This window comes from Sphingomonas sp. 179-A 2A2 NHS (assembly GCF_045371305.1).
In the GTDB taxonomy this organism is placed as follows: domain Bacteria; phylum Pseudomonadota; class Alphaproteobacteria; order Sphingomonadales; family Sphingomonadaceae; genus Sphingomonas.
Window position 1 is genome coordinate 311022 of the sequence record NZ_JBIQDE010000003.1, and the last position, 114700, is coordinate 425721.

98 protein-coding genes, 3 tRNA genes and 1 pseudogene (2 of these 102 only partly in view) are annotated in these 114700 nt (G+C 65.1%); 47 read left to right on the forward strand and 55 right to left on the reverse strand.

The annotated features are described in order from the left end of the window. The 3 genes from ACH0AE_RS07880 to ACH0AE_RS07890 form a co-directional block, all read left to right on the forward strand. Window positions 1-385, forward strand: partial view of an Hsp20 family protein gene (locus ACH0AE_RS07880; RefSeq protein WP_406875619.1) — the 3' portion only. Its footprint begins 110 nt before the window's first position; only the last 385 of its 495 coding nucleotides appear in the window; the start codon falls outside the window, past its left edge; its stop codon occupies window positions 383-385. Window positions 386-492: 107 nt separating this feature from the next. Beyond that, entirely contained in the window at window positions 493-1449 is a 957-nt protein-coding gene (locus ACH0AE_RS07885) for a bifunctional enoyl-CoA hydratase/phosphate acetyltransferase (protein ID WP_294445160.1), read from the forward strand. Then, window positions 1446-2624 carry an acetate/propionate family kinase gene (locus ACH0AE_RS07890; protein ID WP_294445161.1) on the forward strand — a complete coding sequence of 393 codons (1179 nt, stop codon included), beginning with the start codon at window positions 1446-1448 and terminating at the stop codon, window positions 2622-2624. The genes ACH0AE_RS07885 and ACH0AE_RS07890 overlap by 4 nt, the downstream gene beginning before the upstream one ends. A 72-nt stretch (window positions 2625-2696) precedes the next feature. On the opposite strand, the gene ACH0AE_RS07895 is transcribed toward ACH0AE_RS07890, so the two are convergent. The 5 genes from ACH0AE_RS07895 to ACH0AE_RS07915 form a co-directional block, all read right to left on the reverse strand. Then, entirely contained in the window at window positions 2697-3269 is a 573-nt protein-coding gene (locus ACH0AE_RS07895; protein ID WP_294445162.1) for a CC0125/CC1285 family lipoprotein, read from the reverse strand. Window positions 3270-3430: 161 nt separating this feature from the next. Further along, window positions 3431-4237, reverse strand: coding sequence for a universal stress protein (locus ACH0AE_RS07900; protein WP_294445163.1), 807 nt, complete (start codon window positions 4235-4237; stop codon window positions 3431-3433). A gap of 124 nt (window positions 4238-4361) precedes the next feature. Further along, the gene (locus ACH0AE_RS07905) at window positions 4362-4979 is read right to left on the reverse strand and encodes a response regulator transcription factor (RefSeq protein WP_406875620.1); all 618 of its coding nucleotides are present in this window, start codon (window positions 4977-4979) and stop codon (window positions 4362-4364) included. 753 nt (window positions 4980-5732) lie between these two features. Next, entirely contained in the window at window positions 5733-8393 is a 2661-nt protein-coding gene (locus tag ACH0AE_RS07910) for a cation-transporting P-type ATPase (protein WP_294444905.1), read from the reverse strand. 217 nt (window positions 8394-8610) lie between these two features. Continuing rightward, window positions 8611-8907 (reverse strand): hypothetical protein, encoded by a 297-nt coding sequence (locus tag ACH0AE_RS07915; protein ID WP_406875621.1) that lies wholly within the window; start codon window positions 8905-8907, stop codon window positions 8611-8613. Window positions 8908-9247: 340 nt separating this feature from the next. On the opposite strand from ACH0AE_RS07915, the gene ACH0AE_RS07920 reads away from it, so the two are divergent. After that, complete coding sequence (locus tag ACH0AE_RS07920; RefSeq protein ID WP_294444907.1) at window positions 9248-9652, forward strand: DUF2147 domain-containing protein; 405 nt, start codon at window positions 9248-9250, stop codon at window positions 9650-9652. Between the two features lie 10 nt (window positions 9653-9662). Here ACH0AE_RS07920 and ACH0AE_RS07925 read toward each other — a convergent pair whose 3' ends face one another. From ACH0AE_RS07925 to ACH0AE_RS07985, 13 genes are all read right to left on the reverse strand, one after another. Continuing rightward, window positions 9663-10772, reverse strand: coding sequence for an ABC transporter permease (locus ACH0AE_RS07925; protein WP_294444908.1), 1110 nt, complete (start codon window positions 10770-10772; stop codon window positions 9663-9665). Continuing rightward, entirely contained in the window at window positions 10769-11896 is a 1128-nt protein-coding gene (locus ACH0AE_RS07930; RefSeq protein ID WP_406875622.1) for an ABC transporter permease, read from the reverse strand. Before ACH0AE_RS07930 ends, ACH0AE_RS07925 begins: the two co-directional genes overlap by 4 nt. Then, window positions 11893-12921 carry an HlyD family secretion protein gene (locus ACH0AE_RS07935; RefSeq protein ID WP_294444910.1) on the reverse strand — a complete coding sequence of 343 codons (1029 nt, stop codon included), beginning with the start codon at window positions 12919-12921 and terminating at the stop codon, window positions 11893-11895. The genes ACH0AE_RS07930 and ACH0AE_RS07935 overlap by 4 nt, the downstream gene beginning before the upstream one ends. Continuing rightward, a complete protein-coding gene (locus ACH0AE_RS07940; RefSeq protein ID WP_406875623.1) occupies window positions 12918-14318 on the reverse strand; it encodes a TolC family protein in 1401 nt (466 codons plus the stop codon). Before ACH0AE_RS07940 ends, ACH0AE_RS07935 begins: the two co-directional genes overlap by 4 nt. 323 nt (window positions 14319-14641) lie before the next feature. Then, on the reverse strand, window positions 14642-15202 hold the full coding sequence (locus tag ACH0AE_RS07945) for a DUF1269 domain-containing protein (protein ID WP_294444911.1): 561 nt from the start codon (window positions 15200-15202) through the stop codon (window positions 14642-14644). Between the two features lie 476 nt (window positions 15203-15678). Further along, a complete protein-coding gene (locus ACH0AE_RS07950) occupies window positions 15679-16803 on the reverse strand; it encodes an ABC transporter permease (RefSeq protein WP_294444794.1) in 1125 nt (374 codons plus the stop codon). A gap of 3 nt (window positions 16804-16806) precedes the next feature. Next, on the reverse strand, window positions 16807-19536 hold the full coding sequence (rbbA, locus tag ACH0AE_RS07955; protein WP_406875624.1) for a ribosome-associated ATPase/putative transporter RbbA: 2730 nt from the start codon (window positions 19534-19536) through the stop codon (window positions 16807-16809). Between the two features lie 56 nt (window positions 19537-19592). Beyond that, window positions 19593-20669, reverse strand: a complete 1077-nt coding sequence (locus ACH0AE_RS07960; protein WP_294444792.1) for an HlyD family secretion protein — start codon at window positions 20667-20669, stop codon at window positions 19593-19595. Then, a complete protein-coding gene (locus ACH0AE_RS07965; RefSeq protein WP_294444791.1) occupies window positions 20666-22090 on the reverse strand; it encodes an efflux transporter outer membrane subunit in 1425 nt (474 codons plus the stop codon). Before ACH0AE_RS07965 ends, ACH0AE_RS07960 begins: the two co-directional genes overlap by 4 nt. Window positions 22091-22216: 126 nt before the next feature. Then, window positions 22217-23116, reverse strand: coding sequence for a hypothetical protein (locus ACH0AE_RS07970; protein WP_294444789.1), 900 nt, complete (start codon window positions 23114-23116; stop codon window positions 22217-22219). Continuing rightward, window positions 23113-24903, reverse strand: a complete 1791-nt coding sequence (locus ACH0AE_RS07975) for a glycosyltransferase family 2 protein (RefSeq protein ID WP_294444788.1) — start codon at window positions 24901-24903, stop codon at window positions 23113-23115. Before ACH0AE_RS07975 ends, ACH0AE_RS07970 begins: the two co-directional genes overlap by 4 nt. 55 nt (window positions 24904-24958) lie before the next feature. Then, window positions 24959-26563: a hypothetical protein gene (locus ACH0AE_RS07980; RefSeq protein WP_294444787.1), complete on the reverse strand. Its 1605-nt coding sequence runs from the start codon at window positions 26561-26563 to the stop codon at window positions 24959-24961. Beyond that, window positions 26560-27795 (reverse strand): NAD-dependent epimerase/dehydratase family protein, encoded by a 1236-nt coding sequence (locus tag ACH0AE_RS07985; protein ID WP_294444786.1) that lies wholly within the window; start codon window positions 27793-27795, stop codon window positions 26560-26562. The genes ACH0AE_RS07980 and ACH0AE_RS07985 overlap by 4 nt, the downstream gene beginning before the upstream one ends. A 390-nt stretch (window positions 27796-28185) precedes the next feature. Here ACH0AE_RS07985 and ACH0AE_RS07990 point away from each other — a divergent pair, with 390 nt between their 5' ends. The 10 genes from ACH0AE_RS07990 (at window position 28186) to ACH0AE_RS08035 (ending at window position 40502) form a co-directional block, all read left to right on the forward strand. Continuing rightward, window positions 28186-30939, forward strand: a complete 2754-nt coding sequence (locus tag ACH0AE_RS07990) for an MFS transporter (protein ID WP_294444619.1) — start codon at window positions 28186-28188, stop codon at window positions 30937-30939. Further along, the gene (locus ACH0AE_RS07995) at window positions 30936-34718 is read left to right on the forward strand and encodes a nitrate reductase subunit alpha (RefSeq protein WP_294444620.1); all 3783 of its coding nucleotides are present in this window, start codon (window positions 30936-30938) and stop codon (window positions 34716-34718) included. The genes ACH0AE_RS07990 and ACH0AE_RS07995 overlap by 4 nt, the downstream gene beginning before the upstream one ends. Next, window positions 34715-36241, forward strand: a complete 1527-nt coding sequence (narH, locus tag ACH0AE_RS08000) for a nitrate reductase subunit beta (RefSeq protein ID WP_136451915.1) — start codon at window positions 34715-34717, stop codon at window positions 36239-36241. Before ACH0AE_RS07995 ends, narH begins: the two co-directional genes overlap by 4 nt. After that, window positions 36238-36936: a nitrate reductase molybdenum cofactor assembly chaperone gene (gene narJ / locus ACH0AE_RS08005; RefSeq protein WP_294444621.1), complete on the forward strand. Its 699-nt coding sequence runs from the start codon at window positions 36238-36240 to the stop codon at window positions 36934-36936. The genes narH and narJ overlap by 4 nt, the downstream gene beginning before the upstream one ends. Continuing rightward, the gene (narI, locus tag ACH0AE_RS08010) at window positions 36933-37727 is read left to right on the forward strand and encodes a respiratory nitrate reductase subunit gamma (protein WP_294444622.1); all 795 of its coding nucleotides are present in this window, start codon (window positions 36933-36935) and stop codon (window positions 37725-37727) included. Before narJ ends, narI begins: the two co-directional genes overlap by 4 nt. After that, the gene (locus ACH0AE_RS08015; protein WP_294444623.1) at window positions 37724-38611 is read left to right on the forward strand and encodes a peptidylprolyl isomerase; all 888 of its coding nucleotides are present in this window, start codon (window positions 37724-37726) and stop codon (window positions 38609-38611) included. The genes narI and ACH0AE_RS08015 overlap by 4 nt, the downstream gene beginning before the upstream one ends. Next, on the forward strand, window positions 38611-38940 hold the full coding sequence (locus ACH0AE_RS08020; protein ID WP_294444625.1) for a hypothetical protein: 330 nt from the start codon (window positions 38611-38613) through the stop codon (window positions 38938-38940). Before ACH0AE_RS08015 ends, ACH0AE_RS08020 begins: the two co-directional genes overlap by 1 nt. Then, the gene (locus tag ACH0AE_RS08025; RefSeq protein ID WP_294444626.1) at window positions 38933-39127 is read left to right on the forward strand and encodes a hypothetical protein; all 195 of its coding nucleotides are present in this window, start codon (window positions 38933-38935) and stop codon (window positions 39125-39127) included. Before ACH0AE_RS08020 ends, ACH0AE_RS08025 begins: the two co-directional genes overlap by 8 nt. A gap of 101 nt (window positions 39128-39228) precedes the next feature. Then, window positions 39229-40011 carry a cytochrome c oxidase assembly protein gene (locus ACH0AE_RS08030; RefSeq protein ID WP_294444627.1) on the forward strand — a complete coding sequence of 261 codons (783 nt, stop codon included), beginning with the start codon at window positions 39229-39231 and terminating at the stop codon, window positions 40009-40011. Next, entirely contained in the window at window positions 40008-40502 is a 495-nt protein-coding gene (locus ACH0AE_RS08035; protein ID WP_406875625.1) for a CopD family protein, read from the forward strand. Before ACH0AE_RS08030 ends, ACH0AE_RS08035 begins: the two co-directional genes overlap by 4 nt. On the opposite strand, the gene ACH0AE_RS08040 is transcribed toward ACH0AE_RS08035, so the two are convergent. Beyond that, complete coding sequence (locus ACH0AE_RS08040) at window positions 40472-40987, reverse strand: DUF2231 domain-containing protein (RefSeq protein WP_294444629.1); 516 nt, start codon at window positions 40985-40987, stop codon at window positions 40472-40474. The genes ACH0AE_RS08035 and ACH0AE_RS08040 overlap by 31 nt on opposite strands. Here ACH0AE_RS08040 and coxB point away from each other — a divergent pair, their 5' ends adjacent. From coxB to ACH0AE_RS08060, 4 genes are read left to right on the forward strand one after another with little or no spacing between them, the layout of a single operon-like run. After that, window positions 40988-41677, forward strand: coding sequence for a cytochrome c oxidase subunit II (gene coxB, locus ACH0AE_RS08045; protein WP_294444631.1), 690 nt, complete (start codon window positions 40988-40990; stop codon window positions 41675-41677). Further along, window positions 41674-44124: a cytochrome c oxidase subunit I gene (gene ctaD, locus ACH0AE_RS08050; protein ID WP_294444632.1), complete on the forward strand. Its 2451-nt coding sequence runs from the start codon at window positions 41674-41676 to the stop codon at window positions 44122-44124. Before coxB ends, ctaD begins: the two co-directional genes overlap by 4 nt. Beyond that, window positions 44121-44438 carry a hypothetical protein gene (locus tag ACH0AE_RS08055; protein ID WP_406875626.1) on the forward strand — a complete coding sequence of 106 codons (318 nt, stop codon included), beginning with the start codon at window positions 44121-44123 and terminating at the stop codon, window positions 44436-44438. Before ctaD ends, ACH0AE_RS08055 begins: the two co-directional genes overlap by 4 nt. Before the next feature lie 54 nt (window positions 44439-44492). Next, a complete protein-coding gene (locus ACH0AE_RS08060) occupies window positions 44493-45077 on the forward strand; it encodes a TetR/AcrR family transcriptional regulator (protein WP_294443877.1) in 585 nt (194 codons plus the stop codon). Window positions 45078-45090: 13 nt separating this feature from the next. Here the strand turns inward: ACH0AE_RS08060 and ACH0AE_RS08065 are convergent, their stop codons facing one another. The 4 genes from ACH0AE_RS08065 to ACH0AE_RS08080 all read right to left on the reverse strand — a co-directional run bounded on the left by ACH0AE_RS08065 (window position 45091) and on the right by ACH0AE_RS08080 (window position 49138). Further along, entirely contained in the window at window positions 45091-46485 is a 1395-nt protein-coding gene (locus tag ACH0AE_RS08065; protein WP_294443878.1) for an FAD-containing oxidoreductase, read from the reverse strand. Window positions 46486-46521: 36 nt separating this feature from the next. Then, window positions 46522-46929 (reverse strand): Ohr family peroxiredoxin, encoded by a 408-nt coding sequence (locus ACH0AE_RS08070; protein ID WP_294443879.1) that lies wholly within the window; start codon window positions 46927-46929, stop codon window positions 46522-46524. A 124-nt stretch (window positions 46930-47053) separates the two neighbouring features. After that, window positions 47054-47650, reverse strand: coding sequence for a DUF308 domain-containing protein (locus tag ACH0AE_RS08075; protein WP_294443880.1), 597 nt, complete (start codon window positions 47648-47650; stop codon window positions 47054-47056). A gap of 102 nt (window positions 47651-47752) precedes the next feature. Beyond that, window positions 47753-49138, reverse strand: a complete 1386-nt coding sequence (locus tag ACH0AE_RS08080; protein ID WP_294443881.1) for an NAD-dependent succinate-semialdehyde dehydrogenase — start codon at window positions 49136-49138, stop codon at window positions 47753-47755. 141 nt (window positions 49139-49279) lie between these two features. Here ACH0AE_RS08080 and ACH0AE_RS08085 point away from each other — a divergent pair, with 141 nt between their 5' ends. The 5 genes from ACH0AE_RS08085 to ACH0AE_RS08105 all read left to right on the forward strand — a co-directional run bounded on the left by ACH0AE_RS08085 (window position 49280) and on the right by ACH0AE_RS08105 (window position 53729). After that, complete coding sequence (locus tag ACH0AE_RS08085) at window positions 49280-50185, forward strand: LysR family transcriptional regulator (protein WP_294443882.1); 906 nt, start codon at window positions 49280-49282, stop codon at window positions 50183-50185. 90 nt (window positions 50186-50275) lie between these two features. Further along, window positions 50276-50929 (forward strand): sensor histidine kinase, encoded by a 654-nt coding sequence (locus ACH0AE_RS08090; protein ID WP_294443883.1) that lies wholly within the window; start codon window positions 50276-50278, stop codon window positions 50927-50929. After that, window positions 50926-52632 carry a sensor histidine kinase gene (locus ACH0AE_RS08095; RefSeq protein ID WP_406875627.1) on the forward strand — a complete coding sequence of 569 codons (1707 nt, stop codon included), beginning with the start codon at window positions 50926-50928 and terminating at the stop codon, window positions 52630-52632. Before ACH0AE_RS08090 ends, ACH0AE_RS08095 begins: the two co-directional genes overlap by 4 nt. Further along, window positions 52629-53273, forward strand: a complete 645-nt coding sequence (locus ACH0AE_RS08100) for a response regulator transcription factor (RefSeq protein ID WP_294443885.1) — start codon at window positions 52629-52631, stop codon at window positions 53271-53273. Before ACH0AE_RS08095 ends, ACH0AE_RS08100 begins: the two co-directional genes overlap by 4 nt. A 72-nt stretch (window positions 53274-53345) precedes the next feature. After that, on the forward strand, window positions 53346-53729 hold the full coding sequence (locus tag ACH0AE_RS08105) for a response regulator transcription factor (RefSeq protein ID WP_294443886.1): 384 nt from the start codon (window positions 53346-53348) through the stop codon (window positions 53727-53729). Between the two features lie 23 nt (window positions 53730-53752). Here the strand turns inward: ACH0AE_RS08105 and ACH0AE_RS08110 are convergent, their stop codons facing one another. From ACH0AE_RS08110 to ACH0AE_RS08125, 4 genes are all read right to left on the reverse strand, one after another. Beyond that, on the reverse strand, window positions 53753-55006 hold the full coding sequence (locus tag ACH0AE_RS08110) for a DUF418 domain-containing protein (protein WP_294443887.1): 1254 nt from the start codon (window positions 55004-55006) through the stop codon (window positions 53753-53755). A gap of 134 nt (window positions 55007-55140) precedes the next feature. Continuing rightward, window positions 55141-56154 carry an SMP-30/gluconolactonase/LRE family protein gene (locus ACH0AE_RS08115; RefSeq protein WP_294443888.1) on the reverse strand — a complete coding sequence of 338 codons (1014 nt, stop codon included), beginning with the start codon at window positions 56152-56154 and terminating at the stop codon, window positions 55141-55143. Beyond that, window positions 56151-57260, reverse strand: coding sequence for a Gfo/Idh/MocA family protein (locus tag ACH0AE_RS08120; protein WP_294443889.1), 1110 nt, complete (start codon window positions 57258-57260; stop codon window positions 56151-56153). Before ACH0AE_RS08120 ends, ACH0AE_RS08115 begins: the two co-directional genes overlap by 4 nt. Window positions 57261-57287: 27 nt before the next feature. Continuing rightward, window positions 57288-60302, reverse strand: coding sequence for a glycosyl hydrolase family 28-related protein (locus ACH0AE_RS08125; protein WP_294443903.1), 3015 nt, complete (start codon window positions 60300-60302; stop codon window positions 57288-57290). Window positions 60303-60849: 547 nt separating this feature from the next. On the opposite strand from ACH0AE_RS08125, the gene ACH0AE_RS08130 reads away from it, so the two are divergent. Further along, the gene (locus tag ACH0AE_RS08130; RefSeq protein WP_294443890.1) at window positions 60850-61356 is read left to right on the forward strand and encodes a gluconokinase; all 507 of its coding nucleotides are present in this window, start codon (window positions 60850-60852) and stop codon (window positions 61354-61356) included. A 62-nt stretch (window positions 61357-61418) separates the two neighbouring features. Here the strand turns inward: ACH0AE_RS08130 and ACH0AE_RS08135 are convergent, their stop codons facing one another. From ACH0AE_RS08135 to ACH0AE_RS08145, 3 genes are all read right to left on the reverse strand, one after another. Beyond that, entirely contained in the window at window positions 61419-61892 is a 474-nt protein-coding gene (locus ACH0AE_RS08135; RefSeq protein WP_294443892.1) for a GNAT family N-acetyltransferase, read from the reverse strand. Between the two features lie 63 nt (window positions 61893-61955). Further along, the gene (locus tag ACH0AE_RS08140) at window positions 61956-62453 is read right to left on the reverse strand and encodes a cupin domain-containing protein (RefSeq protein ID WP_294443895.1); all 498 of its coding nucleotides are present in this window, start codon (window positions 62451-62453) and stop codon (window positions 61956-61958) included. A gap of 431 nt (window positions 62454-62884) precedes the next feature. After that, window positions 62885-63409: a phosphoribosyltransferase gene (locus ACH0AE_RS08145; protein ID WP_294443904.1), complete on the reverse strand. Its 525-nt coding sequence runs from the start codon at window positions 63407-63409 to the stop codon at window positions 62885-62887. Window positions 63410-63638: 229 nt separating this feature from the next. Between ACH0AE_RS08145 and ACH0AE_RS08150 the strand changes: the two genes are divergently transcribed. The 6 genes from ACH0AE_RS08150 (at window position 63639) to ACH0AE_RS08175 (ending at window position 72225) form a co-directional block, all read left to right on the forward strand. Continuing rightward, a complete protein-coding gene (locus ACH0AE_RS08150; protein WP_294443896.1) occupies window positions 63639-66011 on the forward strand; it encodes a TonB-dependent receptor in 2373 nt (790 codons plus the stop codon). 3 nt (window positions 66012-66014) lie between these two features. Further along, a complete protein-coding gene (locus ACH0AE_RS08155; protein ID WP_294443897.1) occupies window positions 66015-67322 on the forward strand; it encodes an MFS transporter in 1308 nt (435 codons plus the stop codon). Continuing rightward, on the forward strand, window positions 67319-68965 hold the full coding sequence (locus tag ACH0AE_RS08160; RefSeq protein ID WP_294443898.1) for a carboxylesterase/lipase family protein: 1647 nt from the start codon (window positions 67319-67321) through the stop codon (window positions 68963-68965). The genes ACH0AE_RS08155 and ACH0AE_RS08160 overlap by 4 nt, the downstream gene beginning before the upstream one ends. Continuing rightward, on the forward strand, window positions 68962-70533 hold the full coding sequence (locus tag ACH0AE_RS08165; RefSeq protein ID WP_294443905.1) for an AMP-binding protein: 1572 nt from the start codon (window positions 68962-68964) through the stop codon (window positions 70531-70533). The genes ACH0AE_RS08160 and ACH0AE_RS08165 overlap by 4 nt, the downstream gene beginning before the upstream one ends. Window positions 70534-70579: 46 nt before the next feature. Continuing rightward, on the forward strand, window positions 70580-71278 hold the full coding sequence (locus ACH0AE_RS08170) for a TetR/AcrR family transcriptional regulator (RefSeq protein ID WP_294443900.1): 699 nt from the start codon (window positions 70580-70582) through the stop codon (window positions 71276-71278). Window positions 71279-71343: 65 nt separating this feature from the next. Beyond that, window positions 71344-72225, forward strand: coding sequence for an SDR family NAD(P)-dependent oxidoreductase (locus ACH0AE_RS08175; protein WP_294443901.1), 882 nt, complete (start codon window positions 71344-71346; stop codon window positions 72223-72225). 63 nt (window positions 72226-72288) lie between these two features. On the opposite strand, the gene ACH0AE_RS08180 is transcribed toward ACH0AE_RS08175, so the two are convergent. Beyond that, the gene (locus tag ACH0AE_RS08180) at window positions 72289-74316 is read right to left on the reverse strand and encodes a TonB-dependent receptor (protein WP_294443902.1); all 2028 of its coding nucleotides are present in this window, start codon (window positions 74314-74316) and stop codon (window positions 72289-72291) included. Window positions 74317-74835: 519 nt separating this feature from the next. On the opposite strand from ACH0AE_RS08180, the gene ACH0AE_RS08185 reads away from it, so the two are divergent. After that, window positions 74836-76653, forward strand: coding sequence for an FUSC family protein (locus ACH0AE_RS08185; protein ID WP_406875629.1), 1818 nt, complete (start codon window positions 74836-74838; stop codon window positions 76651-76653). Window positions 76654-76686: 33 nt separating this feature from the next. Here the strand turns inward: ACH0AE_RS08185 and ACH0AE_RS08190 are convergent, their stop codons facing one another. The 12 genes and pseudogenes from ACH0AE_RS08190 to ACH0AE_RS08245 form a co-directional block, all read right to left on the reverse strand. Next, window positions 76687-77922 carry an SLC13 family permease gene (locus tag ACH0AE_RS08190; protein WP_406875630.1) on the reverse strand — a complete coding sequence of 412 codons (1236 nt, stop codon included), beginning with the start codon at window positions 77920-77922 and terminating at the stop codon, window positions 76687-76689. A 78-nt stretch (window positions 77923-78000) separates the two neighbouring features. Next, window positions 78001-79236: an ammonium transporter gene (locus ACH0AE_RS08195; RefSeq protein ID WP_406875631.1), complete on the reverse strand. Its 1236-nt coding sequence runs from the start codon at window positions 79234-79236 to the stop codon at window positions 78001-78003. A gap of 62 nt (window positions 79237-79298) precedes the next feature. Continuing rightward, complete coding sequence (gene yut, locus ACH0AE_RS08200; RefSeq protein ID WP_294445113.1) at window positions 79299-80333, reverse strand: urea transporter; 1035 nt, start codon at window positions 80331-80333, stop codon at window positions 79299-79301. Between the two features lie 18 nt (window positions 80334-80351). Next, complete coding sequence (locus tag ACH0AE_RS08205; protein WP_294445112.1) at window positions 80352-81287, reverse strand: urease accessory protein UreD; 936 nt, start codon at window positions 81285-81287, stop codon at window positions 80352-80354. Between the two features lie 3 nt (window positions 81288-81290). Then, window positions 81291-81950, reverse strand: a complete 660-nt coding sequence (gene ureG, locus ACH0AE_RS08210; RefSeq protein ID WP_294445111.1) for an urease accessory protein UreG — start codon at window positions 81948-81950, stop codon at window positions 81291-81293. 22 nt (window positions 81951-81972) lie between these two features. Beyond that, window positions 81973-82686: an urease accessory protein UreF gene (locus tag ACH0AE_RS08215; protein WP_294445110.1), complete on the reverse strand. Its 714-nt coding sequence runs from the start codon at window positions 82684-82686 to the stop codon at window positions 81973-81975. Beyond that, the gene (locus ACH0AE_RS08220) at window positions 82683-83282 is read right to left on the reverse strand and encodes a hypothetical protein (RefSeq protein ID WP_406875632.1); all 600 of its coding nucleotides are present in this window, start codon (window positions 83280-83282) and stop codon (window positions 82683-82685) included. The genes ACH0AE_RS08215 and ACH0AE_RS08220 overlap by 4 nt, the downstream gene beginning before the upstream one ends. A gap of 37 nt (window positions 83283-83319) precedes the next feature. Then, window positions 83320-85038: an urease subunit alpha gene (locus tag ACH0AE_RS08225; RefSeq protein WP_294444707.1), complete on the reverse strand. Its 1719-nt coding sequence runs from the start codon at window positions 85036-85038 to the stop codon at window positions 83320-83322. A gap of 136 nt (window positions 85039-85174) precedes the next feature. After that, window positions 85175-85504: pseudogene (locus tag ACH0AE_RS08230) on the reverse strand (urease subunit beta); the annotation flags it as partial. 40 nt (window positions 85505-85544) lie between these two features. After that, window positions 85545-85847 carry an urease subunit gamma gene (locus ACH0AE_RS08235; protein WP_294444706.1) on the reverse strand — a complete coding sequence of 101 codons (303 nt, stop codon included), beginning with the start codon at window positions 85845-85847 and terminating at the stop codon, window positions 85545-85547. Window positions 85848-86120: 273 nt separating this feature from the next. Next, window positions 86121-86492, reverse strand: coding sequence for a CrcB family protein (locus tag ACH0AE_RS08240; RefSeq protein WP_294444705.1), 372 nt, complete (start codon window positions 86490-86492; stop codon window positions 86121-86123). Window positions 86493-86579: 87 nt separating this feature from the next. Then, entirely contained in the window at window positions 86580-86963 is a 384-nt protein-coding gene (locus ACH0AE_RS08245) for a CrcB family protein (RefSeq protein ID WP_294444704.1), read from the reverse strand. A 245-nt stretch (window positions 86964-87208) separates the two neighbouring features. Between ACH0AE_RS08245 and ACH0AE_RS08250 the strand changes: the two genes are divergently transcribed. Then, window positions 87209-87823 (forward strand): HupE/UreJ family protein, encoded by a 615-nt coding sequence (locus tag ACH0AE_RS08250; RefSeq protein ID WP_294444703.1) that lies wholly within the window; start codon window positions 87209-87211, stop codon window positions 87821-87823. Window positions 87824-87919: 96 nt separating this feature from the next. Here the strand turns inward: ACH0AE_RS08250 and bdcA are convergent, their stop codons facing one another. Continuing rightward, window positions 87920-88633 carry an SDR family oxidoreductase gene (bdcA, locus tag ACH0AE_RS08255; protein WP_294444702.1) on the reverse strand — a complete coding sequence of 238 codons (714 nt, stop codon included), beginning with the start codon at window positions 88631-88633 and terminating at the stop codon, window positions 87920-87922. A 72-nt stretch (window positions 88634-88705) separates the two neighbouring features. Here bdcA and ACH0AE_RS08260 point away from each other — a divergent pair, with 72 nt between their 5' ends. Beyond that, on the forward strand, window positions 88706-89299 hold the full coding sequence (locus tag ACH0AE_RS08260; protein ID WP_294444701.1) for a TetR/AcrR family transcriptional regulator: 594 nt from the start codon (window positions 88706-88708) through the stop codon (window positions 89297-89299). Window positions 89300-89330: 31 nt separating this feature from the next. Here ACH0AE_RS08260 and ACH0AE_RS08265 read toward each other — a convergent pair whose 3' ends face one another. Next, entirely contained in the window at window positions 89331-90179 is an 849-nt protein-coding gene (locus ACH0AE_RS08265) for a hypothetical protein (protein WP_294444700.1), read from the reverse strand. A gap of 783 nt (window positions 90180-90962) precedes the next feature. Between ACH0AE_RS08265 and ACH0AE_RS08270 the strand changes: the two genes are divergently transcribed. Next, window positions 90963-93194 carry a TonB-dependent receptor gene (locus ACH0AE_RS08270; protein WP_294444699.1) on the forward strand — a complete coding sequence of 744 codons (2232 nt, stop codon included), beginning with the start codon at window positions 90963-90965 and terminating at the stop codon, window positions 93192-93194. Window positions 93195-93370: 176 nt separating this feature from the next. Here ACH0AE_RS08270 and ACH0AE_RS08275 read toward each other — a convergent pair. Continuing rightward, window positions 93371-93446: transfer RNA gene (locus tag ACH0AE_RS08275), tRNA-Ala, on the reverse strand. A 79-nt stretch (window positions 93447-93525) separates the two neighbouring features. Beyond that, complete coding sequence (locus ACH0AE_RS08280; protein WP_294444698.1) at window positions 93526-93846, reverse strand: TIGR02300 family protein; 321 nt, start codon at window positions 93844-93846, stop codon at window positions 93526-93528. Between the two features lie 112 nt (window positions 93847-93958). Between ACH0AE_RS08280 and aroA the strand changes: the two genes are divergently transcribed. From aroA to ACH0AE_RS08320, 8 genes are all read left to right on the forward strand, one after another. After that, the gene (gene aroA, locus ACH0AE_RS08285; RefSeq protein WP_294444697.1) at window positions 93959-95299 is read left to right on the forward strand and encodes a 3-phosphoshikimate 1-carboxyvinyltransferase; all 1341 of its coding nucleotides are present in this window, start codon (window positions 93959-93961) and stop codon (window positions 95297-95299) included. Next, complete coding sequence (locus tag ACH0AE_RS08290; RefSeq protein WP_294444696.1) at window positions 95290-96276, forward strand: proline iminopeptidase-family hydrolase; 987 nt, start codon at window positions 95290-95292, stop codon at window positions 96274-96276. Before aroA ends, ACH0AE_RS08290 begins: the two co-directional genes overlap by 10 nt. Next, window positions 96273-96896 (forward strand): (d)CMP kinase, encoded by a 624-nt coding sequence (cmk, locus tag ACH0AE_RS08295; RefSeq protein WP_294444695.1) that lies wholly within the window; start codon window positions 96273-96275, stop codon window positions 96894-96896. The genes ACH0AE_RS08290 and cmk overlap by 4 nt, the downstream gene beginning before the upstream one ends. Window positions 96897-97206: 310 nt before the next feature. Continuing rightward, window positions 97207-98922, forward strand: a complete 1716-nt coding sequence (gene rpsA, locus ACH0AE_RS08300; RefSeq protein ID WP_406875634.1) for a 30S ribosomal protein S1 — start codon at window positions 97207-97209, stop codon at window positions 98920-98922. Between the two features lie 132 nt (window positions 98923-99054). Then, the gene (locus ACH0AE_RS08305) at window positions 99055-99333 is read left to right on the forward strand and encodes an integration host factor subunit beta (protein WP_294443676.1); all 279 of its coding nucleotides are present in this window, start codon (window positions 99055-99057) and stop codon (window positions 99331-99333) included. A 46-nt stretch (window positions 99334-99379) separates the two neighbouring features. Further along, window positions 99380-99466, forward strand: a tRNA-Leu gene (locus tag ACH0AE_RS08310). 71 nt (window positions 99467-99537) lie between these two features. Then, on the forward strand, window positions 99538-100917 hold the full coding sequence (locus ACH0AE_RS08315) for an ABC transporter substrate-binding protein (protein ID WP_294443677.1): 1380 nt from the start codon (window positions 99538-99540) through the stop codon (window positions 100915-100917). 5 nt (window positions 100918-100922) lie between these two features. Then, complete coding sequence (locus tag ACH0AE_RS08320) at window positions 100923-101348, forward strand: DUF4112 domain-containing protein (RefSeq protein WP_294443678.1); 426 nt, start codon at window positions 100923-100925, stop codon at window positions 101346-101348. A 23-nt stretch (window positions 101349-101371) separates the two neighbouring features. Here ACH0AE_RS08320 and ACH0AE_RS08325 read toward each other — a convergent pair whose 3' ends face one another. Together ACH0AE_RS08325 and ACH0AE_RS08330 are read right to left on the reverse strand one after the other, a co-directional pair. Beyond that, window positions 101372-101935, reverse strand: a complete 564-nt coding sequence (locus tag ACH0AE_RS08325) for a PH domain-containing protein (protein WP_294443679.1) — start codon at window positions 101933-101935, stop codon at window positions 101372-101374. Between the two features lie 42 nt (window positions 101936-101977). After that, a complete protein-coding gene (locus tag ACH0AE_RS08330) occupies window positions 101978-103081 on the reverse strand; it encodes an anhydro-N-acetylmuramic acid kinase (RefSeq protein WP_294443681.1) in 1104 nt (367 codons plus the stop codon). A gap of 113 nt (window positions 103082-103194) precedes the next feature. Between ACH0AE_RS08330 and rimO the strand changes: the two genes are divergently transcribed. The 4 genes from rimO (at window position 103195) to ACH0AE_RS08350 (ending at window position 108913) form a co-directional block, all read left to right on the forward strand. Next, window positions 103195-104541, forward strand: coding sequence for a 30S ribosomal protein S12 methylthiotransferase RimO (gene rimO, locus ACH0AE_RS08335; RefSeq protein WP_294443682.1), 1347 nt, complete (start codon window positions 103195-103197; stop codon window positions 104539-104541). A gap of 67 nt (window positions 104542-104608) precedes the next feature. Next, window positions 104609-104685: transfer RNA gene (locus ACH0AE_RS08340), tRNA-Met, on the forward strand. A gap of 816 nt (window positions 104686-105501) precedes the next feature. Beyond that, complete coding sequence (locus ACH0AE_RS08345; RefSeq protein WP_294443683.1) at window positions 105502-108606, forward strand: TonB-dependent receptor domain-containing protein; 3105 nt, start codon at window positions 105502-105504, stop codon at window positions 108604-108606. A gap of 136 nt (window positions 108607-108742) precedes the next feature. Next, window positions 108743-108913 carry a hypothetical protein gene (locus tag ACH0AE_RS08350; protein ID WP_294443684.1) on the forward strand — a complete coding sequence of 57 codons (171 nt, stop codon included), beginning with the start codon at window positions 108743-108745 and terminating at the stop codon, window positions 108911-108913. A gap of 8 nt (window positions 108914-108921) precedes the next feature. On the opposite strand, the gene ACH0AE_RS08355 is transcribed toward ACH0AE_RS08350, so the two are convergent. Next, window positions 108922-109440, reverse strand: coding sequence for a 2'-5' RNA ligase family protein (locus tag ACH0AE_RS08355; RefSeq protein WP_294443685.1), 519 nt, complete (start codon window positions 109438-109440; stop codon window positions 108922-108924). Window positions 109441-109448: 8 nt separating this feature from the next. Further along, window positions 109449-111359, reverse strand: a complete 1911-nt coding sequence (locus ACH0AE_RS08360; protein ID WP_406875635.1) for a potassium transporter Kup — start codon at window positions 111357-111359, stop codon at window positions 109449-109451. Window positions 111360-111504: 145 nt separating this feature from the next. Between ACH0AE_RS08360 and ACH0AE_RS08365 the strand changes: the two genes are divergently transcribed. Further along, the gene (locus ACH0AE_RS08365; protein WP_294443686.1) at window positions 111505-111720 is read left to right on the forward strand and encodes a DUF3072 domain-containing protein; all 216 of its coding nucleotides are present in this window, start codon (window positions 111505-111507) and stop codon (window positions 111718-111720) included. Window positions 111721-111738: 18 nt separating this feature from the next. On the opposite strand, the gene ACH0AE_RS08370 is transcribed toward ACH0AE_RS08365, so the two are convergent. The 4 genes from ACH0AE_RS08370 to ACH0AE_RS08385 form a co-directional block, all read right to left on the reverse strand. Continuing rightward, window positions 111739-112410 carry a hypothetical protein gene (locus ACH0AE_RS08370; RefSeq protein ID WP_294443687.1) on the reverse strand — a complete coding sequence of 224 codons (672 nt, stop codon included), beginning with the start codon at window positions 112408-112410 and terminating at the stop codon, window positions 111739-111741. After that, a complete protein-coding gene (gene ccmE, locus ACH0AE_RS08375) occupies window positions 112407-112841 on the reverse strand; it encodes a cytochrome c maturation protein CcmE (protein WP_294443688.1) in 435 nt (144 codons plus the stop codon). Before ccmE ends, ACH0AE_RS08370 begins: the two co-directional genes overlap by 4 nt. A gap of 106 nt (window positions 112842-112947) precedes the next feature. After that, window positions 112948-113673, reverse strand: coding sequence for a heme ABC transporter permease CcmC (gene ccmC / locus ACH0AE_RS08380; RefSeq protein WP_294443690.1), 726 nt, complete (start codon window positions 113671-113673; stop codon window positions 112948-112950). Window positions 113674-113779: 106 nt separating this feature from the next. Beyond that, window positions 113780-114700, reverse strand: the 3' portion of a protein-coding gene (locus ACH0AE_RS08385) for a Glu/Leu/Phe/Val dehydrogenase (protein WP_294443693.1). 129 nt of this gene lie beyond the right edge of the window; only the last 921 of its 1050 coding nucleotides appear in the window; the start codon falls outside the window, past its right edge; the stop codon is at window positions 113780-113782.

Genomic DNA, 114700 nt, shown 5'->3' on the forward strand with positions numbered 1-114700 from the left:
CTTGCCGCAGTTGATGCAACATCTTCAGTCTGGGAAGTTCCGCCTCCCCCTCGCCGCCCCTGCGGTAGACATGAAGGAAACGGAAACCGGGTATCAACTCACCGCCGAAGTACCGGGCATCGACGCGAAGGATGTCGAGGTGTCGGTGGTGGACGGGATGATCAGGATCGCTGGCGAGAAGAAGGAAGAGCGCCAGGAGAAGGACCGGGACTATACCTATTCGGAGCGTTCCTATGGCACCTTCGAACGCCAGATCGCAGCGCCGCCTGACGCTGATCTCCAAAAGATCAAGGCGAAGGTGAAGAAGGGCGTGCTGGAAATCACCTTGCCCAAGGACAAGAGTGCCGAGGATCGCAAACGGCAAATTCCGGTGGAGGCTGAATAACCCCTGCCGGAGCGGCGGGACGGTTGCGCCGCCGCGCGCTGCTTCGACGATCTCGCTACCCAATGATCGGCCCCGGTCCAGCGAGACGGGGCACCAAAAGGATCAGGATGCAACGCAGCCACGCAGCCTATACACGGCTGGTCGATGCCGCCGCGTCCTCGGGCGAGCCGTTGCGCACGGCAGTGGCGCATCCATGCAGCGCCGGCGCACTTCAGGCGGTGGCAGAAGCATCAGGGGCGGGGCTGATCGATCCGATACTGGTCGGGCCGTCCGCGCGCATTGAAGCGGCAGCGCGGGAAGCCGGGCTTCGCCTCGACGAATTCACGATCATGCCGGCACCGCACAGCCACGCGGCGGCAGCGGAAGCGGTGAGCCTGGCGGCCCGCGGAGACGCCGCGCTGCTGATGAAAGGCTCGCTCCACACCGATGAGTTGATGCACGCAGTGTTGGACAGGGGAACCGGCCTGCGCACCGAACGCCGGATCAGCCACTGTTATCTGATGGACGTCGAAGTTTACCCGGCGCCGCTCATCATCACCGACGCCGCGATCAATATCGCCCCGGGCCTGCTCGAGAAGGCGGACATCGTCCGCAATGCGATCCACCTTGCCCATGTGCTGGGGATTGCAGAGCCGCGCGTCGCGATCCTTTCCGCCGTCGAGACGATCAACCCTGCCCTTCAATCCACGATCGACGCGGCTGCCCTGTGCAAGATGGCGGATCGCGGCCAGATCACCGGTGGGTTGCTGGACGGCCCGCTCGCGTTCGACAATGCGGTGAACGCCGAAGCAGCGCGGGACAAGGGCATCATCTCGCCCGTCGCGGGCCGGGCGCAGATCCTGGTCGTGCCCAACATCGAGGCAGGTAACATGCTGGCCAAGCAACTCACCTTCCTGGGCGGTGCGGATGCCGCCGGAATCGTCCTTGGCGCACGAGTGCCGATCGTGCTCACCAGTCGCGCGGACGCCGTTCGTACCCGGCTCGCTTCCTGTGCCGTGGGCGTGTTGCTGGCACGCGCGTCCGCCGTGAAAACACCGGGTTCACCGACGGGCGCTATCGCATGAGCGGCGCAATCCTCAGCCTCAACTCCGGCTCGTCCAGCATCAAGTTCGGGCTGTTCACGATCGAGCCCGACGGGCCGTGCCGCACCGTGCACGGCAAGATCGAGGGGATCGGAACCGCGCCACACCTCGTCGTGCGCGAGACCGGCGGCACGATCCTGATCGATCGGGCCCTGAGCGCGGGAAATACGCACGATTCCCTGCTGGGCTTGCTGATCGATCTCGCCATCGAACAGTTGCCGCAGCACAGGCTGGCCGCGGTCGGGCATCGCGTCGTTCATGGCGGCCCTGACTTCAGCCAGCCGCAGGTGGTGGACGATGCCCTGCTCGACGCGCTTGACGCACTGTCTCGTCTCGCGCCGCTGCATCAACCGCACAATGTCGCCGCGATCCGCGCCCTTCGCGCGCGCCGACCCGATGTGCCGCAGATCGCCTGTTTCGACACCGAGTTTCACACCCGCCGCCCCGCGGTGGCCAAGCGCTATGCCGTGCCGGCCAATTGGGAGGCGCGTGGCATCATGAGCTACGGCTTTCATGGCATCTCGTACGAACACATCGCACGGACGCTTGCGCTTGAGGAGCCGGAACTGGCGCGCGGGCGTGTTCTCGTCGCTCACCTCGGCAACGGGGCCAGTCTCTGCGCGATGGTCGACGGACGAAGCGTCGACACGACGATGGGATTCAGCGTCCTTGACGGACTGGTGATGGCGACGCGCTGCGGATCCCTCGATCCCGGCGTCGTCCTTCACATGATTCGTGAGGAGGGCCTGTCGCCCGACGAGGTGCAGGCAACGCTATATACGAAGTCAGGCCTGCTCGGCGTCTCCGGCATATCGAGCGACATGCGGGTGCTCCAGGCCAGCAGCGAGCAAGGCGCGGCAGATGCAATCGCTCTGTTCCTGTGGCGGATCGTCCGAGAGCTTGGCGCGCTGGTGGCGGCGATGGGCGGGCTGGATGCGATCGTCTTCACCGGCGGCATCGGGGAGAATGACGCGATGATCCGAAGCGCCATCTGCGAGCGGCTGGCGTGGCTCGGGGTGCGTCTGGATGCGGCAGCCAATGAGGAAGGCAGCCGGATCATCGATACGCCGAGCAGCGCGGTGGACGTGCGCATCATCCCGGCCGACGAGGAGCAGATGATCGCGATCCACTGCCAGCGGCTGCTGGCGCTTACCTGACAGCGGAAAATGATACGGCCAGCCGTGATCGTCACCCCGGGCGCCGCGCCCGGGGTGACGAACAGAAGGCCGTTACTGCTTGGGCATCTGGATCGTCGGGCCAAGGTTGGCGAGCACCTGGCGAGCGTCGAACGTCGTCCGGTCGTTCGGCGTCGTGCCCTTGCTCATCTTGATCTCGGCCGTCGCCTCATATTTGCTGACGGTCGAGATATCGATGTTGTCCGCCCAGAACGGGCCGCCGTACCACGGATCCCACGAGCGCCAGCCGAAGCCGCCGTAATAGCGCCAGCTCGGCCGCCACCAGCCATAGGGGCCTGCAAAGGCAGGATCGGTGTTGATGCGGGTTTCCACATTCCGGTCCGTCGCCCGGTTGACGATGGTGAAGCTGTCATAGCCCTGCTGAACCGTCAGCTGCGCGGCGCGATAGAGCAGATAATTCTCCACCGTCTGGCGCGAGGTCAGCGTGTTGCCGACGAAGGTGACGCGCCAAATGTCTGAAGTGATCTGCTGATCGGAATAGCCGCCGCTTGCGCCGGTGCCGCGGGCGCCCAGCGGCTGATAGGGCGTTGCCGTTTCGCACCCGGCCAGCATCGCCGTGGCTGAGGCCATTGCAGCTACGATTGTCGCCTTTTGGAACCGGTTCATGGGAGACACCTATCCTTGAAACTGAAGAAGATCCGACTTCCGGCGCGCCGGCAATCAGGGCGGCTCGTCGCGCGTCGTGCCACCGCGGCGCGCGCCCGGCGGCCCGGTCGGCCCCGGGATTTCAGGCGCGGTTGGAGGGCATGGAGGCACGATCCACCTCGTCAGTGCGACATGAACAGGCTGCACGGGCTGTGCTGCGAAAAATCGAGGGTCACCCCGCCGAACATCCGTTCGCGAAGGTGGGGGCGGCCATAGGCGCCCATCACGATGTAATTGGCCTCGAGCTCCAGCGCGGCGCGGCGCAGCGCGTCATGCACCATCTCATCGTCGCGCGGCTGCTCGCGTATTTCTGACTTGATGTCGTGATAGCTGAGATACTGCGCGGCATCGACCAGCGGACGACCTGCACGGTCCTCCGCAATGCGCACGATCGTGACGTTGCGGGCGAACTTCAGCAGCGGCACGGCGTGGCGCAAGGCGCGGCTGACTTCGGGCGAGCCGTTCCACGCCACCATGACATTACCGCCGACGTCGATCCGCGGCCCGTCCGATGCGACCGCGAGGATGGGCGTGTCGGTGCGGGTTGCGAGCTTTGCCGCAGCCGGTGCGTGATCCGGGAGATCCCCCTCGCCGCCGGTGCTGACCACCGCGAGGTCCATGAGATCCATGCGATCGAGCGCGGCGCCCTGCGGATCGCCGTTCTCGTTGATCCAGGTCCATGATGCGCCAGCCCGTTCGAGCCGGGCCTGCAGCTCATTCTGGTTTTCGATCTCGCGCTCGCGGATGTCGGCGAGCATCTCCGCCATGCCATAGACGCCGCCAAACGGGTCCATGACAACGAAGTTGTTGTAAGGAGTTACCTGAAGACAGTGAATATGGCTGTTAAATGCAGCTGCGACAGTGAGCGCCACCTCAAGCCGGTCGATCGTGCCAGCATCACGATTCGCGTAAAGCAGAACCGACCTCATATTCCACAGTCTTCCTAAGTGGTTTCACTGTTGAAGATGGTGGACTTCAGATCGGTTATATATACGTAACGATCCCTACGCTTGATAATGACCACGCTAAATCATCGTTCTACCAAGCGAGCGTTCAGGCATCCTCTTCCTTGTTCAAGTCCCATTCGGCATCGTAGACGATGCGCAGCAACTCAGAGAGACTGTGCACGTTAAGCTTCGACATCAGGTGAGCACGGTGTATCTCCACGGTCCGTGAACTGATGCCCAGATCGTGGCCGATCGTCTTGTTCGGAAAGCCGCGCGCCAGGCCGAGAAGAACATCACGCTCACGCGGCGTGAGACATGATAGTTTTCGCTCCGCCTCGGCCGCCACATCGTGCCGCCAAGCGCCTTTCTTCAAGACGACTTCGCTTTGCTCAATCGCGGACGCGAGTGCTTCCGTCTGCGGCGGCTTGATGAGGACGTCGAGCGCCCCAAGCTTCATTGCCCGAACAACGGCACCGATGTCGCTGAGCCCCGTGATGATCACAACGGGAAATGTCGAACGGCGGTCGTAGAGCTGTTCAAGGATTTCTATGCCGCTACCGTCCGGCATGCACAGGTCAAGCAGAATGCAGCCTGGCTCTAGGGTGCCTTCCTCAACTAGGCTTCTACCTGAAGTGAAGTATTTCACATTGTAGCCCAGGCGCTGAACCGTCATTCCGATGGCTCTTCTGCTGACACTGTCATCGTCAACGATATACACGATCATGTGTCTTACTCCGTATCCGTGCAGCGTCACGCAAGGCGCGACCAGTTAGCTATTTCAAGACCATCCCTTTTCATTCCAATGGAGAAGGCAGTTATCGTTTGTAACAACGCCCGTTAGTGCCCCTTCATGAAAACACCGCGAAGCACCGCATAACAATGTTGGCGATTTAGATAGGTTCCGTTTGAGACCAATCTGCAATGCTGATCTTAAAAAATAAAGAATCGTCAATGACTTGGGCGACACCCAAGTCACCGGCGCAAGTGGACAATCCTTCTCGGCGTTGCAAGGAAGACGCACTCGGATCGCTCGTTAACCATTGCTTGCACGCGAACCATGGGCGGGACATGACAGGTTGGCGCCCGCCCGACACTGAAGGGGCCAGCCCGATGATCAATGTTTGAAGCCGAGACGACTTAGCGCCAAATAACGTCGGGCCAGTTCAAGGTGAATGACCCGAGCCTCGATACATCGCGCTCGCGCCGCCATCCGTGTTTCGGAGCGTGCTCGCTCCCGGGCATATTCCGTGTCCATCATCATGCAGCCCCCTGCAGAAAATGAGACCCACCGTATGATAGCAACAATTCGACGCAATTACGTAGTTTCACGTAAAGCACTGATCGTTCTCGTCAAAATCCGCCAACATCAGCGGCAGAAACATCGAAGAAGTCCGATCCGGCGGAGGTAAATCGCACATTTGCTCGCGTTTCAGCAGCTTCCGTTACGGAACCGGGACAACTTTGGGGAAACTTCGCCTCACGACTCGGAGGTAGGGGACGGCCAGTTGTCGATTCGCTGATCCCCCCGACGCCGCAACATTCGCTTGGCGATCTCCGCAGCGACAGCAGTGACGACGGCGCCGCCCAGGCAGGCGATCAGGCTGTCACTGTCCGGCATCCGTATACCCAGCAGCTTCTCGACCGGCGGAAACGTCATTGCGAACACCTGCAGCCCAAGGGCGGCGCCCACACCGCCAATGAGCCAAGCGATCCCCCCCGGCGGGCGGTCCCACAGAGGTCGTCGGTCGTTCCACAGGGCGAGGACGAACATGTTCTCGAACAGGATCACGCCGACGAGCACGCTGTTGCGCGCTGTTTCCAGGCTTTCGCCACGAGCAAGCTCCCAGCCGAACAGCGCGGCCAGGAACGCAGACATGGCAACCGCCGGGATCGCCATCAGAAGCAGCGCGGATCCATCGATCAATCGCCGGTCCGCGGCGCGGGGCGGGCGACGAAGCTCGTCGCCCCTGCCCCGCCCCATGGCCAGCGCGACCGCCTGCGGCGTTTCAGTAATGAGATTGCTCCACAGCAGCTGAACCGCCGTCAGGGGCGGCGGAAGGCCAGCCGCTATCGCCAGCAGGAAGAGCGCGATCTCCGCAATGCCGGTGCCAAGCAGGAAGATCGCTATCTTCCGCAGATTGCCGAATGTGATGCGTCCTTCTTCGATCCCAGAGACAATCGACGCGAAGTTGTCGTCGACGATGATGAGGTCGGCCGCACCACGCGCAACATCCGTCCCAGCCTCGCCCATCGCAACACCGATGTTCGCCGCATGGAGCGCCGGACCGTCGTTCACCCCGTCGCCCGTCACGGCAACGATGTGCCCGCTATTGCGCAAGGTCTCGACAATCAGCAGCTTCTGCGCCGGATCGGTACGCGCGAATACTTTTGCCTGCCCAATCGCTTCCGCCTGAGCCTCACGTTGACCCGAGAGCGCAGACAATGCCGCACCCGACAGGACATCAGCTTGCGAGTGGGCAAGGCCAAGCTGGCGCCCGATGGTGAGCGCGGTTGCCGCGTGATCGCCAGTGATCATCCGCACCTCGATCCCCGCGTCCCGACACGCCGCGACCGCGGCAGCGGCTTCAGGGCGCAGCGGATCGAGTAACCCGACGCAGCCGAGGCACCGCAGCCGCGCCGGGTGGGCGAGATCAACCATCTCAAGGTCCGGCACCGAGCGTTCGGCGAGAGCAAGAACGCGGTATCCGTCTGACGCGAGACCATCGGCAGCGCCGAGGAGCGACGGATCGGGTTCCGCGCACATCGCAACAATCGTCTCGACGGCGCCCTTCGCGACGACGCGCACCTCATCGTCGGCCTCGATCCCAACGCTCGAAAAGCGGTTTACCGGTTCGTAGGCGAAAAGGCCGATCCGCGGGTGATCCTCGATCTGCTCCATGTCTTCGGCGAAGCGTAAAAGCGCGACGTCGACACTGTCGCCAATCACTTCGCCCCCGGCGACGCGGTTCGCCTCGTTGCAGATCGCCCCTGCACGCGCCAGACGCCTGACTGCGGCTAAGTCATCCTTCCACTCGCCCGCGTTCAGCCGACGCCCATCGGGGGTGATGATTGCGCCCACGGACAACCGGTTGACGGTGAGCGTGCCCGTCTTGTCCGTCGCGATGATCGTACAAGCGCCGAGCCCCTCCACGGCCGGCAGGCTTCGCACGATGACGTTGCGCTCCGCCATTCGGCGTGTCGCCACCGCGAGCCCGACCGTGACCGCGACCGGAAGCGCCTCCGGAATTGCGGACACGGCCAGCGCCACGGCAACGATCAGGATCTCCGCCGGCGCAGCCCCCCTCACCAACAGGAGTAGCGCCAGCACGGCCACCAAGGCGGCCATCCCGACGGAGATCTGCTTCGACAAACGCTCCAGATACTGGATCAACGGCGGCGGGGTAGGCTCAGTCTCACGCAGCGAAACGCCGATCCTGCCCAGTTCGGTGCGCTCACCGGTCGCGACTACCACCCCTCTGGCACGGCCGGCGAGCAATGTGGTGCCGGCGTGCAGCATCGTGGTGCGGTCGCCGAGCGGCACGTCGACATCCAGCGCGGCATCAGCGCTTTTGGCGACCGGCAGCGCTTCCCCCGTCAGCAATGACTCGTCGGCCTGAACGTCTGAAGCCGCAAGCAGCCGAGTATCCGCAGGAATTTCCGCACCCGGCTCCAGCAAGATGATGTCTCCGGGCACCAGATCGGCTGCGTCCAGCTCGCGCACCGCCCCATCCCGTTCGACGCGGGCCGTGTGCTTCACCATTTGCTGCAACGCGTCGGCGCTGGCGCCAGCGCGCCCCTCCTGGACAGCTCCGATGACCGCGTTCAGCACAAGGACCGCGACGATGAACAGCGCATCCGTCCGTTCGCCCATCCACAGCGACAAAGCCGCCGCCCCCAGCAGCAGGTAGATCAGCGGGCTGCGGAACTGGCGAACGAAAAGCTCGGGCCAGGAGGCGCGGCGATGGCGCGGGAGTTCGTTGCGGCCCCAGTGCTGGCGGCGCTCGACGACTTGCCGCTCGGTCAGTCCCTCCGGATCCGCGCCAAGCCTGGCAAGACACTCCTTGCCGGAAAGCGCAAACCACGGCGTTGTCGCCGCCGCCGTGCCTCCGGCTGGCGGTTTGACGAGATTACGGGGCATGGCGAAGTTCTTGCTGGCGACCGGGCGAAATGGCGCTGCTGTTGAAGCAGGCCCGTGCCGGATCGCCGACGTAGGTCACAGCGCCGGATGGGGCACGGCCCTCCGGTGTCGTTCGAAGCGCGATCGCTGAGATCCGTTGCTTGCCGGCCGGGGGCTCATCTATGGCGCTTCGCTGAACTTCTGCATCGTCGAAAGACCTCGTTCGATCCCTTGGCGCTCAACGCTCGGTTCGACTGACGACCAGCGCGGTACCGTTCGGATCCACCGTGATAAGGTGATAGGTACCATTGTCGCAGCGCGCGCGCCATTCAGGCCTGGCCGGGTTCGTGTTGATGAGTTGTGCGCCGGTGACGCTCTGGCACGGCAGGCCGGCATCACGAATGGCGCGGAACAAGGCGATCTCGCGGGATTGCTGGGGTAATGCCAGCATCTGGGCAGCGAAATTCGTGGTGGGTTGGTCGACCACGGTCACGTTCTTCGTATCGCTCGGCTTCCCGCAGCCTGCGATCAGCATCAGGACAAGGAGATATCCCTTTTTCATCCGCATGCTCCCCAAGAGCGCACCACGTTTCGCTACCAGAAGGAATAGGTTCCAGGCATATCATCGGTAATCCGGGATACTACGGATGCTGACCAGATTGCTTGATCAAGAAGCACGGAGATTGTGGCTTTTCGTACAATTTTTCGAATGAGATGGGCCGCGAGCAATAAAGAAAGCCGCGCGAGATCATCGCCTCAGCAGTAGTCATACCTATTCTATATATCACCATTGGCGTTCATTCTTGCCTCAATTATCCGACGCCTGCCGTAAGGGGCAGGGGTGTCATTCAGTGTTGTCGCGTAAGGTGACCGTCATGTACCGGACGCTTTGTCTTGCATCAGCCGCGATCGGCTGCCTCGTCGCAACCACCGCAGCAGCACAGGATGGCCTGATCGGAACATGGCAGGATCCGAAGGACAGCGTCCACGTCCGAACGCAGCCGTGCGGAAATGCAATCTGCGGGGTCGTCATCTGGGCAACCGATCAGGCGAAAGAGCGCGCTCGTCGCGGCGGCACGCAGCAACTGATTGGCACCACGGTGTTCCGCGATTTCCGGCAACAAAAGACGAACCAGTGGCGCGGGCGCGTGTTCGTGCCCGATCAGAACACCACCTTTTCCGGCACGATCACATTGGTCGACCCGAACACGATCCGCGGCACGGGATGCCTCATCGGCCGGATCATCTGCAAAAGCCGGACGTGGCATCGAGTGCCATAGGTCCTGGTCGTCACGCAGGCGTCGCCGGTTCACGGTTGAGCCGGCGCACCCGAAGCAGGAAGCCTGCGGTGTAGCATGCGGCAAGCACTGCCATCACACAGAACGGCCCCCATGCCTCCGCCAAGCTGGCCCCCATCTGGTTGAAGCGGATGAAGAGATGTGTCGCCGGCGTTGCCGGGGAGAACCAGGCGATGGTCGCAAGCCATTGCGGCATGGCGTAGAGTGGCCAGGCGAAGCCGCCGAGGAACAGCAGCGGCAGCGACGTAGGAAGGATTACCTTCAAGGCATCGTCACCGGTGGGAAACAGGCTGCCGAGCAACTGGCCGAGGCTTGACACGGCGACCGCAAACAGCGGGATCGCGAGCAGCAGCCCCGGCATGTTGCCGCCGCGTGGCACGCCCTGGGCCCAGTAGACGAAGCCGAAGTAGAATCCCGCGGCCAGCGCGCCGACAAGGGCAGCAGCGGTCACCATCCCCAGCGCCTCCGCCCGGCGCATCACCGTCCATCCGCGCTGGCGCCGATCCGCCACCAGACGCGCCGAGGCGGCGAGCAACGTCTGCTGCAGAATGATGTTCGCAACAGCAGGAAAAACGTAATCGCGGTATCCGCCCGTTGTGAAGATCGGCTGCACCAGCACCTCGGGCGCGCGCTGCCGTGCAACCGCGGGCACGGTATCCGCCAGCTCGTTCACCGCGTCGAGCGCCACCTCGGCCAGCGTCTCCCCGATCGCCTCCGCGCGAACGAAATAGGCGCCGTTCAGCCACAGCGCGATCCCCGTCCCTGTACCGCGCGAAAGGACGCGCTGTTGCAGGTGCGGGGCGAGGTACACGACGCCATCAGCCTTGCGCGCACGCACCAACTCCCGTGCCTCGCCCAGATTGCCTGTTTCCACCACGACGAAGACGGCGCGGGTATCCGACAGATGACGCACCAGCGCGCGCGACAAGGGCGAGCGATCCGCATCCACCACCACCAGCGCAATGTCGGTCGCGGTCTGTTGCTGGTACGGTGCAGGGTAATAGAAAGCGTAGAAGAGCACGGAGATGATCGCGAGCATCAGCAACTCGCGCGTGCGGAGGATCGTCAGCAGTGTCTGCTCGATCGCGCCGATGAAGCTCATGCCGGGCGCTTCGATCGCAGGATCAGCACCATGCCGGTGACGCCGCCGATCAGCGGATAGAGCAGCAGCGCGATCATCGGCGTCAGATCGGCCCGCGCGGTGACGCCGATCAACTGATCCATCTGCAGTATGATGAAGTGAGTGAGCGGCAGCACCTTGCTCCAGTCCTGTGCGAACCACAGCCCGCCGCTGAGCGGAAGCGTTGCCCCGGAGTACGCAAGCGCCGAGCCGGCAACGATGACGGCGCCGGAGAAGGAGGTGCCGACTTCCTTCGTCACCGCGATGAGCAACAGGCCGATCGCCGCGCTCGCTACGAACAGGAGGACGAAGCCAACGACGATCAGGGCAACGCTTCCTTCAGCACGATAGCCGCGCGCCAACGTCATCCAGAGCAGCCAGGCGATCGCCCAGAGGATGCCTGCCAGAACATGAACCGCCAACCGCCCCGACAGCGCCGCCACCGGCGCCTGCGTCTCGCGAACGTAGGCGCCGAACGACTTGTCCCGCATCAGCAGCCCGAGCGAGCCGATGCACGAGATGGCGATCACCAGATGGAGGATGCTCGGCCCGATCAGCATGCCCAGGAACCACTCCAGGCTGAGCGTCGGATTGCCGAGCAGCGTGATCTGGATCGTCGGCAAGGTGCGGTCCGCGACTGATGCGCCAGCGACGCCGAGGTTGCGCGGCGTCTGCCGAAGCAGGGTCGCCGTGGTCACGAGCCGCAGATAGGTGGAGGCGACCGAGCCGGTCGACAGGAACACCGCCTCGTAGAACACCGTTACGGGCGGGGAACTCGACGAGCGGGCGCTGATGCCCTTGGGAATGACCATGAAGGCCACGGCCTGTTCGCGGCGAACCATGGCCAATGCCTCGGCCCGCTGCGGCGTCTGCGCCACCACCTCCAGATAAGGCGTCGCGTCGATGTTGCGCGTAATCGTGCGGGCCAGCGCACCGCCGTCCTGATCGACGATAACGACCGGCAAGTTGGTCAGCGTGCCGCCCCATATCATCGCCGCCATCGATCCCAGCATCACAAGCGGAAACAGCGTCAGCAGCAGAAGGTCGACCGGGGTGCGGGCGATCCGTACGGCTTCCTGCCAGAAGGACGCCGCGAACACCCTCATTGCGGCCAATCGAACAGGACGCTCATCCCCGGCCGGAGCCCAGTGGCGCGCTGCATCGGCTCCAGCTTCACGGCAAAGGCGTGGACATCGTAACCGGTCGACTGCCGCGTCGCGCGAAACGTGGCGTAGCTTCCTTGCGGTGCGATGTTCGTCACGCGGAAATCGATCGTCCTTCCCAGTGCCGGCACCTCCCCGCGCAGCACCATGCCCTGCTTCATGCCCTTGTAATCGTCTTCCTGGACGTTGACCGTCACCCACGGCCGATCGATCGCGATCAGCTGGATCGCGGGAAGAATGGGGCTGACGATCTCGCCGGGCTGCACCAGCCGCCGGGACACTTCGCCGTCGATCGGCGACACGAGCTCGGTCTCGCGTTGCATAGCCGTGGCAGCGGCAACCAAGGCTTGCGCCGAGCGGACCTGAGCGGCCGCGACCTCCTTGCTTTCCGGTCGTGTACCGGAAGCGAGCTTCTCATACTCCAGCCGCGCCGCTTCCGCGATGCGCGCCGTCGAGATCTGGGCCGCGCGTGCTTCGTCGCGACGCTGCGCGGAAACGACGCCCTGCGCGTACAGGCTGTCGGTTCGCCGCCTGGTCACCTGCGCCAGGTTGGCCGTCGCCTTCGCCGCTTCCCAATTGGCACGCAGAGCAGCGACGTCCTGTTCACGGGCGCCCTTGTCGGCGATCTCCTGCAGCGCCCGGGCACTTTGCAGGGCGGCATCGGCCTGTTGCGCGCCGCTCTCCACCTCCGGCGCGTTCAGGATGGCGAGCACTTCACCACGCCGCACGCGATCACCTTCGCTGACCTTGATCTCGGCGAGGCGTGACAGAGCCTTCGTGGCGACGTTGACCTCCTCCGCCTCCACCTCACCTTGCAGCGGCGGCGCGGCGGGGCGGCTCGCCAGCCACAAGCCGATCGCAACCCCGATTGCGACGATCGCGATGCCGCCCCATAGAAGCAACCGCGCGCGTCGCGACGGCGGTCGATCGGCGCCGATCGCCGGGTCGTGGCGCGCCGCGTCCGTCACGGCTTGGCCGATACCGGGATACGTACATTCGCCTGCGCCAGATACTGCGGGAAGCTCTCCAGCCGACCAGCAGCCGTGAGCAGCGCGGCAAGCGCCAGATCGTACTCATAGGCCACCGCCACGCGCTGCGTCCGCGCCGCGGCTAGCGCCGCCTCTGCCCCGGTCACCGCCGTCACCGTCCCCTCCCCTTCGCGGAAACTGATCTGCTGAACGCGCAGGTTCTCGGTCGCGGCGGCAAGGCTGCTGTCGAGCGAAACGAACGAGCTACGAGCGCTTTCGACGAGGTTCCACGCCCGCAACGTCGTGGAACGGCTGGTCTGCCGCGCGCCCCGTGCGGCCTCGTCAGCGGCGGCCTCCTGTTCCCGCGCCGCAGCCACCGCGCGCGAACGGCCGATATTGGAGATCAGGGTGTAGCGAACGCCGACGCCGACGATCCAGTCCGGCTCGACCGGCAAGGCATTGGAGCGATTGGCGTTATATTCCCCGAAGGCGAACGCCTGCGGGCGCTGCTGGGACTTCGCCAGATCGACCGACGCACGCGCGATCGACTTTGCTGCATCGGCTTCGCGCGTCTGCGGCAAATTCTCCTCGCCGCCGACGAACTCGCTCGACGGTGGCAAGGGCGCAGTCTGGACGAACAACGGCGTGGTCGGCGTTACCGCGTCCACCTCAAGCAGGCTCGCCAGATCTGTCCGCGCGCTGTCATGCGCCAGTACCGCGCGTTCGTGCTCACGCTCCGCCGCGTCACGGGCTACCTGCGCCTCCAAGCGGCGCGCGCGCGGAATGAGACCGCCCATTTCCAGCTTGATCGCGTCCGACAGCAGGCTGTCGAGCGCCTCCAGCGACTCACGGGTAGAATCCTCGAGCGAGGCGGCGGCCAGTTGACCGAAATAGGCACGGATCAGGTTCACCTGCGTCAAATCGCGTGCCGATCGCGCCCGCGCTTCGCTCAGGGCCGTTCCCGCCTCAGCACCGCGCTTGATCGCGGAGATCGCCCCCCCGGTATAGATCGGCAGAATACCCTGGATGGTCGGGCGGAACACGTCCTGGCGGAAGCGATAGGACAAGTCGCTCGGCAAGGCAGCGAACAGCCCCGGCAGTGCCTGGGAAATCCGCCCGACGATGTCGCTTGCGATCGCCTGGAAGGCCGGGGCGACCGAGCCGGGAATGGAATTGAGGAAGCTGTTGGTGCTGTCGAGCGCATCCTGCCGCGGCCCCCTGAGGTCCAAGGACAGCGTCTTCTGATACTCGACATATTGCGCGGAGACGGTGACGATCGGCCGGTTGAGCGTCGACAGCGACTCTTCCGTCAGCCGCGCGGCATTTTCGCTGTGCTTCGCCGCGGCAAGCGCCGGCGCGACACGATCCGATCGCTCGAGCGCTGCGCTGAAGCTCATCGCGACGGGCTGACCGGCAGCGGGGGACGGAGCGCAGAGGGTAGCCGCGGTGGCCATCGCCACCCAGAAACTCTCTCCCCAGCTTGCGCCTCGACCGTGCCCCTCACCGCTTTGGGGTGGCAAGTCGAAGCCGCGGGGAGATCCTCTCCACATCAGCTTAGCCTACCCCTCTTCATGGCTGATTGCCAGTTGAAGCAAAGTGGCGCCGCGGAACATGAGTGGGATCCAGAAGAGCTGACGAAACAGCCATAGTCACCGCCGATCCGGAGACCGGCAGGTGACTGGCCGTGCGCCTCGACAGTGCCACTTCTGCCGCTTCGCTCCTAGATCTTGTCACCGTTGGCAGCCGCAGTGGACGAAGACGCGCCGCTGTTCGTCGCAGAGGACAATGCAGCCTGCAGCTTGGCCTCCTGTTCCGACGAGAGCGAGGTCCGCAAGACCTTCCCGTGCACGCCGGAAAGCTCCGCAAGAACCTTTTCCGGCTGCGCCTTGCGCACCAGGACGAACAGCGCAGACGTATTCGGCTGCAGGGTTTCCGCCAGTTCCTTGATGAAGGAATCGTTGATCCCGTAATCGATCAGCGATCCCGAAAGCGCGCCGGTACCGGCCCCGATCGCACCGCCGATCGCCATGCCGGCGACAGGGTTGAGGAACAGCAGGCCGACCAACGTGCCCCACAGGACCCCCGAGAGGCCCCCCGAGGCGGCGCCAGTGCCGACCATGCTGACGCTCTGCTTCAGGTTCACCTTGCCGTCCGGCTGGCGGATCGCGACCACGGCGTCCTCGAGATCGATGAGATACTCGCGCTGCATCAAGTTCAGCTTGCTGAGCACGCGATCCGCTTCCTGTGGATCATCGAAGCCGACCACCACCAAGTCTGCCATTGCCACTCTCCTTCATGCCTGTCGAAAGCGCGAGCGACCGCCGGCGGTATGGCCGCTCAAGGGCATCGCCGCCTGCCCTCGCGCGCCGCCGCAGCGCTCATCGATAGTCTTGAGGATCACCCAAAGAAGTCGCCCCGTCGCGCCGGCTAGGGCGCGGCGGGGCGAAGTTCCCCGTCTTTCCTTCTTGGGGGGAGGGAGGAGGTGCGGCGGGGATACGGGAGATCCTTGAGATGTTAATCGTCAGCTGCCAATCTGGCGATGTCGCCTAATAGTCGCCTCGCATCGGTGACTACTTACATCGGTGTTATCGGGATACCATCCGCTAACAACTTGCTTTTACCGCCCTTCATACTGGCAATTCGATACGCAATTTTCCGTATCGTTTCATAAATTTGATGAAGCAACTCTGGACACTGTCGCCGTTCGCGACAGACTCTAGGCAACCGTGCGCCACGCATAGGCGCATCCACCCGAAATCACGCCATCGTCACCAACACTTTGCGGAACCGGGCCAGCGCAGTGAGGTAGAAGACCGAACCGATCACCATCAGCGCAAGGAACTGCGGCCATACGGCGTCAAGGCCCGCCCCCCTGAACAGGATCGCCTGGCCAAGCTCGACGAAGTGGGTCGTCGGCGCAGCAAGCATCACATCCTGCACCACCTCGGGCATGCTCTCGCGCGGGGTGATGCCGCCCGACAGCATCTCGAGCGGCAGCAGGACAAGCACGGTCAACATGCCGAACTGCGGCATGTTGCGCGCGACCGTCGCCATGAAAATGCCGATCGATGTCATCGCGAACATCGACAGCGCTGCAGCGATGAAGAACAGCAGCAAAGATCCCGCGATGGGTACGTGCAATAATCCCCGGACGACGAGCTGGATCGACAGAAAGGAAGCGAGCAGCACGACGAGGCTCATCGACCACACCTTGCTGGCCATGATCTCGAACGGCCGCACCGGCATGACGAGCAAATGTTCGATCGTCCCACGCTCGCGCTCCCGGATCAGCGCGGCGCCGGTGAGGATGATCGACAGCAGGGTGATCTGGTTGATCACTTGGGTCAGCGCGCCGAACCATATCCGGTCCAGCGTCGGGTTGAACCGGGCCCGCAGCTCGAGTTCAACCGGCAGGCCGCCCTGCCCCTGGCGCCGCGCGACGAACGCCGTCACCTCCCCCAGCGCGATCTGCTGGATGTAGGCGCTGCCGGAGAAAGCCTGCGTCATGCGTGTGGCGTCGGTATTGAGCTGGATCTCCGCCGGCCGGCCGGCCAGAACGTCGCGCTGAAAGCCTTCGGGGATCTGCAGCACGAATGTGTAGCGGCCCGCATCCATGCCGGGATCGATCTGCGTGCTGTTTATCATCACCGGGGGCGCGAACAGCGGCGGATAGAAAGCGTCCGTGATCCGCTGTGACAAGGGCGAGCGATCTTCGTCCACGATTGCGATCGACGCCATGTTCAACGTCTCCGGCATTGCCTTGGCTGACGTGTAGATGACACCGGTGAAGGTGAAGAGGATCAGCACCAGCATGATCGGATCGCGCCACAGGCTCCACAGTTCCTTGACGCCCAGCCGATAGATCGCGGAGACGGCGCGCACCGATCAATGCTCCTGCTTGCGCAGCGTGAGGATCGCCACCCCGGTGATCACCGGCCACGTCACCAGCAGCGGCCACAGCGATGGCCACAATTCGTGGAAGCCCAGCGCCTTGTTGAACACGCCGCGGGTGATCGTGATCATATAGGCGGACGGATAAAGCTCCCCGAAGATACGGGCGCCGCCCTGCAGCGACGTGACCGGATCGATCATCCCGCCATACGTGAGCGTCGGGATCAGGGTGCCGATCATGGCAAGGAACATCGCGGCGATCTGGCTTCGCGTGACCGCGGAGGCGAGCAGACCCATGCCGGTCGCGATGAAGGAGAAGACCAGCGCGCCGACCGTAAGAGCCGCGAAGCTGCCCGTAATCGGCACGCGGAACACCCACTCGGCCAACGCCACCATGACGAGGTAGTTGATCATCGCTATGCCGACATAGGGAAGCTGTTTGCCCAGGAGGAATTCGGTGCGCGTCACTGGCGTCACGTAGAAATTGATGATCGAGCCGGTCTCCTTCTCGCGCACCACGGCCATCGCTGCGAGCATGGCGGGGAGGACGAGGAGCAGCAGCGGAATCACGCTCGGCACCATCGCCAGCAAGCTGCGCACCTCGGGATTGTAGCGATAGCGGTTCTCGATCGAGACAGTGGCGCCCGCGCCTGCGCGCGGCCCGCCGGTCAGGCCGGCCGCGCGCATTTCCTGGCTCAACCAGCGCTGGTGCATACCCTGAATGTAGCCGCGCACCGTTTCGGCGCGAATCGGCATGGCGCCATTGAACCAGGCGGCGATCGGCTGCGGCCGCCCGCGGCGAAGATCGCGGCCGAACCCGGGTGGAATCTCGATCGCGAGCGTCAGCTCGCCGCTGCGCAGCCGCTGGTCCATGTCGGCGTAATCGGTGATCGGCCGTTCCCGGATGAAATAGCGTGAGCCGGACAGTTCGAGCTCGTAGCGCTGGCTGGCGCTGCTCTGATCGCGGTCGAGCACGGCGAAGCGGATGTCGTTGACGTCGAAACTGATGCCGTAGCCAATCACGAACAGCAGCACGACGGACCCGGCGAGCGCGAGCGCCCCGCGCACCGGATCGCGCTGCAGCTCCAGCACCTCGCGCCACAGATAGCTGTACATCCGCCGGAGGCTGAACGGGCGGCGGCGGCCGGCGCCGGCCGTCTCCTCCGGGTCCTCAGCCGGAAAGGCGATGGTATCCGCCGCCCCGTCCTCGCCCCCCGCCTCGACCAGATAGGAGATGAAGGCTTCTTCCAGCGTCGCCGTCCCGCGCTTCTCGATCAGCCGCTCCGGCGTGTCACTGTCCAGCACCTTGCCGGCATGCATCATCGAGATGCGATCGCAGCGCTCAGCCTCGTTCATGAAATGCGTCGAGATGAAGATCGTGACCCGGTCACGCCGGGAAAGCTCGATCAGCAGGCGCCAGAAGGTGTCGCGGGCGACGGGATCGACGCCGGAGGTCGGCTCGTCGAGGATCAGCATCTCCGGCCGGTGCACCATCGCCACGGCGAGCGAGAGGCGCTGGCGGGCGCCAAGGGGCATGCCGGGCGGGAGGCTCTCGGCGGCGCTTTCCAGGCCGAAACGATCGATCATCTCTGCGACGCGCCCGGGGATCTCGTGCGCGGCCACCTGGAACAGTCGCGCATGAAGCTCGAGGTTCTGGCGGACTGTCAACTCGCTGTAGAGCGAGAAGGCCTGGCTCATATAGCCGACGCGGCGCCGCACCGCGATGTCGTGCGGGTCGATCGGCTTGCCGAACAGCAGCGCCTCCCCCTCCGTCGGGGGAAGCAGCCCGGTCAGCATCTTCATCGTCGTGGTCTTGCCGCAGCCGTTCGAGCCGAGAAACCCGAAGATCTCGCCGCGCCTGATCCGGAAACTGACCTGGTCGACCGCGGTGAAATCGCCGAACCGCATGGTCAGATCACGGGCTTCAATGGCGATATCTGTATCGTCGTTGGTCAGCGGTGGCTTGGTCGGCGGCGTGTGATCGCGCCGCTTCTCCTCCGGTAGCAGGGCGATGAAGGCGTCGTCGAGCGACGTGCTGCCGGTCCGCTCCAGCAACTCCTGCGGCGTGCCGGTGGCGAGCACCGCGCCGTCGTCCATCGCCACGAGCCAGTCGAAGCGCTGCGCCTCGTCCATGTAAGCGGTGGCGACGATCACGCTCATGCCCGGGTTCTGCTGCCGGATGCGCGCGATCAGCTCCCAGAAACGCGCGCGGGCGAGCGGGTCGACGCCGGTGGTCGGTTCGTCGAGGATCAGCAGCCGCGGTTCGTGAATGAGCGCGCAGCATAGCCCCAGCTTCTGCTTCATCCCGCCCGAAAGCTTTCCCGCGGGGCGGCCGGTGAAGTCGTAGAGCCCGGTGCTGCGCGTCAGATCGTCGATCCGTTCACGCCGCTCGGCCGCATCCTGGCCGAACAGCCGGGCGAAGAACTGCAGGTTCTCCTCTACCGAAAGCGTGGGGTAGAGGTTTTTGCCCAACCCCTGCGGCATGTAGGCGATGCGCGGGCACACGGCGTTGCGATGCGCGCGATCCGCCATGCTGCCGCCCAGCACATAGACCGAGCCTTCCTGCACCGCGCGCGATCCGGCGACGAGCGAGAAGAGGCTCGATTTGCCAACCCCGTCCGGCCCGATGAGGCCGACCATCCGCCCCGCCGGCACATCGAGATCGAGCCCGCGCAGTGCCTGAGTCCGCCCGTAATGCAGCGTGACACCGGACAGCTGGACCACCGGCTCCGCGGCAGGAGCGGGTTCTGGCTGAGCAAAGGCACCGGGCTTCACCCGTGCTACTCCGAAATGACGTTCGACAGGTTCTTCGGCCAGGGAATGGCGGGATCGAGACGCAGGTAGGCGGTGCCAGGAAGCCCCGTCTTCACCAGCGTGATGTGCCGGCGAAGGAGCGCGGGATCGATTCGAGCCTTCACCCGGAACATCAGCTTCTGGCGCTCGCTTTGCGTCTCCACCGTCTTCGGCGTGAACTGCGCCACGTCAGCAACGAAGCTGACCCGCGCGGGGATGACGCGACCGGCCAAAGCATCCAGCACGATGCGCACCTCACTGCCCAGCGCCACGCGGCCCGCGACGGTTTCCGGCAGGAAGAACACCATCGATACGTCGGAGAGATCGAGCATCGTCAGCACGCGGCCGCCAGCGCCCACCACTTCACCCGGCTGCGCGACGCGATACTGGATCCGCCCGCTGCGCGGCGCTCGAAGGTCGGCGTCATTGATATCGGCCATGATCCGCTGAACGGTGGCCCGGGCGGCCTCGACGTTCGTCCCCGCACCCGCAACCTGGCTGCGCGTCGCGGCGATGCCCGCCGTCACGGCCGCAACCTGCGCCCGCGCCGCCTGCACCGCAGCGGACGCGCCTTCCACGGCGGCCTGATCATTATCGCGCTCCTGCACGGGTGTCGCGCCCTCGCGCGCCAGCGTGGTCGAGCGCGCGAGCCGCTTCTGTGCGGCGTTGAGCTCGGCAACACGCTGGCGGACGGTCGCTTCCGCGAATGCGCGGTCGCTCTCGCGCTGCGCCACCTGGGATTCGTTTGTCCTCACCGCATTCAGCGCCTGCGCCAGCCGCGCCTGCGCCTCCGCGAGTTGCGCGACTAGCGTGTCGGTATCCATTTGCGCCACGACTTGCCCGGCCTTGACGAACTCTCCCTCGCTGACGGTGATGTCGCGAATCCGCCCCGGCATCTTGGCCGCGATATCGACCTCAACTGCCTCGATCCGGCCGTTGCCACTGACGATCCCCTCCGGCATCCCAGAGGGGCGAAGAAAGAACCACGCGAGCGCGGCGGCGATGACGATCGCCACTGCCACCAAGATACGGTTGCGCCATTGGGGCGTCAGCGTTTGCGTCATGGCTCAGGCGCCCTTCGGTTTTCGCGCGGATCGGAATCGAACACCGTCGGCGGCGTGAACCCGCCCCCCAGCGCAGCGTAGAGCGCAACCGCGCTGGCCAGATCGGCGCGGCGCAGCTGAACGAGCAGCTGCTCCGTTTCAAACAGGTCACGCTGCGCTTCGAGCACCTCGAGATAGGTGGAGCGGCCATATTCGAAGCGAAGATTGGCGAGGCGGGCGCGCTCGGTGAGCGCATCGAGCACCTGCCGGGTCGTATCGATCTGCCGCGCGAGCTGCTGGCGGCGCACTAATGCATCCGCCACGTCGCGGAAGGCGACCTGGATGGTGCGTTCATATTCCGCCACCGATCGCACCTGCCGCGCGCGTGCGACATCAAGGTTCGATCGCAGCCGCCCGCCGTTGAAGATCGGGACGCTAATCGTCGGCGCGAAGCTCCAGATCGTCACTGGATCGCTGAACAGATCCCCCAGCTCCACGCTGCCGATCCCGAGTTCGCCGTTGGAAACACCGACCCCGCCGGTGAGCCTGATGTTCGGGAAGAAGGCAGCGCGGGCCGCACCGATATTGGCGTTTGCGGCGCGCAGCTGGCGTTCAGCCGCGATGATGTCCGGCCGATTGACCAGCAGCTCGGAGGGAAGCCCGGGCGGAAGCTGGATATCTTCCGAAATCGCCGCCAGCCTGCGGTTGGAGGACGCGACGGTCACTGGGCGACCGACCAGCAGCGCCAGCGCATTGCGATTCACCGCCTGATCCTGCTCCAGCGCGTAAAGGGCCGTCTGCGCCTGGCCCAGGAGCGTCTGCGCCTGTGTCATGTCCAGCTTCGAGCCGGATCCCACCTCGAAGCGACGGCGAATGATCCTGAGCGATTCCTGCCGCGTGCGGATCGACGATTGCGCGAGCGCGGCGCGCTCTTCGTATTCGCGTTCGAGCAAATACCCGTTGGCCACTTGGGCGACGAGCTGGGTGGCGACGCCGCGCCGCGCCTCTTCCGACGCAAGATATTGCCAGCGCGCGGCGTCCCGCAGGTTGCGCAGCCGCCCCCAGAAATCGATCTCCCACCCCGCCCCCACCTCGACGTTGATCAGCCGAACGTCGAGCGGGACACTGCGGGCAAGCGGCAGGTCGACCTCCGTGCGTCCGAACTGCCCGCTCGCGGCAACGTTCAGCTGCGGATACAGTGATGCGCCCTCGATCCGCCAAGCTGCGCGCGCTTCCTGCACGCGCGCGGCGGCAATGCGAATGTCGCGATTATTCTCCAGCGCCAGCGCAATCAGCCGGCGCAACTCCGGATCGCGGAAGAAATCCTGCCAGCCGAGCCGGGCCACCGACTCCCCAGCCGGCACGGCGCCCGGGTACTGCGCCGGTACCGGCAGCTCAGGCTGAACATAGGCCGGCGCAAAGGAGCAGCCGGCCAGCAGCAACGCCGGCCACCCCCTCCACAGAGGTCCCGTGACGCGCGTGGAACAAAACGGGCCGAGATACGGCTTCGGCTTCGCCTGGCACTGCCCGCGTCGCGATTGTGACGCGCCGGCCACCACCCTGCCCGCCTATTGCCGAAACAGGATGCCGATGCGGCCGACGAAGCCATCGTACCGCCGCGTCGGAACGTTCGATTTGTTGCGCGCATAGCCTGCCTCGCCGAACAGACTGAAGCGCTGGTCCAGGCTCTTCTCCAGCCCGCCCGTCAGCCGCAACTGCGTGTCCTTCCTCTTGTAGGGATAGAGCGTCGAGAACTGTGCCTTGTAATCGCGGTGCACGAGATACAGGCGGCCATAGGCCTCCAGCCCCTCGCTGAGCGGCGTACGCGCGGTCAGGAGCGTACCGTAGCCGTTGTAGCTGAAGCGGTTCGCCTCAGCGTCTGCGAAAAGACCAAGCAGCGAGGCGTTGATCCGCGTTGGCCCCCCGCCGGGGCGCCAGAAATGGCGGAGTTCGGTGAGCCATTCGCTCTGGTCATAGCCCGAGAAGCGCCGCTCGGTCTGATTGCGGTAGCCGTAGCGCACCCGGAAGGTAGTGATGTTCGACGGATTGTGTCGGTGGATGAGCTGCGCATCGAGCCGCAGCCGATCGAACACGCGGCCGTCATCGCCGAATACATATTCGTAGCTCGGCAGCAGCCGCAGCCTCGTCCGCCGATCCTTCGACAATGGCACATCGAAGCGCGCACCGATCGTCAGCGGGTAGCGGTTGTAATCGCTTTCCGAGGGGAAGACGCGGGCACCTGCCGACGCGCGGACAACGGCTGGACCGATGTCGTAGGAGACCCCGAACTCGCCCTCCAACATGCCGCGGATGCGATCCTGATCGGGCGAGGTATCGACAACGTCCGGCGGCACGACGTCGAGCCCGTAAGCCAACAGTCCGTCAAGACTGAGGCGCTTGTCCTGTGCCCAGGCGTATTGCGGTATCGTCACGCAGGCGGCCACCGCCACCAAGGCTATCCTGTTCATACGGCCTCCGTGATGCGTGGCCTCGGCGGCGTTTTCGGCCAAGGCTGGCGCCCGATCTGGATCCGGGTCGACGTCGAGGTGATCGGGATGCTGAGGGTCGATTCCAGCGTGTACCAGGAGCGCAGGGCGCGGAAGAGGATGTACGCCGGCAACGATAACAGCGCGCCCGGTCGCCCGTTCACCAGGATGGCGAAGGTCGCTGCCAGCATCGGCGAGCCGACCAGGACCGCGGCGACCGCCTGCCAATGCGGCAGCGCGATCGTGCCGGAGGTAACCAGAAGCTCCAGCAGACCGAACACGACCAGCGGGATCATCATCGCGCGCCGGGCGGTGTTCAGCAGCATGTACGGCAGCACCAGCTTGCCGCGAACGCTGAAGTTGGGCGAGCTGATCAGCGAGTGGGCGCGCGCGCTGACATGATAGACCGATCGGAACCAGCGGAGCCGTTGTTCGCGCAAATGTGCAAAGCTGGCCGGCACTTCCGAAACGAAGGTAATGCGCTGATCGACCAGGGTACGGTAACCGCGCTCGGCGATCCGCAGCGACACGTCGGTATCCTCGCCATTCATCCCGCTGGCGAAGGTGCCGACGGCATGAAGCGCCTCGGCGCGGTAGACGACGAACATGCCGGGAATGCCCACGAGCCCCGAGGCCGCACCAAGCGCTGGCGAGTAATAGCCGTGCTTGACGATCACCTCGATCAGCCGACCGGCGTCGAACATCGCGCCGCCGGGAGGCAGTGGCACGCCACCAACCGCACCGACGTCAGGATCACCGAAACTCTGCATGGCGAGGGTCAGATTGTCTTCGCCTACCAGCGTATCCGCATCGATCCGCACGATGAAATCGTGGCTCGCCTCAACTACCCCGCGGTTCAGGGCCTCGGCCTTGCCACCGGATGCGACCGTGATGATCCGGACGCTGATCGAGTGGCAGATGGTGGTAACCGCTTGCACCGTCTCGACCGTCTCGTCGGTTGAGGCATCGTCGACGACAATCACCTCGACGGGCGCGCCATAGTGCGCGGCGGCACGATCGATGTACCGGATCGTGTGGCCGATCACATATTCCTCATTGTAGGCGGGAATGACGACCGACAGCGGCGGCCGGAAATCCTCACGCGATCGACGGCGGCGCTCGACAATCCCGATGATGTAAAGCTGCGCGAAGAGCACCAGGAGAAAGAGGATGACGCCCGGCCCAAGGCCGCCCAGCAGCGCCAGGCGGCGCAGTTCGTCGAAGAGCGGGATCTGAGACACAGCCGCCCAGGTGGACGCAACCAGTGCGACCGTTCCCGTTACGCCGAGCCGTAGGAAGGCACGCAGTTGCGGCTGGGTGCCACGCACCACTTCCTCCGGCGACGGCATGGCACCGCGCCGGATGATGACAAAGGCAAAGACGCCCATCCCCGCGAAACCCGCCATCACCTGGATCGCGACCATCGGGAATGGCCTGCCGGTGTAGGTGTACAGCGCGATGCTGCCGGCATCGAGGATGCCGCAGAGCAGGATGAAGCGGAAGCACAGATCAAGACAGAACAGGGTGCGGGCCTTGGCGGTGCCCGAAGTGAAGATCGAGAAAGCGATGAAAAACGACAGCATGAACGTACGGATCGACACCGCACTGATCCCGGTGTGCGGCCCGGCCACGTAATCCCCGACGCTGAAGATCCTGTTGAAATAGCCCAGCTGGAACGCTGAAAGCTGAAGCAGCGACAGGATCGAGAAGGTCAGAAGAAGCGCCGGTGCCTGCAACAGCGACACCGGGTCGGCGAGCCCGCCGGCCAAGCTGTCGGATGATCCGAAACTTGCGCGCTTCCGATCAGACTCCGCTGGCGAGGCATTATCGCGCAGCATCGGCTGTGGCGCGGGGCCGGGCGGTCGCAGACGCGGTCGGCGAGGGTGCTGGAGCGGGCTGAACAATTGCCGGCCGGTTGATCGTGACCAGCAAGGCGACATCGGTATCGCCGAGCGCGGGGCGGGAAGAGAATGGTACCACCCATGCGCCCTCGCGCTCGTCCGTCGGGAAGTACATCAGCCACTGTTGGCCGGTCGGCTGGACGCGACGGATCGCCGCATCCAGGTCACCGGTGATCGCCTGCACCGTGGCGACGGGTTGCGCCCCGCCGAACGTCAGCCCGTCGGGGTGCAGATCAGCCAGCAGCAGCGCAACACTATGAGCTTGCGGGGCGCTGAGTTCGCCCGTCCTGAAGGCAACCGCTGCCTTCGGACCGAGTGCAGCACGCAGCCGCGCAGCCTCCGTCACCAGGCGCTCACCGCCGCCGCGAAGGACGCTGTCGGGGAGCATCTCGGCCGCGATCAACCGCATCGCGCCGCACCGTGTTTCGTCCTCCAGCCGCGACGTCAGCGTAATCTCAAGCTCGTTACGGTCGAGATGGTCGGCTGCCGGCAGCGCCAGCGAGTTGGCAAAGCGCTCATCCGTGTCTCCAAGGGCGCGGGTGAGCAGCAGATGGTTGTTGAGCGTCACGAACAGCGAGGTGCGCGTGCCGGCGACCGGGCCCAGCATCATGCGCAGGTCGACCGCGGAGGGAAGCTCGCCGTTGGGAAGCTGCGACGCATTGTAGCGGAAGCGCCACGTCGTCTCACGATCGAACCGCCGCGCGCCCGCGTTTTCCACCTGGGAGACCAGTGAAATCGGGTAGGTCAGCTGCGGCAGACCATCGACGCGCAGCGGCGCGCCTTTGGTGATGTCGGCGAGAGAAGCAGCCGAAAAACCACCGTCGCCGAAGTAAAGCCCATAGCCGCGTTCCGCGAGCCGGGCCGCATTGAGCAACGTTCCGGTATCAGCCGCCTTTTCACCATTCCACTTCACCGGGATCAGATCACCCCAGAGTGCCAGGCGATCCCGGATGCTCTCCGGCGACTTGTCGAGCCGCAGGCGCAGGCCGGTCTCGGGGAGCACCGTCAGCACAGCTGCGATCGCCTGGTTCGGCGTGCATTCGGCCATCGGCCCCTGCCCCACCAGCGCCAGCCGCACGTCGAGCTCTCCTGCCGCCAGCTCGGTCGGCGTCAGTTCGACTCGAACGCGCTGACGGAAGGTGCCGTGCTGCAGCACGGTTTCAGCGCGCTTGATGCCGTTGATGGTGATCCGAAGCGCACCCTCTGCGCCATTCACCGCATCCGCCGCGAAGCTGATGTCATACGTGCCGCTCTCCGGTCGACTGTCGACCGGCAGGCGGAACTTGGTGCTGGCGTAGGACGGGAAGCCGGTGAGGATTTGCGGGCTGTTCGGATGGATCTGCGCCACGAACACGCTCTTGCCATCAGCATCGACGAACGGGATCGAACCGCGCTCATAATCCTGGAAGATCGGCGCGTTGTTGCGCACGTTACGGCCTGTGACCGTGTCGAAAAGCCCGCTTTGCTCCACCGCGACCAGCAGGCCGACCAGCAGTAGCGCCAACAGACATAGCACCCATAGTCTCATATGCGCGCTCCCTCCGATTTTGCGCTGCGTTCGGCGGTCTGCCGGTCGAGCCCGGCCTGCTGCGTCCGGTTCCAGGCCGAGCGGGCGAGGATGTGGCTGCGATCGACGCGATCGGCGTAGCGCGCGGCGATCTCCAACGTTTCCGTCGTCAGGCCGTCGGACAGGCGGATCGGCTCAAGGCCCAGCCCGCGGAACGTGGCGTTGCGCATCTCCAGTTCGTTTTCGGCGGCCTCGTTGCGCGGGTTCGCCACATGGTCGATCGTCGCGCCGGTTACGCGCGCCACCAGTTCCGCGAGGTCCTGCACCCGCAGCGTTTCGGCCACCTGGTTGATGATCTTCACCCGGTCGCCGCGCCGCGGCGGATTGTCGAGCGCCAGTTCGACGCAGCGGACGGTATCCTCGATGTTGATGAAGGCCCGGGTCTGGCCGCCCGTGCCGTGCACGGTCAGCGGGTAGCCGATGGTCGCCTGAACCAGGAAGCGGTTCAGCACCGTTCCGTATTCGCCTTCATAGTCGAAGCGGTTGATCAGCGCCGGGTGCAGCCGGGTTTCCTGCGTCTGCGTACCCCAGACGATGCCCTGGTGCAGATCGGTGATCCGCAGGCGATCGTTCTCGGCGTAATATTGAAACAGCAGCTGATCGATCGACTTCGTCGTATGATAGACGCTGCCTGGCTTGGTCGGATAAAGGATCTCGCGTTCATGGATCGTGCCATGCTCGTCCTTGACCATGACGGGCAAATAGCCTTCGGGGATCTCGAAACCCGCGCCGGCATAGCCATAGACGCCAGTCGTCCCGAGATGGACGACATGGCAGTCGAGATCGGCCTCCACCAGTGAAACCAGCAGATTGTGCGTGCCGCGCACATTGTTATCGACGGTGTAGCGTTTCTCGACCTGGCTTCGCATTGAATACGGCGCGGACCGCTGTTCGGCAAAGTGCACCACCACGTCCGGCCGTTCCTCTGCGATCAGCGCCGCGAGCCGCGCGTATTCCTGCGCGATATCGATGTACTGGTAACGGATCTCCTTGCCGCTGGCTTCGCGCCAGGCCTGAAGCCGCATGTCGATCGGGGTGATCGGCGTCAGGCTGCGCACGCCCATCTCGGCGTCGATCCGGCGGCGGGAGAGATTGTCGACGATCAGCACGTCGTGGCCCAGCGCAGACAGGTGAAGTGAGGTGGGCCATCCGCAGAAGCCATCCCCACCAAGAACGAAAATCTTCTTTGCCATCAACTGGTCCTCACCCGCTCGCGACGAGCTCGGCCGACGACCAAGCAGCCTGATTGGAGCAACTGAGTTTTGCGTTGTGCAGCGGTTATGAATATAAGGAATTGTACGCACTTAGCGCGCAGACCACGTCTCGTTCCTTGTACATCCGGGGTTTGAGACCTGTCTAAGTCAACAGGATAATTGCGCCGCTTTCACCTTTCTCGACTTCCTCCGCGGCATGAACTTCCGGTTTTCCGATACCGGCATCAGGGACTGATCCGCTTTGCTAGTTCCAGACAGCCGTAGCAGCCAAAATCGCCCCTAAGGAACATTACTGACTGTATTCACAAGTTAAAGCGCGGATGACGACGGCTGTCGGAGACCTTTCGACGGCTGGGGATGATGACATCCATGTCGGAGGATATTGCACGAGCGAAAGAAGGCGCGGGTCGTGCGCTCTGGACAAGCACGATTGCCTTCACCGTCTGCTTTGCAGTCTGGACCATCTTCTCCATCGTCGGGCTCGGCGTGAAAGAGGAACTGGGCCTTTCGGACACGCAATTCGGCCTGTTGACCGGCACACCGATCCTCACCGGATCGCTGGTGCGCGTGTTCCTGGGCGTCTGGTCGGACCAGATCGGCGGGCGGCGGGTGTTCGCCGCGGTCATGGTGCTGTCGGGCATCGCGACGTTCCTGATGTCGTACGCCCACACCTATACCTGGCTGCTGATCGCGGCGCTGGGCGTCGGGTTGGCGGGCGGCTCCTTCTCGGTCGGCGTCGCCTATGTCTCCAAATTCTATCCCGCCGAGCGGCAGGGCACCGCGCTCGGCATCTTTGGCGCGGGCAATATTGGCGCCGCGGTGACCAAGTTCCTCGCCCCGTTCGTGATGGTGGCGATGGGCTGGGAAATGGTGGCGAAGATCTGGGCCGCGGCGATCATCCTGATGGGGGTGATCTTCCTGTTCGTCACGCCAGAGGACCCAGACCAGCACGCCCGCGAACGCGGCGGCCAGAAGGCCGAGAGCATGGCGAGCCAGCTGAAAGTGCTGCGCAACGTCCAGGTGTGGCGGTTCTCGCTCTATTATTTCTTCGTGTTCGGCGGGTTCGTCGCGCTGGCGATGTGGCTGCCGCGCTACCTGATCGGGGTCTATGGCCTCGACATTCGCACGGCCGGGATGCTCGCGGCCTTTTACTCGGTCCCGGCGAGCCTGTTCCGCATCTATGGCGGCACGCTGTCGGACCGCTACGGCGCGCGCAAGGTGATGTACGCGACCTTCATCGTGTCGGTGGCGTGCACGTTCCTCTTGTCCTACCCGCCAACGTCCTACGTCATCGAGGGGGTCGACGGGCCGATCACCTTCAGCACCTCGATGGGGCTGGTGCCGTTCCTGATCGTCATCTTCCTGCTCGGCTTCTTCATGAGCCTGGGCAAGGCGGCGGTCTACAAGCACATCCCGGTCTATTACCCCAACCATGTCGGCGCGGTCGGCGGGCTGGTCGGGATGATCGGCGGGCTGGGCGGGTTCATCCTGCCGCTGGCCTTTGGCGCGTTGCTTGACCTCACGGGCATCTGGACGAGCAGCTTTGCGCTCCTGTTCCTGATCGTGCTCGTCTCGCTGTTGTGGATGCACGGCGCGATCCAGCACATGGAGCGCGACGCGGCGGTGGTGGCGAACGTGCCGCAAAGCCCCGAGCTGCCCGAGTTCCGCGGCATGGGCGAACCCGGCGCGAAGCGCCCGGTGGTGCGCGCCGGGCCGATCGCCGACTGGCGCCCCGAGGACCCGGAATTCTGGGAGGCGACCGGGCGGCCGATCGCCAAGCGGAACCTGTGGATCTCCACCTACTGCCTGCTGCTGTCCTTCGCCGTGTGGATGGTGTGGAGCGTGGTCGTCGCGCGGCTGCCCAGCATCGGTTACACCTTCACCACCGACCAATTGTTCTGGCTGGCCGCGGTGCCCGGCATTTCGGGCGCGACGCTGCGCATCTTCTACGCCTTTCTGGTGCCGATCTTCGGCGGGCGACTGTGGACCACGCTGTCGACCGCATCGCTGCTGATCCCCGCCTTTGGCATCGGCTATGCCGTGCAGAACCCGGGGACGCCGTTCTTCATCTTCCTGGTGCTGGCGCTGCTGTGCGGCTTTGGCGGCGGCAATTTCGCCTCATCGGTCGCCAATATCAGTTTCTTCTACCCCGCGGCCGAGAAGGGCCGCGCGCTGGCGATCAATTCCGGGATCGGCAACCTTGGCGTCAGCGTGATGCAGCTCGTCGTCCCGGTGGCGATCACCATGAGCCTGTTCGGCGCGCTGGGCGGACAGGCGCAGGTGGCGAACGACGGCACGAGCCTGTGGCTGCAGAATGCCGGCTTCATCTGGGTGCCGCCGGTGATGCTGGGGACGGTGCTGGCCTGGTTCGGGATGAACGACATCCTGAGCGCCAAATCCTCCTTCGCCGACCAGGCGACGATCTTTGGCCGGCGCGACAATTGGATCATGTGCTGGCTGTACACCGGCACGTTCGGGACGTTCATCGGCATGTCGGCGGGCTTCCCGCTGTTGTGCAAGCTGGTCTTTCCGGAGATCGACGCGCTGCATTATGCCTTTGTCGGCCCATTGGTCGGCGCGCTGGCGCGGGCCGGGAGCGGCGGCCTGTCGGACCGGATCGGCGGCGCGAAAGTCAGCTTCTGGGTGTTCATCGTCCAGGCGATCGCGATTGCCGGCATGATCTGGTCGCTCGACGCGCGCAGTTTCGGCGGCTTCTTCGGGATGACGGTGCTGCTGTTCTTCGTCAGCGGCGTCGGCAATGCCTCCACCTTCCAGATGGTGCCGGCGATCATGCGCCGGGTGTTCGACGCGGAACATGCCGACATGCCCGCTGACGAGCGGCGGCTGCATGCCGATCGCGAGGCGGCGGCGATCGTTGGCTTCATCTCGGCGATCGCGGCCTATGGCGCCTTCTACATCCCCAAGGCCTATGGCTGGTCGATCAGCAGCAGCGGATCCGCCGATGCCGCGCTGTGGGCGTTCTTCGTCTTCTACCTCAGCTGCGCGGCGATCACCTGGGTCGCCTACAGCGGCCCGCGCGGCATGTTCGGATCGCGCCCCCGGCTTGGCACCCCCCCTTCCGGCGCTGGCAAGCGCAACCTGACCAGCGGAGCCTATACATGAGCCATTTCCTCGACCGCCTGACGTATTTCCGCCGAGCGCAGGAGAAGTTCTCCGATGGCCTCGGCATCACCACCGATGAGACGCGGGCGTGGGAGGATGCGTACCGCAAGCGCTGGGCGGCGGACAAGATCGTGCGGTCGACGCATGGCGTGAACTGCACCGGATCCTGTTCGTGGAAGATCTACGTCAAGGGCGGGATCGTCACCTGGGAGACGCAGCAGACCGATTATCCGCGCACCCGGCCCGACCTGCCCAATCACGAGCCGCGCGGCTGCCCGCGCGGCGCCAGCTACAGCTGGTATCTCTATTCCGGCACCCGCATCAAATACCCGCTCGTCCGCGCGCGGCTCGTCCGCCACTGGCGCGAGGCGCGCAAGACGATGGCGCCGGTCGCGGCCTGGCAGTCGATCGTGCAGGATGGCGACAAGCGGCGCGACTGGGTGTCGAAGCGCGGGCGCGGCGGCTTCGTGCGGATCGGCTGGGACGAGGCGACCGAGATCATCGCGGCGGCCAACGCCTATACGATCAAGGAATATGGGCCGGACCGGATCGCAGGATTTTCCCCGATCCCCGCCATGTCGATGATCTCCTATGCCGCGGGCAGCCGCTATCTGTCGCTGATCGGCGGCACGCTCTTGAGCTTCTACGATTGGTATTGCGATCTGCCGCCATCGTCGCCGCAGACCTGGGGCGAGCAGACCGACGTTCCCGAAAGCGCCGACTGGTACAATGCGGGGTTCCTGCTGGTCTGGGGATCGAACATCCCGATGACGCGGGCGCCCGACGCGCATTTCTATTCGGAGGTTCGCTATCGCGGCGCCAAGAGCGTCGTCATCGCGCCCGATTATAACGAGGCGGCGAAATTCTCCGACATGTGGCTCCACCCCAAACAGGGGACCGATGCCGCGCTCGCGCTGGCGCTTGGCCATGTCGTGCTGAAGGAATTCTACGTCGATCGGCAGGTCGAATATTTCGCCGATTACACGCGGCAATATTCTGACTTCCCGTTCCTCGTCCGGCTGGTCGAGCGCGACGGGCGGCTGGTGCCCGATCGCCTGCTGCGCGCGGCCGATCTCGACGGCGCGCTGGGCGAGCTCAACAACACCGACTGGAAGCCGGTGGCGATCGACGACGCCAATGGCGAACTGGTCGCGCCGCGCGGCACGATCGGGTTCCGCTGGGGTGAGGTCGGCAAGTGGAACCTCGAGGAAAAGGACGCCGAGGGTAACCAGGTGCGGCTGCGCACCACGCTGGCGGCGCATAATGACGGCGTCGAGCCGGTCGCCTTCCCCTATTTCGGCTCCACCGCGCCGCACGATTTCGTCGCCACCAACCATGACGAGGTGCTGCTGCGCAACCTGCCGGTGCGGCGCATCACGCTGGCCGGCGGCGTCAGCGCGACGGTGACCACCGTGTTCGACCTGATGTGCGGCAATTACGGCGTCGACCGCGGCTTCGGCGGCGGCAACGTCGGCTCAAGCTTCGACGACGACGTGCCCTTCACTCCCGCCTGGGCGGAAAAGGTGACGGGCGTGCCGCGCCAGGCAATCATCCAGGTGGCTCGCGAATTCGCCGCCAATGCCGAGGCGACCAGTGGCCGCTCGATGGTGATCCTCGGCGCCGGGCTGAACCATTGGTACCATATGGACATGAGCTATCGCGGGATCATCGCGTTGCTCGTGATGTGCGGCTGCGTCGGCCAGTCGGGCGGCGGATGGTCGCATTATGTGGGGCAGGAGAAGCTGCGCCCGCAGACCGGCTGGCTGCCGCTGGCCTTCGCGCTCGACTGGGCGCGCCCGCCGCGCCAGATGAACGGCACCAGCTTCTTCTACGCACATACCGATCAGTGGCGGTACGAGACGCTGCGCATGTCGGAGATCCTGTCGCCGCTGGCGCCCGAAGGCGACTGGTCGGGCAGCATGCTGGATTACAACGCCAAGGCGGAGCGGATGGGCTGGCTCCCCTCCTCGCCCCAGCTTCAGATGAACCCCCTGGATCTCGGTCGCCGGCTGCACGAGAGCCAGACCGATCCGGGCGCTGCCGTGGCCGATGGGTGGAAGACCGGCGTCATCAAGCCGGCCAGCCTCGACCCCGACAATCCGCAGAACTGGCCGCGAAACATGTTCTTCTGGCGGTCCAACGTGCTGGGCGCCAGTGGCAAGGGCCACGAATATTTCCTGAAGCACCTGGTCGGGTCGCTGCACGGCATCGTCGGGACCGATACCGACATCGACCAGATCGACCGGCCGCGCGACGTCACGTGGCGCGACGAGGCGCCGGTCGGCAAGCTCGACCTGATGGTCAACATCGATTTCCGCATGTCGACCACCAGCATGTATTCGGACATCGTGCTCCCGACAGCGACCTGGTACGAGAAGCACGACCTCAACACGTCGGACATGCACCCCTTCATCCACCCGCTGACCGCCGCGGTCGATCCGGCGTGGGAGAGCCGGAGCGACTGGAACATCTTCCGCTCGATCGCCGAGAAATTCTCGGAGATCTGCCCCGAGGTGCTGGGGGTCGAACATGACGTCGTCCTCTCCCCGATCCAGCACGACAGCCCCGGCGAACTGGCACAGCCCTATGAGCCGCAGGATTGGCTGAAGGGCGAATGCGACCCCATTCCCGGCAAGACCATGCCCAACGTGCAGATCGTCGAGCGCAATTATCCCGAGACGTTCGCGCGCTTCACCGCGCTCGGCCCGCTGCTCGAGAAGCTGGGCAATGGCGGCAAGGGGATCAGCTGGGACACGGCGCACGAGGTGGAGCTGCTCGGCAACCTCAACGGGCGGGTGCCCGGCGGGCTGACCGAGGGACGGCCGCGGATCAATACCGATATCGACGCCTGCGAGACGATCCTGATGCTCGCGCCCGAGACCAATGGCGAAGTCGCGCTGAAGGCGTGGGAGGCGCTGGGCCATACCACCGGGCGCGATCACCGGCATCTGGCGGAGGGCAAGGAGGAGGAGAAAATCCGCTTCCGCGATGTCGCCGCGCAGCCGCGCAAGATCATCTCCTCGCCGATCTGGTCGGGGCTGGAAAGCGAGAAGGTCTGCTACAACGCCGGCTATACCAACGTCCATGAACGCATCCCGTGGCGAACGCTGACCGGGCGGCAATCGCTGTACCAGGACCATCATTGGATGCGCGCGTTCGGCGAAAGCCTGGTCACCTGGCGACCGCCGATCGACACCAAGACGGTGCATGATGTCGTCGGGCAATTGCCCAACGGCAACAAGGAAATCCTGCTCAACATCCTCACCCCGCACCAGAAATGGGGCATCCATTCGACCTATTCGGAAAACCTCCTGCTGCTGAGCCTCAGCCGCGGCGGGCCGACGGTGTGGATCAGCGAGGATGATGCGACCGCCGCGGGGATCGAGGACAATGACTGGATCGAGGTGTTCAACATCAACGGCGCGGTGACCGCGCGGGCGATCGTGTCGCAGCGGATCATGCCCGGATCGGCGATCATGTATCACGCGCAAGAGAAGCTCGTGAACACCGTGGGGTCCGAAATCACCGGCCAGCGCGGCGGGGTGCATAACTCCATCACGCGGATCAACATGAAGCCGACGCACATGATCGGCGGCTACGCCCAGCTTGCCTATGGCTTCAATTATTACGGCACCGTCGGCGCGAACCGCGACGAATTCGTGATCGTGCGCAAGATGAGCCAGGTGAACTGGTTCGACAAGCGCGCCGACGATGCCGCCAATGTCACCGGCGGCACGGCCGACTGGGGCACCGGATCAAGCGTGGAGGCCGCAGAATGAAAGTCCGCGCACAAATCGCCATGGTGCTCAATCTCGACAAGTGCATCGGCTGTCACACCTGTTCGATCACGTGCAAGAACGTGTGGACCAACCGCGAGGGCGTCGAATACGCCTGGTTCAACAATGTCGAGACGAAACCCGGCATCGGCTATCCGAAGGACTGGGAGAACCAGAAACGCTGGAAGGGCGGCTGGATCCGCAAGAAGAACGGCAGCATCCAGCCGCGCCAGGGATCGAAATGGCGCATCCTGTCGAAGATCTTCGCCAATCCGCATTTGCCGGAGATCGACGATTTCTACGAACCCTATACGTTCGAATATGAATGGCTGCAGGCCGCGCCCGAGCTTCAGGCGCAGCCCACCGCCCGCCCCCGCTCGCTGCTGACCGGCGAGGCGCTCAACAAGATCGAATGGAGCGGCAATTGGGAGGACATGCTTGGCGGCGAATTCGCCAAGCGCAGCCAGGATCAGAATTTCGACGGGGTGGAAAAGGAGATCTACGGCCAGTTCGAACAGACGTTCATGATGTACCTGCCGCGTCTGTGCGAACATTGCCTCAACCCGGCCTGCCTCGCCTCCTGCCCGTCGGGCGCGATCTACAAGCGCGCGGAGGACGGCATCGTCCTGATCGATCAGGAGAAATGCCGAGGCTGGCGGATGTGCGTGTCGGGCTGCCCGTACAAGAAGATCTATTACAATTGGTCGACCGGAAAGTCGGAGAAGTGCATCTTCTGCTATCCCCGGATCGAGACGGGGCAGCCCACCGTCTGCTCCGAAACCTGCGTCGGGCGGATCCGCTATCTCGGCGTGGTCCTGTATGACGCCGACCGGATCGAGGCCGCCGCCTCAGTCGAGGATCCGCAGGACCTGTACGAGGCGCAGCTTGGCGTGTTCCTCGATCCCAACGACCTCGCCGTACAGGAAGCCGCGCGGCGCGACGGGGTGCCCGAATTGTGGCTGGAGGCGGCCACCCGCTCGCCGGTGTACAAGATGGCGGTGGAATGGCGCGTCGCCTTCCCGCTCCACCCCGAATATCGCACACTGCCGATGGTCTGGTACGTGCCGCCATTGTCGCCGATCCAGTCGGCGGCGGAGGCGGGCAAGATGTCCTCGCGCGACGGGATGCCCGACGTGCGCAGCCTGCGCATCCCGCTTCGCTACCTCGCCAACCTGCTGACCGCGGGGAAGGAGGAACCGATCGCGCTGGCGCTCGAACGGATGCTGGCGATGCGCGCCTATATGCGGGCGAAATCGATCGACGGCCGCATCGACACCGCCATTCCCGAACGTGTCGGGCTGACCCGCGCGCTGGTGGAGGACATGTACCGCATCATGGCGCTCGCCGCCTATGAGGACCGCTACGTCATCCCGACCACCCACCGCGAGCTGGAGGAGGACGCCTATGTCCTGCGCGGCAACAGCGGCTTCGGCTTCCGCGAGGACAGCAACGGCTCGACCAAGGTGAACCTGTTCGGCGGGGCGAAGCGAACGCCGCGCAAACGCTATATGGATGCCCCGACATGAGGATGACGCTGAAGGCGCTGGCCGCCCTGCTCGACTATCCCTCCGCCGAGCTGCAGGAAAATGCCGCCGCGATCGGCGCGCTGCTGCGCGAGGAAGGCGCGCTGCGCAAGCCGGTGCTGGCGCGGCTCCAGCCGCTGCTCGATGCGATGACGAACGACGATCTGCTCGACCTGCAGATCACCTATAGCGACCTGTTCGACCGTTCGCGCCGGCTGTCGCTCCACCTGTTCGAACATGTCCATGGCGACGGGCGCGAACGCGGCCAGGCGATGATTGACCTCGGGCAGCAATATGCCGCCAGCGGGCTGCTGCTCGACACGCGCGAACTGCCCGATTTCGTACCGGTGTTCCTGGAATATGCGTCCAACCTGCCGCCCGGCGAGGCGCGCGACTTCCTGGGCCAGCCGGCGCATGTCTTCGCCGCGCTGGCCGAGCGGCTGGACGAGCGCGAGGCGCCTTATGCCAGCATCTTCCACGCGCTGCTCGCGCTGGCCGGGGTGAAGCCCGATGCCGGCGCGCTGGCGGAGCTCAAGGAACGGCAACCGTCCGAGGATCCGGCAAAGATCGACGAGGAATGGGAAGAGGCGCCGGTCAGCTTCATGGCCTCCGCCGCGCACGACATGGGCGGGCCGACCGGCGTCGTCGCCAAGATCCGCGCCTCCAATCGGGCCCAGAAGAGGGACACGGGAGCATGAACGCGTTCATCAACCAACTCGCATTCGGCTGGTACCCGTATCTCGCCGTCACCGTGCTGATCGTCGGCAGCATCCTGCGCTTCGACGCCAGCCAGTTCAGCTGGCGATCGCAGTCGAGCCAGTTCCTGCGCCGCCGCCAGATGGTGCTGGGATCGAACCTGTTCCACATGGGGCTGCTGATCCTGCTGTTCGGCCATTTCGTCGGGCTGCTGACCCCGGTGACGGTGATCGACCGGCTGGGGATCGGGCATGAGTTCAAGCAGCTCGCCGCGCTGATCGTCGGCGGAATCGCCGGGGTCATGGCCTACATCGGCTGCACCCTGCTGCTGCACCGCCGGCTGGTCGATCCGCGCATCTGGCGCAGTTCGTCGTGGGGCGACATCGCGGTGCTGGTGCTGATCTGGTGCCAGCTGACGCTGGGCATCCTCACCACCTTTTGGACGATCCGCCACCTCGACGGCAGCGAGATGCTTCGGTTCATGAACTGGGCAAACGGCATCCTGACGCTGAACCCCGGCGCGCCGGAGGAAATCGCCGACGTGGCGCTGGTTTACAAGCTGCACATCATCCTGGGGCTGACGCTGTTCCTGATCACCCCGTTCACCCGGCTGGTGCATATCTGGAGCGCGCCGGTCTGGTTCCTGTTCCGCCCCGGCTATCAGATCGTCCGGTCGCGGATGCCGATCGGCAAGCGCTACCTGTCGCCGACGCGCGGGATGGCCGGGGGCGCAGCGAGCTACGGCGGAGATACGATGCTTCGCCAGCAGGCCGAGGAGAGCCAGGCGATATGACCCGACAGGCAGACACGCTCGATCTGACGCCGCGCACCGGCATGCCCTCCGCCTGCGCCAGCGGCGGCTGCGGCGGGGCGGAACCCCTGCTCCCCCGGCCGCCGAGCTTCGGCGACGTGCGCGTCAACGGCGTCGAGATCGACCCCGAGAGCATCGCCCAGGAAATCCAGCATCACCCCGCGCCCGACATGGAGACGGCCTGGACGGAGGCGGCGCGCGCGCTCGCCGTGCGCGAACTGCTGTTGCAGGAGGCACGCCGGCTGGATCTGACCGCCGATCCCGAGGAGGACGAAGCCGGCCGGATCGAGCCCGAAGACGACGCGCTGATCCGCTGCGTGCTGGAAACGGAGGTCAGCCCCGAGCTTCCCGACGATGCGGAATGCCAGCGTTATTATGCGGCGAACCAGCAGCGGCTGCGCACGCCCGACTTGTTCGACGCGGCGCATATCCTGATCGAGCCTGACAGCGACGAACCCGATGCCTGGGCCGCGGCGGAGCAGCGCGCTCGCGAGATCGCGCAGACCGTCGGCGATGATCCCGCCGCCTTCGCCGTCGCCGCACGTGCGCATTCCAGCTGCCCCTCGGCGCAACAGGACGGATCGCTCGGCCAGGTCCGTCGCGGCGAATTGGTCGGCGAGATCCATGCGGCTCTGGAGCAACTTGCCGACGGCGCCACCATGCCGCGCCCGGTCCGCTCGCGCTTCGGCTGGCACGTGCTTCGGCTGCAACGCCGAATTCCTGGCCGAACGCTTCCCTATGAAGTGGTGCGGCCGAAGATCGCCGAGATGCTGGAGGCGCGCAGCTGGACGATGGCGTCGGCCCGCTACATTGCCGCGCTGGCCGAACGCGGCCATGTCGAGGGCATCCGGATCGGGGGCGAGTGATGGCAACGCTGGGCGACATCCTTGCTTCCGCCCGCCGCTCGTCCGACGGGCTCGAACAATGGCTCGGCCACACCGATCCCTCGCTTGCCGGGGAAGCCGCCGCCGCGGCCGACCGGTTCGGCCTCAGCGTCTCGGGCTATGCGCGCATGGCGATCGCCGACTTCACGCGCCTTGCCGGCGAAGAGGATTGGGTGACCTTGATGTCGGGGCTGCGCGACAGCAGCGATCCAGGCACCAGCTGCCTTGCGGCGATGGTCCACTGGCGGCTGACCGCGCCCGACTGCCGCTCGCGTTCAGACACCATCGAAGCGGGAGCGACCCATGCCTGACGGACAGAAGACGCAGCTCAACCGCGCGCTCAAAAGCAGCACCGAGACGCAATACGACACCGGCGCCAGTTCACCGGCACCGATCGACACCACGTCGGCGACGGAGGGCGAGGGCGAAAGCTGGCCCGTGATCTGGATCATCGTTCTTGCCATCTGCCTGGTCATCACCGGCTATCTGGTGATCTGACGCGACGGGCGCCGCTCGCCGCCAGTCCTGCACCGCTCAAGACACAAAACGTCGCGCCAATCATTATCCAGAAGCGATAGGGTGCGGCGAAGGGGACAGGTTTGACCAGCGAGGTGGCGGTGGTGACCAGCGGTGGCGCGGGAACGGGCGCGGTTAGGGTGGCGGCCAGCTATTGTGGCATGCCCCCGCTCCCGGGCGAGCTCTGGCTGCGGTGGAATCTCGATCCGGTGTTGCTTCTGGCGATCGCCGCTGCGGCCGTGCTTTTGTGGCGGATGACCGCGGGCGATCTGGTCGCAAGGCGTTCAGCGATGGTCGGCATCGGCGCCCTCCTGGCCGCCTTCGTCTCTCCCTTGTGTGCGCTGACGAATGCTCTGTTCGCCGCCCGCACCGTCCACCACCTGCTGATCGTGCTGGTCGCGGCGCCGCTGATCGCCCCGGCATTCATCACGCATCGAAAGGGCGCCGGCTCCCCCATCCCTGCCCTCCTCGCCGCGACGGTCACATTGTGGTTCTGGCATTGGCCGATCGCCTATGATGCAGCCCTGTCGCGCACTACCGTCTATTGGGCGACGCAGGCGGGCCTGCTCGCCAGCGCAACCTGGTTCTGGCGGCGCGTGCTTCATCCGGCCGGCGAACCGGTGACAGCGCTGCTCACCATCCTCGCGGCCATGGCGCAGATGGGGCTGCTCGGCGCGATCCTCACCTTCGCGCCCGATCCGCTCTACGCCGCCCATCTGGTGACGACGGCGCCGTTCGGCCTGTCCCCGCAGGAGGACCAGCAGCTTGCCGGGCTCATCATGTGGGTGCCGGCGATGATCCCCTATTTCCTCATCGGTGCGCTTATCGCGCGGCGGGCATGGCGGCGGGATCTGTCGCCGGCATGATCATCACGCTTCTGAAGGCAATCCACATCATGGCGCTGCTGCTGTGGACGGCTGGGCTATTGTCGCTGCCGCTGATGCTGGCGCGGCACGAGGAGGGCGAGCACCAGTTCCGCTACGCCCGCATCCGCAAGTTCACGCATTACAGCTATACCCGGCTGGTGACCCCAGCCGCCGTGATCGCGATCGCCGCAGGTACGCCGCTCATCTTCCTGCGCGGAATGTTCGTGCCCTGGCTGTTCGCGAAGCTGGCGCTGGTGGCGATGCTCGTCGCGCTTCACGCCTTCGTCGGTCACATCGTACTGAAGATGGGCGAGGAAGCCGGCGAGCAGCAGCCCCCGCCCGCCTGGCCGATGATGACGGGGCTCTGCGTGCTGATCCTCGGCATCCTGATCCTGGTGCTGCTGAAGCCGCCGCTCGACGTGCAGCAACTGCCCGATCTGCTGCGCGCGCCGGTCGGCCGTCAGTTGCCGCTGGAAGAGGTTCCCAATTGATAGTCGAAGACGAGCTTCCCCCCATGCCAGCCGGTGAAGCCGGTGAAGGCCACGCACAGGAACGACAGCAGGATGCCGAGCGGCAGCACCGCCTGTTCGTAGCCGCCGAGGCGATAGCCCCAGTTCGTGCCGAGCAGCGCCAGCAGCATCACCGCGATGATGAAGTGCGTCCAGCTGGCGGCGCGCGCACGGATGCCGGGTACCAGCAGCAGCTCGACGGTGCCGGACAGGCCGGCGAGCAGCCCCATCAGGAACGCCATGCCGATCGCCCACAGTCCGGCGCGCGCCCAGAAGGCGTCGCTCGTCCACCAGTAGAACAGGTCCGCCCCCAGCGTGCAGACGCTCATCGCGATCGGAAAGGCGACGAGCATGGCGTGGATCGGATGGCCGGCGATCGCGATCTTCGATTCGGACCGATGGAAATGGGGCGAGGCGCTGATCGGATCGATCAGCTGGGCTTCGGGCGTCGGTTCGTTCGTGGCCATGTGCCTTATCCTACGCACGCCTTCCGCGTCCTGACACCCCCTGCCGTGCTGCTCGCCGGGATGGCGGCGGCGGGGTGCAGTGGCCCGCTGTCGACGCTCGACCCCGCCGGGCCGTCAGCGGCGGCCATCGCGCGGCTGTGGTGGATCATGCTCGCCGGGGCCGCCGCGATCCTCGCATTGGTGCTCGGGCTGCTCGCCCTCTCCTTCCGCCGCCCGCCGCAGCGCAGCCCGGAGCGCTTGTGGCTGATCGGCGGCGGCATCGTCTTTCCGATGACGGTGCTGACCGCATTGCTCGTCACCGGCGTTGTGCTTGGCGAACGATCGATCCCGGCGCGCGCGGACGCGCTTGACGTAAGTGCGGAGGCGAGCCAGTACCGCTGGCGCTTCGCCTATCCCGGCACCGCCGCCGCACCTACCGAAGGTGTGCTCCACATCCCGGCCGGGCAGCCAGTGACGGTTGCGATCAGCACCGCGGACGTCATCCACAGCTTCTGGGTGCCACGGCTCGGCGGCAAGCTCGACGCGATCCCCGGCCATGTGAACCGGCTGTCGATCCAGGCGGATGCGCCCGGCATCTATTATGGCCAGTGCGCGGAGTATTGCGGCACCGGCCACGCCCGGCACAACTTCCGCGTTATCGCCCATGCCCCGGCGGAGTGGCGCCGGTTCGCCGCGGGAGGCGCGCGATGAAGGCGCTTCGCCTCCACCGTGAGCTAGGCGCGATCTGGGGCGCACCGCCCGGCTGGCGGGGCACGATCAGCACCGTCAACCACAGCGACATCGGCCGCCGGCTGATCATCGCCGCCTTCACCTTCTTCGCGATCGGCGGCGTGCTCGCGATGCTGATCCGCGCGCAGCTTGCCACACCGCGCAGCGCCTTTGCCGGGCCGGAAATCCACAACCAGCTCTTCACGATGCACGGCAGCATCATGATGTTCCTGTTCGCCATCCCGATGTTCGAGGGGCTGGCGATCTACATGCTGCCCAAGCTGCTCGGCACGCGCGACCTCGCCTTCCCGCGCCTCTCCGCCTACGGCTGGTGGTGCTATCTCTTCGGCGGCTCGCTGCTGATCCTCTCGCTGCTGCTCGGCGTCGCGCCCGACAGCGGGTGGTTCATGTACACCCCGCTTTCGTCACGGCCCTATTCGCCGGGGATCAACTCGGATTTCTGGCTGCTCGGCATCACCTTCGTCGAGATTTCCGCTATCGCCGCCGCGGTGGAGATCACCGTCTCGATCCTGCGCGTGCGGGCGCCGGGCATGTCGCTGGACCGGCTGCCCCTCTTCGTCTGGTACCTGCTGGCGACCGCGCTGATGATGCTGATCGGCTTCCCGCCGCTGATCCTGGGATCGATCCTGCTCGAGATCGAGCGCGCCTTCGACTGGCCGTTCTTCGACGTGGGGCGCGGCGGGGATTCGCTCCTGTGGCAGCACCTGTTCTGGCTTTTCGGCCACCCGGAAGTGTACATCATCTTCCTGCCCGCGGCGGGCGTGGTCTCGACCGTGCTGCCGGTGATGGCGCGCACCCCGATCCTTGGATACCGCATCATCGTCGCCTCGGTGCTGACGCTCGCCTTCCTCAGCTTCGGCCTGTGGGTCCACCACATGTTCACCGTCGGCATCCCGCACATGGCGCTGGCCTTCTTCTCTGCCGCCTCGACGTTGGTCGCGGTGCCGACGGGGGTGCAGATCTTCGCCTGGCTGGGCACGCTATGGGCCGGCCGGCCGCAGATGAAGCTGCCGATGCTGTACCTGATCGGCTTCTTCGTCACCTTCGTCATGGGCGGGCTCACGGGCGTGATGGTCGCCGTCGTCCCGTTCGACTGGCAGGCGCATGACACCGCCTTCGTCACCGCCCACCTCCACTATGTGCTGGTCGGAGGATTCGTCTTCCCGATGCTGGCCGGCGCTTATTACTGGCTGCCGCATTTCACCGGGCGCCAGCGCACCTTCCGGCTGGGGGAGCTTGCCTTCTGGCTGATCTTCGTCGGCTTCCACGCGACCTTCCTCCTGCTCCACCTCGCCGGGCTGCTCGGCCAGCCGCGCCGCGTGGAAACCTACCCCGGAGACGTCGGCTGGACGTGGATGAACCTCATCTCGTCGGTCGGGGGCTTCGTGATGGCTATCGGCTTCGCGCTGTTCGCGATCGACGTGGCGCTTCAGCTATTCCTGTCGCGCCGCTCGCCGCGCAATCCTTGGCACGCCGGCACGCTGGAATGGGCGATGATGATCCCCCCGCCCGCCTACAACATCGCCAGCCTGCCCATCGTCGCCTCGCGCGAGCCGGGCTATGACACGCCCGATCTCGCCAACCAGTTGGCGCGCGGCGAAGGCTACCTCGGCGAGGTGCGGCATCGCTGGCGCGAGGTGCTGGCAGTCGACCTCAAGGGCCGTGTCCGGCACGTCATCGTTCTGCCCGGCAACACGCGGCTGCCGATCGTCACCGCGCTGGTCACCGGCACGTTCTTCGTCGCGCTGCTCCTCAAGCTTTACTGGTTTGCCCCGATCGCGCTCGTCGGCGTCGCTGCGCTCGGCTGGCGCTGGGCCTGGGCACTTGGCCGGCGCGAGGATCTGGGCGAGCTCCCGATCGGCCATGGCGAAACCGCGCCCACCCATGCCGAGGTGGATGATCCGCCGGGCTGGCTCGGCAGCGTCGCCCTGTTGCTGGCCGATGCGACGCTGTTCGGCTCGCTCCTGTTCGGCCAGGTCTTCCTGCTGACCGTCGCGCCCGGCTGGCCGCCGCCGCTGCCCTTCTCCGGATCGTGGCTCGTGATCCTTGGCGCCGCCGCCGGAGCTGCCCTCGCCGCCTTTGCGCCGCGCCGCGCCGGTGCGCAGCCGGAGCAGGCGATCATCGGCCAGCTGCTGTTGATCGCGACGCTGGTAGCGAGCCAGGTCATCGCCCCGCCTCCTACCGTGCACGCCGCCGCTGCGCTGATCGGCATGATGAACGGCTATGCATTGCTCCACGCCGCGCTCGCCGTGCTGATGCTCACCTTCATCCGCGCGCGGCGCCGGGCCGGCTATCAGTCCGCCGCGCGGCGTGGCGAGGTGCGCATCGCAACGCTGTGGAGCAACTATGCCGCCGCCGCCGGCCTGATCGCCGCGCTCGCCACGCAGCTTCCAGCGCTGCTGCGATGACGGCGCTGCTGCGGGCCATTTCGGGGCTGATCGGCTGGGCGCTCGCCTTCCCGCTGATCTACGGGCTGCAGGGCCTCGTCTGTTCGCCGCAGCTCGCTGGCGTGATGACGGCGCTTCCGCTCGGTGGGCGCGAGCTGCTGATCGCGGCGTGGCTGCTATGCCTCACGCTGCTGGCGTCGCTCGCCTGGGTGCTGTGGCACCGCGCCACGCGCGAGACTCTGCTCGACTGGCTCGCACCGACACTGGCGCTGACCGGCCTTGCCGCGACGACCTTCACCGGCTTTCCGGTGGTCTTCGCTACCACGTGCAGCTGAGGCCGCGGCCTTGTGCTGCCGCCGCATGCAGGCCATCTTCCTATTGGAAGGTAGATGATCGTGAAGGCACCCGGAACTACGGCAGGTCGGCTGGTCGACAGCGCAACGGTAATGATGATGCGCGGCGGCTATGCCGGGTTCAGCTATGCCGACCTTGCCGAGCATATCGGCATTCGCAAGGCGAGCATCCACCACCACTTTCCCTCCAAGGCCGATCTGGTGGTCGCCGCGGTAGAGCAGGCGCGTGCCGCGATCCGTGCGCAGATCGCGGCGCTGGATGAAACCACCTCCGTCGCGATGGATCAGCTGGGCCTCTACACCGGCTATTGGGAACGCTGCATCCGCGACCAGACCGCGCCCTTCTGCCTCGCCGCGGTGCTCGCCGCCGAGCTGCCGAACCTCCCCCCGCAGGTCGGCACGGCCGTGCGCGGACATTTCGATGATCTGTCGACGTGGCTGGAGCGCGTCTTGGCGCTCGGCGTCGCGCAAGGATCGATGACGCTACAGGGGTCGCCGCGCGCGGAAGCGGAAATCTTCATGGCCACCACGTACGGCGCCATGCTGGCCGCGCGCGCCTATGACGATCCGGCGCGATTCGCGATGATCGTCGAGGCGTCGATCGACCGCATCCGCGTCTGACGCGCCGCTAGCCTCAGCCCGCGCTGTCGGCGGGCTCCAGGCTCAGCAGCACCGTCGGGATCAGTTCCGACACGGTCGGGTGGATCGGCACCGCCCACCGCAAGGCCTCGATCGTCTGGCCGGCATTCATCATGTCGAGAATGCCGTGGATCGCCTCGTCGCCGCCCGTGCCGAGGATCGCCGCGCCCAGGATGTGGCGGCTCTTCGCATCGGCGACGATCTTGATGAAGCCCTGCGTCTCGCCCTTCTCCACTGCCCGCCCGACGCGGGTCATCGGCCGCTTGGCGTGGAGCAGGGGGCGGCCGCATTTCGCCGCTTCCGCCTCGGTCATGCCGACGCGGCCCAACGGCGGGTCGATGTACAGCGCATAGCCCGGCAGCCGATCGCTCACCTTTCGCTGCTCGCCATCGAGCAGGTTGGCAGCGACGATCTCGAAGTCGTTGTACGCAGTATGGGTGAAGGCGCCGCGGCCGTTGCAATCACCCAGCGCGTAAATGCCAGGGACATTGGTCTCCAGCCCGTCATCGACCTTGATGTAGCCGCGCTCGTCGGTCGCGACGCCGGCGACGTCGAGCCCGAGATCGTCGGTATTCGGCCGCCGCCCGACCGCCACCAGCACATGGCTGCCGATCGCCGGCGCATCGTCCTGACGGCAGCTGACCGTGACCGACACGTCCTCGCCATGCGGCGCGAAGCCGATGCATTCCGCACCGGTGCGCACGCGAATCCCTTCGCGCTCGAGGATCGCGCGCACCTCGTCCGACACGTCCGAATCCTCCCGCGCGATCAGCCGGTCCGATCGCTCGACCACCGTCACTTCGGCGCCAAAGCGGCGGTACATCTGCGCGAACTCGAGCCCGATATAGCTGCCGCCGACGACGACGAGGTGGCGCGGCAACTCGTCCAGCGCGACCATGTCGCTGTTCGTGAGGACGCGCACCTGGTCGATGCCGGGCATATCGGGCAGCACCGCCCGCCCGCCGACGTTGATGAAGATCTGCGGCGCCGTCAGGCGCTCGCCGTTCACCTCGATCGTCCGCTCCGCCACGAAGTGCGCATGGCCACGGATCAGCGTGACATTGGGCATGCCTTCCAGCCACGTCTCGTTGCTGCTGCGGGAATCGAGGATCACCTTGCGTGCCCGCGCCGCCGTCGCGGTCATGTCGACCGCCGGCTCGCCGCCCAGCGTGAAGCCATAGTCCCCGCCGCGCCGCGCGGTGTGGAGCGCATAGGCGCTCGCCACCAGCGTCTTGGTCGGCTTGCACCCGGTGTTGACGCAGGTGCCGCCGACGAGATGCCGCTCGATGATCGCGACGCGCTTGCCCGCGTCGTTCAGGCGGCCGGCGAGCGGCGGGCCCGCCTGGCCTGCGCCGATGATGATCGCGTCATACTGCCGTTCGCTCGTCATGTCGGAAGACCTCCCCCGGCCAAACCGCCGGTCAGCTCAGGCAACATCCAGAGCCACGTCGATGTTGCCGCGCGTCGCCGTCGAATAGGGACATATTTCGTACGCCGCCGCAACGAGTTGTTCCGCCATCGTGCGGTCGATCGTCGGCATGGTGGCAAGGATCGTTGCCTTCAGCGGGAACCCGCCGAGGTAGGGCTGCGTGATGCCGATCGTCGCCGTCACCAGCGTGCCCGCGACAAGGGTGACCCTGCGCTGCGTCGCCACGCGTTGAAGCGAGGTGAGAAAGCAGGCGGCGTAGCCGGTCGCGAACAGTTGCTCGGCATTGGTGCCCGGCGTCCCCGGCCCCGTCAGCAGCACCTCCAGCGCGCCGTCCTCGGTGGCCGCGGTGCCGGTATGGGCGTCCAGCACCGTGGCAGTGGCGCGATAGATGATGTCGTTCGACAAGAGGGGCTCCTTTCCTGTCTGAAGCTTCGTGCGCTGCCGCCCCTCGAGGAAATAAGGGGCGGCAGCGCACGGCGGGGGCGTAGCGCGCTCAGGGGGCTAAACGCGGGGCGCCTCCCGACCCGGATCAGCGGGACGGCACCTGGTGCGGCGCCGAGGCGCGCGCGCCAGTCACCGTCAGCCAGACAGCGGAAACGAGGAAGTAGAAGGCGCCGAAGGCGGCATAAGGCGCGACGGTCGTGATCCCGATCGGCATCGTGCCCGCGGCCATCTTGACGAAGAAGACACCGGCCAGTGCCGATTGTGCCCCGCTCAGGATCATTGCCCATTGCGCACCATAGGAGCGCCACCGGCGTGCAGCCGTCGCCAGTTGGAGGACGCCGGCAAAACCTGCCCAGACGCCGAATACCACCAGCACGCTGTTCATCGACTGACGCAGCGTGACCGCGACCGCCACGGCGGTGAGCGTGCTGACGACGACGTTGAGCAACTGTGTCGGATTGCGCCCCAGTCCGCCGCTGTGCCGCGCATCTATATAGTTCGCGGCCGCGTCCCACGTCGGATAAGCGATCAGCATCACCGCTGCGAGCGTCGGCATGTGCGCAGCCAGCGTGAAGGCAACGGCCACCCACGCGGCCGCCACCGCAAAGCGCAGGAAGTAGTAGGTTTTGAGCCATGCTGCGTTCGCATCGGCAGCCGGAAGTCGAACGTTGGTTGCGGCCATGACGGCCTCCTCTTTGTTGCCTACCAACTGATAGGTAGATCAGGTTTACGAGGTTGGTAACTTATACCTTGGTTGCGGGTGGTAGCCGGGGCGCGGCCGCGCTCAGTGACGGCGATCCAGCCCCGCCATCAGGACGTATTTGACGTCCACATATTCCTCGATGCCGTAATGGCTGCCCTCGCGGCCGTAGCCCGATTCCTTCACCCCGCCGAACGGAACCGAAGCGGTGCCGACCGAACCGGAATTGAGGATCACCATCCCCGCCTCGAGTTCACGGGAAAGGCGGAAGGCGCGTCCGAGATCGCGGGTATAAGCGTAGGCGACCAGGCCATAATCGGTGTTATTCGCGCGGCTGATCACCTCTTCCTCGGTGGTGAAGCGATAGACCGGCAGCACCGGGCCGAAGATCTCGGTCTGCGCAGCCTTGGCGCGTTCATCCATGTCCGCAAGGACAGTGGGCTCGTAGAACAGGCCGCCCAGCGCATCGAGCTTGCCGCCGGTCAGCACCCGCGCGCCGTGATCGCAGGCATCCGCCACCAGCGCCGCGACCTTGTCGACGCCGGCCTGATTGATCATCGGCCCGACGACGAAGTCCTCCCGCATTCCGTCGCCCACTTCGATCCCCCAGACCTTCTCGGCGATCGCCGCGACGAAGCGGTCATAGATCGCGTCCTGGACGTAGAAGCGGTTGGGCGAGATGCACACCTGGCCGGAATTGCGCAGCTTGGCCGCCACCGCGCCCGCCACTGCTTCATCGAAGTCCGCGTCATCGAAGACGATGAACGGCGCGTTTCCGCCCAGTTCCAGCGTCATCCGCGTCAGCGTCGCGCCGCTTGCGCTGGCAAGCAGCTTGCCCACCGCGGTCGATCCGGTGAACGAGATCTTGCGGATGCGCCGATCGGAGATGAAGATCTCGCCGATCTCCTTCGGGTCCCCCGTCACCATCTCGAACACGCCCTCCGGAATGCCGGCCTGCCGGGCGTAGTCCAGCAGCTTGTAGGCGGTGAGCGGCGTCTCTTCAGACGGCTTGATGATCATCGTGCAGCCCGCCGCAAGAGCGGTCGCGATCTTGCGGCAGATCATCATGAACGGGAAATTCCACGGCGTGATCGCCGCGGTCGGCCCAACCGGCTCCTTCGTCACAAGGACGGACGCCCCCGCCGCATGGCTGGGGATCGTGTCGCCGTAGACCCGCTTGGCTTCCTCGGCATACCATTCGATGAACCCAAGGCCGTAGTCGATCTCGCCCAGCGCCTCGGACAGGCACTTGCCATTTTCCTTCACCATGATCTCGGCAAAGGCGCGCCGGTCGGCACTCACCAGATCGAACCAGCGGCGCAGCAGCGCGCTGCGATCGCGGGCGAGCTGGCGCGACCAGACCGGGAAGGCAGCGCAGGTGCGGTCGACCGCCGCGCGAACCGCGGCCGCATCCATCTGCGGCGCTTCACCGACCACCGATCCGTCAGCGGGATTGTAAACGGTAATCATAAGAGCCTCTGTTTCTGAATTTTGGAGCCCGGCGCCATCAACACGGCGCTCCCGGGCGGTGCCGGCAAGTTGGGAAGAGGCCGCCAAACCGTCCAATATATCGAATATTATTGTTGATACGTCCGGCGTATCATTTCGCGGATGGAGCTTCGCCACCTTCGCTACTTCCTGGCGGTCGCTGACGACCTCAACTTCCGCCGCGCCGCCGAGCGGCTGGGCATCGCGCAGCCGCCGCTCAGCTCGCAGATCCGCGATCTCGAGCGCGAGCTTGGCACGCCGCTGTTCCGCCGCACGCCCAAGGGCGCGGAGCTTACCGAGGCCGGCCACGCCTTCCTCGCCGCCGTCCCCGCCGTGTTCGAGCGCCTCGACCGCGCGGTCCGCATGGCAAAGCGCGGCGCGCGCGGCGAAGTCGGCCTGCTGCGCGTCGGCTATACCGGCTCGACGACGTTCAATCCGCTGATCCCCACCACGCTGCGCACCTTCCGCCGCGCCTATCCCGAGGTGGAAATGGTGCTGGAGGAACTGAACAGCGCCGAACTGCTGGTCCGTCTCGGGCAAGGCCGCTTGGACGCCACCTTCTTCCGCCCCGGCAAGGAGCCGCCCCCCGCCTTTTCCGTGCTGCCGCTTGCCGAAGCGAAGATGGCGATCGTCGTGCCCGCCGAACACCGGCTCGCCGGCCGCGCATCAGCGACGCTGCGCGAACTGGAGGGCGAGCCGCTGATCCTCTTCTCCCGCGTCCTCGGCCCCGGCCTCTACGACGAACTGATCGAGGTCTGTCGTGATGCGGGTCTCGATCCACTCGTCGAGCAGGTCGCGCCCCAGATCACCTCGATCGCGAACCTCGTCGCGGTCGAGCTTGGCGTGTCGATTATCCCGTCCGAACTGGCGAGCGCGCGGCTCCCCGGCGTGCATTACCTGTCGATCAGCGGCCCGGGCCCCGTCGCCCGCATCTCGCTTGCCACGCGTCCCGATGATCGCAGCGTCATCACGATGAACTTCCGCACCATCGCGCAGCAGGTCGCCCGGCAATGTGGAACCGCCGGCTAGCCCGCCGCCAACGTAAACCAGCGTATGATTCCACCAGCGTCCGCCCCCGCGCGATGATGGCGACACCATAACGCCTGGGGGCTGACGATCATGGACACCATCGCTGCCGATCCATCAGCCGAGTGCATCGTCCTCCCGGCGCTGCGCGAACCGGACATGGTGGACGAAAGCAATCACCGGATCGCCAATAACCTCCAGCTCCTGATCCAGATGATCGCGCTCGCCGCGCGCAACCTGACCGACGAGGTCGCGCGCGACGTTCTGCACATGACGACGCACCGCATCGCCGCCATGGCGAGCCTCCATCGCCACCTGCACCAGACGCGCCGGGCCGACCGCGTGGCGCTCCACGATTATCTCCGCGCGATCGTGACCGGACTGGAGCAAAGCTTCGCGGACCCCGCGCAGGGCCGCCGGGTGCATCTGACGGCGGACCCGGTTGAAGTGGCAACCGCCAGCGCCACCGCAATCGGCGTGATCACGTCCGAGCTGGTCGCCAATGCCTGGAAGCACGCCTATCGCGCCGATGAGCCGGGCGAGGTGCACGTCACCCTGCGCCGCGAGCGCGGCGAATACGTGCTCCAGGTGGCAGATCGCGGATGCGGCTTCTCTGCGGAGGCAGGCGCCCAGTCCCCCAGCCTCGGCATGCAGCTCATCACCATGATGTCGGCGCGGATCGGCGGCCGGTTGACCTGGGCGGACGAACAGCCCGGCACCCGCTTCATCCTGCGCGTGCCGCTATGACCGACGCCGAACTGCGCGACCGGGCGGAAAGCGGTTCCGTCAGCATCGATCCGCCATCCGCGGCACCGGCAGAGTTCATCCCGGCACCGCCTGCGTCCGCTACGGGTGATTGCCGGTTGCGCATCGACGAACCTCGCGTCAGCCTCCCTCCGCTCGGCCGTGTAGCCGGGCTGATGGAGGCGATGATGCGGGAGGACCCCTCAGGCCAACGCTTGCTTCAGCGGGTGTACGGCGGCGCGGCCATGCTGCTCGCGCTGGTCATCTTCCTGCTCGACGTTCTGAGCCCGCTGCAGGGCGCGGTCGCCGTCCTCTACACCACCGTCGTGCTGCTGATCGCGCGCACGCAACGCCCCCTGCTCATCATCGGCACTTCCCTGTTCGTCATCTGGCTGGCGCTTGCGGGTTATCTCATCAGCCATTTGTACGAGCCGTTCGGCTCACCCGCGGTGCGCCTAGCGGTCAGCCTGGTGGCGATCGGCATCACCACCCTGCTGTGCCTGCGCAACCAGAAGATCGCCAAGTCGCGGCGCGAGTCCGAGCTTCGCTACCGCACGATCTTCAACGCCGCCGCGCTGCCAATCTGGGAAGAGGACTGGTCCGACGCGTATCGCACCTTGCGATCGGGCGAACTGCACGATCACCGGGTCCTGCAGGAGGCGGCGCGCAGCGGCATCATTCGCGATGCGAACGATGCAACCGCGACGATGTTCGGCCTTGACGATCGCGCCGCGCTGATCGGCAACACCATCGCCGATCACCTAACACCGGCGGCGGAGTTTGCGTTCGGCCGCATCATCGCGGCGCTGATCCGCGGCGAGACGACGATCGTGGAAGAGGCGCGCTTCCGCACCGCGCAGGGTGATCTGGTCGACGTGGTGGTCCACGTCACCCTGCCCCCCAGTGACGGCCAGTGGCAGCGCGTGCTGCTGATGGCGATGGACGTCACCGAAAGGCGCCGCGCCGAGGCTCGCTTCAAACAGGCACAGGCGGAGCTCACTCATGTTTCGCGCGTGACGACATTGGGGCAGCTTGCCGCCTCGATCGCGCATGAGGTGAACCAGCCGCTCTCCGCCATCATGGCCTATGCCATGTCGGGCAAGCGCTGGCTGAACCGCGACGTGCCCGAGACGGCTGAGGCAATCACGTGCCTGGAGCAGATCGCCGCCAACGGCGGCCGCGCCTCGGACGTGATCGCCCGCGTCCGGGCGCTCGCCCGCAACAGCCAGCCGCAGCAGCGACTGATGTCGCTCGGCCGACTGGTCGAGGAAACGGCCGCGCTGCTCAGCCTCGATCTCAACGCGAACGGCGTCGGGCTGCAGCTCGACATCGCGCCCGAGCTCCCGCCCGTCAAAGGCGATCCGATCCAGATCCAGCAAGTGGTGATGAACCTGATGCTGAACGCCGAGCAGGCGATGATGGAGCTGCCCGATGACGCGCGCACCTTGTGCGTGAAGGCCGTCGCCGAGGATGGCGAGGTGATCGTCAACGTCAGCGACTGCGGCACCGGCATCCAGGGCGATCCAGAGGCGCTGTTCGCGCCCTTCTTCACCACCAAGCCGGCCGGGCTCGGCATGGGCCTGTCGATCTGCCGCTCGATCATCGAGCGGCATGGCGGACGGCTGCTCGCCGCCAACAACCCCGAAAGCGGCGCAACCTTCACCTTCCGGTTGCCCGCCGCTCGAAACAGCGAGCTGACGACATGACGACAACGCCTTGCATCTGCGTGATCGACGACGATCCGGACGTGCGCGCCTCGCTCGGCAGCCTGCTGCGCTCGGCCGGGTTCGACGTGATCCTGTACGATTCGCCGGAGGCGTTCCTCGAAGGCGGGCATTTGGCCGGCGCTTCGTGCCTGCTCCTCGACATCCGGCTTCACGGGCAAAGCGGGCTCGATTTCCAGGACCGGCTGGCAGCGCTCGGCCACTCGCTTCCGGTCGTGCTCATCACGGGTCACGGCGATATCCCGATGACGGTGCGCGGCATGCGCGCCGGCGCGGTTGACGTGCTGCCCAAGCCGTTCAGCGAGGAGCAGATCCTGAATGCCGTCTCGGCCGCCGTGGAGGCGGATCGCGCGCGGCGCGCTGCTGCTGCCGACACGGCTGCGCTGCACCGGCTCTACAGCCGGCTCACGCCGCGTGAGCGCGAGGTGATGGCGCTGGTCGTCGCCGGGCTGATGAACAAGCAGGTCGCCGGCCGGCTGCAGCTTTCCGAAATCACGGTGAAAATCCACCGCGGTAACGTGATGCGCAAGATGGAGGCGCAGTCGCTCGCCGATCTCGTGCGCATGGCGGAGGCGCTCGCCGTCCGCGACGAAAGCGCCCATCGCTATCAGACCTCCGTCTGATGGAGCGGCAATGCGCGACCGCGCATCTCTATCGTATCGGCGCCCGGCGCCGCAGTTCCGGAGTACCCATCTGTGCAGCCTGTGCAGCGATCCGCGCTCATTGCCATCGTCGATGACGATCCTGACGTACGGGCAAGCCTCGACGCACTGATGCGCTCCGCCGGCCACGGCGCGCGCTGCTTCGCCCGCGCGCGGGATCTCCTCGGTGATCTGACGGCGGACGCCCTGTCTTGCATCGTCACCGATGTGCACATGCCCGAGATGTCAGGGCTGGAGCTCCAGCGCGAAATGGCGCGTCGTCACTGGCTCCAGCCGTTGATCATGATGACCGCCTATCCCACCGACGAGGCGCGCGACGAGGCACTTGGCCATGGTGCGCGTGCCTTCCTGTCAAAGCCGATCGACCCCGATGCGCTACTCGCCGCCATCGAGGGGGCGATCCACCCCCGCCCCTGATGCAAGCCGGTGCGCGACAGCGCTCAGGCCCCGACCGGTTCGCCCGGCCGCCCATCGTTCCTCTTGCGCAGCGGGATACGGCGCCCGATCGTCAGGCAGCGCCACACCCATTCCAGCGGCCCCATCTCGAACCGGGCCAGCCACCAGGGGGACCAGGCGAGCTGCAGCGCCCAGACGGCGATGGTGATCGCCCATAGCCCTGGCCGGTCAACCTCTCCCATCACCCCGCCGCGCCCGCCGTAGAAGATCGACGTCATGATCAGCGACTGGCTGATGTAGTTGGTGAAGGCCATCCGCCCGGCCGCGGCAAGCGGCGCCAGAACGCGCGCCGCGCCGCCGTTCAGCAGCAGGATGAGCGCACTGACATAAGCGAGCGACACAAAGGGTGACAGAAGCAGCACCGCACCATGCGCGCCGGGGATCGGGCGCTCCAGCACCGCGACCTGCCAGGCGATCCAGCCCGTCGGGATCAACGCAACCGCGCCTGCCGCCAGCGCAATCAGGTATCGCCGGCGGCTCGATCGACCCGCTAGGAACCCGGTCTTGAACAACCCGAGCCCGGTCATCATCAGCCCGAGCGTCGACGGGATCAGCCACGGGTCTCCCGACAGCAGGTTGCGATACTCCTGCGCATTGAGGCTGTAGGCCCCGGCCCAGGACGCCTTCGCCTGCTCGATCCGCGTCGCGACAACGGCCTTGCGCTCGGCGATCGCCTCCGGCTTGGGCGTCATCGCCACAATCGCGTCCTGCCGGGCCTGCGGGGAGGCGAAGGGCAGTGCGGCACCCGGAATGGTCGCGATCGCCATCCCGCCATAAAGCGCGATGCCGCCCAGCAGCAGCAGTTTTGGCCGCCACCCGCGGGCCAGCGCCATGAGGAAGCCGGTCACGGCGTAGAGCGACAGGATGTCGCCCCACCAGATGGCGAAGCCGTGGATGAGGCCGAACAGCAGCAGGACGGCAAGGCGCCGGACGAGCATCCTGTTGCGTTGTCGATCACTGCCGTCGCCTCCGACGAGGAACAGCGACACGCCGAACAGCATCGAAAAGATGATCAGGAACTTCTCGTGGAAGAAGGTCTCCATGATCCAATAGGAAAAGGCGGTCCAACCCTCATTCGGGTACATCCACAGCAGCGGCTTGAGCGACGCCGATTGCGGTGCGGCAAAGCCGTCCGCGTTGACGGCAAGGATACCGAGGATCGCCATACCGCGGATCACGTCGAGCGATTGGATGCGCGGCCGGCGGGCGGTCGTATCGCGCGCGGGGGGTGAGTTCATGCCTTGAGGGGTCACGCCTGCTCCAACGCTTGCACATGGTCCGGGATCGGGCCGTGAGACCCTGGCGGGGGATCTAGGCCCCGCCAGTCTGCTTACGTATAGCTACCTAGGTATAGGCTTGATCTGCTCTTCCCTCACCAGGCGGACGTCTTCAGCCGCACCCGCGCCACCTTGTCGCTCGACGCGAGGAACAACGTGCGCCCATCCTCGCCGAAAGCGCAATTGGCGATCGCCTTGCCGGTCGCGATCAGCCCCAGCTTCCGCCCCTCCGGCGTGATGACATAGATACCGCCCGGCCCGCTCGCGAACAGATGGCCGGATGCGGCAACCTTCAGCCCATCGGGCAGCCCCGGCAGCCCTCGGGCATGCTCTGGGGCGAAGTCGACGAACTGCCGTCCGGGTCCCGTCGCCAGCCCGTCCTTCCCCAGATCATAGACGCGGATTTCCGGTGCCGCTTCATCCGAGCAGGCGACGTACAGCCGATCTCCGGCCGGCGACAGCGCGACGCCGTTGGGCCGGCGAAGGCTGCGGTCGATCAACTGCGGCGCGTCGCCGGGCACCACCCGATAGACGCCGTTGAACGCCAGCTCCTTCAGCGGCGACGCGTCACCATCGGCAAGGCCATAGGGCGGATCGGTGAAATAGATCGCGCCGTCGCGCGCGATCGCGACGTCATTGCAGCTGTTGAACCTTTTGCCCTCGAACCGGTCCGCCAGGATCGTCTTGCGCTTCGTCGTCAGATCGACGCGTGCGATCGCGCGCGTGCCCGAGTCCGCCATGATCAGTGCGCCGTCCGCGTCGATCGCCAGGCCGTTCGCCCCCGCCTCCCGGATCCCCGCCGGGACCGGCCCGGCGAGTCCCGACGGCGCCAGGAACGGCCGCGCCCCCTCGCCCTTCCGCCACCGGTGGACGACATTCGCCGGCACGTCGGAGAACAGCAGGTAACCGCCCTCCCGCACCCACACCGGCCCCTCTGCCCACCGCAGCCCGTCCGCGATCACCTCGATCGGACTGGCGGTATTGAGCAGTTGATCGAGCGCAGCGTCGAAACGGGTGATCTTTCCCGTACCACCCGTGCCCGCTCGCGCGCCACTGGCGACCAAAGTCGAACCAATGCCGATCAAAACCGACCGTCGAAAAACCGTCATACCAACGCCACTGCACGCCGTTCCCGGGCCGAACGATAGATCGCCTCGATCAACTTCATGTCGCGCAGCCCCTCTTCGCCGGACGCGCGCAGCGGCACCCCGGTCAGGATGCTCTCCGGCAAATGATCGAGTTGCGCCACGAACTGGTTCTTCTTCGGCGTCGGCAGCGTCACCTGCTCGGTCTTGCCGTTTTGTCTGGTCCACATCTGGTGGCCTTCATAGGGCGTCGCCGGTTCCATTCCCACCCAGCCCCTGGTTCCCGTCACGCGATAGGCGTTGTGCCCGGAGGAATAGCTCGACACGCAATTGGCGATCACGCCCGACGGAAATTTCATCTGGAAATCAATGCGATCCTCTACGTTTCGGAAACGCGGATCATTACGATCGGTCGCCTCGGTGGCGACCACTTCCACCGGCTCCTCACCGGCAAGATAGCGCGCCGCGTTGAGGCTGTAGATGCCGATGTCCATCAGCGAACCGCCGCCCGACAACGGCCGGTCGAGCCGCCACTGGTTCGGCTGCGCATTGAACCCGTGTTCCGCGGTGATCAGCGTCGGCCGCCCGACAAACCCGGATTTCACCAGCGCGATCGCCCGCTGATTGTACGGCTCGAAATGGCTGCGATACCCGATCATCAGCTTGCGGTCCGCCTTGCGCGCCGCCGCGATCATCGCCTCTGCTTCTGTCGCGGAAACCGCCATCGGCTTCTCGCACATCACATGCTTGCCGGCTTGGCTTGCCCGGATCGAATACTCGGCGTGCATCGAGTTGGGCAGCACGACATAGACGATGTCGATATCCGGATTGTCGCGGATCCGATGGTAATCGGCATAGCTGTAGCGATGCGTCTTAGGCACGCCATATTCGCTGCCAAAGCGCTCCAGCTTCTCGGGCGTGCCGCTGACCAGCGCGGTGAGCCGGGCGAACTCGCAGTCCTTCAGCCGCGGCATGATCTGCCGCGTGGCGTAGCTGCCAAGGCCGACGATCGCATAGCCTAGCTTGCGCGGCGGCGCGCCCGCCTGAGCCTTAGCACCCGCCGGCAGCGCGACGCTCGCCACGCCCGCACCGATGCCCTGCAGCACGGTTCGCCTGTTCCACTCGATCATCGCCCTCTCCCTCTCCAGGCGTCAAAGTTACGGGCGGACGCGATAGAGCCCGCCATGCGCCAGCATGAACAAGGTGCGCCCATCGGCCCCACCAAAGACCAGCTGGATCGGCCGTTCCGGCATATCGATCCGCCCGATCTCACGCCCGTCCTTGTCGTGAACGAAGATCTGCCCGTTGGCGATGAACACGCGTCCGTCAGGATGGGTTGCGACGCTCTCGCCGCCGCGATCCGCGAAGACCTTCAGATCCGTAAGCGCACCGGTCGGAGTCACCAGCGCGCTATATGTCCGCGCCTCTGACGCATTGCTGACGTGCACGCGGCCGCCTGGCTGTCCGGCGACGAAGCCATAGGTATCGAGCATCGGGGAGAAACGACGTGCGCGGAAATCAGCTGGCCCCTGCTGGAACACACGATAGGCAGGCAGGACAATGCTGCCATCCGTCGAGACATATTGCTGGGCGGGGGGCACCGCAACATCGCGGGCGAACATCTCCGCCAGCGTCGGGAACTGCAGCGTCTTCGTGTCGAGTTGGTCCTTGAACTCGCCATTGTTCCACCAGTTGCCCGGCAGTGCGATGCGCGCCTCGCCAAGCGGCCGGGCCGGCGTCGCTGGCAACACCGTGAGCTCGGTCTCGGGCGAGCCAGGGCGGAAGCTGTAGACCGTGCCGTTGCGCCCCGAGGCGGAGAGAACCAGCAGGTTGCCGGACTGGTCCGCGGCAAGGTTGATCGCGTCGAGCGTGTTATCGCGCTCAATGCCGAGGCCGCGCGCTTCGTCCCAGCGAAAGATGCGCTGCTGCGTGCGATCCACGAAATAAAGCGTGCCATCCGGCGTCGTGACTGCGCCGCCCAGCGCATCGAAGCCACCGGCGAGCTTCTCGACCACGCCTTCGCCAATCCGGGCTGGCGTAGGGGCTGCCGGCAGCTCCGATCCGATGTCCAGCATGGCGAACTCGCGCTCGCGCACCTGGAGCCCGCTTGGCACGTCGACGATGGCATTTTCGTACGGGAACTTGTTCGCGCGCAAATAGGTCGCACAGCCATTCTCGTCGCAGGTGCCGAGCCCGCTTTCGGCGTTCACGTGGACATTGCGGAAGCGGATGTTGCGACTGTTGTAGAGCGTCACGGCCGCCGGCTTCGCCTTGCTCGTGCGGGTCACGCGATAGGCGTGGAGATTGGCGACCAAGACGTCGCGGGAGTCGCGGATCTCCAGCGCCACCGCATCGCGACTTTCCCCGCCCTCCTCTTCGGTTTGTGGCGCGAGCAACTCCCAGTTCGCGACGCGGTTGAGCGCGATCTCGACCCGGCCATGATGTTCGGCTGACATCTGATAGAGGTGGCCGGGCGTTTCGGTATCGGAGACGTAGAAGCCCGCCTGCGAATAGGTGTTCGGGGTCCAGATATTGTTGAACGTGCCGCCCCCGCCCCGTGTAACCCACAGACTCGGATATTGCGCGTCCCAGCGCTTGGCCGGATCGGGATCGCCGGTTGCAGTTGCGTTATAGGGGTTGAAGCGCTTACCGCCGGCTAGGTCGGTGCCGTGGCCACCCTGGAACTTGACGTCGTCGACCAGCGAATTCTCGCCGGCCATCCACAGCAAGGCCGTCGCGCGCTGGTTGATGCCGCCGGTGAAGAGCCCGAGGCCGGAAACGATCGCGTCTCCGCCCCGCGCCGTTTCCACCAATGCTTTCGGCGTGCCGACACCCTGAAATGCGGGCGTACCATCCGGCAGGATGATTTGCGTCAGGTTCGGATGCAGGGCGATGAGGACGCTGTCCGGCCGCAGCTTCAGCGTATCGGTGACGACGTAGCGGCCGGCCGGAAAATAGACGACGCGATTGCCGCTGATCGCTTGCTGGATGGCCGCGGTATCGTCGGTGCGATCGTCGCCCTTGGCACCATCCAGCCTAACATTGCGCCACTCGCTGGTGGGCGGAAGTGCGCGGATCGCAGGGGCGCGGCGCTCTGGCAGCGCCGGTAGCGGCGATGCGTCCATCACCGTCTTGTACGTTCCCATCCGGCCCAGCGCCGGCACGGCGAGGCCGTAGTTGAATGCGCTTACCTTGTAGGAGGCACTGGGCCCGGCAACCGTCCGGCCGCTCTCGCGAAAGCGGGCGAAGACCGGGGTGCCACTGGCAAGCGCGTTCTCGAACCCGATCTGCGTATAGACGTTGTTCTCGTTCGAGATGACGACTGCCGCCTTGCCGATATTCTCGAAGCGGACATCCTTGCCCCAAAGCCAGTCGCCATAGCCCTTGTCGATGTCGACCCCGACTGGCGTGTCGCGGATCGAGACGTTGACCAATGTGAGGCCCGCTTCGTGCTCCCGGATCGCCGCGTCACGCTGCCCGTCAAAAGTCGCGTCGATCAGTGCGAAAGGCCATGCGGGCGACGGCTTCTCGGTCAGTATACCGTAGCGGCCACCGCGGAAATGCAAGTCTTGGCCAATGTTGCCGACTTGATAGAGCCCGGCGAGGCCGGAGCCGAGATCGAACCGCATGTGGCTGACGAAGGCGTGCTGCGCGACGTGGAAGCGAATGGCGACGGCAGCCGGATTGCCCTTTCCAATCACGATATCGACATTGCTCATCGCGGAGTAGAACGTGGTCGGGTTGGCGTCTGCAATGTTTGGATCGAACGGCACGCTGCCGGGCGGCGGGAACGGGACGCGCACCTGCCCCGGCTCGACCCGCCGTGCGCCCGCGAAAATGATCATGTTCGCAAGCCCGCGCTGATAGCCGGGGGTGCGGTCCCCAAGTACGATCTTGGGCCGCGCATTCCCGACGCCGAACAGTCGCACGCCCGGCCAGATGTAGACGGTGCGCGTGATCCGATAGGTGCCTTCAGGCAGGAACACGATGCCACCGCCACCCTGGTCCGCAGCTTCGTCGATCGCGCGCTGGATCTCTGCGGTGTCGTCCGCCCGCCCATCCCCAATGCCGCGAACTGTGGTAGCACGCGCGTCGTTCGGCGCGGCGAGAAAAGCGGAAGCCTGCGCCAGAGCAGAAGTGCTCGCGACGAGCGCTGCGGCGAACGCCGCCATGGTGCAAACAATGCGACGCTTCACGCCGGCCTCCTTGATAAAAAAGTGTCCCGGCCGGGGCGCCGGGACAGTTGGGGGATCAGCGGCAGCCGAACCCGGCTGCCCAGCGGTTAGAACTTGAAGCGGACGCCTGCGCGATAAACACGGCAAGTGATGTCATAGAGTTGCTGGTTGATGCCATACCGGTGTTGCTCTGCGGTGAAGGTCGCGGATCGCGGTCGAACAGATTGTCGACGTTGAAACCCGCGTTCAACAAGTCGAGAGATCGTAGACGCGATTTACGTCGAGAGAGCCGGCGTCAGCAGCGTCGTCGCCAGTAGAGCCGTGGTCCGCATTCTCCCTCCTATGTACGAGTGATACGTGCCGCCGCCCCATGGACGAGTTGATAAGCCGCGCCGGGTGGCAGAGCATCCGCGACCATGGTCGTAGTTCCGGCACGCGAGAGCCGCAGCTAGTCAGGCGGCGAACCCACTCGTCGTCCGGTGATGGGCGGGCAAGCCAGCGGGGTGCCGACGTGGACCAACAAGTCGCGAACAGGAACGCGCCGATGGCGATCGTGGTCATGGGCGTCAGCGGCAGCGGCAAGTCGACGCTCGGCAGGCTATTAGCCGATGCGCTCGGTTGCCCGTTTCTCGAGGGCGATGAGTTCCACGACGCAGCCGCGATCGCAAAGATGAGCGCGGGACAGCCGCTGGACGATACCGATCGCTGGCCATGGCTTGATCGCGTTGGGCATGCTCTGGGCGAAGCGGCGGCGACAAACGGTTGCGCCGTGGCGGCCTGCTCGGCGTTACGTCGATCCTATCGCGAGCGACTGGCAGCCGCGGCCGGAGGGCATATGCGCTTCATATTGCTCGATAATGATCGCGATGAACTGGTGCGCCGATTGTCCGACCGAACGGACCACTACATGCCCGCGAGCCTCCTCAACAGTCAGTTGGCGACACTGGAGCGACCAACGGCTGACGAGGCAGTGCTGACGTTACGATCGAGCGCAGCTCCGCCGGACTTGTGCCGCATGGCGCTGGAATGGCTGGACGCAGGCGGCGCCTGAGCGTCGCAGCTTGCATCAACCACTCCCATACCAGTCGTCTTGGTGCGCTGGGTAAGTGACCGTCAGGCTAGCTGTTTTTCCAGCAGAAGGGTCGTCAGGCCGCTGTTCCATTCCTGATCGGGATATTCATCGATCTCGCGATAACCGCGGCGAGCATAAAAGGCGCGACTTCGGCTGTTGAACGTATCCGTTTCGAGGCGGGCGGAAGGGAAGCCGGCGGCGGCAATCTCGGCCTCCGCCTTTTCCATGAGAATGGTGCCGACGCCGGCACGCGCGACCGACGGGCGGACATGCAGCGCGTGGACGAAGTTCGCATGGAAATCGAGAAGGCCAACGACCGCAGCCTCGCGAACTGCGACCCAAAACAAGTGGCCGCGCTCCTCAACATATTCGACCGACCTGTCCAGGTAGCGGGCAGCCGCTTCGCTCGTCACCTCTGGCTCCCACGTGCTCGTGAAGGTTTCACGCAGCACCAGCTTTAGAGTCGGAAAGTCGGCCGCCTGAGCGCGCCGGATCGTGATTGCTGGCTTCATCATCATCAAATCATATCATGGCTTCAGCCGCATTGTCGCAATCGCGGATCAGGCAACATGATTTGGTCAGCGCTTCGCGGGCTGATCCGCCGATGCCAGCCGCGGCAGTTTCATTCCCAGCAGTACTAGTTTGCCCTCGATCCCGAACCAGTGCGGCACGCCGGCGGGGATCAAGATAATGTCTCCCGGAGACAGTGTTCGGGATGTGCCACCCTCGATCCGGCGTCCCTCGACCAGCCCTGGCTTGGTCGTGCGGGGCGCCACTAATGTACCGCCCGAGACCAGCGTCCCCGCGCCTTCGATGACAATGGCATATTCGGCCGCATCAGGGTGAACTGCCGGCTTTCCCGGTGCCTTCCAATACTCCAGCGCGGCGACCGTCTCGCCATCCATCAACAATGGATCATAGGCAAAGCTGCTGGCGCCCATCCTCTCGGCAAGCACAGCGACGCGGGCGCGGATTTCGGACGCGCTTGCCGCGTCGGCAGGAATCGTCTGCGCGATCACGGCCGGGCTGATCGAGACCGCGCTGCCTAGGCAAAGCAGATGGGGAAGAAGGCGCATCGTGACGATCTCCGCAGCAAGAAGCTCGGGCGTAGGGAGCGCATTGCAGTCACCGCAAGTACGCCAAAAGTCGCGGCTGCGGTGCGTCCGGCTGCGGCCTAATTACCTTGCACGAGCGAGGCAGGTCGACGGGACAAGCCGGGGCAAAAGGTGGCGCCAGAGGTCTGGCCTTCCAATCCGGCGTCTGACCGGACGCCGACGATCGAGAGAAAACGGTCGACCCAGATTCAGACCGCAGGTTATCTGAATGACGCGGATCGGTCCAGCCCGCGCCGCCGGCCAATGGCGCCGTTTGCCGACGCCCGGCTCGAGACGCAGCGCCCCGCCGACAACTCGAACCAGCCTCATCTCCGATCGACCATCCTGCAACCTTGCGAAGCCATTCGCTCTGCCACGATCTGGCGACTCGAATCGGCGCGGGATGCTCTGCGCTACTGAATTCGTTCCGGAACCTCTGCTGCGTCCTCCGCAATTGCCTCTTTCGATGCGAGCGCCTCCCATGGGAAGACGAACCAATCCTTGACCACACGGCGATCAATGGTTCTGGCGCAATATTCGACCCGCTCGGCCGACACCTCATTGTCCAGCAACGTCGCGAAGCGGACGCTGCCCGGCGCTGCGTCGAAATCGGAGAGGCGGCGGCGCAACAGGCCGATGGTGCGGCCGCTGTCGTTGATATCGTCCACGAAGAGAAGCCGGGTGCCGTCGCGCGTGCGCTCCGCGAGCCGCGCTAGCGTCGCATCCGCGAACGCCGTCGCGTGGCTCGACAAGTCACAGGAGATCATCGGCAGATCGGCTGCATGACTTAGATACACGGCGGGAACCAAGCCGCCGCGCCCCATGCCGATGAGCAGGCTGGGTTGCCAGTCAGGCGTGGCCGTCAGCGCCGCTGCAAGCGCACGCACATCCGCCGCGAAAGCATCATGGCTGATGAAAGTAAGGGTGGGCGCCACGATACCTCGCTTGTGGTCGAAAGATCTTAAGCCACGGCGGCAACTGTCGGCGACCCGATAGGTGCCGCGAACGTCGACGCTGATGTGCGACGACCGATTCCTACACGAAGCCTGCCCCGACCGTCGAGCCAGTTCAGATACTCACGCTCGAGAGAGTGAGTGTTGACACATGTAACCATTTCGGGCACCCAGAAACCCAACAAGCTCAGGCTTGGGTTTAGGGAGGGGATCGATGAGGGCCATGTTGCTGGCGTCCGCTGCGGCGATGACGCTTATCTCAATTGCACCGGCAGCTGCGCAGGACGCGCCGGTTTCAGATCAGGTTGGGACCGATCAGGCCAGCACTAATCAGCCTGCGGGCGATCTGACGGCTAGCGCGAGCGATGATGCGATCGATTCCGGCGACATTTACGTCACGGCGACGCGCCGGGCCGAGCGTATTCAGGACGTGCCGATCAGCGTCAGCGCGTTTCAGCAGCAGGAGCTGACCGAAAAAGGCATTGTCGGCTTCGAAGGGATCGCACGCGAGACCCCGGGCGTCGTGCTCAACCGCCCAACGCAGAATTTCAACAACTTCACCGCCCGCGGCATCGCGACAAACGGCTATAACGCCAATCTGCAAAGCTCGGTCGCCGTTTACATTGACGAGCTGCCGGTCTCGACGATCGGCAACACTACCGTTGTCGATCCGAACCTTTTCGACGTCGAACGCGTCGAATTCCTGCGCGGTCCGCAGGGCACACTGTTCGGTTCGGGGTCCCTGTCGGGCGCGATGCGCATCCTGACCAAGAGCCCGGATCTCAATCATTTCGACACGTCGGCGCTCGTCGACATCGGCCTGACCGGCTCCGACAGCCTGCGCCAGCGCTACAACCTGATGGTCAACGTGCCGATCGTCAGCGACAAGCTCGCGATCCGCGGCGTCGGCTTTTACCGCCATGAAGAAGGCTATCTCGACAACGTCGGGACCGGCGTGCGCAATTCTAACACGCTCGTGGACTGGGGGGGCCGGCTGACGATGCTGTGGAAGCCGACCGATCGTTTGTCGATCAAGCTGCTCGGCTCCTACGAAGACAGCGACCCGAAGGACTCATCGCTCACCAGCCCGTCGCTCGGCCGCGAGAAGCGTATCTCCGACCAGCCGGACCGGTTCACCGGCAAGCAGCTGATCGCCAACGCGACGATCGATTACGAGTTCGATTTCGCACGTCTGACCAGTTCCTCGACCTTCTCTGACTTCGACCAGCGCTTCTGGCTGGATCTCGCCGGCACCTTCCCGGCAGGCTCCTTCCCGGGCGCGCCGATCGCCTTCGGGCTCGATGCGAATGCCTATGACAAGGTGTTCGTGCAGGAGACGCGCTTTGTTTCGACGCTGGATGGGCCGCTGCAGTTCACGCTGGGCGGTTTCTACCTGAAGCGTCGCCGCGATACTGATTTCCTCTATCGTTCGAACCCGGAGTTCCTGGCCGCGCGCGGCATGGCTGGGTTGCCGGACCAATATTACCAGAAGCAGTACACGCACCAGATCAACGAGGAACTCGCCGGATTCGGCGAGCTGACGTATCGCTTCTCCGATCGCTTCTGGCTGACGGGCGGCATGCGTTATGGCCGCATCTCGGCGCAGGCGTTCACCGAAGCCGGCGGCTATCTCGCGATGGCGACGTATCCAGAGTTCGGGGTCGACCTGAACTATCTGCAGCTTGCGCTGGGGAACGTGCGCAACCTGCCATTCAATCGCTTCCCCGCGTACGAAGCGGCCGAGGGTGTGAAGGCGAAAGGCCAGAAGCCGCAGTGGAAGGCGAGCGCCTCCTTCAAGCCGACGGACACGGTGACGACCTATGCCACCTTCTCCACCGGCTTTCGTGCGCCGATCGTCAACGCCTTCGCAGGCCGCGCGAGCGTCGTCGACCAGAATGACATCATCATTCCCAATGGCGCATCGTCGGACCGGCTCGAAAGCTATGAGATCGGCGCAAAGGGCCGCTGGCTCGACGGACGCGTGACGATGAACGTCGCCGCGTACCTGATCGATTGGAGCAATATCCAGGCGCAGGCCAACCGCGTGTCGGACTCGGTGCAGTTCGCCACCAACATTGGCGCGGCGCGCAGCAAGGGCTTCGAGGTGGAGATGGGGATCATCCCCGCCACTGACGTCTTCATCGGCTTCAATGCGGCATACAATGATTCCAAGATCACAAAGCTGACGCCGGAAGAGGCAGCGATTTCCGGCGCGGTGCTGGGACATCGCCTGTCAGCGCCGCGGCTGCAGGGCGCAGCCTATACCTCGATCGGCTTTGATCTTGGCGAAAGCACCAAGGGCACGTTCGCGGTGAACGCGCAATATGTGGGATCGTACAACAGTTCCTTCCCGAACACGCCCGGCAATCCGAACCTCCGCCTGTCAACGTTCGGCAAGACCGACGAATATGTGAACGTGAACGTCAACCTTGGCGTGAAACGTGGTGCATGGACGGGGCAATTGTATGTCGAGAACGTCTTCGATGATCATTCGATCACTTACATCCATCCGGAGGCGTTCCTCGTCAGCCGCTTCGGCACATTGCGGCCGAGGACCGTGGGGATCCGCCTCGGCTACGGGATCTGATCGATGACCGCGGCCACCAGCGCGGCGGTTGAAGCGCACGGGGCGAGCCCCCGTGCGCAGCGGCCGGCCTTCGTGCTGGCGACGTTGACGTTCGTCTATGTGCTGAACTTCCTCGATCGCCAGTTGATCGGCATTGTCGCCAAGCCGATCCAAGACTCGCTCGGCGTTACAGACGGCCAGCTGGGCCTCATCGGCGGCTTGTATTTCGCGATGTTCTATTGCTTCATCGCGATCCCGGTGGGCTGGCTGGCGGATCGATCCAGCCGTGTCACGGTGCTGTCGCTGGCCTGCGCGATCTGGAGCGGCGCTACCGTCGCCTGCGGGCTGGCACAGAACTACACCCAGCTGGTGATCGCGCGCATGACCGTCGGCTTCGGCGAAGCGGGCGGCGTGCCGCCATCCTATGCGATCATTACTGACACCTATCCGCCGGGCAAGCGCGCCGCCGCGTTCGGTATCTTCAATCTCGGCCCGGCAATCGGCGCTGCGATTGGCGTCGCATTCGGTGCGCTGATCGCCGAGCATTTCGGCTGGCGGATGCCGTTCATCATCATCGGCGCCGTAGGCGTCGTCACTGCAGTACTGCTGCGCATCTTCATGAAGGAACCTCCGCGCGGCGCGACCGACCCGGCGGGGGCCAACGCCATTGCAGCGGTGCCGCCTGCCGGCTTCTGGTCCACCGTCCGCATGTTCCTGACAAATCCGGTACTGATGTTGGCGGCGCTGGGCAGCGGAGCGACCCAGTTCGTCACTTATGGCCTGGGCAATTTCGCGGTCCTGTTCCTGATGCGCGAAAAGGGCATGGAGCTGAGCGACGTCGCCGTCTGGTATGCGCTGGTGCTGGCCATCGGCATGGGCGGCGGCATGGTCGTCTCCGGCCGCGTGATCGACCGAATGGCACGCCGCACACGCGTTGGCTATGCGACCGCTCCGGCGATGTCGCTGGCGATCGCAATGCCATTCTACCTCGGCTTCATCTGGGCCCCCACCTGGCCGATGGCGCTGATGCTGCTGTCGGTGGTCATGGTGTTCAACTATTTCTACCTCTCTGCGTCCGTGGCGCTGGTGCAGGAAGAGGTACGGCCAGACCAACGCGTGCTGTCGGGCGCGCTGCTGCTGCTGATCATGAACTTCATCGGGCTGGGTCTGGGGCCGACGTGGGTCGGTCAGGCGAGCGACTGGTTCAAGGCGCAGGGTGACGGCCATGCGCTGCAGACCGCGCTTTATACTCTGACGCCCTTCTATCTCATCGCGATCGCGCTGTTCCTGTGGCTGGCGCGACTGCTTCGCCGCGAGGAAACGCGCGCATGACATCATCAACTGGCACCGCACTCGCGGCGTCCCTGCTGGCAGCTGCCATTCCTGCAGCGGCCGGCCCTGCATCCGCCAATGCTCCCATCGTCCGCGCGCCAGATGGCGCGGTGGCGGGTACCACACAGGGTAAGGTGCGGGTGTTCAAGGGCATTCCTTATGCGGAAGCGCCGATCGGGACGCTTCGCTGGAAGCCGCCCGTGCCCGCCAAGCTCTGGACGGACGTGCGCCCAGCGAACGGCTTCGCTGCAGCCTGCGTACAGCCGACCTTCCCGGGGACGAACATCTACGCCAATCCGCCACAGCGGATGAGCGAGGACTGCCTGGCGCTCAACATCTGGGCGCCGCAGGACGCCAAGGACCTGCCGGTGGTCGTGTGGATCCATGGCGGCGCGCTGGTCAGTGGCTATGGTCATGAGGCGATGTACGACGGTGCGAGGATGGCCGCTCTCGGCGCCATCATCGTCTCGATCAATTATCGCCTCGGCATCCTTGGTTATTTGGCACATCCGGAGCTGAGCAAGGAATCTCCCGACGGCATCTCCGGCAACTACGGCCTGATGGATCAAATGGCAGCGCTTCGCTGGGTGAAGCGCAACATCGCGGCGTTCGGCGGCGATCCCGCCAATGTCACCATCGCCGGCGAGTCCGCCGGGGCACTCAGCGTCATGTATCTGATGACGAGCCCGGAGGCGCGCGGCCTGTTCCACAAGGCGATCGCGCAAAGCGCCTACATGATTACGGCGCCGGAACTGAAGCAGGCCCGCCACGGCCTTCCGGCCGCTGAAGACGCTGGCAAGCAGATCATGACGACGCTGGGCGCGAAGGATCTTGCGGGCTTACGCGAGATGGACGCCGGAACGCTGACCCAGAATGCGGCGATGAAGGGCTACGGCCCGTGGGGCACCATCGACGGCAAGCTACTCACCCGCCAGCTGGTCGACACTTGGGACCGCGGCGAGCAAGCGCGGGTTCCGGTGCTGACCGGCTATAATGCTGGTGAAGTGCGCTCGCTCCGCATGTTGCTACCCCCCGCCCCCGCCAATGCTGCCGCTTATGAAGCGACGATCAAGGATCGCTATGGCGATCTCGCCGAGCCGTTCCTGCGGCTTTACCCATCGAGCAGCATCGGCGAATCGATGCTCGCGACGACGCGCGACGCGCTCTACGGCTGGACGTCGCATCGGCTGGCAATCGGCCAAACCGCGATCGGGCGGCCAGGGTACCTTTATTATTTCGACCATGCCTATCCGGCGGCGAGCGAGAACGGCCTTCACGCCTTTCACGCTGCCGAAATCCCCTACGTCTTCGGTACCAACGGCAACACGCCGCCGTTGTGGCCGAAGGGCCCGGATGGCGTGGTCGACCGGCGGCTGTCTGCCGCGATGATGGAATATTGGCTGTCGTTCGCGCGCACCGGTCAGCCCGTCGCAACTAGTGAGCCGCAATGGCAGCCGTTCGGTGATGCCGGCCATTACATGGCGTTTACCCAGGCACCCAAGCCCAGCACGAGGCTGTCCCCCGGCATGTTCACGCTGCACGAGGCGGCGATGTGCCGGCGCCGCGCTGCGGGCGACCAGCCATGGAACTGGAACGCGGGCCTCGCCTCACCGGTCTTGACGAAGGCGGCGGGCTGCCGATGATCGACGGATCAATGCAGGACTTTCCGCTGACGCTGGACAAGTTCCTGACGCATGCCGCCAAATGGAACCCCGAGGCGGAAGTGGTCACGGCGCAGGAGAACGGAAGCGTGCGACGGATCGGATACGCCGCGCTGCATGACCGCGCTCGGCGAGTGTCCGGCGTGCTCTCCGACCTCGGCATCGAGCCTGGCGATCGCGTCGCCACGCTGGCATGGAACAGCCAAGCGCATGTCGAGGCATGGTATGGCGTCATGGGCATGGGCGCGATCTGCCACACGCTGAACCCGCGGCTGACGGCGACGCAACTCGCCGAAATGGCCCGACAGTCGCAGGCGAAGCTGCTCATTGCGAGCACTGACCTTCTTCCTCTTGCGCACGACATTGCGCGTTTGGCGAGCAACATCGGGCAGGTTCTGGTCATCGATGGCGAAGTGACGCCGACTGCTCGGGCGCAAGCGCTTGAGCCGCTGATCGAAACGGTGACGACGAGTGTCGCCTGGGGTGCCTTCCCCGAGACGGCGCCCTCCGGACTGTGCTTCACGTCCGGCACGACCGGCGCGCCCAAGGGCGTCACCTACACGCATCGCTCGAGTTTCCTCCACACGCTGCGCACGCTGCAGACGGATGTGATGGCCATCGCGCGAACTGATGCGGTGCTCACCGTGGTACCGATGTTCCACGCCAACGCCTGGGGCCTGCCATTTGCCGTTCCCGCCGCTGGTGGCCGCTTGGTGCTGCCCGGGCGACGCAACGACGGCGCGAGCCTTGCACGATTGATCAGGGAGGCTGGGGTAACGGTGGGCGTCGGCGTGCCGACGGTTTGGCTGGGGCTGGTGGAGCATCTTGACGCAACCGGCGAGGAGGTGCCGACCCTGAATCGCATCATCGTTGGCGGCGCTCCCATGCCGCCGGCGTTGATGGAGCGGCTCGAGCAGCGGCTTGGCGTCTCCGTCCAGACCAGCTGGGGGATGACGGAGCTGTCTCCCTCCGGCACCGTTTCGCCGCCGCATGATCCAGCACGCTCCGCTGCCGCATCGGGCAAGCCCGCCATTGGCGTTGACCTGCTGCTTACCGACGCGGACGGCACCCCCCTGCCCCAGCAGCGCGACATCGAAGGGCATCTACGCGTGCGCGGCGCCGCAGTGATCGAGCGCTATTTCGGCCAGGACACCCCGGCCACCGATGGGCACGGCTGGTTCGCCACCGGCGATCTGGCGCGGATCGATCGTGACGGCAACCTCATCATTACGGGCCGGGCGAAGGACCTGATCAAGTCGGGCGGCGAATGGATCAACCCGGCCGAGATCGAGGCGATCATCGGCGCGCTGCCGCAAGTGGCGCAGGCCGCGGTAATCGGACGTACCGATCCGAAGTGGGGCGAGCGACCGATCCTGCTGGTTGAAATGCGCGACGAAGCTCTAGGCGACGATGGCCTGCTGGCGGCGCTGGCTGGCCGCGTCGCGCCCTGGTGGGTGCCTGACGCTGTCGTCAGGCTACCGGCCCTGCCGCTTGCCCCCACGGGGAAGATCGACAAGATACGGTTGCGGGCCGAGCATGGAGGCGCTTGAGGAAAGCGGCGGGCAAGGCGCGCCAAGCAAAGGGACAGTCGACCGCGTGACCGCTATCGAAACGCCGCAGAAGAAGCCCCGTCGCCGTACCACCAAGGCCGAACAGCGCGCTGACACGATGGAACAGATCCTCGACGAAGCCGAGTTCCTGTTCTCCAAACATGGCCTTCATGGCGTGACACTGAAGGACGTGGCGAAGCGCGTCGGTGTGCATCACACGCTGATGAACTATTATTTCGAGGACAAGAAAAAGCTGTTCGATGCGGTCTTTGCACGTCGCGCCGTGGTGACCAGCGAACAGCGGATGCGCGCGCTCGATGAATATGAGGCTGCCAGCGGCGACAAGCCGACCGTCGAAGGGGCGCTTCACGCGTTTCTCGACACCGACCTCGATCTCTACATCAAGGGCGGGGAAGGCTGGAAGAATTACGGGGCGCTCGGCGCGTTGGTTGCCAATACGCCAGAATGGGGCGCAGAACTCATGGACGAGCATTTCGACCCCGTGGTGCTGCGGCTGATCGCGTTGCTGAAGAAGGCGCTGCCGGGTTGCGCCGAGGAAGACATCTACTGGGGCTATCACTTTGTGACGGGCGCGCTGATGGTCACGCTCGCGCGCACGGGCCGCATCGACAAGCTTTCGAACGGGCTGTGCCGGTCCGACGATTTCGAGGCGGTGAAGGCGCGCATGGCCGCATTCATGGCCGCTGGGCTGCGCGACATCTGTCACGAGCGAACCAAGAACTGAGGAGGCGGGCTAACGCCGCGCCACACTTCCAATACTCACTGGCTAGTTAGTGAAATGCGAGAAGGATGAACAGGATGCTGGACGGGAAGGTCGCAATCGTCACCGGATCAGGCGGTGGGCTGGGCCGCGCCCATGCACTCTATCTGGCCGGCAAGGGCGCCAGTGTGGTCGTCAACGACCTTTCGCTTGAGTCTGCCGAGACGATTGCAGCCGAGATCACCGCGCGGGGCGGCCGCGCCATGGCAGTTGCCGCTTCGGTGACGGACGAGGCGGCCATCAGCGCGATGGTGGCAAAGGTCACCGACGACTGGGGGCGGATCGACATCCTGATCAACAATGCCGGCATCCTGCGCGACAAGAGTTTCGCCAAGATGACCATGGATGATTTCCGCCTCGTGGTGGACGTACACCTGATGGGCGCAGCGATCTGCAGCAAGGCCGTGTGGGATACGATGCGCGCGCAGAGCTATGGCCGGATCGTGATGACGACGTCCTCCTCTGGCCTGTACGGCAATTTCGGCCAGTCCAATTACGGCGCGGCGAAGATGGCTCTCGTCGGCCTGATGCAGACGCTGGCGATCGAGGGCGAGAAATACGGCATCCGCGTGAACAGCCTGGCGCCGACCGCGGCGACCCAGATGACCGAAGGCGTGCTATCGGACGAAAGCCTCGCCGCGCTCGACCCGGCGCTGGTCAGCCCCGGGCTGCTCGCGCTGGTTGGCCCCGACGCGCCGACCCGCACGATCCTGAACGCCGGCGCGGGCCATTTCGCCTGCGCCAACGTGACACTCACCCAAGGCGCCCACATCGGGGGCGGCCCGGAGGCCGGCGAGACGCTACTCGCCAAGTGGCAGCAGGTATCCGATCGTGCTGGCGAGATCATCCCGGATTACGGCTTCGTCCAGGCCGAACGAGAAGTGGAAAGCGCCCGCGCCGCTTGCGCGTGAGGTAGCCACATCTTCCTGCCGTTCTTGTCGGCAGCCGATATTGGCGGCGGCGCTGGACTGTGCCTAAAAGCTGTAACGAAGCGACGCGCGCACTTGTCGCGGCTCAACCGGATGGAGGTGATAATCCTCCACCCCCTCCTCCGGTTCGCCCGGCAGGCGCGACGCGTAGAAGTAAGTGATGTCCGCCTTCCGGCTATTGAAGACGTTGAGCACATCGAGCCCGACGCGCAGTTTGCCGATCCGGTAATAAGCACCGGCGTTGACCAAGGTGGTAGGATCAGACCGCGCGCTGTTGTCCTCCACGAGCGGCGCGGCGCCGAAGTGCCGCAGTCGCGCGGTCAAGGTCAATGCCGGCACGGGTGTCCATGTTGCGCCACCCGAGATTACCTCGCTCACTGCGTTGGGGATGCGGTTCTCGCTTTTCGGTACGCCCCTGAAACGGGCATTGGTGAGCGCGCCCTGCGCGTCGAGCACCAATGTGTCGTTGATGCGCCAAAACAATGTCGCCTCCGCGCCGTAGCGTCGCGAGGCGGCGTTCGGCTCAGTTGTTCCTGCATCGCCGACAAAGACGAGCTCGGACGCGAGCGTCAGATGATAGGCCGCGAAAGTAGCGCTCATTGCCCCCGTCTCGACGCGCGCGCCCAGTTCCTGGCCGCGGGCACGTACGAGCAGCGGAACGGGATCCGCCGGCGTGCCGGTCGCGGGGTCGATCCTCGTGGTTGCACCACGCGCATCGTTGGAATGGTAGCTGTCGCCGTAATTGGCATAGAGTTCTACAGCCGGCGCAATTCTCCACGCGAGACCGGCCTTGGGTGACAAAAGCGCATCGCTCCCGGAGCCCGAATTGGCGGCCAGTTCTGACCGCACGTCATAGCCGTAGAGCGCGAAATTGCCGCCGAGGATCAGCCGTAGCGATGGCGCAACCCGTGCTTCGATCTGCGCCCAGGCATTACCGCTCACCTCATCGACGCGGTCTTGGCGGATGGTGCCGGTGCGCATGCCCGCCGTGCTCGTGTAGAGACCCACTTTGTCGATCAAATCATATCGAAGATTGGCACCCGCGAGGATGGTTGCTGGCGCGCCGAACACCATCGCCTCTCCAAAGGTGTGTTCCACGGACCCGCCAAAGATCCCGCGCCGATCCGCCTGCTGGAATTCGTCTCCGTTCACCGGATCATTGAGGAAATAGGTAAAATTGGAGGTCAACTTGAAATCATAGTAGGTCGCGTAGGCCAAAGCGCGCGTGCTGCCGCTATGCCACTCGCCTGCGAGATCCAGCCTCGTTGTTCGACCGCCCAGGTCAGGGTCGATGTACCCGTACCGAGAGATCGCGCCGCTTTCGATCGCCCGCAACGGCACCTGATCCGTCGACGTCCAAGTGGCATGATAGCCACTGAACTTCACGCTCCAGCCGCTGGCGTCCGTGCCAGATGAGAATTTCGCAAGACCGTTTACCTTGCGCAGATCCTCGGCGAGTGTCCAAGGCCCATCGTAGAGCGTTCCATCAAGCGCGAGCAGCAACGTACCCTCGCCCACTGGCGTGCTGCCTGCCGCCAGCGCGCGTGCATAGCCATTGCTGCCGACCATAACCTCGGCGATCGTAGTGGGCAGCGCATCGGAGGTGCGGAAGTGAACCGTACCTGCCGCCGAAAAGTCGCCCGCGTCCGCGCTGTATGGCCCCTTCGAGTAGTCGATCCGCTCGACTAGTTCGGGGATCAGGAAGTTGAGATCGAGATATCCTTGGCCGTGGCCATGGCTGCGCATATTGATCGGAACGCCATCGACGTAGCCTGCAAGATCCGTCCCGTGATCAAGGTTGAACCCACGGAGGAAATACTGATTGGCCTTGCCCGTGCCAGAGTGCTGCGTTGCTATCAGACCTGGCACATTTTCTGCCAGTTCGCCTACTCGCGAAACGGGTCGGTTAGAGAAGTCTTCGTAACCGACCGTACCTTGAGATGCACTTGTGGCGATGCCGATCTGCGGTAGCGCCCGCCCATAAACAACGATGTCGGCTTCGTTCATGGCATCGCGGTGCTCGTCCACGGATGCCTCGCTCTGCTGGGCATCCACCTCATTGGCGAGCAGCATTGCGGTGGCGCATACCGCGCAGATTACAAAGGAAAGGCGCAGTGGCGCGCGTGGCGAAGTTTCCTTGCGTCCGCAGGCCCATTGTTCACTGGGATGCAGAAAAGAGCGGAGGGTGCTTGGGTTCGGATCGACCAGAAGTCCCTCCCAATGGTGTTCGACGCGGATCAGGCCGCTTCATCCACGCGCCGACCCGTCGCGTTCTTGCTGGAGAGCAGGTAAGCAACACGCCTGTCGCCATCAGTGCAGTATTCTGCGGCACGTTAGGCGCGAATAAGGGTAAACACGTAACGATCTTAACACCGCGATTGTAATATTACCGCGACCGGCGATGCGCGCCCGAATAACTGGCATTTGCTAATGTTTGTCAGGCAATATTACCTGCCGCGGTCCATTAGAGCGCCAAATCCCGCTCGGCGAAAAGCTACCTGAGGTGACGCGCCTAAATCGACTAAAATTCTTGGTTCTCGGCGCGGATCCAGCGCTTTTCGCGCTTCGGCTTTCGAGCGGCATGATCGTTGCATGGCGCTCGTTTGCGGCATCCTGTCGCTCATCGGGAGGTGGTACCCGATGCCGCGGCCAGCTTTCGTCCTGGCACTCATCGCGACCATGCAAGGCGCTCTGCAGGTCAACGATAGCTCGGCTTCAGCGCGCGCAATCACCCGCATCTGTGCCGCTTTATCGGCTTTCGCCGCCATCGTCACCATCACCGCGGTTCACGGTTCCCTGGAACAAATCAACATGGTCCTCGTGATGATCGCGTTCGCTGCCAGCTATGCGGCTCGGTTCGGCGTGCGATGGCGGGGCGTTGGAACCTTCACATTCATGTGCGCCGTTATCGCTTCCTATCTACGGGAGGACGAGCGCGATTTGTGGACGGTTGCGAGCGCGCTGCTGATCTCCGGCGTTGTCGTCCACCTGGTCCGCAATGTCGTCGTGCCCGATAGGCCGGCGCTGGAATTCAGGCGCCTTGTCAGCGCGGCCCTCTCAGTATCGCAGAAGCTCAGAAAGTTAGTTCACGCTGTCGGGAGGGCTGAGCCGCGAGCCTCGGACCTGCGGCTCGTGATGACCGCCCTCAGCGCAGAGATCAGGGCCTGCGAATCCGCCCTTCCTCTCGAGAATCCCGGACTTGACGACAGCGAGACGACCATCGCGCTCAGGCTGCTCGACCTCCAGGTCGCGGCCGAAACGCTGATCCACGAGGCGTCGCGACAGCAAGCTGAGAACCGGCAAGCGCGACCCCGAACCGACGCAGCAATCAGCGAGGTGCTGAAGGCAGAGACTGCTTTGCAAGCCGGGCTTGCCGCCCTTCCCGCAAGTTTCCCGTCATCCGTGGGCAATGACACGCCCGTCACAAAAGCAGACTGGTTCCCGAAGCGCGGGGAATGGCTGCGGGACCAAACCCTGCGCCGCGCTCTTCAGGTGACCCTCGCCTGCGCGATAGCCGCTCTATTAGGCGAAGCAATCTCGTCTGAGCGCTGGTTCTGGGCTGTGATCAGCGCGTTCATGATCTTCAACAATGCGCAATCCGGCGCGGCGGTGGCCGTACGTGGCTTCGATCGAGCCTGGGGAACTGCAATCGGCATCGTCATCGGCATCATACTCGCCACGCTGACGCACAATCATCTCCTGTGGCTCAGTGCAGCGCTCGCGATCTCCGTTTTCATTACCTTCTTCGTGGCGCGAGTTTCCTACGTCGCGATGAGCCTGTTTCTCACCATCTCGCTGTCCCTGATTTACGGCTTGATCGGCATCTTCACGCCAGAGCTGCTTGTCCTTCGTCTCCAGGAAACCGCGATCGGCGTCGGATCAGGCGCCCTCGTCGCGCTGCTCCTGTTCCCGATCAGCCTGCACCAGCAAATTGCGAAGGCCATTAACGCGCTGCTTATCGCACTTGCAGACCTCCTCGAGGCGATTTCGGACGTCGGAAAGCAGGATCGCGGAAGATCACTCGCGCGCAATGCCGCAGCGGTGGACCGCAATGTGGGCGCAGTTCTGACCACTATTGGCCCGCTCCGGAGCACATGGTCCGTCGGGAACATGATGACCGCCGGGCGCGATGTTCTGCGCGAGGCCTATGTCATGGCCTATGCTGCCCATCAGCTGGAGCGCACTTTCCGCACCAAGGAGCCGAACGAGCAGCAGAGGGGCGCACTGCTTGCTCTGAGCCGCCGTCTGCGAGCCACGGCAGCGAACGGCTCAACCAGCGGCCACCCCGTTCCGAACCCCGCCGAAACGGCCTCCGCTCAAACACTGGAAAAGGATGGACAGGCAGGATCATCGGCAGTGATCCTGTCGCGGATGCTGGACGCCATCGAAAGGGAACGGCGTTCCGGTTGATGCCGGCGGCGCAGTGAATGCGGTGCGTCCCATTCAGATCATCAGCCAGATAATCGCGATGATCATCGTAGCCCCCGTGACCAAAGCTCCTGCCTTGGAGAATTCGGTAGCGGAAATCCTCACCCCGCGGTCCTTCGCCTGTTCGACCATGATGATCCCTGCCAGACTGCCGAACACGACCAGATTGCTGGAAAAGTGCGTGCCGAGCGACAGTGCCGCACCCAGGTAATTCGCGTCCCCTTCGGAATGAAGATAAGGCACGAGCATCATCACAGCTGGATTGTTCCCGACCAGATCGCTGATGACGCTGCTGATCAGGAAGAGGATCGGCGGATTGTTTAGGTCAATCCCCTCCGCCGCAAGGCCGGTCACCAGATGCTGTGGCAGCCCCGTCGCAGCGAGCCCGGCGTTGACGATGAAGAGCCCCATGATGAGGAGGATGAGTTCGCCATCCACCTCATGTAGCAGTGATTTTGAAGAGATCCGCCTGCTGAGCAGAAGAAAGCCCGCCGCGGTCAAAGCAACGGTCTCGCGCGGCCAATCGCTGAAGATGAAGGCGAACACGACGATGATCGCGGTGAACGCGGCCTTCAGTGTCTCACCAAGCGAGAACGGTGGCGGCGCCGGCGCCTGGCCGGCATCCTCGCCGCTGCCGGCTGGAGCAGCCAGTTTCCACCGATTGCGGTACAGAAAGGTGATCACAAGCCAGATTACCGGCAGCGACATCAGCGCCGGGATGGCGGTGATTGCGGACATGCCGGCGAATGACAAGTTCAGTTTCTGCGCCGCGATGATATTCTGCGGGCTGCCGATGATCGTGCCGGCCGCTCCGGTATTGGCGGCGAAACAGAACCCGAGGAGAAACGGAACCGGGTTCAATCCCCTTGCCAAGGTTATCGACAGCAACAACGGGCACATCGATACCGCGACGACGTCATTGGTCAGAAAGGCGGCCATGACGCCGCCGACGACGATCAGGATGGCCAGCAAAGCGCGCTCCGACACGTTGGAGCTTGCTGCCTTGCTCGCCAGCCAGCCGTAGAAGCCGGAGACCACAAACGCGGCTGAGACTACCATGAGGCCGAACAACATCCCCATGGTGGAATAGTCGATCGCATTCCAGGCCTGTCGCGGCGTGATGCTCCCGATCGTCAACATTGCCATGCCGCCGATAACTGCAGCGCCGGTCCGCCCCACCCGGAAGAAGGGAAGCGAGCCCAGCCCCATGGCGAGGTAGACGAGGAAGAAGATGACGAGCGTCAGTTCCATCGCAGAGGCGATCCAACCCAGGCGGGAGAAGGAAAATGCAGGCGGCCGGTGCTGCGTCACGGCCCCCGGAGCGGCGGCTCAGTCCGGCTTCCCCGCCTTCATGCCCCACAGGCTGTAGGCGCTTTCTCCGTAGAACGACTCGTCCAGGCCCTCGCGCTGGACCTCCACCGGCACGCGCAGCTTGCTCAGCTTGTCAAGCAGGAACAGGATGATGGTGGTGACGATCACGGCGTAGATGACGACGACCGCCACCGCGATTGCTTGAACCGACAGCTGCCGGCCTCCTGCCGCGACGGCATTGATCGCGGGGCTCGCCAATACGCCAATCAACAGCGAGCCGGTGATTCCGCCAATTCCATGCGCGCGGAACACCTCCAGCGTGTCCTCCGCCTTCAACCACGATTGGATGTACTTGGCGAAATAACAGCAGGTAGCGCCGATCGCGCCGATCAGCAGCGCCGACATTGGCTCAACATATCCCGATGCGGGGGTGATCGTGGCAAGACCCGTCACTGACCCGACCAGCACACCGGAGAATGTCGGGTGCCCGGCTTCCCGCCACTCCCAGAACATCCACACCAGCATCGCCATCGCTCCGGCAAGCATGGTGTTGGTGAAGGCATAAGCCGCAAGGCCGTCGGCGGCATAGGCGCCGCCCGCATTGAAGCCGAACCATCCGAACCACAACAGACCTGCGCCTAGCGCGACCAACGGCAGGCTGGCCGGAACCGGCCCGCTGTCACCGGTTGGCCGGCGCCCAAGATAGATGGCGGTCACCAGCGCGGACGCGCCGGCCGAGGCATGGATCACGATCCCGCCAGCAAAATCGACGACGCCCAGCTGCGACAGGAAACCGCCGCCCCAGATCCAGTGCGCTACTGGCAGATAGACGAAGATTGTCCACAGCGCGACAAACCACAGGAAGGGGCCGAACCGCATCCGGCCGACGAACGCGCCTGTTATAAGCGCCGGCGTGATGATCGCGAACATCATCTGGTAACCGAACACCAGGATAAACGGGACGTTCGCCGCATAGGTGGGATCGGCCGCCACACCCACCTCATGCATGCCGAAATAGGTACGGATATCGCCGATGAAGCCGCCGATCGACGGGCCAAAGGCAAGGCTGAAGCCGCCAAATACCCAGATGATCCCGACCACGCCGATGCAGACGAAGTTCTGGATCATGACGGACAGAACGTTGCGTTCCCTCACAAGCCCCCCATAGAACAGCGCCAATGCGGGCGTCATCATGAGGACAAGCGCAGTGCAGGCTAGCAGAAAGGCGGTATCGCCCGGTTCGATTCCTCTCATCAGCGCTTCCTCTCAGGGTAATTGGCTCAGGCAGGAGCTTTCATCTTCGGTCGGCTAACCGCCTACCGACTGGGTTTCTTGGCCGCGGAAATTGAAGTGAGATTGGCCGGTCCATGATCGGCTGGCTTGAGCGCATGCTCGGCCACGGGCTTGTGCGGATGAGGCGGCGCGAATTTGCGCGGCGCGATGAACAGGTACATCGTCAGCACATAGGCCGCGGTGTAGGATGGCAGCCCGATCGGCGCGAGGATCAGGTCGAACGCCGCCTGCAGGATCACCGTCACGATGACGCCCAGCGCAGCGTAAGCGATCACCATCGCTGATGGCTGAACGAAAACCACGCTCAACGCCATTGCAGTCAGTACCGGGCTGAAACCGTACAGCCCCTGCGACACCAAGCTGGGATCTGCCCGCATCACGAACGCCGTCCCCATCGCAAGAAGCGATCCGCCCACCGCCGCGATACCGGCAGGACGGGAGGCGATGAAGATGCCGAGCAATATGATCGCGCCCGAGATCCAGCTGCCCAGCAGAAAGACCTGGCCGATGTTGCGGAAAAAGATCTCCCCCGCCTCCACCGGCCCGGGCAGCGATACCGCGCCAAGCTGGTAATCGGTCGCGAGCTTCTGTGTTTCGCTCAATATGTGGAGGGACCCGAAGGAATAAGCGCCGGCAAGCATCAACCAGGCAATCAACACGAACGGACCAGTCGATCCGGGGACGCCCCAACTCTTGGTGAGGGTCGCAGCGAAGGCGGCGGTCACGACAGTGGTGAAGGCTGCGCCAACGATGATGTACAGCCACAACTCGGGCGACGGTGCGACGAATGTCGGCAGAGCGATGCCGATGAGGATGCCGTTGAAGCCGAACAGGCCCGAGGCGCGCGAGCTTGCGTCGAAATTGAGCATGTAGGCGACAGCGCTGGCAACGACGACGCCGACGAGCGCGCCAATGAATGTCGCGAGCGACTGGCTCATCACGGCGGCATAGAAGATCGCAACGAGGAACAGCGCGCCCGTGATCACATTCTCCATGAAGAAGACCTGCGAGGCGCCCTTCAGGCAGACTGTGATGAAATTGCCGTTCTCACCTCGCATGATCATTCCCTCAGGATGTCACTGCCACAGGAAGTCTTCGGGCAGGGTTCGCCCCCGCGCCTCTTCGCGCACCACGGTCCAGAAGCGCTTCACCTCCGCCCGCACGTCATAGCTTTCCACCCCGACCGCCCGGAACATGAGACCCGCGCCATTGGGCAGCCGCGACACACCCGACATGGCGCGGGGATGGCCCGGCGCAGCGTTGATCGTGATCCGTTGGTCGATCCGCGCCGCCGTCTCGGGCGGCGTCAGGCACAGGACATTGGCAAAGGCGTCATAGCCCCGCGCCACGGCGGGAAGGTCGAGCGTGTCGTTGCCCTGTTCGATCAGCAGCTTCTCGGCGAACAGCAGCCGCCCGTCCGGGCGCCGCGCGCGCACCCGCATCGACAAAAGGTCGAAGCCGAACCGCTCCATTGCATTGTGATGCTTGCGCCCGGTCATCGCCATCTCGGCGTAGAGCACGGTCGCGCTCTCATCGGCGATGATCTCGGTCTCGCTGACGAAGCGTGAGGTGCGATAGGGGATGGTGAAGTTCGGCAGATATTCGAGATAGGATCCCGCCGCCGCGCGTATCTCCTGATGCTGCGAGGCGTAATTCGCGTCCATCTGGTGGATGCGGTTCGCGCCTTGCGAGGTGACGTGCGCGCACGCTCCTTCCCCGACGTCAATCGCGACATGATAGCGGTCGCCCTGAAGGATGCCGCCGCCGACTGAGATCACCGAGACGATCGGCAGTTCCGGCATCGCCTCGTCCCAATAGAGCGCCTGCTGCACCAGCAGCGGCGCTGCCCGGTACAGGTCGTGCAGCACGGAGCGGCCGTTGCGCAGTGAAAAGCCGAGCCGCAATTCGCCGATCTTGCCCGGGCCCGCAGCGCGCATTTGCGCCGGCTCGGTCTGGAACCCTGCGAGTTCCCGGTAGCGGTCGATCCGCGCCAGTTGCTCGTGAAGCGCCATCGGCTAGCCCTGCGCCCCCACCATCGCTGGCTCCGTTGAGGGCGGCCGCACGTCGAACAGCGCCATGTCCATGATCATGTCCATCAGCGTCTCGACGCCCTCGCCGGTCTTGCAATTGGTGAAGACGAACGGCTTGGTCCCGCGCATCAGGCGTGAATCGCGGTCCATCACTTCAAGGCTGGCGTCGACATAGGGCGCCAGGTCGATCTTGTTGATCACCAGGATGTCCGACTGGCAGACGCCGGCGCCGTTCTTGCGCGGGATCTTGTCGCCCGCCGCGACATCGATGACGTAGATGTAGAAATCGGCGAGCGCCGGGCTGAACGTCAGGGTCAGATTGTCGCCCCCGGATTCGATCAGCACGACGTCGCTGTCTGGATAGCGCCCCTCCAGTTCCTCGACCGCGGCGATGTTCATCGACGGATCCTCGCGCACCGCAGTGTGCGGGCAGGCGCCGGTTTCGACGCCGACGATCTTTTCCTCGATCAGGATGCCGTTCAGCGTGCGCCGGACCTGCTTGGCATCCTCGGTGGTCACCACGTCATTGGTGATAATGAGCGGCCGGACACCGCGCTCGATCAGGCGCGGCGTGATCGTCTCGATCACCGCGGTCTTGCCGGAACCGACCGGCCCCCCGATGCCAATGCGCGTGATCTTCTTCATCGGTTGCTCCTGGTTGGACAGGTCAGTTCATGAACAGGCGCAGGTGCGTCCTGGTGTGGTGGGCGACGACGACTTCGAACACGGGGGCGAAGCTCGACATCTCCTCGAGCTCCAGCGCCTGCACGGCGCGGTAATGGTCGTGGGTGGCGGCTTGTGCGTCGAACAGCAGCCGCTGCGTCGCGACATGGTCGATCCGCATCAACCGAAGCGCGGCGTTCAGGATCATCGACGCCAGCCCATATTGGTGGACCGCGAACGCCTCCGCCTTATGCGCGCCGAGGCCGGTGAGCACAATCCCCTGCGCCACCGGCAGGCATCCGGGCGTCCCATTGCCGCGTATATCGTCCAGCCAGCGGGCCAGCAGCGGCGATGGCGCGATGGCGGACGCCAGCTCGGCGAACTTCTTGCCCATCCGCGCCAGCATCATCTGCTGCTCCTCGCCGACCCGGCGGATCCACAGCGCGCTGTCGGCGGCCAGCAGCGCCGCATAATCGCCGCACGCCGCCGCGCGGCAGGCATGGAGCAACGCGATGCCATCCATATAGGCGGCCTGGCGCAGAATGAGCGTCAGGTAATCCCTGAGGCTGTCGCCGTCGGTGACGATGTGCAGCTGGACCGCGGATTCCAGCCCTTGCGAAAAGGAGAAGGCACCGACCGGCAGGGTGGAATCGGCAAATTGCAACAAGCGCGCAAGGCGACCCACATCGGGCCCGATCGCCTGCGCCGCGACGTTCATAGGGCCATGCCCTGCCCCTGCGTCTGACCCTTTGCCTGACCCTGGGCCTGGCCGTTACCATGATGATGGTGCGGGGTGGCGTCGGCGCCGCCGAACAGCAGCCGGATCTCGCTCGGCTCCAGGCGCTGCGCGACCGCCTCGCCCGGTTCGAAGCGGATTGACGCATGCTGGAACGCATGGGTCTTCATCACCGACAGCATGACCTTCCGGTCGACTGACAGCGGCACGTAAATTGTCTGCCCCTTGATGACGGCGGGCCAATGCTGGTTGCCGAGCGCATGGCCCAGTTCGAACACCAGCCGCAGCATCTCCGACTGCGGCATCAGCGTCGGCAGGTCGAGGTCAATGACCATCACTTCCTTCAGCGGGATTCGGGCGACGACGATCCGCCGATTGTCGGGATCATGGTAGAGGACGTCGCCGTCGTGCAGATGCTCTGAGCGCGGAAGCGAGATGGCCAGTTCGATCCCGCTCGGCGTGTTCTTGCGCAGCCGGCTCTTCGGCGCTTCCCATTGTTCGAGAACGAGATCCTCGACACTCGCACCCTCCCACCCCTGATCCCTGACATTGCCGAGCGTCTTTTCCACCAGGATCATCATTCTCTCCGATTGGCGTCGATCTCTGTTCTCGCGGTCAGCTGAAGAAGTGCAGTTGCGTCAAAGGCAGCGATTGCGCCGGCTCGATCGTCGCGTGGGTGCCATCCACCGTCACGGCGAACGTCTCCGGGTTCACCTCGATGACGGGCAGCGCATTGTTGCGCACCATGCTCGACTTGCCGATCGTGCGGGTTGCGTACACCGGCATCACCTGTGACTGCAGGTCATACCGCTCGATGATCCCGTCCTCGATCGCGGCACGCGAGGTGAAGGTGACCCGAGTTTGCGCCAGCGCCGATCCCATCTGGCCGAACATCGGACGATAGGTCACTGGCTGCGGCGTCGGCAGCGATGCGTTCGGGTCGCCCATCAGCGCCCAGGAAATGAACCCGCCCTTGATCACCATTTTGGGCTTGGCGCCGAAGAAGGCGGGCGACCACAATACTAGGTCCGCCATCTTGCCGACCTCGACCGATCCGATGATCTGGCTCACCCCCTGCGCGATCGCGGGGTTGATCGTCACCTTGGCGACGAAGCGGAGCACGCGCTGATTGTCGTTGTTCGACGTGTCGCCCGCATAGGCCCCGCGCCGCGCTTTCATCAGATGCGCCATCTGGACGGCTCGCAGCCAGGATTCTCCGACCCGCCCCATCGCCTGGCTGTCGCTGGAGATAATCGAGATCGCACCCAGATCATGCAGCACGTTTTCCGCCGCGATCGTCTCCGGCCGCACGCGGCTTTCGGCGAACGACACGTCGGTCGGGATCTTGGGGCTGAGATTGTGGCAGATCATCGTCATGTCGAAGAGTTCGGCCTGCGAATTGATGCCATAGGGCAGCGTCGGGTTGGTCGAACTCGGCAGCACATTGGGCTGTCCCGCCACGCGGATGATGTCGGGCGCGTGGCCACCGCCCGCCCCCTCGGTGTGATAGGTGTGGATCGTGCGCCCTTCGAAGGCAGCGATGGTGTTCTCGACGAAACCTGCCTCGTTCAGCGTGTCGGTGTGGATGCAAACCTGCACGTCGAACCGGTCGGCGACACCCAGCGCGGTTCGGATCGCCATCGGCGTCGATCCCCAATCCTCGTGGATCTTCAGCCCCATCGCGCCGGCGACGAGTTGCTCCTCGATCGGCCCGGGGCTCGAACAATTGCCCTTGCCCAGCACGCCGGCATTGACCGGCCAGCCATCAAAGGACCGCAGCATCGCCTCGATGTTCCAGGTGCCGGGCGTGATCGTCGTGCCGTTGGTGCCGTCAGTCGGCCCGATGCCGCCGCCGAACAGCGTGGTGATGCCGTTGCTGAGCGCCGCCTGCGCCTGTTGCGGGGAGATGAAATGGACGTGCGCGTCGATGCCGCCCGCAGTCAGGATCAGATGCTCGCCCGAAATCGCGTCGGTCCCCGGTCCCAGTGCCAGCGACGGCGTCACATTGGGCATGATCGACGGATTGCCCGCCTTGCCGATGCCGCAGATCAGGCCGTTCTTGATGCCCACGTCCGCCTTGATGATCCCCTGCACCGCATCGACGATGGTGACGTTGGTGATGACGAGGTCGGGAGCACCACCGACGCTGGTCAGTTCATTGTCGAACCCCATGCCATCGCGCAGCGTCTTGCCGCCGCCATAAACGGCCTCTTCGCCATAGACGCGCAGGTCCTGCTCGATCTCGATATACAGGTCCGTGTCACCCAGCCGGATCTTGTCGCCGGTGGTCGGGCCGTACAGGTCGGCATATTGACGCCGGGAGATGTTCGCCATGGTTCAGCTGCCTGTTCTGGAGGGGGCGAAGGGATCGGCATGCTTACGGCTTGTCCTTGAAACCGTAGCGCGCGATCCGCTCCTTTGCGTCGGCGAGCCGCGGTCGGAAGGCGTCGTAGCTCTCGTTTCCGACCCAGCCGTTGACCAAGCCGTTGAAGCCGATCGCACGCTGCCGGCCCTGGAACGGGATCAGCACCACCTCGCGCTCGTCGCCAGGTTCGAACCGGACGGCGGTAGTCGCCGGAATGTTCAGCCGCTGCCCGAACGCCTGCTCGCGCGGGAATTCCAGCGCGGCGTTCACCTCGAAGAAGTGGAAATGCGATCCCACCTGGATCGGCCGGTCACCGGTGTTGCGCACCTTGATCGTGGTGGTCGGGCAACCGGCGTTGATCTCGATCTCGCCCGCTGCGAGGATGAGCCCGCCGACGGGCGCAGTCTGCGTCTTGGGATCTGTCTTAGCCGCCATCACGCGCGTCCTTCCTGCTGGATGGGCCTTTTGGACGGGCCTATTGAATCGGATTGTGGACGGTCACGAGCCGGCTGCCGTCGGTGAAGACCGCCTCGACCTGGACATAGGGGATCATGTCGACCACGCCGTCCATCACGTCGCTCGTGGTGATGGTCTTGCGGGCCAGCTCCATCACCTCCTCCACCGTCTTGCCCGCGCGCGCACTGTCGAGCGCGGCAGCCGCGATCAGCGAGACGGCCTCGGGATGGTTGAGCTTCAGCCCCGCGTCCTTGCGGCGCTGCGCTACCATGGACATCATGTAGATGAGCAGCTTGTCGGTTTCTCGCGGCGTCAGATGCATGACCAACCTCTGAATTCTTATTATCTCACGGTTCCGCGCGTCCTCCCGCGCAAGATGCGGCGTCAGGATCAAGTGTTGTCATCTGCAACAGTACTGCATGGGATAAACCGTGCCATCTGTGATAACTACGTAGGTCCGGTGCTTATCTCGACAGGCAGCGGAGAACGCGCGGGGATGCAGGCCCAGGAACCGATTTGCTCACCCAGACGAGCAAAGGAACTTAAAGGCACGGCACGAGAAAGCGGCGATGATGGGAGGCTTCCGGCCGCCTGCTCAGGCCGAGCGCCCCCTGCGCCCGATCGACCGGCCGAATTTGAGGCCGGCAAGCGCCAACGCAAAGCCCACGATTAGATTTGCGCCGATGTAGAGAAGGCCTGCCCCGACCGCCGACCCCGCGAGCAAAACGAAGGTGGCATAAACCAGGCTCGAGAAGGTCGACATACCACCGGTCAGCCCCGTTCCAAGCATCAGATTGGCATCGGTCCCGAGCGCCTTGCGGGAATGCAGCGCCGTCACCATGCCGAGAATGAATGCTGCCACGATGTTAGCGACGAAGATCGACCACACGAACCCGTCCTTCGCGGTTGGCACGCTGAGCATCAGCAATTCCCTGATCACCGCGCCGACAGCACCGCCGATGAACACCAGAGCTACTGCACGCATTATACCGGCCTCCTTCGTCCGAGACGTGGGACCCTGCTACGGCCGGATCGCCTTTGCTCAGCGGCCTTACTAAGCACCGCCACGGGCCAATTCTGCGCCGAGGCCCGCCACCGCCACGCCAAGTGCGAGTTGCCCGATGATGTAGAAGGCAGCCTTTACCGCATTGCCGGCGCGAAACATCTTTACGGTATCGAGCTCCATGGTGCTGAACGTCGTGTAGCCACCAAGAACGCCGGTCAGGATCGCGGACTTCAGGAAGCTGCCGTATCGGTCATGCCATTCGACGGAAAACAGCACGGAGAGGTAGCCGATCGCAAAAGCGCCCGTGATATTGATGATGATGGTGGACCAAGGAATGCCGCCTGACCCGGGGACCAGCTTTCCGACGCCCCATCGCAGAAGCGAGCCCACGCCTCCACCCAGGGCGACCAATGCGACGTCCGATAACAGCATAGTCACCCGCTTTCGCGTTACGCACCCGTATTTTCCCGGGGATCGTCGGCTTACCAACGGTCATCGGCGCGTCAGATCAAAGCCTCAGCGTCCGCCCAGAACCAGTTTGCTTAGGCAATCGTGCTCATCACCAAAGTAGCGCTCAGTCTGTACGCTGGCACCATAGTATTATTCCTGATCTACTTTCCCACGACTCTTCGTCATTTGAGCCATCGGGGAGCCATGGGAATGATGGAGCGAGAAGGATGACTCGAGACACATCCAAGACCCTGAAAAGCCTGATGCGCATGCTGGGGCTCGCCCTGCTCGTGCTCCCTGGAACTGCTCTTGCCCATCCCGGTCATGAAGTGGCCGGCGTCGTCCACGGCATCCTGCATCCCTTCACGGGGCTCGACCATCTTCTGGCGATGATGCTGGTGGGGATGTTCGCCTACCAACTCGGCGGCCGGGCGCTATGGTTGCTGCCGCTCTCGTTTCTTGGCGCCATGGCGCTGGGCGGCTTTCTCGGTTTTGCTGCGCCAGGCACCACAGCCATCGAAACAGGCATCGCTGTCTCAGTGATCGCGCTCGGAGCTGCTGTGGCGCTCAACGTCAAGACGCCGGTCGCCGTGGCTGCAGCAGCGGTCGGGCTCTTCGCCGTCTTCCACGGATTTGCCCATGGCGCAGAAACGCCCGCAGGCGGTGGGGCGCTATCCTATGGAGCCGGGTTCATGCTTGGGACCGCGCTGCTGATCACGATCGGCATTGCCTCAGCTTATGCTCTTGGCATCGTTGCGCGCAGAGCTGGCAGCAGCCTGCTTCGACCCGTCGGCACGCTGGCGGCGGTCGTTGGCGTCGGATTCCTCACGGGTATGGCCTGACCGCGTTCGCTGTCCGAAGGCGGGTGGCAGCAGCCTTGTACCAACGTGATCATCCCCCCAAGCACCGCGCCTGGGGGGACAATCGCGTCATGTTCATCAGGCGCCGAACGCGCCATCGATCGTGTGCATCGCACCCGTAACGAAACCTGCCTCCGGGCCGGCCAGCCACGCGACCATGCCGGCCACTTCCTCGGACCGGCCGTGGCGCTTGATGGCCATGAAGCTGTGCAGGAGATCGCTCATCGGTCCGTCTGCCGGGTTCGCATCGGTGTCGATCGGTCCGGGTTGCACCACGTTGATGGTAATGCCGCGTGGCCCGAAATCACGGGCCAAGCCGCGCGCCAAGCCCTGAAGCGCGGATTTGCTGAGCGCGTACGCAGCCATGCCCGGCACCGGCATACGGTCACCGTTCACCGACCCGATGATGATGATGCGCCCGCCTTCCGGCATCTGACGCGCCGCTTCGACGGATGCGTGATAAGGCGCGTGCACATTGATGCGCAGCAGACGGTCGATCGCGTCCGGATCCTGCTCTAGGGCGTCACCGAAGATTGCGATGCCAGAATTCACCACCAGCACGTCGATCGGACCAGCGTCACGCACCGTCGCGATCACCGTATCGCGATCTGCGCTATCCGCCTGTACCGCCGTCGCTCCCGTTTCCGCCGCAAGATCCTGCGCGGCCTGTGGCGAGCCGGAGTAAGTGAAAGTCACCGTCGCGCCATCAGCGACGAAGCGCCGTACGATCGCCGCGCCGATCCCGCGGCTTCCGCCGAGCACGAGCACAGATTTCCCATGATATCCTGGCATCACTGTTCACCTTGAGGTTTTATATAGTGGTAGCTACATAACCTCTCGAGACGCTGCGTCAAGGATTATGTAGTGATTGATACAGAAAAGAAGCAGCGCCGGGGCCGGCCGCGCCGCTTCGACCCCGAGGAAGCGGTAGCGACGGCGCAGCAGCTATTCCATACTCGCGGGTACGACGCGGTCGGCGTGGCGGAAGTGACTGACGCGCTCGGAATCAAGCCGCCGAGCTTCTACGCAGCCTTCGGCAGCAAGGCGGGGCTATACAACCGCGTTCTCGATCGCTGGACCGAGACCGGCGCCATCCCGTTTGCCGAAATCCTCACCGCGGATAGGCCGGTGGCCGATGCTCTGTCGTCGCTGCTGGAAGAGGCGGCACGCCGCTACGCCGGCGATGCGGAAGCGGCCGGCTGCCTTGTCATAGAGGGAACGCGCTGCAACGATCCGGATGCGCGCGCCGCCGCCTGCAGCCGCAATGTCGCGGCCGAAGCAGGTCTCCGGGAGTATATCGCGCGGCGCCATCCCCAGCAGGCTGACAGCGTCGCCGATTTTGTCAGCACCACCATGTCCGGAATGTCGGCAAAGGCGCGCAATGGCCACGGGTTGGAACAGCTACTGTCCACTGCGAAGCTTGCGAGTGCAGCAATCCGTCAGGCGCTCGCCGACTGATCCGACGCGCGCTCAAGGTCAGTGCGTCCGATCAACATCCCTTGCCCGCGGCGTCCAACGCGGCGGCGCGCAGCATTAGGCGCCTGGCCCAAATGCTTTGCGGGCGGCGACGGAGCCGCCCTTCTGCGAGGCGGCGCGCCGCTTCGCGACGGCCTGCCCGGAGCGCGGCGTGAAGCGCCGTCAGCTCCAGAACGTCGCGTTGCGCGTGCGATCCACCAAACCCTTGAGCGATTGGAAGATCGGCACCGATTGCATCAAGCGCTGCGTCGAACCGCTCCTCGGCAAATGCTAGGAAGCCGGTGGCCAGAGGCAAAGCGATCGTTCGGGCCATGACGCCATTATCAATCGGTTCCGTCGCAGTTGCCTCCAGCGCTCGTATGCTCCGCCGCGCCTGCTCCATCCGATTTGCGCCGAGAAAAGCCATGGTGGCATGCAAATCGTTGAAGGCGTAAATGCGGTCATCGACAGCGCGCTCCCATCGATCAGCAAGCAGAGCGAAACGGTTGCCAGTGTCGACGCAGTCAAGGTGCAGCCGCCACAGCAGTGCCGACGCGTCAATCCACTCCAGGACCACGTCACTCGCCGGATCTGGCCGTACCTTCGTGTCATAAACATCCAGCGCGGCGCGATGATCGTCACGATCAAGGTGCAGCAGCGCAAGATGCCACCAATTGTGATACATGAGCCCGTTGTCAGGAGAGAGCACGCTAGCGCTGGCATTCAGCCAGTTCAGCCCGGCGTCGGTGTCACCGCGCATCTCATACACTTGGGCAATCGCGTGAACTGCCCAGGCGTCGCGCGGATCCCGCGCCACGGCTTCATGCCCGAGCACTTCCGCCGCGCTATAGTCGCCGGTTTCTTCCAGTCCGAACGCCGCCATGCCAAGGACTGCCGCGCGTCCCTCCGAATGCTCCGGTGCGTTTCCAGGACATGACGAGGAAGATCGCGCAGCGCCTCGGCGTCGCCAACAAAGAAATACCCGAGGTGCGCTGTCTGTAACGCAGCCATATCATTCGGATTGTCGCGAACGATGCCGACAAACCCGTTCAGTGCAGAAATTATCCGACCATCCGCCCAGCATCAAGGTGCGCGGCCTCGGTCGCGTCGCCCGCACAGGCCCTGCCCCGCGCGATCGATCGTCGCGCTTCCGCGACCAGCGTGCGATCGGTCTGCTGCAGCAACAGTTCCGCCCGAACTGCCCACGCCATTGAGAGTAGGGGTCTTCAGCAAGTGCCGCGTCGAGCGCTGCCAGCGGATCCCCTTCGTAGCGCCGCATCAGGACAAGCGCCCGGTCATAATGATCGACGGCCGTCCGCGACGCAGTGATGACATGGTTGCCGTATAGATCCAGCACGTCCGCAACCCTTCCGCTTTCTCCGCCAATCGCGTGCAGCATGCAGAAGATGGCGCGAAATAAAAGCAGGAGCTTGTGCCTTGCGACGAAAGTGTTTCTCCGCAATTGCGATGCGCAGGTGAAACTTACGAGGTCTTGGCATCTAGAAACACCCCCCATCGCTTGATCGATAAAGAGCAACGCTTTCCGGCGGGAGCGATTCCGCACTGCTTGCACACTCGCTTGACCGGCCAGCATCCCCTCCGTAGCGGGCGCGCCGGGCTCCTCATGCTGCGCCCGCACGAACGGGAGGCAAATGTGAAGCGAGCGATGGTGATTCTAGCGGGCGTCACCAGCGCTCCGGTCGTTGCACAGGAGACACCGCTACCTGAGCGCCAAGGTGTCGGCGACATCGTCGTCACCGCTCAACGCCGCGAACAAAGCGTGCAGGACGTGCCGCTTGCCGTAACCGCGATCTCCGATGCGCGGATCGAGGAAGAGGCAATGTCAAACCTCGACCGGATCGGCGCATCTGTCCCCAATCTGTATCTGGCGCGCAACTTCGGCACGAGTTCGGGCGCGCTCATCTTCCTTCGCGGCATTGGCGAGGGCGACTCGATCTTCACCAACGATCCGCCCGTCGGCATCTATGTCGATGACGTGATCTTCCCACGTTCGACGGGCTCGCTGTTCGACCTCATCGACATCGAACGGATCGAGGTGCTGCGCGGACCGCAAGGCACGCTGTACGGCCGCAACACCAGCGGCGGCGCGATCAAGCTGGTGACGAAGCGCCCGTCCTTTGACGGGGTTGGTGGCAACGCTGATGTGACGGTCGGCACTTACGGCCGGCTCGACGCCCGAGCAGCGATCAACCTGCCGCTGACGTCAAAAGTCGCGGTGCGGGTATCCGGCCTTTCGCGCAACCAGAGCGGCTGGGGTCGCAATCTCACCAATGATGCGCGCGTCAACACCCAGGATCTGCTGGGTGGGCGAATGTCCCTGCTGTGGGAGCCGATCGCGGACCTCTCGCTCTACGCCGCGGTCGACCTGACCCGCGACCGCTCAAGCCCCCGCTTCCCCCAACGCTTCCTCGCCGATCCCGCGATCCCTGGACGCTACACCAACCAATTCGACACCACCGGCGGCAACATCGACCAGTTCGAATCGGCCGACACCGATCCGCTGAACCGCACCGACTATGGTGGCGCGTCGCTGCACGCTGACTACCGCCTGGGCACTGTGAAGGTGTCGTCGATCACCGCCTATCGTAGCCTGCGATCGGAAATCGGCTTCGACCAGACGGCCAATCCGCCTGGCATTGGAAGCAATGTCATCCTGTTGCAGGATCAGCGGCAACACAGCTTCAGCCAGGAACTGCAGTTCGCCGGCACCGCCCTCGACGGGCGCCTCGAATGGCTCGCCGGCGCCTTCTATTTCAACGAGCATAATGATCAGCTGACCGCGGTCAGCCTCGCGACACCTGTCGGCACCGCCGCGCGCTTCCGCAATCGGGATTTCTTCAACGCGCCCTCGCGTTCGCCCGGTGTTAGCGGCAACTGGTCACCCTACGAACCTCGGCTGGACACGCACAGCTATTCGGTTTTCGGCTCGGCGACGATGGCGCTCGGCGCGCGCGCCAACCTCACCGCCGGCCTGCGTTATACAAATGAGCGCAAGCGGTATGCAGTCCGCTTTCTGTCGGCGCCCGATGAAGTGTTGGCGCTTCCGGACGGCAGGGCCGCAAGCCGTCGGATTGCCGACCGCTGGACAGATGTCTCGCCGCGCCTCGCGATCGACTACAAGCTTGTCGACGGCAAGAATGCGGCCCTGCTCTATGGCTCAGTCACCAAGGGCTTCCGCAGCGGCAGTTTCGATGGCCGCGCCCGCAACATCGACTTCGTGCTCAATCGGCAGGGCCCGATCGCTCCGGAAACCGTCTGGACCTATGAGGCAGGCGTCAAATCCGACTGGTTCGATCGACGCCTGCGCATCAACGCGGGCTTTTTCGTCAGCGACTATACCAATATCGCCTTCTCCGCTTCGCGGGTTACGGCAGGTCCCCCCGACATCTTCCGCCAGAACGTAGGGGATGCGGAGATCCAGGGTCTGGAGGTGGAATGGACCGCACACCCGCTGCCCGGCGTCGAGTTCGGCGGCTGGATCGCGACGCTGGCCGATCGCTTCACGCGCTTGGCGTCCAGCCCGGGCTGCACCGCATTCATCGCGAATGAGCGCGATCTCGATCTGCGTTTCACGCCTTCGTTCCGCTATCAGGTGCGCGCGAGCGTTACGCGCCCGGTGGGGGAAGCGCAGGTCCGGGTTGGCGCCGACTACAGCGGCGCCTCCCCCTACAACATTGCGTTGTGCAATGAGCCGCAGCATCGCGTCACCAACGCGTCTGCGCTCAACATGCAGGCTGGCGTTCAATATCGCGGCTGGAATGTCACGCTGGCGGCGACCAATCTTACCGACCGCCGCTACAACACCGGCAGTGTCGGAACGATCGGCTATCCCGCCGAACCGCGAGAGGTGATCGTACGGGTAGCAAAGGAGTTCTAGCGTAGAGGCAGATCAGCGGGTGAAACGGCGCTGATCGGCCAACTCAAGGCAAGTGGCACACAGTCCGCTCCCGCTAAAGCGAGCATGCACTCGTTGCTCTGTCACAAGAGGGAAGATGGCACCGCATGATGCGGCCCGTCCTCAGGACGCTCCGCGGTATCTGCGGAAACTTGGAATGGTGGAGCCGAGGGGGATCGAACCCCTGACCTTCGCAATGCCATTGCGACGCTCTCCCAGCTGAGCTACGGCCCCATTCCCGTCCGGGAAGCGCCCACTAGCGGGGCGCTGCGAGTGTGGCAAGCGGCTATTTCATGCCGCCTGCCCACCTGGATCAATTATTTTCGTCGTCGTCCGTCGGAGCTTCCACGCCGAGGTCGTCGTCGCCACCCAGATCGACTTCGTCGTCTGCGCTGGGCTCCTCGTCCTCGTCAGCCACCAGATCGGCATCGTCATCGCCAGCGAGATCGCTGTCGGGTTCCTTCTCCGACTTCGCCGCCTCAAACGGCATCGGCTGCTTGGACTTCAGGATCGGCTCGGGAATCCAGGTGTAGCCGCATTCGATGCAGGCAACCGGGTCTTCCTTTTGCAGGTCATAGAAACGCGTGGCGCATTTCGGGCACGTCCGCTTCGTGCCCCATTCCGGCTTAATCATGCCGCGTCGTGCCTTTCGGATGGGATGGGTCAACAGGCCGAGGATGGCCCCGGTCTGCGAAGTGGGGCGGCCATTGCCATAGCACAACCCCGCTGGCAAGGCGCGGCGCGCAATGTCGCATTCCCTCCCCCGCCCCGTCACCATCCACGCCGCCTCCCAGCTGCGCGGCCATGTCCGTATTCCCGGCGACAAGTCGATCAGCCACCGCGCGCTGATGCTCTCTGCGCTCGCGGTCGGCGAAAGCCGGATCGAGGGTCTGCTGGAGGGCGAGGATGTGCTCGCCACCGCCGCTGCCATGCGGGCCATGGGCGCCACGATCAACCGCGGCGACGATGGCATTTGGCGGGTGAGCGGGGTCGGGATCGGCGGCTTGCTTCAGCCGCAGTCCGCGCTGGAGATGGGAAACTCGGGCACGTCGACCCGGCTGCTGATGGGGCTGGTGGCGAGCCACCCGATCACCGCCACGTTCACGGGCGACGCGTCGCTCTCGTCCCGGCCGATGAAGCGGGTGATCGATCCACTTGCGTCCATGGGCGCAGACTTCACCGCGACGTCCGGCGATCGCCTGCCGCTGATGGTCCGCGGCATCTGTCCGGCCGTTCCGATCACCTACGAGCTGCCGGTCGCCTCGGCGCAGGTGAAATCGGCGATCCTGCTCGCCGCACTCAATACGCCGGGCACCACCAAGGTGATCGAGCCGGTTGCGACGCGCGATCATAGCGAGCGCATGTTGGCGGGTTTCGGCGCCGATATCCGCGTGGAGCAGAACGACAGCGGCAAGATCATCTCGCTGACCGGCGAAGCGGAGTTGAAGCCGCAATCGATCGTGGTGCCCGGTGATCCCTCGTCGGCAGCCTTCTGGATGGTGGCAGCGTCCATCGTCCCGGGCAGTGACCTCGTGATCGAGAATGTCGGCTTGAACCCCACACGCGCAGGCCTCCTCGTCGCGTTGCGCATGATGGGCGCCGATATCGTCGAGCTAGACCGGCGCATCGTCGGCGGGGAGCCGGTGGCGGACCTGCGCGTGCGACATGCGGCGTTGAGCGGGATCGAGGTGCCGCCCGATCTCGCGCCGTCGATGATCGACGAATATCCCGTCCTGTTCGTTGCCGCTGCCTTCGCAAAGGGCCCCACCGTAGCGCGCGGCGCGGAGGAGTTGCGGGTCAAGGAATCCGATCGCATCGCCGTGATGAAGGCCGCGCTCGACGCGAACGGCGTGGTGACACAGGAGCATCCCGACGGGCTGACGATCGAGGGCAGCGGTGGGGAGGCGATTGCGGGCGGCGCGACGATCGCGTCGAAGCTGGATCATCGCATCGCGATGAGCATGGCCATCGCCGGACTGCACGCGCGCCGGCCGATCTCGATCGATGATGCGGCTCCGGTGAGCACGAGTTTTCCGACCTTTTTCGAGCAGCTCGGCACACTCGGCGGCGGCGTCGAATGGTCGTGATCGGCAGGCGCGCCCTCCTCGGCGCGATTACCTGCCTGGCTGCCGCGCCGGCGCGCGCCGCGTTCCTCCCGGCCTATCCGGCGCCGACGCGCGAAGCGATGGTGCCGGTGGAGGGCGGGCGCGTCTATGTGCGCGTGAATGGTGATCTGATCGCCGCGAAACCGCCCGTCGTGTTCATTCATGGCGGCCCGGGGGGCACCCATTCGGCCTTTCTGGAGATGCTGCCGCTGGCATCGGACCGCGCGGTGATCCTGTACGACCAGCTCGATTCGGGCCGCTCCGACCAGCCAAATGCCGTGCAAAACTGGCATGTCTCTCGGTTCGTAAAGGAGCTGGATGGCGTAAGAGAGTACCTCGACGTGCCGCGATGGCATGTGATCGGGCACAGCTGGGGCGGAACGGTCGCGTTGGAGTATGGCGCGCAGCGGCCCGAGGCGCTCGCCGGCCTTGCACTCGCCAGCCCGTTGGTGGCGACGCGCAGCTGGCTGGCGGATGCCGATGCGCTGATCGACGACTTGCCGGCAGCAACCGCGCAGGAACTCCGCCGCTGCAAGCCCCTGCCCGCACCCCAGCCCGCCACGTGCAACGCGGCGGCGGGCGACTTCTACGCCAGCTACAACGGCAGGACGCCGCCTGGCCCGGCGCTGCAGGCGTATCGCCGCGACCAATCCGGCCGCGGCTTCAACCCGGCCCTGTACCGCGCGATGTGGGGCGACAGCGAGTTCGTCTCGACCGGTACGCTGAAGGATTATGACGGTGAACCGCTGCTCGCGCGACTGGACGGCAGGCGCACGCTGTTCGTATGCGGCCAGTACGACGAGGCGCGACCGGCCACGATGGAGCGCTATGCGCGCCGCGTTCCGGCCGCCGAATATGCCGTGGTGCCCGGTGGCTCCCACGGCTTCTTCACCGAGCGGCCGGAGGAAACCAGGGCGATCCTGGGCCAATGGCTGGCACGACAGGATAGGCTTGTATGATTATCGCCGTGGATGGGCCCGCTGCATCGGGCAAGGGAACGATCGCCCGCGCGCTCGCGAAACACTATGGCCTGCCGCATCTCGACACCGGCCTGCTCTATCGCGCGGTCGGCGCGACAGTGAAGCGGATGGGCCTTGATCCGAGCAAGGAAGCCGATGCGGTTGCCGCCTGCAGCTTCGACGATGCGACGCTGGCCGATCCGGAACTGCGCGAGGACGAGATCGGCCAGCTCGCCTCGATCGTCTCGGCACACCCGCTGGTACGTGCGGCGCTGCTCCAGCGCCAGAAGCGCTTTGCCCATCAGGACGGCGGCGCGGTGCTCGACGGGCGTGACATCGGCACGGTGATCGCGCCGGATGCCGATGCCAAGCTGTTCGTGCGCGCGACGCCGACCATCCGCGCGCGGCGACGCCATGCCGAGCTTCAGGCCAATGGATCCAGCGTGACGTTCGACCAGGTGCTGGCGGACATCCGCGCGCGGGACCAGCGCGACAGCTCACGCGCCGCCGCACCGCTGGTGCCGGCGACCGACGCGGCGCTGCTCGATACCAGCTTCCTGTCGATCGCCGCGGCGGTAGAGAAAGCGATCGCGCTGGTGGAGGCGCGCCGCCAGTCCTGACCTGCCGCTACGGCATCCTTGTTCCGCAAGCATATTTCGGCCGTCACCGCTTTCATCGGCGCAGACCGGCATTCTCCTTGTTCGGCAAGGCACTTTGCAGTATGGCGCGCCGTCCGGCGAGCTGGAGCTCGTGGAGGCGCGGCGCAGAGGAGATCCTCTCGCGCCCCTTTTCGCATTCAAGCGTCTTGGCCTCCATCTCCTCTGGTTCGCCCGGATGCCGCGACGGCACGGGGCCGGCGCGGCAGTGAAGGCCAAGACCAGCGGAACCAACCGCTTGGCCGGAAACGAACTGACTAGGAAACACTTTTTTATGGCCTCAACGGCAGCTCCCTCGCGGGACGATTTCGCGGCGATGCTCGATGACATGTTCGGCGGCGCCGACAGCTTCGAGGGCCGCGTGGTGCTCGGCACCGTCACTGGCATCGAGAACGACCTGGCCGTCATCGACGTCGGCCTGAAGAGCGAAGGCCGCGTGCCACTGCGCGAGTTCGCGCCGGCGCCGGGTCAGAAGGCCGAGCTGAAGGTCGGTGACGAAGTCGAAGTCTATGTCGACCGCGTCGAGAACATGCATGGCGAAGCGATGCTGTCGCGTGACCGCGCACGCCGCGAAGCCGCATGGGACAAGCTGGAAACCGAGTTCGCCAAGACCGCCCGCGTCGAAGGCGTGATCTTCGGCCGCGTGAAGGGCGGCTTCACCGTCGACCTGAACGGCGCCGTGGCCTTCCTGCCGGGTTCGCAGGTCGACATCCGTCCGGTACGTGACGTCACGCCGCTGATGGACATCCCGCAGCCGTTCCAGATCCTGAAGATGGACCGCAAGCGCGGCAACATCGTCGTGTCGCGTCGCGCCGTTCTGGAAGAGACCCGCGCCGAGCAGCGTTCGGGCCTGATCCAGAGCCTGCACGAGGGCCAGATCATCGAAGGCGTGGTGAAGAACATCACCGATTACGGCGCGTTCGTGGATCTGGGCGGCATCGACGGCCTGCTGCACGTCACCGACCTCTCCTACAAGCGCGTCCAGCACCCGTCGGAGATGATCAACATTGGCGACACCGTGAAGGTGCAGATCATCCGCATCAACAAGGACACGCAGCGCATCTCGCTGGGCATGAAGCAGCTCGAGAGCGATCCGTGGGATGGCGCATCGGTCAAGTATCCGGTCGGCGCGAAGCTTTCGGGCCGCGTCACGAACATCACCGAATATGGTGCGTTCGTCGAGCTGGAGCCGGGCATCGAGGGCCTGGTGCACGTCAGCGAAATGTCGTGGACCAAGAAGAACGTCCACCCGGGCAAGATCGTGTCGACCTCGCAGGAAGTCGACGTGGTGGTGCTCGAGGTCGATGCCGACAAGCGTCGTATCTCGCTGGGCTTGAAGCAGGCGCAGCAGAACCCGTGGGAGCGCTTCGCTGCCGAGCATCCGGTCGGTTCGACTGTCGAGGGCGAAGTCAAGAACGCAACCGAGTTCGGCCTGTTCATCGGCCTCGACAACGACGTCGACGGCATGGTCCACATGTCCGACATCGCCTGGGGTGTTTCGGGTGAGGACGCGCTCAACCTGCACCGCAAGGGTGAGACCGTTCAGGCGATCGTGCTTGACGTCGATCCGGAGAAGGAGCGCATCAGCCTCGGCATGAAGCAGCTGGAGCGCGGCGCACCGGCAGCTGGCGGCGCAGCCGCTGGCGGCGAGCGTGTCGGCAAGAACCAGATCGTCACCGTCACTGTCCTCGAAGTTCGCGACGCGGGCCTCGAAGTGCAGGCTGGCGACGATGGCGCGACCGGCTTCATCAAGCGCACCGATCTTGGCCGTGACCGTGACGAGCAGCGTCCGGAGCGCTTCCAGGTCGGCCAGAAGTTCGACGCGATGGTCACCGGCTTCGATCGTTCGAAGAAGCCGACCTTCTCGATCAAGGCGATGCAGATCTCCGAAGAGAAGCAGGCTGTGGCGCAGTACGGTTCGTCCGATTCGGGCGCATCGCTGGGCGACATCCTGGGCGAGGCCCTCAAGGCCCGCGACAGCAAGAAGTAAGTAGCGGGCACCGGGCGGTTTTCATGCCGCCCGGTGCAGCTTCGTCGAGGAATCGACGCTGTTCGTCGCTTCCCTGCTATTCCGGCGCGGCTTGACGTGTGTTAAGTCGATTTCGATTTTTCGGGGTGGGTGATGATCAGATCGGAACTGGTGCAGCAGCTGGCGGAACAGAACCCCGAGCTTTCGCTGCGCGATATCGAAGCGATCGTATCCACCTTCTTCGACGAGATCGTGCGCCGGCTGGCCGAGGATGGCCGCGTCGAGCTGCGTGGTTTCGGTGCTTTCTCCACGCGGGCGCGCGATGCCCGCACCGGCCGCAATCCGCGCACCGGCGAACTGGTGGACGTGACGGCCAAGCGCGTGCCGTACTTCAAACCCGGCAAGGAAATGCGCCAGCGCCTCAACGTCTAAGCGCTTGACGCGACGCGGCTGGTGCCGCTTTCGGTCCCAATGATGCGCGGACGTGGCGGAATCGGTAGACGCCGGAGACTTAAAATCTTCTGCCCGTATGGGCGTGCGGGTTCGAGTCCCGCCGTCCGCACCATCACGCTGTCGCTGGCGCTCGCAATCGCGCCAGCGCTTGGCGGGTGTGAGCGCCGGGCCGATGTCGGCCCCGTGATCGTCAGCGCGATCGGCGCAACACCCAGCCTTTCCACCTCCATCACCGAACGCAGCGACGCGGCCGAGCGGTTGCTGGTCGACAGCGTGGCGCAGGGCCTGGTGCGCTTCGATGCTGCTGGCCAGATCGAACCCGGTGTGGCGGAACGCTGGATCGTGACGGACGAGGGGCGGACCTTCATCTTCCGCCTGCGTGACCTGACATGGTCGGACGGGCGGCCGCTGCGCGCGGCCGAAGTCGTCGCCATCCTGCGCCGCCGCTTGTCGCCGCGCGCGGACAATCCGCTGTCGCCTTATCTCACCGCGGTCGACTCGGTCGTCGAGATGACGCCGCAGGTGATCCAGATCGAGTTGTCGCGGCCGCGGCCTGACCTGCTGAAACTGTTCGCGCAGCCCGAGCTCGCGATCATCCGCCTTGGCCGGCCGGCCGGAACCGGGCCGATGCGGATCGTCGGCACCGCGGGGCGCGTGACGCGGCTGACGCCGATCGTCGATCGTGACCGTGCGAGCGACGAGCAGGTCGAGCTGGCGCCGGAGGATGACGTCCTGCTGATTGCGGAACGGGCGGCAGCGGCGGTGGCGCGGTTCGCCGTGCGCAAGTCCGATCTGGTGGCCGGCGGGACGATCGGTGATTGGCCACTAGTGGGCGCGGCGGACGTGGCGCCGGCCAACGTCCGGCTCGATTCGGCGGCCGGGCTGTTCGGCCTGGCCGTCACCAGCCGCGAGGGCTTCCTCGCGCTGCCGGAGAACCGCGCCGTCATCGCCCTTGCGATCGATCGTACCGCGTTGGTGCGCAGCATCGCGGCGGACTGGCTGCCGACCGAGACGCTGCTTCCCGCAGCGCTCGATTCGGGCGCGCCGCCGGCAGAGTCGCCCTGGACGATCATCAGCGCGCGTGACCGGCGCGGTGCGGCGCGTGCGCAGGTCAACGCGTGGCGTGCGGACGGAGGCGAGCTGCCGACGCTGCGCATTGCCCTGCCGGGCGGGCCGGGCGGCACGCTGCTGTGGGCGCGGATCGCGGCGGATCTCTATGCGGTTGGCATCACACCGGTGCGCGTGGCGCTTAACGACGAGGCGGAGCTTCGCCTGATCGATGCCGTCGCGCCTTACGACAGTGCGCGCTGGTACCTCGCCACCGCCTGCCAGCCTTGCGGCGAGGCGGCGACGCTGGCGATCCAGGCAGCGCGAACTGCGCCGACGCTGGAGGCGCGCGCACGGGCGCTGGCGGAGGCAGATGCCGCGCTGGCGGCGGACGTCTCCTTCATCCCGATCGCGCGGCCGCTGCGCTGGTCCCTCGTCTCGCAGCGGCTGCGGGCCTGGCAGCCGAACGACCGCGTGCTGCACCCGTTGAACCGGCTTCGCCGCGATACCAATTAAGTGGCATGAACGACCGCGCCACTCGCCATCCCGCCAGCCAGTTCGCCGGCTCGCTGCCCCTGGGCCGCGATCCCGCGTCGGTTCGCCGGCGCATCGAGGCGATGGAGCAGCTGCTCGAAGGCATGTTCGTCGTGCCGGGGATGAACCGGCGCGTCGGGCTGGACTTCATCATCGGCCTCGTCCCGGTGATCGGTGACGCTGTCGCCGCGGCGCTTGGCGCGTGGATCGTGTGGGAAGCGCGCAACCTTGGCATGACGAAGCTGCAGCTGGCGCGGATGGGCGCGCGGGTCGGCTTCGACACCGCGATTGGGCTCATCCCCTTCGTCGGCGACGCGGCGGACTTCTTCTACCGATCGAACACGCGCAACCTGAAGACGATCAAGCGCCACCTCGATCGCCACCATCCCTCGACGGTGACGATCGATCGCTGATCAGCCGCGGCGCTGATCCGGCGTTACCGCGCCGTCGCGGCGAGCCTTTCTTCCAGCCGGAGCAGGCTGTCACGGATCTCCGTCAGCAGCTGGCGATCGGGATCGACCGCGGCGGGCGCCTTTTGACCGAGTGACGACAACACGTCGCGCTGCGCAAGGATGCGGTCGCGGACGGCACGCGCGTTTACCAGGCCGATGAGGTCGGCATCCGACCGCCCGGTGGCGGCATTGCTCTGCCCCGCCGTCTCAAGCCGCAGGCGCAAGAGGCCGAAGGCGGTGAGCAGCGGCCCCTCGTGGATCGAGATGTCCTGGATCTTGTCCAGGGGGATGGTGACTTCGCGGCGGAAGATCAGCCCCTTGCCCACGACAACATCGCGCTCGGTCAACTCGCAGCGAAGCGTCGCGTGGTATTTGCGCATCAGGAGCGGGCCGAGCACCAGCCAGATCGGCAGGATGACGATCCCGACGATGGTGCAGGCGATCAGCGCCGTCCAATAAGCCATGAAATAGATACGCAGCTTCGGGCTGAAATCGCCCTTCAGCAGGATCGTCGACGGCGATCGTTTCCCGTCCAGCGTCTGCGCCATTCTTCCCCCCGTTGCCGAAACTTCCCCTGTCCGATGCGGCCGCTACTCCGCCGTTCGATCGCGCGGGCGGTGGATGACGCCGCCGGTGAGCGGCGACGGCGCGCCCGTGGTGCCCGGGAAGGAGATCGGCAGGCCCTTCAACGTGCGCACCGCCATATAGGCAAAGCCCTCCGCCTCCATCGCGTCCCCGTTCCAGCCGAGCGTATCGACCGGCTGCGGCGGGAGGCCGGTACGCTCGGCGATCATCGCGAGCATCGTCGGATTGTGCCGCCCCCCGCCGGCAACGAGCAGGCGCGCGGGCCGCTGCGGCAGCAGCGTCAGTGCTTCGGCGATCGTGGCGGCAGTGAAGGCGGTCAGCGTCGCGGCGCCGTCTGCGCTCGCGAGGCCGCGCGCCGGCTGGATAGTGAAATCGTTGCGGTCGAGGGACTTGGGCGCAGGTTGCGCGAAAAAGGGATGGTCGAGCATCGCGGTCAGCACCGCCTCGTTCACGCGGCCCGACGCCGCAAGCGCGCCGCCCTCGTCGAAGCGCGCGCCCGTCTCGGCCTCCACCCAGCTGTCGATAAGGCCGTTCGCCGGGCCGGTGTCGAACGCCACCAGCGCACCGTCTGGGCCGATCCACGTGATGTTCGCGACGCCGCCGAGGTTCAGCACCGCCACCGGCCGCGGCTGCGAGGCGGTGAGCGCGGCGTGATAGACGGGGATCAGCGGCGCGCCCTGCCCGCCTGACGCGACATCCGCGCTGCGAAAATCCGCCACGGTGGTGATGCCGGTCGCATCGGCCAGCGCCTGGCCGTCCCCGATCTGCCACGTCCAGCCGCGATCCGAGCGATGCGCCACCGTCTGGCCGTGGAAGCCGATCACGTCGACCTTGTCCGCCGAAAGACCGGCATCGCGCAGGAGCTTCTGCACCGCGAAGACGTGGGTGCGGGTGATCAGCTCCGCCGCGGCGACGATCTCCGGGTTCTGCCGCGGCTTTTCGAAGGTAAGCGCCAGCGCCGTCGCGGCGGCGAGCTGCGCGCGCGCGGCATCCGAATAGGGCTCCCCGCGGAACGCGACCGCGCGAACCTCGCCCTCCCCGTCCGTCTCGATCAGCGCCGCATCGATCCCGTCGAGCGACGTCCCGGACATGAGACCAATCGCCAGCATCATTCCATTCCCGCTTCCAACCGCCCCCGCGGCACAAAGGCGAACTCATAAGTCGCGCATTTCGGCGGGGATATGGCAAATCGGCCAAAGGCGCATTATGTGCGCCGCCACTCATGGCAACGCGTCTTCCCTCACCGCCCCGCGTGGGCATGGTGTCGCTCGGCTGTCCGAAGAACCTCGTGGACAGCGAACGTATCCTGACCCAGCTGCGCGCAGACGGCTATCACATGTCCCCCGACTATGCCGGGGCGGACGTGGTGCTGGTCAACACCTGCGGCTTCCTCGATTCGGCCAAGGAGGAAAGCCTCGAGGCGATCGGCGAGGCCATCGCGGAAAACGGCCGCGTCATCGTCACGGGCTGCATGGGCAACGAGGCGGAGGTGATCCGCGCGCGCTTTCCCAACGTCTTGGCCGTCACCGGTGCGCACCAGTACGAACAGGTGGTGGAGGCGGTGCACGAGGCGGCGCCGGCGAACCTGTCACCGTACATCGATCTCGTGCCCGACGCCGGGCTGAAGCTGACGCCGCGGCACTACAGCTATCTGAAGATCTCCGAAGGCTGCAATCATCGCTGCGCCTTCTGCATCATCCCCTCGCTGCGCGGCGACCTCGTCAGCCGCCGGCCGGACGCGATCCTGCGCGAGGCGGAGAAGCTGGTCGCGGCGGGCACCAAGGAACTGCTGGTCATCAGCCAGGACACCTCGGCCTATGGCGTCGACCTGCGCCACGCGAGCTATCCGCTGAAGCCCAGCGCGCCCGGCGAGCCGCCGCGCGAGGTGCGCGCGCACATGACGGACCTGGCGCGCGAGCTGGGCCGGATCGCGCCCTGGGTGCGGCTGCACTATGTGTATCCCTATCCGCACGTCGACCATGTCATCCCGCTGATGGCCGAGGGGCTGATCCTGCCCTATCTCGACATCCCCTTCCAGCATGCCGCACCGAACGTGTTGCGCGCGATGAAGCGCCCGGCGAACGATGCCAAGGTGCTGAGCCGGATCCGAGCCTGGCGCGAGATCTGCCCGGACATCGCGATCCGCTCCACCTTCGTCGTCGGCTTCCCCGGCGAGACAGAGGCGGATTTCAACTACCTGCTCGACTGGCTGGACGAGGCACAGCTCGACCGCGTCGGCGCCTTCCGCTTCGAGCCCGTCGAGGGCGCGAGCGCGAACCTGCTGCCCAATCCGGTGCCGGAAGAGGTGAAGGAGGAGCGCTACGCGCGAATCATGGCCAAGACCGCGGCGATCAGCGCCGCCAAGCTGCAGGCGAAGATCGGTCGTACGTTCGAGGTGATCATCGACGCCGTGGGCGACGAAGGCGCCACCGGGCGCTCCTATGCCGATGCGCCGGAGATCGACGGCGAGGTGCATCTGCGCGATGCAGGCCACCTTTCCGAAGGCGATATCGTCCGGGTGACGATCGAGGATGCCGACGAACACGATCTGTTTGGCGTTCCCGCTTGACGCGTAGGCGCGCCCTGCTATCAGGCGCGCCTCGCCCGGCCGAACGGCCGCCGGCGGATGCCCTTGGGGCGGAGTAGCTCAGCTGGTTAGAGCAGCGGAATCATAATCCGCGTGTCGGGGGTTCAAGTCCCTCCTCCGCTACCATTCCCTGAATTGCTTACGGTTTGGCTCGCGCGCGCTCAATGGGCGCCCTGCCGACACGCCCAGCGCCAGCGCGTGGCCTGTCGTCAGTTTGCACCATCATTGCCGCGTTGCGCGGCGCCTAGGTGCTGACGATGGCAGTTGTGGATACTGCTTCTCCGTGCGGCACTCGGCCTAACTCGGATGCATCAGCCCTGGGCGGCCACTCAAATCGCCGAAGAGGTGATCGACGCGATGTTCGAGGCGGATCGCGGGTGTGACTCTGATCTGATCGCCATCGTCTTTTTTCGATGTCTTAAGCTCTTCAGCCGGGCACGACCACAATAGCCTTGTTTCTTCCAACGCACCCCAGTCATCATGATCAAGCGCAAGGGAACGAGCGGAAGCCCGGCAATTCCCCACGACGAATGAGATGGTGACTGTTGATATATATCTACAGCATCAGCGCTCATGCCGCGGCGCACCACGTGATTATGATCCCTGCCCGCAGCGTCACACCCAGCGGCCACATTGCGAAGCGGGCCTGTCTTCCTGTTATCGACCGCAGACGCGGGAAGCGTTGTGATAACACAACACTGCAGCAGTTAATCGGCAAAGTGCAGTGCCGGGAAAAGTAGCACTTTAGGTCATTTGCCAAATGCTGAAGCACCGCGCTGTCGCCAAAATGCAACATATCCGTCAAAGTGCGAGATGCGGCAGCTAGGCTGCATTGTTTAGCGGCGCTGCTGCAGTGCAAGGCAAAAGTGGGCCGGATCGGTCCCGAAGGTGTCACGGGGGTGGCATCTGTCGTATTGGGGGAAACAACAAATGGCATCTAAGATGCGCCATTATCTTTTGGCGTCGACCATCGCTGCAGGCGCGGTTTTCGCAGCTTTGCCTGCCGCCGCACAGGTCAGTGTTCCGGTGGAGGCATCGCCGGAAGCACAGAGCAATCAGGCCGAGGCCGCTGAAGGCCGCGAGGAAATCGTCGTCACCGGTTCGCGCATTGCGCGCCCCGATCTCGAAACGTCGAGCCCGGTCGCCGTCATCGGTCAGCAGGAACTGAACTTCCGCCAGCCGGGCACCGCGGAAGAGCTGCTGCGTGACTTGCCGGCGGTTCGTCCGTCGATCGGCCCGGGCGTGAACAACGGCTCGGGCGGCGCGGCGACGATCGATCTGCGCGGCATCGGCGTGGAGCGTACGCTCGTGCTGCTCGACGGCCGTCGTATCGTGCCGTTCGGGCTCGACGGCGTGGTCGATCTCAACACCATCCCGGTCGCGCTGCTCGATCGCGTCGACGTCGTCACTGGCGGTGCGTCGACCGTGTACGGTGCGGACGCGGTTGCCGGCGTCGTGAACTTCATCACGAAGCGCAACTTCAAGGGCGTCGACCTCAACGCCAATTATCGCATTTCCGAGCGTGGCGACGCAGCGCGCCTGCGTGCGGACCTGACGATGGGCGTCAACTTCGACGATGATCGCGGCAATGCCGTGCTCTCGATCGGCTACACCAAGTCGGATCCGCTGCTGCACACGCAGCGCGACATCAGCGCGGTGCCGATCAGCTCGGTGACCGGCCTCTATTCGGGCGCGACCGCGGCACAGGTGACGATCTTCGCCTCGCCGACCAATGCGGCGCTTGGCCTGCCGGCTGGCTCGAACCTTGGTGCGGTCGTCAACCCGACCACCGGCCTGCTGCAGACCGCGACCCCGGCCGACACCTACAACACCAACATCGGCACGTACTTCCAGACGCCGCTTAACCGCATCAACGTGTTCAGCAGCGCCCGGTATGAAATCACGCCGGCGATCGAAGCCTATGCCTCGGGTCAGTTCACCCGCAACGAGGTTCGCCTGCAGCTCGCCTCCTCGGGCACGTTCAGCAACACCTATCAGCTGCCGCTGAACAACCCGTACCTGCCGGCCGGCATCCGCAACCAGCTGTGCGCCGCATTTGACACCAACACGTCGCTTGCCGGCATCCAGCCGATCGCGCCGGCTGCTTGCGCTGCGGCGGCTGCCGTTCAGGGCGGGCCTGGCACGCCGGGCTACGTCGAAATCCCGGTCGTCGCGCAGCGCCGCTTCACGGAATACGGGCCGCGCGGCAACGTGGTCGAATCGCGCCAGTTCCAGGTCCAGGCCGGGCTGCGCGGCACGATCGTCGACGGTATCAAGTTCGACATCTCGGGCCAGTACGGCGAAACGACGCAGAACCAGACCCGCGAGAACTGGGGCTCCTTCTCGAAGGTGCAGCAGGCGCTTCGGGCCTACACCAACGCCGCCGGCACACCGGTCTGCACGAACACGGCGAACGGCTGCGTACCGCTCAACCTGTTCGGGCCGAACGGCAGCATCACGCAGGACCAGCTGGCGTTCATCGATCTCGACGCGCTGATCAACCGCAAGGTGACGCTGGGTGTCGTGACGGGCAGCATCTCGGGTGACCTGTTCGGTGCCACCTCGCCGCTCGCCAACGCACCGATCGGCTTCGCCATCGGCGGCGAATACCGTCGCATCACCGCCGAGAGCCTTCCGGACAACCCCAGCCAGATCCAGGGCGAAGTCCTCGGCACCGGCGCACGCACCCCGCCGGATCGCGGCGCGTACAGCGTGAAGGAAGTGTTCGGCGAGCTCATTGTCCCGCTGATCGAGAACAAGCCCTTCTTCTATCGCCTGACGGCTGAAGGCGGCATCCGCTATTCCGACTATACCACGACGGGCAGCAGCACGACGTGGAAGGCGGGCGGTAACTACGAGCCGTTCGAAGGCTTCAAGTTCCGCGGCATGTATCAGAAGGCAGTTCGCTCGCCGAACATCTCGGAGCTGTTCCAGTCTCCGGTGCAGGCGCTCGGCAACCTGACGAGCGATCCGTGCCAGGGCGCAGGGCCGGTGAGCAACGCGGCGCTCGCCGCGCTGTGCGTCGCGACCGGGGCTCCTCCGGGCACGATCGGATCGATCCCGGCGCCGACGTCGGGCCAGATCAACAACACCACCTCGGGCAACCGCAACCTCGATGTCGAGCGCGCGCGCACCTACACGCTGGGTGGTGTGATCTCGCCGCGCGAGTTCCTGCCGGGCTTCGCGTTCACGCTGGATTATTTCAACATCCGCGTGACCAATGCGATCACGCAGCCGGCGCAGGGCGACATCCTGAACGGCTGCTATTCGGCAGCGCTGAACCCGACCTTCACCTTCAACTCGTTCTGCGCGCTGATCGGACGTAATCCGCTCACCGGCACGCTGAACGGCGCGGGTGAGACGCCGGGCGTCATCCTGTCGTCGTCGAATCTCGGCGTGATCGAGACGGCGGGCTTCGACATCGGCGTCAGCCAGCGCGTGCGGCTGAGCGACCTGGGCATCAATAGCGAGGACGGCGCCTTCACCTTCGGGATGAACGCGACCCGCCTGAACTATTACCACTTCCAGGCGACGCCGAACGCGATCAACCGCGACTGCACCGGTTATTACAGCCCGAGCGGCTGCACCAACCCGCGTGCCAAGTGGAAGTGGAACGGGCGTGCGACGTACAGCACCAACCTGTTCGACGTGTCGCTGCTGTGGACCCACATCAGCCCCGTCTCGCTGGAGCCGTACCTCCCGACGCGTCTGCCGGGTAACACCCCGCAGCCGGGCGGCCCGAACCCGGCGCTGACCGGCAGCTCGAGCTTCGTGCTGAACGGCATCCAGTACACCAACGTGCCGACGGCTGGCGTTCAGCCGGCATTCCGCCGCATCAAGGCCTATGATTACTTCGATCTGGCCCTGCGGATCATGCCGACCGAGCAGTTCGAGCTGAGCCTCACGATCGACAATCTGTTCGATCGCGACCCGCCGCTCGTCGGTTCGGGCGTGGGTGGTACGTCGTTCAACAGCGGCAACACCTTCCCGACGCTGTACGATCCGATCGGTCGGGCGTTCACCGTGGGTGCGCGCGTGAAGTTCTGATCCCTTTCGCAAGGATCTGAAAAGCCGGGGGGCGGCGGTCTTCGGACCGCCGCCCTTTGTCGTTCCGGGCGGGCGTGATGGCGCGTTGGCGGCACCAAGGCCAGCGTCGCTCGTTCCTTCAGCGAAGGAGTGGACGATGCCCGATCACAAGCCAGACCAGCCCGAGCCGAGCGGTTTCCGGGAAAGCGCGAACCGTAGTGAGGACGCCGGCATCGCGGAGGAGACCGCTGCCGGTCAGGATACAGCACCAGCGGTCGATGGGGATTTAAGGCGCAGCGAGGATGAGAGCGAAGCCCACCCCAGCTGAGCGCTGCCTCAGCGGAACAGGTGGCGCGACAGCGGCTCCCACGGGCCGCCGCGATACCACCAGGCGGCTAGACCGATGATCGAGACCGGGCGTGCGACGAATCCGCGTGAGAGCTCGGCCAGCAGCGCTTTCGCTTCGCCTGGCGCGACCTTGTTCTGCACCGTCACATGCGGGCGCCAGCCGGCCTGATCCTGCGGCGTCAGCAGGCCGGTGAAGGCGTCGGCGATTCGCGCGCGCGCTGCCTCCAGATCGGGGCTGTGGATGCGATAGGCGACGCCTCGCCCCAGCGAGTAAGGCGCCGCGAGCGTCGCACGCGGCGCACCGACACCGCGCGCTTCTTCCTTCAGCCGCCATGAGACTTCATCGGCTGCGCTCGGCGGCAAATGGTGGAACATGGTGAGGTGCGCGGCGAGTTGGTTGCGCTCCGGCGGGAAGTGCGCCCGGCGTAGCGCATCGAACCACGCCTGATCCGCCTTGCCGAACAGCGCCGTCACGATGATCGGCGCGGCCTCAGCAGGCGAGAGCACGGCGCCCGTCAAATCTCGATCTGGCTGCCGAGTTCGACCACACGGTTGGTGGGCAAGCGGAAGAACTCCATCGCGCTTTCCGCATTGCGCAGCATCCACGCGAACAGCTTCTCGCGCCAGATCGCCATGCCCGGCCGGTCGGAAGCAAGCAGCGTCTGGCGCGACAGGAAGAAGCTCGTCTCCATCATGCGGAAGTCGTCGCCGCATTCGTGGAACGACTTGAGCGCCGCGGGGATATCAGGCGACTCCATGAAGCCGTAGCGCAGGATCACGCGGTGGAACCCCTCGCCCAGATCCTCGTGCAGGAACCGGTCGACTTCCGGGAAGTACGGCATGTCCGTCACCTTCACCGTCAGCAGGATGACGCGATCGTGCAGCACGCGGTTGTGCTTCAGATTGTGGAGCAACGCGTGCGGCACGCCATCGGGCGTCGACGTCATGAACACCGCGGTGCCGCCAACGCGAGTCGCGCTGTTCGCGGCGGAGTTAATGAACACCTTGATCGGCATCGCCCCCTCCCGCATCCGCTGCAGCATCAGCTTGCGCCCGGTCGCCCAGGTGGTGAGCAGGACGAAGACGATGATCGCAACGAGCAGCGGGAACCAGCCGCCGTCGGGCACCTTCGTCAGGTTCGACGAGAAATACAGCCCGTCGATCAGCAGGAAAGTGGCGATGAACGGCACCACCGTCCACGTCGGCCAGTGCCACACGCGCCGGATCAGCACCGCGACCATGCAGGTCGAGATGAACATCGTGCCGGTGACCGCGATGCCATAGGCGGCGGCGAGGTTCGAAGATTCGCGAAAGCCCAGGATCAGCAGCAGCACCATCGTCAGCAGCGCCCAGTTCACCGACGGAATGTAAATCTGCCCGGCAGCAGAGGCGCTGGTGTGCGAGATGCGCAGCCGCGGCATCAGGCCCAGCTGGATCGCCTGCTGCACCACCGAATAGGCGCCGGTAATCACCGCCTGGCTGGCGATGACGGTGGCAAGCGTCGCGAGGATGACGAGCGGCAGGCGCCAGCTTTCCGGCGCCATCAGGAAGAACGGGTTCTGCGCCGCGGTGGGATCCGACAGCAGCAGCGCGCCCTGCCCGAGGTAATTGATCATCAGCGCCGGGAACACCATCCACAGCCAGGCGAGCGCGATCGGGCGGCGGCCGAAATGGCCCATGTCGGCATAGAGCGCTTCTGCGCCCGTCACCGCCAGCACGACCGAGCCCAGCGCCAGGAACGCCAGCATGCCGTCCGTCGCCGCGAAGCGCACGGCCCAGCGCGGATCGAGCGCGAGCAGGATCTGCGGCTCGGCAATGATATGGCTGAGGCCAAGTCCCGCGAGGGTGACGAAATAGACCCCCATGATAGGCCCGAACAGCCGCCCCACCCGTGCCGTGCCGACCGACTGGAGATAGAACAGGCCGACCAGGATGGTGACCGAGATGGGGATGACGAAGCTGTCGAACCGTTGCTCTACCGTCGCCAAACCCTCCACCGCCGATAGGACGGAGATGGCCGGCGTGATCATGCAATCGCCGAAGAACAAGGCGGTGGCGAGCACGCCGAGCACGATCAACCCCGGTTCCCAGCGCTTGCCGGCCCCGCTGCGCCGCTGGATCAGCGCGAGCAGCGCCAGGCTGCCGCCCTCGCCATTATTGTCGGCGCGCAGGATCACCATGACGTATTTGAACGTCACGATCAGCACCAGCGACCAGAAGATAAGGCTGACGACGCCGAAGATATGAAGCTGATCGACCGCCAGAGGATGGTGGCCGACGAAGACTTCCTTCATCGCGTACAAAGGGCTCGTACCGATGTCGCCATAGACGACGCCGATCGCCCCCAGCGCCAGTTTTGCCAAACCGTCGTTGTGGTGGTGGTGATCGTGCCCGGCGGGCACGGTTGCGCTGTCGGTGGTGGTCACCGGCTAGTCGCTGGACTCAGGGTCACGGGAAAAGAAACCGCCATCATCCTGTCGAAGCCTCGGCGCGCCTAGCACCGGGCAGAGCCCGCCGCAAAGGGAACGTTGCGAGAACATAGGTGTTGGATGTGCCGAAAGGAAGATGTCCATGGCCGATGCCGATCCAAAGACCCAACCCTTCTCCAATGCAGAGAAGGATCCTGACGACTGGACCACTGGCGACGAGCCGATGACGGGCGCGCAGGCAAGTTATTTGAAGACGTTGAGCGAAGAAGCAGGCGAGACGTTCGACGACTCGCTCACCAAGGCGGACGCGTCAAAGCGGATCGACGCGCTGCAGGAGAAAACCGGCCGGGGCAAATAGGCCCGGCCGCTTCGTCGATCAGGGCTGCGGCGCGGGGGAACCGGCGGCGCGGGCGCGCTCGATCTGCTCGCTCGCCGCGATATAGCGATCGAGCATAGCGAGTTGCCCCGCGATCGTGTCGCGATAGTCGGCGCCCGGCGCCGACAACGCGACGGCGCGGGCGATGAGCCGCCGTGCCGTCGCGAGGTCACCCGAGCGCAGATAGGAAAGGCCGGCGTAATAAGGCGGCGCGGGATGGTTCGGCGCCAGCTTAAGCGCGCGGCCGAACGCGAGCTTCGCTGCCGGCGACAGCTGGTCATTGTCGAGCAGCGCTAGGTTCGTGCCAAGCTGCGTCCATAGGATGTAGCTGCCCGGAATCGCCCTGACGCCGCCAAGCACCACGTTGGCGGCGGCGCGGCGGTTGCCGGTGCGCAGCATCGCATCGGACGCGACGAGATAGGCGGTGTCGGCGGTGAAGCGACCCATCAGGCGATCGCGCAACGCGATCGATTCGGGATCGATCTCCATAGTGTCGGCTTGCGGGCGCGCGGGCGACGCGGCCAAGGCCGGCCTGCCCTGCCAGGCGTAGCCCGCCGCGCCGAGGAACAGCGCCGCCCCAGCGAACGACCAGACGAACCGCGGCAGGCGCAGAAGAAGCAATGCACCGAAGGCCAAGGCGCCGACGATCGCGAGTGCGACGAAGCCGCTCACGGTTCCAGGCTCGTCGTCTCGTGCATCTTCCCGGCAAGCTGCGGCGGCATGTACTTCTCGTCATGCTTGGCGAGCAGGTTCGTGGCGACGAACAGGCCGTCGGGGCGGAAGCTGCCTTCGGCCACCACGCCCGAATTTTCGCGGAACAGGTCAGGCACGATGCCCGCGAAGGTCACCGGCGTCATCGCCTTGCCGTCCGTCACCCGGAACTGCACCGTCACGCCGTCCGCCGCGCGCGACACCGATCCCGCCGCGACCATGCCGCCGAGGCGAACGGCCCGGTCGGAAGACAGGACCTCGCGCGTCACGTCCGAGGGCGCATAGAAGAATGCTGCCTGGTCGCGCAGGCCGGAAAGTGCGAGCAGCGCCGCAATGGCGATCGCCACCACGGCTGCCCCCGCGAGCGCCAGTCGCTGATGCTTTGCCTTCATCGGTCCGATTTTTCCGCGCGGCGCATCGCGCGCCAGCTCAACAGGGCAACGATCGCCGTTCCCCCCAGGGATACCGCGTAGGCGGCAAGGACATAGGGCCAGGCGTTCATGCGGTTGCCCGCCGGCGCATCCGCGCTTCTGCCTTGGCAGTCGCGAGCATCGCGCGCATCCGCATCAGCACGATGGCGCCGAACAGCAGGCTGAAGCCCAGCGCCATGATCGGCAGTGGCCACAGAATCGAGGTGTCGATGCTGGACTTGGTGAGGCCGATGCTGGGCCCCTGGTGCAGCGTGTTCCACCACACCACCGAATAACGGATGATCGGCAGCAGCACCGTGCCCGCGATGCCGAACAGCGCCGGGATGCGGCCGTCTCCGCCGCGCTCGCGGTCCGCCATCGTCAGCGCGATATGGCCGAGATAGACGAAGAACAGCAGCAGCATCGACGTCAGCCGGCCGTCCCACTGCCAATACGTGCCCCAGGTGGGCCGGCCCCAGATCGCGCCGGAAACCAGGCAGATGGCAGCAAAGGTTGCGCCCGGCACGGCAATCGCGCGCGCGGCAACCTCTGCCAGTGGATGGCGCCAGACGAGATAGGCGATGCTGGCGATGGCGATGCCGCTCCACCCGCCCATGCCAAGCCAGGCGGCGGGCACATGGACGTACATGATGCGCACCGATTCGCCCTGCAGGTAATCCGGCGGCGTCTGCGTGAGCCCGGCCCAGCAGCCGATGGCGACCAGCACCGCGCCGGCCCAGAAGAGCAGCGGCGTGAGCGGGCGCGCAATCTTCAGGAAACGCGCAGGGTTGGCGAAGGCATGAAGGGCGGGCACGACGGATCACCCCTTATGGCGAAATTTGCCGGACGTCATCCGCTAGGTACCGGGGAAGCGACCGTCTGGTCGCTTCCGTCACGGCAAACACGGGTCCGGCGATGGTTCAGCCGCGGCCGATCAGCCGCTGCGCGATCCGATCGGCGACTTCGGAGATCGGGTCCCCGCTCGCCTGGCTCTCGTCCCACACCTCGATGAGGCGTTCCGGGATGCGGGCGATGCGCGCCATCACCTCGGCCTCGTCGCCGTGGCCGAGATATTCCAGCCCGACGTTGATGATGCCGCCGGCGTTGATGACGTAATCGGGCGCATAGAGGATGCCGCGTTCGTGCAGGCGGCGCCCGTCCTCACGCGTCGCAAGCTGGTTGTTCGCCCCGCCGGCGACAACCTTCACCTTCAGCGCATCGATCGACTTCTCGGTCAGCACCGCGCCAAGCGCGTTCGGGCTGACCAGATCGACGTCCGCAGCAAGGATCGTCTCGGTTGGCGCGGTCGTCGCGCCAAGTTCCGCGGCGAGCGCGTCGGCGCGCGCCTGGTTCACGTCAGCCAGCGTCAGGATCGCGCCGTCCGCGGCGAGCAGCTTCGCAAGTCCGCCGCCGACCGAGCCGACACCCTGGATCGCGACCCGCACGCCCTTCATGTCGGTCGCGCCAAGGCCGCGCTTCGCCGCCGCCTTCACGCCGAGATAGACACCGTGCGCGGTGTAAGGGCCGGGATCACCGCCCGCCGCGCCGCTGGCCACAGGCAGGCCGGAGACGTAGCGTGTTTCCTCCGCAATCACCTTCATCCGCGCTTCGGACATGCCGACATCTTCCGCCGTCACATAGCGGCCGACGAGCGACTCGACGGCACGGCCAAAGGCACGCAGCTGCGCTTCGGTGATCGTCGCACCCGGCGCGTCGGCCAGCACCACGCCCTTGCCGCCGCCAAGCTCCAGACCCGCCATGGCGTTCTTGAAGCTCATGCCGCGCGACAGGCGAAGTGCATCGGTGATGGCGCTCGTGTGATCGGCGTAATGCCAGAAACG

What these genes read in the sequence shown, in the direction of transcription:
- ACH0AE_RS08140 (WP_294443895.1), bottom strand. Translation starts at nt 62,453, where the DNA reads ATGCGCCTTCTTCCCCATCTGCTTTGCCTAGGCAGCGCGGTCTCGATC.
- ACH0AE_RS08125 (WP_294443903.1), bottom strand. Translation starts at nt 60,302, where the DNA reads ATGGCGGCGTTCGCCGCAGCGCTCGTCGCGAGCACTTCTGCTCTGGCG.
- ACH0AE_RS07980 (WP_294444787.1), bottom strand. Translation starts at nt 26,563, where the DNA reads ATGAGACTATGGGTGCTATGTCTGTTGGCGCTACTGCTGGTCGGCCTG.
- ACH0AE_RS07900 (WP_294445163.1), bottom strand. Translation starts at nt 4,237, where the DNA reads ATGAGGTCGGTTCTGCTTTACGCGAATCGTGATGCTGGCACGATCGAC.
- ACH0AE_RS08190 (WP_406875630.1), bottom strand. Translation starts at nt 77,922, where the DNA reads ATGGAACTGACGCTCGTCATCTTCTTCCTCGTCTACCTCGCCATGGGG.
- narH (WP_136451915.1), top strand. Translation starts at nt 34,715, where the DNA reads ATGAAAGTCCGCGCACAAATCGCCATGGTGCTCAATCTCGACAAGTGC.
- ACH0AE_RS08155 (WP_294443897.1), top strand. Translation starts at nt 66,015, where the DNA reads ATGACCGCGGCCACCAGCGCGGCGGTTGAAGCGCACGGGGCGAGCCCC.
- ACH0AE_RS08055 (WP_406875626.1), top strand. Translation starts at nt 44,121, where the DNA reads ATGACGGCGCTGCTGCGGGCCATTTCGGGGCTGATCGGCTGGGCGCTC.
- ACH0AE_RS08165 (WP_294443905.1), top strand. Translation starts at nt 68,962, where the DNA reads ATGATCGACGGATCAATGCAGGACTTTCCGCTGACGCTGGACAAGTTC.
- ACH0AE_RS07945 (WP_294444911.1), bottom strand. Translation starts at nt 15,202, where the DNA reads ATGGCAGACTTGGTGGTGGTCGGCTTCGATGATCCACAGGAAGCGGAT.
- ACH0AE_RS07915 (WP_406875621.1), bottom strand. Translation starts at nt 8,907, where the DNA reads ATGCTGATCGCAGGCTGCGGGAAGCCGAGCGATACGAAGAACGTGACC.
- ACH0AE_RS08365 (WP_294443686.1), top strand. Translation starts at nt 111,505, where the DNA reads ATGGCCGATGCCGATCCAAAGACCCAACCCTTCTCCAATGCAGAGAAG.
- ACH0AE_RS07885 (WP_294445160.1), top strand. Translation starts at nt 493, where the DNA reads ATGCAACGCAGCCACGCAGCCTATACACGGCTGGTCGATGCCGCCGCG.
- cmk (WP_294444695.1), top strand. Translation starts at nt 96,273, where the DNA reads ATGATTATCGCCGTGGATGGGCCCGCTGCATCGGGCAAGGGAACGATC.
- ACH0AE_RS08150 (WP_294443896.1), top strand. Translation starts at nt 63,639, where the DNA reads ATGAGGGCCATGTTGCTGGCGTCCGCTGCGGCGATGACGCTTATCTCA.
- ACH0AE_RS07970 (WP_294444789.1), bottom strand. Translation starts at nt 23,116, where the DNA reads ATGAACAGGATAGCCTTGGTGGCGGTGGCCGCCTGCGTGACGATACCG.
- ACH0AE_RS08025 (WP_294444626.1), top strand. Translation starts at nt 38,933, where the DNA reads ATGCCTGACGGACAGAAGACGCAGCTCAACCGCGCGCTCAAAAGCAGC.
- ACH0AE_RS07910 (WP_294444905.1), bottom strand. Translation starts at nt 8,393, where the DNA reads ATGCCCCGTAATCTCGTCAAACCGCCAGCCGGAGGCACGGCGGCGGCG.
- ACH0AE_RS08325 (WP_294443679.1), bottom strand. Translation starts at nt 101,935, where the DNA reads ATGGCGCAGACGCTGGACGGGAAACGATCGCCGTCGACGATCCTGCTG.
- ACH0AE_RS08095 (WP_406875627.1), top strand. Translation starts at nt 50,926, where the DNA reads ATGACCGACGCCGAACTGCGCGACCGGGCGGAAAGCGGTTCCGTCAGC.
- ACH0AE_RS08220 (WP_406875632.1), bottom strand. Translation starts at nt 83,282, where the DNA reads ATGATCCTGGTGGAAAAGACGCTCGGCAATGTCAGGGATCAGGGGTGG.
- ACH0AE_RS08330 (WP_294443681.1), bottom strand. Translation starts at nt 103,081, where the DNA reads ATGCTGGCGATTGGTCTCATGTCCGGGACGTCGCTCGACGGGATCGAT.
- ACH0AE_RS07960 (WP_294444792.1), bottom strand. Translation starts at nt 20,669, where the DNA reads ATGACGCAAACGCTGACGCCCCAATGGCGCAACCGTATCTTGGTGGCA.
- ACH0AE_RS08175 (WP_294443901.1), top strand. Translation starts at nt 71,344, where the DNA reads ATGAACAGGATGCTGGACGGGAAGGTCGCAATCGTCACCGGATCAGGC.
- ACH0AE_RS07985 (WP_294444786.1), bottom strand. Translation starts at nt 27,795, where the DNA reads ATGGCAAAGAAGATTTTCGTTCTTGGTGGGGATGGCTTCTGCGGATGG.
- ACH0AE_RS08110 (WP_294443887.1), bottom strand. Translation starts at nt 55,006, where the DNA reads ATGAACTCACCCCCCGCGCGCGATACGACCGCCCGCCGGCCGCGCATC.
- ACH0AE_RS08135 (WP_294443892.1), bottom strand. Translation starts at nt 61,892, where the DNA reads ATGATGAAGCCAGCAATCACGATCCGGCGCGCTCAGGCGGCCGACTTT.
- ACH0AE_RS08235 (WP_294444706.1), bottom strand. Translation starts at nt 85,847, where the DNA reads ATGCATCTGACGCCGCGAGAAACCGACAAGCTGCTCATCTACATGATG.
- ctaD (WP_294444632.1), top strand. Translation starts at nt 41,674, where the DNA reads ATGAAGGCGCTTCGCCTCCACCGTGAGCTAGGCGCGATCTGGGGCGCA.
- ACH0AE_RS07930 (WP_406875622.1), bottom strand. Translation starts at nt 11,896, where the DNA reads ATGAGGGTGTTCGCGGCGTCCTTCTGGCAGGAAGCCGTACGGATCGCC.
- ACH0AE_RS08305 (WP_294443676.1), top strand. Translation starts at nt 99,055, where the DNA reads ATGATCAGATCGGAACTGGTGCAGCAGCTGGCGGAACAGAACCCCGAG.
- ACH0AE_RS08245 (WP_294444704.1), bottom strand. Translation starts at nt 86,963, where the DNA reads ATGCTGTTATCGGACGTCGCATTGGTCGCCCTGGGTGGAGGCGTGGGC.
- ACH0AE_RS08195 (WP_406875631.1), bottom strand. Translation starts at nt 79,236, where the DNA reads ATGAGAGGAATCGAACCGGGCGATACCGCCTTTCTGCTAGCCTGCACT.
- ACH0AE_RS08290 (WP_294444696.1), top strand. Translation starts at nt 95,290, where the DNA reads ATGGTCGTGATCGGCAGGCGCGCCCTCCTCGGCGCGATTACCTGCCTG.
- ACH0AE_RS08185 (WP_406875629.1), top strand. Translation starts at nt 74,836, where the DNA reads ATGGCGCTCGTTTGCGGCATCCTGTCGCTCATCGGGAGGTGGTACCCG.
- ACH0AE_RS08225 (WP_294444707.1), bottom strand. Translation starts at nt 85,038, where the DNA reads ATGGCGAACATCTCCCGGCGTCAATATGCCGACCTGTACGGCCCGACC.
- ACH0AE_RS07890 (WP_294445161.1), top strand. Translation starts at nt 1,446, where the DNA reads ATGAGCGGCGCAATCCTCAGCCTCAACTCCGGCTCGTCCAGCATCAAG.
- narJ (WP_294444621.1), top strand. Translation starts at nt 36,238, where the DNA reads ATGAGGATGACGCTGAAGGCGCTGGCCGCCCTGCTCGACTATCCCTCC.
- ACH0AE_RS08120 (WP_294443889.1), bottom strand. Translation starts at nt 57,260, where the DNA reads ATGATCGAGTGGAACAGGCGAACCGTGCTGCAGGGCATCGGTGCGGGC.
- ACH0AE_RS08130 (WP_294443890.1), top strand. Translation starts at nt 60,850, where the DNA reads ATGGCGATCGTGGTCATGGGCGTCAGCGGCAGCGGCAAGTCGACGCTC.
- ACH0AE_RS08090 (WP_294443883.1), top strand. Translation starts at nt 50,276, where the DNA reads ATGGACACCATCGCTGCCGATCCATCAGCCGAGTGCATCGTCCTCCCG.
- ACH0AE_RS08205 (WP_294445112.1), bottom strand. Translation starts at nt 81,287, where the DNA reads ATGGCGCTTCACGAGCAACTGGCGCGGATCGACCGCTACCGGGAACTC.
- ACH0AE_RS08040 (WP_294444629.1), bottom strand. Translation starts at nt 40,987, where the DNA reads ATGGCCACGAACGAACCGACGCCCGAAGCCCAGCTGATCGATCCGATC.
- ACH0AE_RS08265 (WP_294444700.1), bottom strand. Translation starts at nt 90,179, where the DNA reads ATGGCGGCGTTCGGACTGGAAGAAACCGGCGACTATAGCGCGGCGGAA.
- ACH0AE_RS08215 (WP_294445110.1), bottom strand. Translation starts at nt 82,686, where the DNA reads ATGAACGTCGCGGCGCAGGCGATCGGGCCCGATGTGGGTCGCCTTGCG.
- ACH0AE_RS08350 (WP_294443684.1), top strand. Translation starts at nt 108,743, where the DNA reads ATGCCCGATCACAAGCCAGACCAGCCCGAGCCGAGCGGTTTCCGGGAA.
- ACH0AE_RS08250 (WP_294444703.1), top strand. Translation starts at nt 87,209, where the DNA reads ATGACTCGAGACACATCCAAGACCCTGAAAAGCCTGATGCGCATGCTG.
- ACH0AE_RS08015 (WP_294444623.1), top strand. Translation starts at nt 37,724, where the DNA reads ATGACCCGACAGGCAGACACGCTCGATCTGACGCCGCGCACCGGCATG.
- ACH0AE_RS08160 (WP_294443898.1), top strand. Translation starts at nt 67,319, where the DNA reads ATGACATCATCAACTGGCACCGCACTCGCGGCGTCCCTGCTGGCAGCT.
- ACH0AE_RS08035 (WP_406875625.1), top strand. Translation starts at nt 40,008, where the DNA reads ATGATCATCACGCTTCTGAAGGCAATCCACATCATGGCGCTGCTGCTG.
- ACH0AE_RS07995 (WP_294444620.1), top strand. Translation starts at nt 30,936, where the DNA reads ATGAGCCATTTCCTCGACCGCCTGACGTATTTCCGCCGAGCGCAGGAG.
- ACH0AE_RS08080 (WP_294443881.1), bottom strand. Translation starts at nt 49,138, where the DNA reads ATGATTACCGTTTACAATCCCGCTGACGGATCGGTGGTCGGTGAAGCG.
- ccmE (WP_294443688.1), bottom strand. Translation starts at nt 112,841, where the DNA reads ATGAAGGCAAAGCATCAGCGACTGGCGCTCGCGGGGGCAGCCGTGGTG.
- ACH0AE_RS07905 (WP_406875620.1), bottom strand. Translation starts at nt 4,979, where the DNA reads ATGATCGTGTATATCGTTGACGATGACAGTGTCAGCAGAAGAGCCATC.
- ACH0AE_RS08115 (WP_294443888.1), bottom strand. Translation starts at nt 56,154, where the DNA reads ATGACGGTTTTTCGACGGTCGGTTTTGATCGGCATTGGTTCGACTTTG.
- ACH0AE_RS08270 (WP_294444699.1), top strand. Translation starts at nt 90,963, where the DNA reads ATGGTGATTCTAGCGGGCGTCACCAGCGCTCCGGTCGTTGCACAGGAG.
- narI (WP_294444622.1), top strand. Translation starts at nt 36,933, where the DNA reads ATGAACGCGTTCATCAACCAACTCGCATTCGGCTGGTACCCGTATCTC.
- ACH0AE_RS08280 (WP_294444698.1), bottom strand. Translation starts at nt 93,846, where the DNA reads ATGATTAAGCCGGAATGGGGCACGAAGCGGACGTGCCCGAAATGCGCC.
- yut (WP_294445113.1), bottom strand. Translation starts at nt 80,333, where the DNA reads ATGCGAGGTGAGAACGGCAATTTCATCACAGTCTGCCTGAAGGGCGCC.
- rimO (WP_294443682.1), top strand. Translation starts at nt 103,195, where the DNA reads ATGGCAACGCGTCTTCCCTCACCGCCCCGCGTGGGCATGGTGTCGCTC.
- ACH0AE_RS08020 (WP_294444625.1), top strand. Translation starts at nt 38,611, where the DNA reads ATGGCAACGCTGGGCGACATCCTTGCTTCCGCCCGCCGCTCGTCCGAC.
- ACH0AE_RS08085 (WP_294443882.1), top strand. Translation starts at nt 49,280, where the DNA reads ATGGAGCTTCGCCACCTTCGCTACTTCCTGGCGGTCGCTGACGACCTC.
- ACH0AE_RS07925 (WP_294444908.1), bottom strand. Translation starts at nt 10,772, where the DNA reads ATGAGCTTCATCGGCGCGATCGAGCAGACACTGCTGACGATCCTCCGC.
- bdcA (WP_294444702.1), bottom strand. Translation starts at nt 88,633, where the DNA reads ATGCCAGGATATCATGGGAAATCTGTGCTCGTGCTCGGCGGAAGCCGC.
- ureG (WP_294445111.1), bottom strand. Translation starts at nt 81,950, where the DNA reads ATGAAGAAGATCACGCGCATTGGCATCGGGGGGCCGGTCGGTTCCGGC.
- ACH0AE_RS08100 (WP_294443885.1), top strand. Translation starts at nt 52,629, where the DNA reads ATGACGACAACGCCTTGCATCTGCGTGATCGACGACGATCCGGACGTG.
- ACH0AE_RS08180 (WP_294443902.1), bottom strand. Translation starts at nt 74,316, where the DNA reads ATGCTGCTCGCCAATGAGGTGGATGCCCAGCAGAGCGAGGCATCCGTG.
- ACH0AE_RS08345 (WP_294443683.1), top strand. Translation starts at nt 105,502, where the DNA reads ATGCGCCATTATCTTTTGGCGTCGACCATCGCTGCAGGCGCGGTTTTC.
- ACH0AE_RS07920 (WP_294444907.1), top strand. Translation starts at nt 9,248, where the DNA reads ATGTACCGGACGCTTTGTCTTGCATCAGCCGCGATCGGCTGCCTCGTC.
- ACH0AE_RS07990 (WP_294444619.1), top strand. Translation starts at nt 28,186, where the DNA reads ATGTCGGAGGATATTGCACGAGCGAAAGAAGGCGCGGGTCGTGCGCTC.
- rpsA (WP_406875634.1), top strand. Translation starts at nt 97,207, where the DNA reads ATGGCCTCAACGGCAGCTCCCTCGCGGGACGATTTCGCGGCGATGCTC.
- ACH0AE_RS08075 (WP_294443880.1), bottom strand. Translation starts at nt 47,650, where the DNA reads ATGGCCGCAACCAACGTTCGACTTCCGGCTGCCGATGCGAACGCAGCA.
- ACH0AE_RS08060 (WP_294443877.1), top strand. Translation starts at nt 44,493, where the DNA reads ATGATCGTGAAGGCACCCGGAACTACGGCAGGTCGGCTGGTCGACAGC.
- ACH0AE_RS07895 (WP_294445162.1), bottom strand. Translation starts at nt 3,269, where the DNA reads ATGAACCGGTTCCAAAAGGCGACAATCGTAGCTGCAATGGCCTCAGCC.
- ACH0AE_RS08065 (WP_294443878.1), bottom strand. Translation starts at nt 46,485, where the DNA reads ATGACGAGCGAACGGCAGTATGACGCGATCATCATCGGCGCAGGCCAG.
- ACH0AE_RS08320 (WP_294443678.1), top strand. Translation starts at nt 100,923, where the DNA reads ATGAACGACCGCGCCACTCGCCATCCCGCCAGCCAGTTCGCCGGCTCG.
- ACH0AE_RS07940 (WP_406875623.1), bottom strand. Translation starts at nt 14,318, where the DNA reads ATGAGCTTCAGCGCAGCGCTCGAGCGATCGGATCGTGTCGCGCCGGCG.
- aroA (WP_294444697.1), top strand. Translation starts at nt 93,959, where the DNA reads ATGTCGCATTCCCTCCCCCGCCCCGTCACCATCCACGCCGCCTCCCAG.